Origin of the sequence: Pseudoalteromonas maris, assembly GCF_049257235.1 — a bacterium.
Taxonomy (GTDB): domain Bacteria; phylum Pseudomonadota; class Gammaproteobacteria; order Enterobacterales; family Alteromonadaceae; genus Pseudoalteromonas.
Genome location: NZ_JBMMUF010000003.1, coordinates 57,672 through 173,014, shown reverse-complemented (window position 1 = coordinate 173,014; position 115,343 = coordinate 57,672). Strand labels below are relative to the sequence as shown.

The 115,343-nt window shown below is 45.9% G+C and carries 105 protein-coding genes and 1 riboswitch (1 of these 106 only partly in view); of the genes, 71 read left to right on the top strand and 34 right to left on the bottom strand.

The window, feature by feature from the left end; all coding sequences use genetic code 11:
- Positions 1-241: 241 nt before the first annotated feature.
- Positions 242-1,096 carry a carboxylating nicotinate-nucleotide diphosphorylase gene (gene nadC / locus AAEU32_RS05705; protein WP_421969564.1) on the bottom strand — a complete coding sequence of 285 codons (855 nt, stop codon included), beginning with the start codon at positions 1,094-1,096 and terminating at the stop codon, positions 242-244.
- A gap of 28 nt (positions 1,097-1,124) precedes the next feature.
- Entirely contained in the window at positions 1,125-1,589 is a 465-nt protein-coding gene (gene trmL, locus AAEU32_RS05700; protein ID WP_421969796.1) for a tRNA (uridine(34)/cytosine(34)/5-carboxymethylaminomethyluridine(34)-2'-O)-methyltransferase TrmL, read from the bottom strand.
- A gap of 111 nt (positions 1,590-1,700) precedes the next feature.
- On the opposite strand from trmL, the gene AAEU32_RS05695 reads away from it, so the two are divergent.
- Entirely contained in the window at positions 1,701-2,624 is a 924-nt protein-coding gene (locus AAEU32_RS05695; RefSeq protein WP_421969563.1) for a cation diffusion facilitator family transporter, read from the top strand.
- A 16-nt stretch (positions 2,625-2,640) separates the two neighbouring features.
- Here AAEU32_RS05695 and AAEU32_RS05690 read toward each other — a convergent pair whose 3' ends face one another.
- Positions 2,641-3,480 carry a 23S rRNA (adenine(2030)-N(6))-methyltransferase RlmJ gene (locus tag AAEU32_RS05690; protein ID WP_421969562.1) on the bottom strand — a complete coding sequence of 280 codons (840 nt, stop codon included), beginning with the start codon at positions 3,478-3,480 and terminating at the stop codon, positions 2,641-2,643.
- A 251-nt stretch (positions 3,481-3,731) separates the two neighbouring features.
- Here AAEU32_RS05690 and zapB point away from each other — a divergent pair, with 251 nt between their 5' ends.
- The 3 genes from zapB to AAEU32_RS05675 all read left to right on the top strand — a co-directional run bounded on the left by zapB (position 3,732) and on the right by AAEU32_RS05675 (position 5,297).
- Positions 3,732-3,953 (top strand): cell division protein ZapB, encoded by a 222-nt coding sequence (zapB, locus tag AAEU32_RS05685; RefSeq protein ID WP_421969561.1) that lies wholly within the window; start codon positions 3,732-3,734, stop codon positions 3,951-3,953.
- Positions 3,953-4,243 carry a cell division protein ZapA gene (locus tag AAEU32_RS05680; RefSeq protein ID WP_421969560.1) on the top strand — a complete coding sequence of 97 codons (291 nt, stop codon included), beginning with the start codon at positions 3,953-3,955 and terminating at the stop codon, positions 4,241-4,243. Before zapB ends, AAEU32_RS05680 begins: the two co-directional genes overlap by 1 nt.
- Positions 4,244-4,304: 61 nt before the next feature.
- Entirely contained in the window at positions 4,305-5,297 is a 993-nt protein-coding gene (locus AAEU32_RS05675) for an MBL fold metallo-hydrolase (RefSeq protein WP_421969559.1), read from the top strand.
- Between the two features lie 70 nt (positions 5,298-5,367).
- Here AAEU32_RS05675 and AAEU32_RS05670 read toward each other — a convergent pair whose 3' ends face one another.
- On the bottom strand, positions 5,368-8,145 hold the full coding sequence (locus AAEU32_RS05670; RefSeq protein WP_421969558.1) for a S9 family peptidase: 2,778 nt from the start codon (positions 8,143-8,145) through the stop codon (positions 5,368-5,370).
- A gap of 158 nt (positions 8,146-8,303) precedes the next feature.
- Here AAEU32_RS05670 and AAEU32_RS05665 point away from each other — a divergent pair, with 158 nt between their 5' ends.
- The 7 genes from AAEU32_RS05665 (at position 8,304) to AAEU32_RS05635 (ending at position 15,298) form a co-directional block, all read left to right on the top strand.
- Positions 8,304-8,747: a YaiI/YqxD family protein gene (locus tag AAEU32_RS05665; protein WP_421969557.1), complete on the top strand. Its 444-nt coding sequence runs from the start codon at positions 8,304-8,306 to the stop codon at positions 8,745-8,747.
- A gap of 23 nt (positions 8,748-8,770) precedes the next feature.
- Positions 8,771-8,885, top strand: a riboswitch (TPP riboswitch).
- A gap of 127 nt (positions 8,886-9,012) precedes the next feature.
- On the top strand, positions 9,013-10,965 hold the full coding sequence (gene thiC / locus AAEU32_RS05660; RefSeq protein WP_421969556.1) for a phosphomethylpyrimidine synthase ThiC: 1,953 nt from the start codon (positions 9,013-9,015) through the stop codon (positions 10,963-10,965).
- Positions 10,962-11,972: an FAD-dependent oxidoreductase gene (locus AAEU32_RS05655; RefSeq protein ID WP_421969555.1), complete on the top strand. Its 1,011-nt coding sequence runs from the start codon at positions 10,962-10,964 to the stop codon at positions 11,970-11,972. The genes thiC and AAEU32_RS05655 overlap by 4 nt, the downstream gene beginning before the upstream one ends.
- Before the next feature lie 9 nt (positions 11,973-11,981).
- Complete coding sequence (gene thiS, locus AAEU32_RS05650; RefSeq protein WP_421969554.1) at positions 11,982-12,182, top strand: sulfur carrier protein ThiS; 201 nt, start codon at positions 11,982-11,984, stop codon at positions 12,180-12,182.
- Entirely contained in the window at positions 12,183-12,974 is a 792-nt protein-coding gene (locus AAEU32_RS05645; RefSeq protein ID WP_421969553.1) for a thiazole synthase, read from the top strand.
- Positions 12,975-12,981: 7 nt separating this feature from the next.
- The gene (gene thiE, locus AAEU32_RS05640; RefSeq protein WP_421969552.1) at positions 12,982-14,520 is read left to right on the top strand and encodes a thiamine phosphate synthase; all 1,539 of its coding nucleotides are present in this window, start codon (positions 12,982-12,984) and stop codon (positions 14,518-14,520) included.
- Positions 14,513-15,298 carry a HesA/MoeB/ThiF family protein gene (locus AAEU32_RS05635; protein ID WP_421969551.1) on the top strand — a complete coding sequence of 262 codons (786 nt, stop codon included), beginning with the start codon at positions 14,513-14,515 and terminating at the stop codon, positions 15,296-15,298. Before thiE ends, AAEU32_RS05635 begins: the two co-directional genes overlap by 8 nt.
- A 44-nt stretch (positions 15,299-15,342) precedes the next feature.
- On the opposite strand, the gene AAEU32_RS05630 is transcribed toward AAEU32_RS05635, so the two are convergent.
- Positions 15,343-16,266, bottom strand: coding sequence for a manganese-dependent inorganic pyrophosphatase (locus tag AAEU32_RS05630; RefSeq protein WP_421969550.1), 924 nt, complete (start codon positions 16,264-16,266; stop codon positions 15,343-15,345).
- Positions 16,267-16,391: 125 nt separating this feature from the next.
- Here AAEU32_RS05630 and AAEU32_RS05625 point away from each other — a divergent pair, with 125 nt between their 5' ends.
- Complete coding sequence (locus AAEU32_RS05625; protein WP_421969549.1) at positions 16,392-16,871, top strand: hypothetical protein; 480 nt, start codon at positions 16,392-16,394, stop codon at positions 16,869-16,871.
- A gap of 3 nt (positions 16,872-16,874) precedes the next feature.
- Positions 16,875-17,684: a bifunctional DNA-formamidopyrimidine glycosylase/DNA-(apurinic or apyrimidinic site) lyase gene (gene mutM / locus AAEU32_RS05620; RefSeq protein WP_421969548.1), complete on the top strand. Its 810-nt coding sequence runs from the start codon at positions 16,875-16,877 to the stop codon at positions 17,682-17,684.
- A gap of 6 nt (positions 17,685-17,690) precedes the next feature.
- Here mutM and AAEU32_RS05615 read toward each other — a convergent pair whose 3' ends face one another.
- From AAEU32_RS05615 to AAEU32_RS05595, 5 genes are all read right to left on the bottom strand, one after another.
- Complete coding sequence (locus AAEU32_RS05615) at positions 17,691-18,221, bottom strand: GAF domain-containing protein (protein WP_421969547.1); 531 nt, start codon at positions 18,219-18,221, stop codon at positions 17,691-17,693.
- A gap of 57 nt (positions 18,222-18,278) precedes the next feature.
- Complete coding sequence (locus AAEU32_RS05610; RefSeq protein WP_421969546.1) at positions 18,279-18,770, bottom strand: DUF3299 domain-containing protein; 492 nt, start codon at positions 18,768-18,770, stop codon at positions 18,279-18,281.
- Positions 18,771-18,777: 7 nt separating this feature from the next.
- Complete coding sequence (locus AAEU32_RS05605) at positions 18,778-20,028, bottom strand: ABC transporter permease (RefSeq protein ID WP_421969545.1); 1,251 nt, start codon at positions 20,026-20,028, stop codon at positions 18,778-18,780.
- Positions 20,025-20,714: an ABC transporter ATP-binding protein gene (locus tag AAEU32_RS05600; protein WP_421969544.1), complete on the bottom strand. Its 690-nt coding sequence runs from the start codon at positions 20,712-20,714 to the stop codon at positions 20,025-20,027. The genes AAEU32_RS05605 and AAEU32_RS05600 overlap by 4 nt, the downstream gene beginning before the upstream one ends.
- An 82-nt stretch (positions 20,715-20,796) precedes the next feature.
- Positions 20,797-21,873: a CDP-glycerol glycerophosphotransferase family protein gene (locus AAEU32_RS05595; protein WP_421969543.1), complete on the bottom strand. Its 1,077-nt coding sequence runs from the start codon at positions 21,871-21,873 to the stop codon at positions 20,797-20,799.
- Between the two features lie 240 nt (positions 21,874-22,113).
- Between AAEU32_RS05595 and AAEU32_RS05590 the strand changes: the two genes are divergently transcribed.
- The 3 genes from AAEU32_RS05590 (at position 22,114) to AAEU32_RS05580 (ending at position 25,066) form a co-directional block, all read left to right on the top strand.
- The gene (locus AAEU32_RS05590; RefSeq protein WP_421969542.1) at positions 22,114-23,217 is read left to right on the top strand and encodes a phosphoribosylaminoimidazolesuccinocarboxamide synthase; all 1,104 of its coding nucleotides are present in this window, start codon (positions 22,114-22,116) and stop codon (positions 23,215-23,217) included.
- Between the two features lie 209 nt (positions 23,218-23,426).
- Complete coding sequence (locus tag AAEU32_RS05585; RefSeq protein WP_421969541.1) at positions 23,427-24,194, top strand: glycosyltransferase family 2 protein; 768 nt, start codon at positions 23,427-23,429, stop codon at positions 24,192-24,194.
- Positions 24,195-24,241: 47 nt separating this feature from the next.
- Positions 24,242-25,066, top strand: coding sequence for a sulfurtransferase (locus tag AAEU32_RS05580; RefSeq protein WP_421969540.1), 825 nt, complete (start codon positions 24,242-24,244; stop codon positions 25,064-25,066).
- A 47-nt stretch (positions 25,067-25,113) separates the two neighbouring features.
- Here the strand turns inward: AAEU32_RS05580 and AAEU32_RS05575 are convergent, their stop codons facing one another.
- Positions 25,114-26,082 carry a class 1 fructose-bisphosphatase gene (locus AAEU32_RS05575; protein ID WP_421969539.1) on the bottom strand — a complete coding sequence of 323 codons (969 nt, stop codon included), beginning with the start codon at positions 26,080-26,082 and terminating at the stop codon, positions 25,114-25,116.
- A gap of 172 nt (positions 26,083-26,254) precedes the next feature.
- On the opposite strand from AAEU32_RS05575, the gene AAEU32_RS05570 reads away from it, so the two are divergent.
- The 7 genes from AAEU32_RS05570 (at position 26,255) to panP (ending at position 34,948) form a co-directional block, all read left to right on the top strand.
- Positions 26,255-28,684 (top strand): zinc-dependent metalloprotease, encoded by a 2,430-nt coding sequence (locus AAEU32_RS05570; protein ID WP_421969538.1) that lies wholly within the window; start codon positions 26,255-26,257, stop codon positions 28,682-28,684.
- Between the two features lie 87 nt (positions 28,685-28,771).
- Entirely contained in the window at positions 28,772-30,127 is a 1,356-nt protein-coding gene (gene mpl / locus AAEU32_RS05565) for a UDP-N-acetylmuramate:L-alanyl-gamma-D-glutamyl-meso-diaminopimelate ligase (RefSeq protein ID WP_421969537.1), read from the top strand.
- A complete protein-coding gene (locus AAEU32_RS05560; RefSeq protein ID WP_421969536.1) occupies positions 30,124-30,747 on the top strand; it encodes a flavin prenyltransferase UbiX in 624 nt (207 codons plus the stop codon). Before mpl ends, AAEU32_RS05560 begins: the two co-directional genes overlap by 4 nt.
- A complete protein-coding gene (locus AAEU32_RS05555; protein WP_421969535.1) occupies positions 30,748-31,668 on the top strand; it encodes an ABC transporter ATP-binding protein in 921 nt (306 codons plus the stop codon).
- Positions 31,669-31,671: 3 nt separating this feature from the next.
- The gene (locus AAEU32_RS05550) at positions 31,672-32,439 is read left to right on the top strand and encodes an ABC transporter permease (RefSeq protein ID WP_421969534.1); all 768 of its coding nucleotides are present in this window, start codon (positions 31,672-31,674) and stop codon (positions 32,437-32,439) included.
- A complete protein-coding gene (gene trmB, locus AAEU32_RS05545; protein ID WP_421969533.1) occupies positions 32,439-33,104 on the top strand; it encodes a tRNA (guanine(46)-N(7))-methyltransferase TrmB in 666 nt (221 codons plus the stop codon). Before AAEU32_RS05550 ends, trmB begins: the two co-directional genes overlap by 1 nt.
- A 218-nt stretch (positions 33,105-33,322) precedes the next feature.
- Complete coding sequence (gene panP, locus AAEU32_RS05540) at positions 33,323-34,948, top strand: pyridoxal-dependent aspartate 1-decarboxylase PanP (protein WP_421969532.1); 1,626 nt, start codon at positions 33,323-33,325, stop codon at positions 34,946-34,948.
- On the opposite strand, the gene AAEU32_RS05535 is transcribed toward panP, so the two are convergent.
- Genes AAEU32_RS05535 through AAEU32_RS05525 form a run of 3 tightly spaced genes read right to left on the bottom strand, consistent with a single transcriptional unit; the run spans position 34,943 to position 37,945 of the window.
- Entirely contained in the window at positions 34,943-35,884 is a 942-nt protein-coding gene (locus tag AAEU32_RS05535; RefSeq protein ID WP_421969531.1) for an alpha/beta fold hydrolase, read from the bottom strand. The genes panP and AAEU32_RS05535 overlap by 6 nt on opposite strands.
- 6 nt (positions 35,885-35,890) lie before the next feature.
- Positions 35,891-37,258, bottom strand: a complete 1,368-nt coding sequence (locus AAEU32_RS05530) for an ATP-binding protein (protein WP_421969530.1) — start codon at positions 37,256-37,258, stop codon at positions 35,891-35,893.
- Positions 37,259-37,945 (bottom strand): response regulator, encoded by a 687-nt coding sequence (locus tag AAEU32_RS05525; RefSeq protein ID WP_421969529.1) that lies wholly within the window; start codon positions 37,943-37,945, stop codon positions 37,259-37,261.
- 178 nt (positions 37,946-38,123) lie between these two features.
- On the opposite strand from AAEU32_RS05525, the gene AAEU32_RS05520 reads away from it, so the two are divergent.
- From AAEU32_RS05520 to AAEU32_RS05485, 8 genes are all read left to right on the top strand, one after another.
- A complete protein-coding gene (locus AAEU32_RS05520; protein WP_421969528.1) occupies positions 38,124-38,567 on the top strand; it encodes a Spy/CpxP family protein refolding chaperone in 444 nt (147 codons plus the stop codon).
- Between the two features lie 210 nt (positions 38,568-38,777).
- Positions 38,778-39,296, top strand: a complete 519-nt coding sequence (locus AAEU32_RS05515) for a YcxB family protein (RefSeq protein WP_421969527.1) — start codon at positions 38,778-38,780, stop codon at positions 39,294-39,296.
- A gap of 54 nt (positions 39,297-39,350) precedes the next feature.
- Positions 39,351-39,773 carry a hypothetical protein gene (locus AAEU32_RS05510; RefSeq protein WP_421969526.1) on the top strand — a complete coding sequence of 141 codons (423 nt, stop codon included), beginning with the start codon at positions 39,351-39,353 and terminating at the stop codon, positions 39,771-39,773.
- A gap of 111 nt (positions 39,774-39,884) precedes the next feature.
- Positions 39,885-40,484 carry a DUF3885 domain-containing protein gene (locus AAEU32_RS05505; RefSeq protein ID WP_421969525.1) on the top strand — a complete coding sequence of 200 codons (600 nt, stop codon included), beginning with the start codon at positions 39,885-39,887 and terminating at the stop codon, positions 40,482-40,484.
- Between the two features lie 1,052 nt (positions 40,485-41,536).
- Positions 41,537-42,550 (top strand): Fe(3+) ABC transporter substrate-binding protein, encoded by a 1,014-nt coding sequence (locus tag AAEU32_RS05500; protein ID WP_421969524.1) that lies wholly within the window; start codon positions 41,537-41,539, stop codon positions 42,548-42,550.
- A gap of 13 nt (positions 42,551-42,563) precedes the next feature.
- Positions 42,564-44,195 carry an ABC transporter permease gene (locus AAEU32_RS05495; RefSeq protein WP_421969523.1) on the top strand — a complete coding sequence of 544 codons (1,632 nt, stop codon included), beginning with the start codon at positions 42,564-42,566 and terminating at the stop codon, positions 44,193-44,195.
- Positions 44,195-45,235 (top strand): ABC transporter ATP-binding protein, encoded by a 1,041-nt coding sequence (locus tag AAEU32_RS05490; protein ID WP_421969522.1) that lies wholly within the window; start codon positions 44,195-44,197, stop codon positions 45,233-45,235. The genes AAEU32_RS05495 and AAEU32_RS05490 overlap by 1 nt, the downstream gene beginning before the upstream one ends.
- Positions 45,236-45,309: 74 nt before the next feature.
- The gene (locus AAEU32_RS05485; RefSeq protein WP_421969521.1) at positions 45,310-46,215 is read left to right on the top strand and encodes a Dyp-type peroxidase; all 906 of its coding nucleotides are present in this window, start codon (positions 45,310-45,312) and stop codon (positions 46,213-46,215) included.
- Here AAEU32_RS05485 and argR read toward each other — a convergent pair.
- A complete protein-coding gene (gene argR, locus AAEU32_RS05480) occupies positions 46,212-46,679 on the bottom strand; it encodes a transcriptional regulator ArgR (protein WP_421969520.1) in 468 nt (155 codons plus the stop codon). The two genes, AAEU32_RS05485 and argR, sit on opposite strands and share 4 nt — an antisense overlap.
- Positions 46,680-46,906: 227 nt before the next feature.
- Between argR and mdh the strand changes: the two genes are divergently transcribed.
- From mdh to lpdA, 5 genes are all read left to right on the top strand, one after another.
- Positions 46,907-47,842, top strand: a complete 936-nt coding sequence (gene mdh, locus AAEU32_RS05475; RefSeq protein ID WP_421969519.1) for a malate dehydrogenase — start codon at positions 46,907-46,909, stop codon at positions 47,840-47,842.
- Between the two features lie 281 nt (positions 47,843-48,123).
- Positions 48,124-48,873 (top strand): pyruvate dehydrogenase complex transcriptional repressor PdhR, encoded by a 750-nt coding sequence (gene pdhR, locus AAEU32_RS05470; RefSeq protein ID WP_421969518.1) that lies wholly within the window; start codon positions 48,124-48,126, stop codon positions 48,871-48,873.
- 88 nt (positions 48,874-48,961) lie between these two features.
- Positions 48,962-51,628: a pyruvate dehydrogenase (acetyl-transferring), homodimeric type gene (gene aceE / locus AAEU32_RS05465; RefSeq protein WP_421969517.1), complete on the top strand. Its 2,667-nt coding sequence runs from the start codon at positions 48,962-48,964 to the stop codon at positions 51,626-51,628.
- Positions 51,629-51,638: 10 nt separating this feature from the next.
- Positions 51,639-53,498, top strand: a complete 1,860-nt coding sequence (gene aceF / locus AAEU32_RS05460; RefSeq protein WP_421969516.1) for a pyruvate dehydrogenase complex dihydrolipoyllysine-residue acetyltransferase — start codon at positions 51,639-51,641, stop codon at positions 53,496-53,498.
- Positions 53,499-53,641: 143 nt separating this feature from the next.
- On the top strand, positions 53,642-55,054 hold the full coding sequence (lpdA, locus tag AAEU32_RS05455; RefSeq protein WP_421969515.1) for a dihydrolipoyl dehydrogenase: 1,413 nt from the start codon (positions 53,642-53,644) through the stop codon (positions 55,052-55,054).
- 83 nt (positions 55,055-55,137) lie between these two features.
- Here lpdA and AAEU32_RS05450 read toward each other — a convergent pair whose 3' ends face one another.
- The 6 genes from AAEU32_RS05450 to AAEU32_RS05425 form a co-directional block, all read right to left on the bottom strand.
- On the bottom strand, positions 55,138-55,425 hold the full coding sequence (locus tag AAEU32_RS05450) for a hypothetical protein (protein ID WP_421969514.1): 288 nt from the start codon (positions 55,423-55,425) through the stop codon (positions 55,138-55,140).
- A 245-nt stretch (positions 55,426-55,670) separates the two neighbouring features.
- On the bottom strand, positions 55,671-56,630 hold the full coding sequence (locus AAEU32_RS05445; protein ID WP_421969513.1) for a DUF2608 domain-containing protein: 960 nt from the start codon (positions 56,628-56,630) through the stop codon (positions 55,671-55,673).
- Complete coding sequence (locus tag AAEU32_RS05440; RefSeq protein ID WP_421969512.1) at positions 56,627-58,630, bottom strand: GMC family oxidoreductase; 2,004 nt, start codon at positions 58,628-58,630, stop codon at positions 56,627-56,629. The genes AAEU32_RS05445 and AAEU32_RS05440 overlap by 4 nt, the downstream gene beginning before the upstream one ends.
- Positions 58,627-59,127, bottom strand: a complete 501-nt coding sequence (locus AAEU32_RS05435; RefSeq protein WP_421969511.1) for a hypothetical protein — start codon at positions 59,125-59,127, stop codon at positions 58,627-58,629. Before AAEU32_RS05435 ends, AAEU32_RS05440 begins: the two co-directional genes overlap by 4 nt.
- Entirely contained in the window at positions 59,120-60,430 is a 1,311-nt protein-coding gene (locus AAEU32_RS05430; protein WP_421969510.1) for a hypothetical protein, read from the bottom strand. The genes AAEU32_RS05435 and AAEU32_RS05430 overlap by 8 nt, the downstream gene beginning before the upstream one ends.
- 123 nt (positions 60,431-60,553) lie before the next feature.
- Positions 60,554-61,093 carry a GNAT family N-acetyltransferase gene (locus AAEU32_RS05425; RefSeq protein WP_421969795.1) on the bottom strand — a complete coding sequence of 180 codons (540 nt, stop codon included), beginning with the start codon at positions 61,091-61,093 and terminating at the stop codon, positions 60,554-60,556.
- Between the two features lie 71 nt (positions 61,094-61,164).
- On the opposite strand from AAEU32_RS05425, the gene AAEU32_RS05420 reads away from it, so the two are divergent.
- The gene (locus AAEU32_RS05420; RefSeq protein ID WP_421969509.1) at positions 61,165-61,830 is read left to right on the top strand and encodes a tRNA-uridine aminocarboxypropyltransferase; all 666 of its coding nucleotides are present in this window, start codon (positions 61,165-61,167) and stop codon (positions 61,828-61,830) included.
- A 92-nt stretch (positions 61,831-61,922) separates the two neighbouring features.
- Positions 61,923-64,019, top strand: coding sequence for a TonB-dependent receptor (locus AAEU32_RS05415; RefSeq protein ID WP_421969508.1), 2,097 nt, complete (start codon positions 61,923-61,925; stop codon positions 64,017-64,019).
- An 86-nt stretch (positions 64,020-64,105) separates the two neighbouring features.
- Here AAEU32_RS05415 and suhB read toward each other — a convergent pair whose 3' ends face one another.
- Positions 64,106-64,909, bottom strand: a complete 804-nt coding sequence (gene suhB / locus AAEU32_RS05410; RefSeq protein ID WP_421969507.1) for an inositol-1-monophosphatase — start codon at positions 64,907-64,909, stop codon at positions 64,106-64,108.
- A 309-nt stretch (positions 64,910-65,218) separates the two neighbouring features.
- Between suhB and trmJ the strand changes: the two genes are divergently transcribed.
- From trmJ to AAEU32_RS05350, 12 genes are all read left to right on the top strand, one after another.
- Positions 65,219-65,950 (top strand): tRNA (cytosine(32)/uridine(32)-2'-O)-methyltransferase TrmJ, encoded by a 732-nt coding sequence (gene trmJ / locus AAEU32_RS05405; RefSeq protein WP_421969506.1) that lies wholly within the window; start codon positions 65,219-65,221, stop codon positions 65,948-65,950.
- 163 nt (positions 65,951-66,113) lie between these two features.
- Positions 66,114-66,608, top strand: coding sequence for a Fe-S cluster assembly transcriptional regulator IscR (gene iscR, locus AAEU32_RS05400; RefSeq protein WP_421969505.1), 495 nt, complete (start codon positions 66,114-66,116; stop codon positions 66,606-66,608).
- A 33-nt stretch (positions 66,609-66,641) separates the two neighbouring features.
- Positions 66,642-67,859, top strand: a complete 1,218-nt coding sequence (locus AAEU32_RS05395; protein WP_421969504.1) for an IscS subfamily cysteine desulfurase — start codon at positions 66,642-66,644, stop codon at positions 67,857-67,859.
- Between the two features lie 34 nt (positions 67,860-67,893).
- On the top strand, positions 67,894-68,277 hold the full coding sequence (gene iscU, locus AAEU32_RS05390; protein WP_421969503.1) for a Fe-S cluster assembly scaffold IscU: 384 nt from the start codon (positions 67,894-67,896) through the stop codon (positions 68,275-68,277).
- Positions 68,278-68,286: 9 nt separating this feature from the next.
- Positions 68,287-68,610 (top strand): iron-sulfur cluster assembly protein IscA, encoded by a 324-nt coding sequence (iscA, locus tag AAEU32_RS05385; protein WP_421969502.1) that lies wholly within the window; start codon positions 68,287-68,289, stop codon positions 68,608-68,610.
- Between the two features lie 91 nt (positions 68,611-68,701).
- A complete protein-coding gene (hscB, locus tag AAEU32_RS05380; RefSeq protein ID WP_421969501.1) occupies positions 68,702-69,229 on the top strand; it encodes a co-chaperone HscB in 528 nt (175 codons plus the stop codon).
- 32 nt (positions 69,230-69,261) lie between these two features.
- Complete coding sequence (gene hscA, locus AAEU32_RS05375; protein WP_421969500.1) at positions 69,262-71,124, top strand: Fe-S protein assembly chaperone HscA; 1,863 nt, start codon at positions 69,262-69,264, stop codon at positions 71,122-71,124.
- A 3-nt stretch (positions 71,125-71,127) separates the two neighbouring features.
- The gene (fdx, locus tag AAEU32_RS05370) at positions 71,128-71,466 is read left to right on the top strand and encodes an ISC system 2Fe-2S type ferredoxin (protein ID WP_421969499.1); all 339 of its coding nucleotides are present in this window, start codon (positions 71,128-71,130) and stop codon (positions 71,464-71,466) included.
- 411 nt (positions 71,467-71,877) lie between these two features.
- Complete coding sequence (locus AAEU32_RS05365) at positions 71,878-72,762, top strand: nucleotidyltransferase family protein (protein WP_421969498.1); 885 nt, start codon at positions 71,878-71,880, stop codon at positions 72,760-72,762.
- Between the two features lie 22 nt (positions 72,763-72,784).
- Complete coding sequence (locus AAEU32_RS05360) at positions 72,785-73,858, top strand: phosphotransferase enzyme family protein (protein WP_421969497.1); 1,074 nt, start codon at positions 72,785-72,787, stop codon at positions 73,856-73,858.
- A 153-nt stretch (positions 73,859-74,011) separates the two neighbouring features.
- Complete coding sequence (locus AAEU32_RS05355) at positions 74,012-75,391, top strand: Gfo/Idh/MocA family protein (RefSeq protein WP_421969496.1); 1,380 nt, start codon at positions 74,012-74,014, stop codon at positions 75,389-75,391.
- Between the two features lie 239 nt (positions 75,392-75,630).
- Entirely contained in the window at positions 75,631-75,870 is a 240-nt protein-coding gene (locus tag AAEU32_RS05350) for a hypothetical protein (RefSeq protein WP_421969495.1), read from the top strand.
- A gap of 22 nt (positions 75,871-75,892) precedes the next feature.
- Here AAEU32_RS05350 and AAEU32_RS05345 read toward each other — a convergent pair whose 3' ends face one another.
- Entirely contained in the window at positions 75,893-76,144 is a 252-nt protein-coding gene (locus AAEU32_RS05345) for a YfhL family 4Fe-4S dicluster ferredoxin (protein ID WP_421969494.1), read from the bottom strand.
- 265 nt (positions 76,145-76,409) lie between these two features.
- Here AAEU32_RS05345 and AAEU32_RS05340 point away from each other — a divergent pair, with 265 nt between their 5' ends.
- The 3 genes from AAEU32_RS05340 to AAEU32_RS05330 are packed head-to-tail and all read left to right on the top strand — an operon-like array spanning position 76,410 to position 81,158.
- Positions 76,410-78,140: an HAD-IIB family hydrolase gene (locus AAEU32_RS05340; RefSeq protein WP_421969493.1), complete on the top strand. Its 1,731-nt coding sequence runs from the start codon at positions 76,410-76,412 to the stop codon at positions 78,138-78,140.
- Entirely contained in the window at positions 78,133-79,374 is a 1,242-nt protein-coding gene (locus AAEU32_RS05335) for a glycosyltransferase family protein (RefSeq protein ID WP_421969492.1), read from the top strand. Before AAEU32_RS05340 ends, AAEU32_RS05335 begins: the two co-directional genes overlap by 8 nt.
- A gap of 2 nt (positions 79,375-79,376) precedes the next feature.
- Positions 79,377-81,158 carry a sugar phosphorylase gene (locus tag AAEU32_RS05330; RefSeq protein WP_421969491.1) on the top strand — a complete coding sequence of 594 codons (1,782 nt, stop codon included), beginning with the start codon at positions 79,377-79,379 and terminating at the stop codon, positions 81,156-81,158.
- A 23-nt stretch (positions 81,159-81,181) separates the two neighbouring features.
- Here the strand turns inward: AAEU32_RS05330 and trhP are convergent, their stop codons facing one another.
- Complete coding sequence (gene trhP / locus AAEU32_RS05325; RefSeq protein ID WP_421969490.1) at positions 81,182-82,528, bottom strand: prephenate-dependent tRNA uridine(34) hydroxylase TrhP; 1,347 nt, start codon at positions 82,526-82,528, stop codon at positions 81,182-81,184.
- A 298-nt stretch (positions 82,529-82,826) separates the two neighbouring features.
- On the opposite strand from trhP, the gene ndk reads away from it, so the two are divergent.
- From ndk to AAEU32_RS05275, 10 genes are all read left to right on the top strand, one after another.
- Positions 82,827-83,258 carry a nucleoside-diphosphate kinase gene (gene ndk / locus AAEU32_RS05320; protein WP_421969489.1) on the top strand — a complete coding sequence of 144 codons (432 nt, stop codon included), beginning with the start codon at positions 82,827-82,829 and terminating at the stop codon, positions 83,256-83,258.
- A 169-nt stretch (positions 83,259-83,427) separates the two neighbouring features.
- Positions 83,428-84,558 (top strand): dual-specificity RNA methyltransferase RlmN, encoded by a 1,131-nt coding sequence (gene rlmN, locus AAEU32_RS05315; protein ID WP_421969488.1) that lies wholly within the window; start codon positions 83,428-83,430, stop codon positions 84,556-84,558.
- Positions 84,559-84,649: 91 nt separating this feature from the next.
- On the top strand, positions 84,650-87,124 hold the full coding sequence (gene pilW, locus AAEU32_RS05310) for a type IV pilus biogenesis/stability protein PilW (RefSeq protein WP_421969487.1): 2,475 nt from the start codon (positions 84,650-84,652) through the stop codon (positions 87,122-87,124).
- On the top strand, positions 87,121-88,068 hold the full coding sequence (locus AAEU32_RS05305) for a RodZ domain-containing protein (protein ID WP_421969486.1): 948 nt from the start codon (positions 87,121-87,123) through the stop codon (positions 88,066-88,068). Before pilW ends, AAEU32_RS05305 begins: the two co-directional genes overlap by 4 nt.
- Positions 88,069-88,073: 5 nt before the next feature.
- On the top strand, positions 88,074-89,192 hold the full coding sequence (gene ispG / locus AAEU32_RS05300; RefSeq protein WP_421969485.1) for a flavodoxin-dependent (E)-4-hydroxy-3-methylbut-2-enyl-diphosphate synthase: 1,119 nt from the start codon (positions 88,074-88,076) through the stop codon (positions 89,190-89,192).
- 113 nt (positions 89,193-89,305) lie between these two features.
- Positions 89,306-90,580: a histidine--tRNA ligase gene (gene hisS, locus AAEU32_RS05295; RefSeq protein WP_421969484.1), complete on the top strand. Its 1,275-nt coding sequence runs from the start codon at positions 89,306-89,308 to the stop codon at positions 90,578-90,580.
- Between the two features lie 20 nt (positions 90,581-90,600).
- Positions 90,601-91,233, top strand: a complete 633-nt coding sequence (locus AAEU32_RS05290) for a YfgM family protein (protein ID WP_421969483.1) — start codon at positions 90,601-90,603, stop codon at positions 91,231-91,233.
- Between the two features lie 15 nt (positions 91,234-91,248).
- Positions 91,249-92,421 (top strand): outer membrane protein assembly factor BamB, encoded by a 1,173-nt coding sequence (bamB, locus tag AAEU32_RS05285; protein ID WP_421969482.1) that lies wholly within the window; start codon positions 91,249-91,251, stop codon positions 92,419-92,421.
- Positions 92,422-92,504: 83 nt separating this feature from the next.
- Positions 92,505-93,986, top strand: coding sequence for a ribosome biogenesis GTPase Der (gene der, locus AAEU32_RS05280; protein WP_421969481.1), 1,482 nt, complete (start codon positions 92,505-92,507; stop codon positions 93,984-93,986).
- Between the two features lie 123 nt (positions 93,987-94,109).
- Positions 94,110-94,499 carry a VOC family protein gene (locus AAEU32_RS05275; RefSeq protein WP_421969480.1) on the top strand — a complete coding sequence of 130 codons (390 nt, stop codon included), beginning with the start codon at positions 94,110-94,112 and terminating at the stop codon, positions 94,497-94,499.
- Positions 94,500-94,547: 48 nt separating this feature from the next.
- On the opposite strand, the gene AAEU32_RS05270 is transcribed toward AAEU32_RS05275, so the two are convergent.
- Positions 94,548-96,239, bottom strand: coding sequence for a DUF8614 domain-containing protein (locus AAEU32_RS05270; protein ID WP_421969479.1), 1,692 nt, complete (start codon positions 96,237-96,239; stop codon positions 94,548-94,550).
- A gap of 332 nt (positions 96,240-96,571) precedes the next feature.
- Between AAEU32_RS05270 and AAEU32_RS05265 the strand changes: the two genes are divergently transcribed.
- Positions 96,572-97,411, top strand: coding sequence for an HDOD domain-containing protein (locus tag AAEU32_RS05265; protein ID WP_421969478.1), 840 nt, complete (start codon positions 96,572-96,574; stop codon positions 97,409-97,411).
- Between the two features lie 56 nt (positions 97,412-97,467).
- Here the strand turns inward: AAEU32_RS05265 and rdgC are convergent, their stop codons facing one another.
- Positions 97,468-98,376 (bottom strand): recombination-associated protein RdgC, encoded by a 909-nt coding sequence (gene rdgC, locus AAEU32_RS05260; RefSeq protein ID WP_421969477.1) that lies wholly within the window; start codon positions 98,374-98,376, stop codon positions 97,468-97,470.
- 68 nt (positions 98,377-98,444) lie between these two features.
- Entirely contained in the window at positions 98,445-100,205 is a 1,761-nt protein-coding gene (locus AAEU32_RS05255) for a sensor histidine kinase (protein ID WP_421969476.1), read from the bottom strand.
- A 659-nt stretch (positions 100,206-100,864) separates the two neighbouring features.
- Here AAEU32_RS05255 and thrA point away from each other — a divergent pair.
- The 4 genes from thrA to ung all read left to right on the top strand — a co-directional run bounded on the left by thrA (position 100,865) and on the right by ung (position 106,262).
- Positions 100,865-103,282 carry a bifunctional aspartate kinase/homoserine dehydrogenase I gene (gene thrA, locus AAEU32_RS05250; RefSeq protein ID WP_421969475.1) on the top strand — a complete coding sequence of 806 codons (2,418 nt, stop codon included), beginning with the start codon at positions 100,865-100,867 and terminating at the stop codon, positions 103,280-103,282.
- Positions 103,283-103,291: 9 nt separating this feature from the next.
- A complete protein-coding gene (thrB, locus tag AAEU32_RS05245) occupies positions 103,292-104,233 on the top strand; it encodes a homoserine kinase (RefSeq protein ID WP_421969474.1) in 942 nt (313 codons plus the stop codon).
- Positions 104,233-105,516 carry a threonine synthase gene (gene thrC, locus AAEU32_RS05240; protein WP_421969473.1) on the top strand — a complete coding sequence of 428 codons (1,284 nt, stop codon included), beginning with the start codon at positions 104,233-104,235 and terminating at the stop codon, positions 105,514-105,516. Before thrB ends, thrC begins: the two co-directional genes overlap by 1 nt.
- Positions 105,517-105,581: 65 nt before the next feature.
- On the top strand, positions 105,582-106,262 hold the full coding sequence (gene ung, locus AAEU32_RS05235) for a uracil-DNA glycosylase (RefSeq protein WP_421969472.1): 681 nt from the start codon (positions 105,582-105,584) through the stop codon (positions 106,260-106,262).
- Positions 106,263-106,366: 104 nt separating this feature from the next.
- Here ung and AAEU32_RS05230 read toward each other — a convergent pair whose 3' ends face one another.
- Both AAEU32_RS05230 and tal read right to left on the bottom strand, forming a co-directional pair.
- Positions 106,367-106,552, bottom strand: coding sequence for a DUF3545 family protein (locus tag AAEU32_RS05230; RefSeq protein WP_421969471.1), 186 nt, complete (start codon positions 106,550-106,552; stop codon positions 106,367-106,369).
- Between the two features lie 155 nt (positions 106,553-106,707).
- Entirely contained in the window at positions 106,708-107,658 is a 951-nt protein-coding gene (gene tal / locus AAEU32_RS05225; RefSeq protein WP_421969470.1) for a transaldolase, read from the bottom strand.
- A gap of 338 nt (positions 107,659-107,996) precedes the next feature.
- On the opposite strand from tal, the gene yaaA reads away from it, so the two are divergent.
- A complete protein-coding gene (gene yaaA / locus AAEU32_RS05220; protein WP_421969469.1) occupies positions 107,997-108,776 on the top strand; it encodes a peroxide stress protein YaaA in 780 nt (259 codons plus the stop codon).
- A 102-nt stretch (positions 108,777-108,878) separates the two neighbouring features.
- Here the strand turns inward: yaaA and AAEU32_RS05215 are convergent, their stop codons facing one another.
- Positions 108,879-109,115, bottom strand: coding sequence for an EF-hand domain-containing protein (locus tag AAEU32_RS05215; protein ID WP_421969468.1), 237 nt, complete (start codon positions 109,113-109,115; stop codon positions 108,879-108,881).
- A gap of 363 nt (positions 109,116-109,478) precedes the next feature.
- On the opposite strand from AAEU32_RS05215, the gene AAEU32_RS05210 reads away from it, so the two are divergent.
- Entirely contained in the window at positions 109,479-109,979 is a 501-nt protein-coding gene (locus AAEU32_RS05210) for a DUF1543 domain-containing protein (RefSeq protein WP_421969794.1), read from the top strand.
- Positions 109,980-110,176: 197 nt separating this feature from the next.
- Here AAEU32_RS05210 and AAEU32_RS05205 read toward each other — a convergent pair whose 3' ends face one another.
- Genes AAEU32_RS05205 through pdsR form a run of 4 tightly spaced genes read right to left on the bottom strand, consistent with a single transcriptional unit; the run spans position 110,177 to position 113,466 of the window.
- Complete coding sequence (locus AAEU32_RS05205; RefSeq protein WP_421969467.1) at positions 110,177-110,395, bottom strand: hypothetical protein; 219 nt, start codon at positions 110,393-110,395, stop codon at positions 110,177-110,179.
- Positions 110,396-110,442: 47 nt separating this feature from the next.
- The gene (locus AAEU32_RS05200) at positions 110,443-110,574 is read right to left on the bottom strand and encodes a hypothetical protein (RefSeq protein ID WP_421969466.1); all 132 of its coding nucleotides are present in this window, start codon (positions 110,572-110,574) and stop codon (positions 110,443-110,445) included.
- Positions 110,575-110,634: 60 nt separating this feature from the next.
- Positions 110,635-112,773, bottom strand: coding sequence for a proteobacterial dedicated sortase system histidine kinase (gene pdsS / locus AAEU32_RS05195; RefSeq protein ID WP_421969465.1), 2,139 nt, complete (start codon positions 112,771-112,773; stop codon positions 110,635-110,637).
- Positions 112,774-113,466: a proteobacterial dedicated sortase system response regulator gene (gene pdsR / locus AAEU32_RS05190; protein ID WP_421969464.1), complete on the bottom strand. Its 693-nt coding sequence runs from the start codon at positions 113,464-113,466 to the stop codon at positions 112,774-112,776.
- A 343-nt stretch (positions 113,467-113,809) separates the two neighbouring features.
- Here pdsR and AAEU32_RS05185 point away from each other — a divergent pair, with 343 nt between their 5' ends.
- On the top strand, positions 113,810-115,343 hold the start of the coding sequence (locus AAEU32_RS05185; RefSeq protein ID WP_421969463.1) for a S8 family serine peptidase. Its footprint extends 3,479 nt past the window's final position; 1,534 of the gene's 5,013 nt are visible here — the first part of the coding sequence; it begins with the start codon at positions 113,810-113,812; the stop codon falls past the right edge of the window.

The window sequence follows — 115,343 nt, the reverse complement described above, 5'->3', positions numbered from 1 at the left end:
CTAATAACGTTAAGTTAAGCTAAAGTATAGCCAATTTTCAAAATGCTACTAACTTTAACTCGATTTTAACGACCACTATAATCTTCCATTGTTACAACTAGTTTGATCTATAAGAAAGTATTACTTTTTTTTATAAATCTAATTCTTTGAAACTAGATGCTATCACGGCTGTTTTGCTTTGAATAGCCCTTTTATAACAAAATGTAACAATCGTACCTGCAATTGCAACATTTTTGAGCAATTACACCATTTTTATAAAACGCATTGATAAATCAATTGCTTCTATGTGCTTTGTGAGTGCACCACTAGAAACAAAATCAACGCCAACGTTAGCATATTGTTTCAATGTGTCTAGCGTTATGTTCCCTGAAACTTCCAATTTTGCTTTTCCTGCATTTTTCTCAACAGCGGTTGCAACATCTGCAAGAGAAAAATTATCCAGCATGATGATATCGCTGCCAGCAGCTAATGCCTCATCGAGCTCAGTAAGGTTTTCAACTTCAACTTCAACGGGTTTGTTGGGGTGGTTGGCACGGGCTTGAGTGACTGCTGCGGTAATACCACCACATGCGGCGATATGGTTCTCTTTAATTAAGAATGCGTCGAACAAACCAATACGATGGTTATGACCGCCACCACACTTTACCGCATACTTTTGCAAGGCACGCAGCCCAGGAATGGTCTTGCGGGTATCTAATATTTTGGTATTTGAGCCCGCGAGTACCTGAGCATAGGTATGCGCCGCAGAGGCGGTAGCACTGAGTGTTTGCACAAAGTTAAGGGCGGTGCGCTCAGCGGTTAAAATTGCTCGTGCATTACCTTTGGCGCTAAACAGGAGTTGATCAGGCTCAACACGCTCGCCATCTTCAACTTCAAAGCTAAGGGTTACGCTTGGGTCAACTTGCTTAAACACTTCAATCACTAGCGCTTTACCACAAAAAGTCGCTGCTTCTCGGGTAATAACATTGGCATGTGCTTGTTGGTCTTGTGGGATAAGTTGCGCGGTAATGTCACCCTCTTGTGGGCTCTGGCCGTCTAAATCCTCTGCCAATGCCTGCGTAACTAGTTGGGTAATAAGCTCGTTTGAAAGATTCATATCAATATTTCTCTTGGGTGAGGGCAGGTTAAACCGCACCGTTAAAATCCAGTTGGCGCCATGACTCAAATACAAACACTGCAACCGCATTCGATAAGTTCATACTGCGGCTATTGGCTTGCATAGGGATGCGAACACGCTGCTCTTCGGGCAGTGACATAATTACATCATTAGGTAATCCGCGTGTTTCAGGGCCAAACAACAGCGCATCGCCTGCTTGGTACTGCACTTCATGATGGTATTTTTTACCTTTAGTTGTGCAGGCAAAAATACGTTTTGGTTGCTGGCTATCAATGTAACTTTGCAAGTCTTGGTGACGCTGCACTTGCGAGAACTCATGATAATCAAGGCCTGCGCGTTTGATTCGCTTATCATCCCACTCAAAGCCTAAAGGCTCAATCAGATGCAGACGATAACCTGTGTTAGCACATAAACGAATGATATTACCTGTATTCGGTGGAATCTCAGGTTGGAATAAGATGATGTCTAGCATGGTGTTAGTGAGCAACCAAAGTTGTATTGCCAAATGTGGCCTGAGTATATCAAAACTGGTTACAATAAAGCACGTAAGTTAGGTGAAAACATCGGTAGACAAGGTAGTTACATGCAGGCAGAAAAAACAACACGCAGTTATGACTTTTGGGTTAAGGCCGCGAGTATGACCACCCTGGTAATGGTGAGTTTAATGATTGCCGCTAAAGCATGGGCATGGATTGCTTCGGGCTCCGCAGCCATGCTGGGCTCATTAACCGACTCTTTGCTTGATGTCAGTGCGACCTTGGTTAACTTTTTTGTGCTCAGTTATGCATTGAAACCGGCTGATGATGATCACCGGTTTGGTCACGGTAAAGCTGAGGCTCTTGCGGGCCTTGGGCAAGCTGCGTTCATAGCGGGTAGCGGTTGTTTACTGGCATTTCATGCCATTGAGCGTTTCTTTAATCCTGTGGCTATCACGCATTCTTTATTAGGTGTGTGGGTCAGTGTGTTCGCTATTGTCTGTACTTTGATTGTGGTATTCGTGCAGTTTCAAGCAATCAAACGTACAGAATCGGTGGCTTTAAAAGCTGACTCACTGCATTACAAAGGTGACTTAATGCTCAATATCGCCGTGATGGTGGCGCTGGCGCTGGCTTATTACGGCGTCAGCGGAGCGGATCCTTTCTTTGCCTTATTCGTTGCCGCTTACTTGCTGTTTAATGCTTGGCAAATTGCCATGGAAAGCTCATCACATTTGATGGATAAAGAATTACCTGAGCATGAAAAAGAACACATTGTCGCCGTTGCCTGTGCTCATGAAGCCGTACATGGAGTACACGCTCTGCGCACGCGCCAAGGAGGCAAGGTGCGTTTTGTTGAATTTCATTTAGAATTAGATGACCACATTACGCTGGTGCAAGCTCACGCCATTGCCGATGAAGTGGAGGCGATGGTCAAAGAAGCGTTTAGTTTGAGCAAGCATCCTGAGTTTGGCGGTGAGGTGGATGTGCTTATCCACCAAGATCCAGTATCAGCCACGCGCAAAGCTTAAGCTGTGCGCACTGGCCTTATTCCGCAACGAGTTGTTCGGCGCGATAAAAGCCTGTTTCATCACTCAACAATGATACAAGTTCAGGAAGTACTTCTTGCATCGTTTGCATCAAGGTATACGGCGGGTTAATCGCAATCATGCCTGATGCAGTCATGCCATGGACGTCTGTATCTGCGCTGGTTGCTAGTTCAAATAATTGAATGTTCTTGATACCACTTTGCTGTAATCGTTGCTCGATTCTATCAATACGCTCACGCTCGACTACGGGATACCACAGTAAATAAGTACCTGTGCTAAAGCGCTTATGGGCCTTTATTAAGCTGTCCACGGCTTTGTCGTAATCGGTTTTAATTTCATAGGGTGGGTCCATTAACACGCAAGCGCGGCGTGAAATAGGGGGAACTAAACCCAGTAAACCCGTAAAGCCATTTTCGCCTTTAACGCGCAGTGAGCGCTTACCGCTCATATTTTTTTCTAACAGCGTCAAATCTTGAGGGTGCAGTTCAAAAAACCAGCCTTTATCGTGTTTACGTAAATACTGCTCTGCCACTTTCGGAGAGCCGGGATAATGCGCCAGTGATTCAGTGTTATTCAGCCCTTTGATAAGTGCTACATATTCACTTATCGCTGCTACTTCACCTTGGTAGTCCCATAACTTCGCAATGCCATCTTCGTACTCTTTGGTTTTTTGCATGTCAGCGTTTTCGAGTGCGAAAAACCCTGCGCCAGAGTGAGTATCAATGTAATCAAACGGCTTATCTTTTTTCACCATGTGTTTGAGTGATTGAGCAAGTATCAAGTGTTTGATGACATCTGCAGGATTGCCTGCGTGAAAAGAATGGCGATAACTGAGCATAGTAAGTCCATAGCATTATGTGTACGGGTATTTTACTGGTATTTGTGCACAAGCGACAGCCACAAAATACAATCAATAATTGAGCGAAAATCATACTGACTCGTTTAATCACAGCTGAACTGATGAGCTTTGAAAATGAACTGCTTGTTAATACTGGCAAAATTTACAGGAATTCGGCCACAAGTCCTAGCATCGCTAGGCATATTGCTTTACATTTGCATACTCTAATCAACAGTTTAAAGAGCGCATTTATGAATCAAGAAACCCTTTCCCAACTCGAACAACTGGTCGATAACCTGATTGCACGCAATGCACAGTTGAGCCAAGAGATCACGACTTTGCGAGAGCACAATGCGAAGCTTCAAGATGAAAATGAAACCTTGCAGCTAGAAGTGCTTGAGAGTGAAGAACAGCAAAAAGAAACAAGCACAACACTCAGCTCCTTACTTGAGAAATTACAAGCGGCAAGTTAATGAGCGACAAAGGGCACAGCGTCAAAGTTAATCTGCTTGGCAGAGAGCATCAATTTGCTTGCCCGCAAGGACAGGAGCAGGCACTGCTCGCTGCTGCCGAAAATTTGAATGCTAATGTTGAGCAAATGCGCGCGCGCTCAGCAATTCGTAATGATGAAAAAGCGCTGCTGATGGCTGCGTTGAATTTATCCCATGAGTTGCTAGAAGCCAAAGCGCAATTACAGCAGCAATATATGCAGCATAGCGCGCTATGCGATAAGCTCGAAGCTGCGTTAAAACAGGATGAATAAACAAAAAAGGCGCCTCAGAGCGCCTTTGTTTTTTAATACAATCAACAATAAGGTGCATATTATGCGTAACTACCTTATCGCAATCGCTCTAGCTGCTGTAACCACAGCTGCCGGGGCGCAACAAACATGGCAGTCGGTGAGTGAGCATGTGACCTTTGTTCAACAAAGTGAAAAGCTACGCTTTTATGATTCAAACCAAGCGCTTATTCAAGGCCAGCAGTGTGCGTTATTAGTCGATGCCCCAGGAGAGTTTGCACAAACACAGGCGTTTATCGATGTACTCAAGGACAAGCTCACCGCACCTTTGTGTTACCTATTAGTGTCTCATGCGCATGATGACCATTTACTTGGTTTAGCTATGGTGCAACAGCATTTTCCTGACGCACAATTGATTGTGCATACGCATCTCGGTGAGGCCTTTCATCGTGCCCATCAGCAGCTTAACGAGCGACTTGATGGCTTTGCTAAAAGCATTGCCTTAAGTGAGCAACGCATGGCGCAGTTGCCAGAAGATGAGCAAGGGCAATGGCAAGAAAAAATTACCCGCGCGAAAGCAAGGTTAGCGAATTGGCAAGATTTGTCCTTCAAAGAACCGAAGCATATTGTAGGTTCCACCGAATCTTTCGATTTAGGTGGGGTAGCGGTGCAAGTCCAGCCACTGTCAGCGCACACAGAGGGTGACTTAGTGGTATTGGTAGAAACAGATAAAGTGCTCGTGGGTGCCGATATTGTTGATATGTTACCTTACCCCGGTGAAGGTAACTTTGCCTCATGGATAAGTGCGCTACAAACGTTCTCGGCATTACCTTTAGAGGCTATTTTGCCTGGGCACGGGGCGCTCATGAATAAAACGCAGCTTGCACAACCCTCACAGTGGCTCAAAGCCATACAAACCCATGTACAAGAAAACCCGGATAGTGACCTTGCGAGCTTAGTAGGAAGTTTCCCAAAACAGTTTGAGCCCACAGAAGAGGGCTTGCAAAAGCGGGCCTACGCCATGTTTCTAGAAGCAGGAATTAAGCGGGCGATGCACATACAGCGTGAAGCCAATTAATTACCGAGTTGAATGAAAAAGGCAAACCAGTTGATTTGCCTTTTTGTTGTTGGAGCCTTGCTAAGAGCACCTACTCCTCTTCAAAAGCAACGCCCTCTGTCATCCATGCTGGTGCAGGCTTACCTTTGAGATGATGGTCAAAGTACTGCATCATGCGAATTGAGAAGTCCACTTGATTCGGGAACTTCTTAAGGTGGTGTGGTTCACCTTCATACTCAAGGAAGATCACATCTTTACCGGCACGGCGAAGTGCTAGGTAATATTGAATACCTTCTTGCCAAGGCACAGCACCGTCATCGTTACCAAACATGATCATGATTGGCGTATTTACTTTATCAGCAAAAAATACCGGTGAGTTTTCAATATATAATTCGGGGGCATCGTACAGCGTTTTGCCAATACGGCTTTGTCCAGTTTCATACTGGAATTGACGCGCTAATCCTGATTTCAAGCGAATACCGCTGTACGCCGAAGTCATGTTAGACACCGGCGCGCCTGAAACCACGGCTTTAAACATATCCGTTTGGGTCACCATAAAGGCACTCTGATAGCCCGCCCAAGAGTGACCTTGTAAACCAATTGCATCTGGGTCGGCAACACCCGTATCAATGAGTGCTTGAGCTGCATTAATCATGGTTTGCGTTGATGAAGGACCCGGGCGACCAATTTCAAAACGAATGTCAGGCAAGAATACGGCGTAGCCATTTGATGTGAACATTGGGAAGTTCGGACGATGATTGAGTTCCATACGTGGGAAGTCAAAGCGACGCTGACTCATATAGCGATAGAAATAAATAACCACCGGTACTTGCTCGCCTTCAACATAGCCATCAGGTTTGATTAAAACACCCTGTAAATCTTCACCGTCAAAGCCTTTGTAGCTGACTAACTCAGGCTTTTGGCCCCATTTGAAAGTGCTAATTTGCGGGTTTAAGTTAGTGACTTTTTTCGCATCACTCAGGCGCTCATTCGCCACCCAATAGTCTGGGAACTGCGAATAGCTTTGCTCAGTGAACAGATACGTTTGCGAATCTTTCGCTTTTTTTACTAGGTCAAAACGGGCGTCGCCATCGCGTAGCATTGTCAACGAGGCATCAGCAAGTTTCAGCTCAGCGATGCCTGTTTGCTTGTTCTGTAGGTCAAACACACGCAACACAAGTGCTTCATCCGCGCTAAAGCCTACTTTTTTGTCATCTAGGTTGATGACGCGGTACTGTTTGTTGCTCGCTTCGCCAGATGTTAGCGCTTTTGCCTCACCTGTTGTTACGTCAAACGCCCAAATATCATGCTTAGAATTAATTAAAACGTGAGAGCCATCTTCATACCAGCCCGCTACGCCATAACTGCCAATCGGTGACGGGTAGTCATGTTTATCGTCAGCGAACACCGCATTAATGGCTTTACTCAGTGGCGTGACTTTATTGCTACCTAAGTCCTTAAGTTGCCAAACGCCATCATCAAAGAACACCGCATGTTCTCCTGTTGGCGCAACACTTGGGCGGTGAGGGTGCTCGGCAACAATCAGCGTACGCTCACCAGTTTGAACGTTAACGCTGTAGTAGTCGCTGTAAAACCCTTTGTAGGTAATTTGTTGCAGATAGGGTTGGCTGTTGTAGCCAAGTAAGTGCGTCGCTTCTGTGTTTAAACGCAGCTCGGGCATATTGGCATCGGCTAGTTGCACTACCTCGTCACCATTTAGGTGGTACACAGCTTGGTAATGGCGATATTTATTTTGCTCGTTCCATGTCACTTCTGCGCGAGGTTTAATTTCGTCATCTTTGTGGTGCCATAGGTTCATTTGGGCCTGAGCCATGATGGTGTCGTAGTCGCGAAGTGACTTTTCGTCTTTGTATTTGAGCTCTTTTAGCTTTTTATCAAGACTAGGGCGGGCTGTGAAGAACAGACGCTCACCATCTTCTGACCACGTTAATTGACCTTTTTTACCCGCTTGCCATTGGCTATCAATACCGCGCAATACATTGTTTTTTGCATCGAATAACATAGTGCGATAGTTGCGGCGGCGAGTGTCATCATTCACGTAATTACCGGTGTTGAAGGCAACAAGTTCTTGAGTTGGATGCCAATCAATAGCGCTAAGCGTCACCCCAGGTTCGTCAATTAAGGTGGCACTTTCAAGGCTACTGAGCGTGACTAAGCCAACTTTGTTTTCGCTGCCATCAGCACTGATTGTATTAAATAATAGCGATGCACTTGCGTGGCTAATGGCATATTCAAGCACAGATTCAAACGTGCTTTTTTCGCCCGTAGTTAAGTCTACGAGGTGTAAGTCGAATGCCGTGTCTTTTTTGTCAGCTTTGATCTGTGCCTTTTTGTCATCTTTGGACTCTTTGTCGGCATCGTCATCATTGTCAGCCTTTTTAGCCTCAACGTCATGACGGTATGCTAACCAGCGACCATCGTCCGAAAGTTGGTAATCTTTTACTTCAGTGAAAACGCGTTGTTCACCGCTTTGGGTGCTAACCAGTACTAAGTTATTTTTAAGCTTTTTTTTGGCTTTTTTGTCTGCAGTTTCACTTTCAAGCAAAGAAGGTACTTGAATAAATGCAGCCCATTGACTGTTTTTATTGAGCTGCGCTTTAGTACCGCGCTCAACAGTGCTAATGAGGGTGTTGGTTTCTAGGTTGTAAAGTACACCTTCGGCGTCACCGCGATAGGGGGTGGCACTCAATACTAAGAACTTGCCCTGTTCACCTAAAACTGTAGATTTAGGGTATTTGAAGTCGAAAACATCACTAAATTGTAGCGATTGTTTGTCGGTATTGGCGTGTGCGAGTGGGCTTATGGATGCCACAATCGCTGCGCTCAGTAGTGTTAATGCTGGTTTCATAACGCTGATCCCTAGTTATTTTTTCACCATTGTATGCGTTTAAATATCGCGCGCGAGTAAACGCGATAAATCACGCTTACCTGCGATGAATGGCGAAAGCTTTTTTATTTGTGGTGATGACGCGTATACTCACCTTTTGCATAAAATTGAAGAGCGTTATGACCATTTGGGTTGATGCCGACGCCTGTCCAGTGGCGATTCGAGAGATCATCTGTCGCGCAGCACTAAGAACCAAAACGAAAACTGTATTCGTTGCTAATCAGTATATTCGCTTACCAGCGTCTGAGTTTTTGCGCATGCAACAAGTCATGCAAGGTTTTGATGTAGCTGATAATGAAATAGTTAAACAAGTGCAAAGTGGCGAGCTGGTGATCACCAGTGACATTCCTTTAGCTTCAGAAGTGATTGATAAAGGGGCGCTTGCTTTGAATACACGCGGTGAGTTGTATACCAAGGAAAATATAAAATCCCGTTTGAATATGCGGGACTTTATGGACACCTTGCGCAGCAGTGGCATTCAAACCGGTGGGCAGGCACCGTTAAGCGCACAAGATAAACAACAATTTGCGAATCACCTCGACCGTTGGCTTGCACAACGCTAATCATCTAGGCTAGACTGCTCGGCGAATACTTGTCGGAGTGCCCAAAGCAATTCATTGCTAGCGGGCTGAGATCGCATTTGCGGGATCCGTTAACCTGATCAGGCTCATACCTGCGTAGGGAACAAGCTAGCCTCGGCACGCTTGTGCCTTTTGGCACAAACTAAGCCCAGCCTCAGCGGCGCATACGCGCACGGACCATAGGCAACTACTCAATGTAGTGCCGCCTCCAGACAAGACACACTCAACAAACTTAGTGAGCAATGTCATGTCAAATAGCAATAAACTTAATCGTCGCCAAAATCGTGAAGCGGCGTCGGACTATATATACAACTTAACCGGTCAACCCTTTCCTAACTCCCATAAAGTGTATGTTGAAGGCTCGCGGTGTGGCGTGCGTGTAGGTATGCGAGAAATCACGTTGGGCGATAGCTTAGTCGGTGGCAGTGCAGACAATCCTGTGTTTGAAAAAAATGCGCCAATTCGAGTGTATGATACCTCCGGCCCATATACAGACCCTGACTTTGAACTCGATGTTCGTAAAGGTTTACCGCCGCTTCGCCAAAAGTGGGTGGAGCAACGCGAAGACACCGAGCTGTTGCCTAATCAAAGCTCACAGTTCGCACAGCAGCGCATGGCCGATGAGGGCTTAGATCATATCCGCTTTGAGCACCTACCCAAGGTGCGCCGTGCAAAAACGGGCAAAAATGTTACGCAGATGCATTATGCCCGCCAAGGTATTATCACCCCCGAGATGGAATACATTGCGATTCGCGAGAATATGGGGCGCGCACAACTGTGCGAGCAACTGCGCCAAGAGCAACATGTGGGTCATTCTTTTGGTGCCAGCATCCCAGAGTTTATTACCCCTGAGTTTGTACGCGATGAAGTGGCGCGCGGACGTGCTGTGATCCCCAATAATATAAATCATCCAGAATCTGAACCGATGATTATTGGCCGTAACTTTTTAGTGAAAGTTAACGCTAATATTGGCAACTCATCGGTGACATCTTCTATCGAAGAAGAGGTAGAAAAAACAGTGTGGGCAACCCGTTGGGGGGCTGACACCATCATGGATTTATCAACGGGGCGCTACATCCATGAGACCCGTGAGTGGGTCATACGTAACTCGCCAGTCCCTGTTGGCACCGTGCCCATATACCAAGCATTAGAAAAGGTTAATGGCGTTGCACAAGACCTTACTTGGGAGCTGTTTCGCGATACCTTGATTGAACAAGCCGAGCAAGGAGTAGATTATTTTACTATCCACGCAGGTGTGTTGCTGCGTTATGTGCCGATGACTGCCAAGCGCGTCACGGGCATCGTGTCTCGGGGTGGTTCAATCATGGCGAAATGGTGTTTAGCCCATCACAAAGAAAACTTCCTCTATACCCATTTTGAAGAAATTTGCGAAATCCTTAAACAATATGATGTGTGCTTTTCATTAGGTGACGGCTTGCGTCCAGGGTCTATTGCTGATGCCAATGATGAAGCTCAGTTTAGTGAGCTGCGCACCCTAGGTGAATTAACAAAAATAGCGTGGCAGCACGATGTTCAGGTCTTTATAGAAGGGCCGGGTCATGTGCCGATGCATATGATCAAGGCGAACATGGATGAGCAGTTAGCCCATTGTGGCGAGGCGCCTTTTTATACTCTTGGGCCGTTAACTACCGATATTGCACCGGGGTACGACCATTTCACCTCTGGCATAGGCGCTGCACAGATAGCGTGGTACGGCTGCGCCATGCTCTGTTATGTGACCCCAAAAGAACACTTGGGGTTGCCCAATAAGGAAGACGTAAAAGAGGGATTAATCACGTATAAAATAGCCGCACATGCCGCGGATTTAGCCAAAGGCCATCCTGGCGCTCAAGAGCGTGATAATGCATTGTCAAAAGCACGATTTGAATTCCGTTGGCATGATCAGTTCAACCTTGGTTTAGACCCAGAGCGCGCGCGAGAATACCATGACCAAACCTTGCCGCAAGAATCAGGTAAGGTTGCGCATTTTTGTTCTATGTGCGGACCGAAGTTCTGCTCAATGAAGATCACCCAAGAGGTGCGTGATTACGCCAAAGATCTTGAGCAAAAGGGCATTGACTCACGCACTCTAGACGAAGAAATCAGTGTGCGTATGGTTGATGTTGAGTCGCAGATGCAAGCAAAGTCTGCCGAATTCAAAGCCTCAGGCAGCGAGCTTTATCATAAGGCTCATGAATGAAGGAAAAAGTAGCGATAGTAGGCTTTGGTGTGTGCGGTCGGGTGGCCGCATTGATGTTGGCTAAGCATTATGACGTTCATGTTTTTGAGTGTGATGACCGCTTTACTAAAGCAAGCGCGGGATACGTCGCAGCAGCGATGCTGGCCCCTTTAGCAGAGTCAGTTCACGCCAGCACGCACGTAGTGGACTTAGGCACGGAGTCTTTGGATCTTTGGCCTAAACTATTGGCGCAGCTAGAGACAGAGGTGTTTTTCCAACGGGCAGGCACTTTAGTTGTCGCCCATGCGCAGGACCAAGGGGCGATGGCACACTTTAGGCAACACCTAAAGCCGCTTGAAAACATTGAACATAAACCTCGCAATATAGACCATGCTGCGTTAGTGCAGTTAGAGCCGCAGTTATCAGTGCGATTTACACATGCACTGCACCTGCCAAATGAGGGGCAACTGGATAACCTAGGCTTTTATCAGCACAGCTATGCCACCTTAAAGAAAAGGGGCGCGCACTTTCACTTTGACCAGCAGATTTGTCCTCATAAGCTTGATAACGGGCTCTTTAATACCGTCGTTGATTGTCGCGGGTTGGGAGCTAAGCATGACATCAAACTTAGAGGTGTACGCGGCGAGGTGGCGCGAGTAATAGCACCAGAGGTGCACCTGACGCGACCAGTGCGGCTTATGCATCCTCGTTACCCCATTTATATCGCGCCAAAACCGCATAACCGCTTCGTTATTGGTGCAACTGAAATCGAATCGGACGATCTGCGGCCAACATCGGTACGCAGCGCTTTGGAGCTGCTCTCTGCTGCCTACTCAGTACATAGTGGCTTTGCCGAAGCGCACATCGAAGCGCTACAAGTTGGGCTGCGTCCAGCGACCTTAGATCATGAACCATATATTAGTAAGCAAGGGAATGTTATTAGCATCAATGGCTTATATCGTCATGGTTTTATGATTGCTCCTGCGCTCGTCAAGCAGGCTTTAGCGCATATGAACCTGAGTATGTAACGGGTAATAATGATGAAAATTTATATTAACGACCAAGAATTTGAAGTCCAAGAAGCAATCAGTGTGATACAAGCCACCGAGCTTTACGGTGCAAAAGCGCCCTTTGCATTAGCACTTAATGGTCAGTTTATCGCGCAGCAAGCGCACGCAACAACGCAACTTAAAGCAGGGGATAGCATCGATATTCTATCGCCTATTCAAGGTGGTTAAATGACAGATAATCTAACGATATATGGCCAGCAATTTACGAGTCGTTTGTTGATTGGCTCTGCGCTTTATCCGTCGCCCAAATGTATGTCTGAGGCTATTAAGGCCAGTGCAAGTGAAATTGTCACCGTTTCTTTGCGAAGGCAAAACACCATGGCGGCGGGGGATGACTTTTGGCAACTGATCAAAGATACGGGCTTAACGGTACTGCCCAACACAGCTGGTTGCCACAGTGTGCAAGAAGTAATGACGCTGGCGCATATGTGCCGCGAGGTGTTTGCGACCGATTGGATTAAGTTGGAGTTAATTGGTGATGATTACAACTTACAACCCGACCCAATTGCTCTGCTGGATGCTGCGGAGCAGTTGTTGTCGCAAGGGTTCAAAGTACTGCCTTATTGCACGGACGACTTAGTCATTTGCCAGCGTTTGGTTAATTTAGGCTGCGAAGTCATCATGCCTTGGGCAGCACCGATTGGCACCGGCAAGGGGATCTTGAACCCTTATGCCATACACAGTATTCGTGAACGCTTAGCCGATGTCACCTTAATCATTGATGCAGGCTTAGGTCTGCCTTCCCACGCGTGTCAGGCTATGGAAATGGGCGTGGATGCGGTGTTGCTCAATAGTGCAATTGCCGGTGCTAATGATCCTGTGTTGATGGCGAAAGCTTTTGCTCATGCAACCTTAGCTGGCAGGCAAAGCTATCTGGCAGGAGCAATGGCAGAAAAATCTACGGCTGTGCCTTCAACGCCAACCCTAGGTATGCCAGTATGGCACCAGTTTAATGAGTGAGACGAGTATGAGTGAAGTAGTGTGGACCATAGCTGGCTCTGATAGCGGCGGTGGTGCGGGTATTCAGGCAGATTTACATACTATGCGCAGCTTTGATGTGCATGGCTGCAGTGCCATTACGGCGCTGACAGCGCAAAATAGTGTGGGTGTGGAAGCCATCAATACGGTGTCTTTAACGGTTTTGGAGTCACAGTTGCAAGCTTTGGCAAACGACTTAGCGCCGCAAGCAATAAAAATTGGCATGTTAGCAAATGTGCAGCAAATTCAATTGGTAGCAGAGCATTTAGACTACTATCGACAAAAATGGCCAGCGCCACCTGTCATCGTTTACGACCCTGTAGCGATTGCTAGTAGCGGCGACAGTTTAATTGAAGAAGATGCCCAGAGTGACATCGTTGATGCGATTAAAACTCACCTTCTACCGCTGGTGGATGTGATCACCCCAAATGTCCATGAAACACAAATGCTTACGGGCGTTTATCTGATTGGTCCGAGTGCTATGCAAGATGCTGCGCAGAAATTGCAACAATGGGGAGTTAATAGCGTCATAATCAAAGGGGGTCATTGGGATTACCCACAGGGCTATTGTGTTGATTATTGTAGCCATAGTGATGAGCATTACTGGTTAGGTAATGAAAAGGTGCCGACGTCGCATAGCCATGGCAGCGGTTGTACCTTGTCCTCAGCAATAGCAGCGTGTTTAGCCAAGGGATACCCGCTCAAAGATGCGTTCATTTTGGCTAAAGCATACGTTAATGCAGGCTTGAAAGTTGCGCAGCGTTTTGGCGAAGGCGTAGGTCCTGTTGCACACACCCAATTCCCCTGTATTTTGGATGATTTTCCTCAGGTCATCGAGAGCGGAAGTTGGCTCGGTGATGCACTCGATTTTGATTGTGACCCAGACTTTAATTACGCTGCAGGTTTTGCTCCATGCCCTGAAAAACTTGGCTTATATGCCGTGGTTGATTCTGTTGATTGGGTTGAGTTGTGCTTGAAAAACGGCATTAAAACAGTGCAACTGCGCATAAAAGATGCGGATACTGCCAATCTTGAAGACGACATAAAGCAGGCCATTGAACTAGGTCGCCAGCACGATGCTCAGGTATTTATAAACGACCACTGGCAGTTGGCGCTAAAGCATGGTGCCTATGGGGTGCATTTAGGGCAAGAAGATTTACACCTTGCCAATCTCAAAGCAATTCAGGATGCACAGATGCGCTTAGGGCTTTCTACTCATGGTTTTTACGAGATGCTACGCGCGCATAATTATCGCCCAAGTTATATGGCTTTTGGTGCTATCTACCCAACCACCACAAAGGATATGACAGGGCAAATTCAAGGTGTGGAAAAACTCAATCGCTTTGTTGCATTAATGCATGAACATTACCCAACAGTCGCTATTGGTGGTATTGACTTAACGCGTCTACCTGAGGTGTTAAAAACGAGAGTGGGAGCTGTGGCTGTGGTTCGCGCCATTACTCACGCGTCAGAGCCGGTGGATGCTATTGCTCAATTACACACATTGATGGCACAACACCGTGAATGAGAAACCACAACAAGGAGGTGAGCTGAGCGCGAAAGAGCAAATAAGGTATGCTCGGCAAATTATGCTGGACGATGTGGGCATGGATGGTCAGCAGCGACTCAAGCAGGCTCATATTTTGGTGATAGGGTGCGGAGGATTAGGTAGCCCAGCGCTGATGTATTTGGCGAGTTCCGGAGTGGGGCAGATCACCCTAATGGATAATGATGTGGTTGAGCTGTCAAACTTGCAGCGGCAAATCATGTTTAAGATAAACCATTTAGGTCAGGCCAAAGCCAAGGCAGCGGCGAAAGTGCTGGCGAGCTTAAACAATGAAATTGTGATTAATGCTATTAGCCAAAAAGCGGATGAGAATAATCTAGCTCCCTATATTGAATGTGCCGATATTGTTCTGGATTGCACCGATAACTTTGCGACCCGTTACATGATTAACCGTATTTGTCATCGTCTTAGTACACCACTTATCAGCGCAGCCGCAACAGGCTATCAAGGTCATGTTGTGAGCTTTGACTTTCGACAGCCACATTCCCCTTGCTATGAGTGCTTGTTTCCAGAGCGCAGCGATAACCCCGTTGATAACTGTGCAAACTTAGGAGTCATTGCTCCGCTTTTGGGGGTAATGGGGTCGCAGCAGGCATTGTTAGCAATCAGGTTATTACAGGGGGAGGCGCAATCAGCTGTGGTGCACAGCTTCGACGCTAGAACGCTGTCTCAAAAGCACTTAGGTTTAACAAAGAACGCTGATTGTTCGTGCAGCAGGCAACAAAAAGCCGAGCTGTAAGGGCTCGGCTTTTTCGTATTTCTCATAATAACAGAGGCGGTTAATTAACCCGCAAATGCGTCTTGTAGAGGCGGTACTACTTGCTTCTTACGGCTTAGTACGCCATCAAGCCATACTTTAGAGTCAGTGATTTGCTCGCCGTATGCTTTAGTTACAATGCCTTCATCGTCAGAAGCGATCAGCATCTGTGACCCTTCTTTCATGATGTCAGTTAAAAGCAGAAGCACGCTGTGACGGTTGCCTTCTTCTTTTAGCTTGGCGATATCTGCTTCTAAGTCTGCTTTGATGTCATCGAATACAGATAGGTCGATAACTTCAAGCTGGCCGATACCTACAAGGTTACCGTTCATGTTGAAATCTTTGAAATCACGCATCACAAGGTCGCGTACCGGCGTGCCTTCTACTGCTGATTTCACTTTGAACATGTCCATACCCAACTCTTTCGGGTCGTCAATGCCTGCAATTTCAGCCAGTGCTTCAACACACTTGATATCAGCCGTTGTACACGTCGGTGACTTGAAGATTACGGTATCGCTTAGAATTGCACACATCATCAAACCAGCGATGTTTTTTGGGATCTCTACATTGTAGAAGTCATACATCATCTTGATGATGGTGTTCGAACAGCCAACAGGGCGGATCCAACACTCAAGCGGGGTTGATGTAGTTAGGTCGCCTAATTTGTGATGGTCAACAACACCGACAACAGTTGCTTGGTCAATGTCATCAGGAGCTTGGGTTTTTTCAGTATGGTCAACGATATATACGTCTTCACCCGCATAGCTCATTTTCAGCTCAGGAGCTTCAAAGCCAAAGCGATCTAGAATGAACTGTGTTTCAGGTGATACTTCACCTAAGCGTGTTGGGATCGCTTGTTCACCGATTTGGTTTTTTAAATATGCTAGTGCGATAGCACCGCAGATAGAATCAGAATCAGGGATCTTGTGCCCTACTACGTACATTGCCATTGTGACTCTCCTAAAAATTTGCCGCTATTGTAAAATATTTAACCGCTAGAAGGTAGCTGCAAATGGGCTGCGTGGCTGGGACTTTTTGGTTACACTGAAGTTTGGACTTAAAACAAGGTTAAACAATGACGGCAATTAATCTATCCCGCAAAGCATGGAATAACATTATCATCTTTGCCATGTTGATTATGATCTTTTTATTCAATGGGTTGCATCATAAACTCAGTGGTGATGATGAGCCATTAGGTCCTCAACCCATATTGCCAGAGCAAAGTTATATCTTAGCGCTTGAATATCCGGGAGTACGGATTGAGCGTATCGGCACCAGCTGGCGTATACAAGCAGAAGAAGAGTTTGTGGATGACAGCACCCAGTTAGAACCGGTGATTTTGGCGTGGCAAAATATGCAGGCAGAGCTTGGTGTGAAAACGGCGGCATCACCGATGTTGGTCGCGACCTTAAGTCTTGCCGGTGAACCTCAGCCATGGGTCTATGTGTTGTATCCAGACGGGCAGCAGTACCAACTGTTCGATCGCCAACAACAACGTTGGTTGGTGCTCAGCAAAGAGCAAGCTCAACAATTATTCATGCAATTAGAAGGTTAAGTCATGCCTGAACTTCCTGAAGTCGAAGTTAGCCGTTTAGGTATTGCCCCACATATTGAAGGGCGAAAGATTACAAAAGTAAGCATTCACCAACCCCAGTTGCGTTGGCCTGTAAGTGAGCAAGTCTATTCGTTGGCGGGTAAAGAAATCGAGTCGGTTACCCGACGCGCAAAGTATTTACTGCTGCACACTGACGAAGGCGCAGTGATTTTGCACTTGGGTATGTCTGGTCATTTACGTGTGGTTGATATCAAAGAGCCTCTAAAAAAGCATGACCATGTGGTATTCGAGTTTGATAATGGCTTGAGTTTAAGGCTCAATGATTCACGTCGTTTCGGTGCGTGCTTATGGCAAGAGCTTGATACTATGCATACGGTGTTTGCCAAGCTAGGACCTGAGCCACTCACCGAAGAATTTGATGCGAGCTGGTTGTACGCCAAATCACGCAATAAAAAGCAGCCTATCAAGCAGTTCATCATGGACAATCACGTTGTAGTTGGTGTGGGTAATATTTACGCTAATGAATCATTGTTTAAAGCGGGTATTCACCCTAAACGTGAGGCCGGAAAAGTGAGTTTAGCGCGTTATCAAAAGCTTACGCCTATCATCAAAGAGACTTTAGCGGCAGCAATTGAGCAAGGTGGTACAACGTTGAAGGACTTTGCGCAAAGTGATGGTAAGCCTGGCTATTTTGCTCAGCAACTGCTGGTCTACGGCCGCAAGGGGCAAGCTTGTGTGAGTTGCGATACTGAGCTGAAGGAAATTCGCTTGGGAGGGCGTAGCACGGTGTATTGTACGCAGTGCCAGAAGTAACACGCCCTAATCCAAATTCATGGCAATAAGCGAAGCTAAGGCAAACAAATGCATGGCTTCGTCTTGGCTAAAACTGGCATCGGTACGTGCGACATTGAGGGTGCCGACACATTTGTCACGATAAATCATCGGCGCATCCATACAGCTACTCAAACCACCTTCATACAGCATGCGGCAATCTTGATATGACTCAATGGCGAGGTCGTGACACAGCATTAGCTTTTTATGTGCAAACACCTGTCCGACCATGGTGAAGTCAATCGGTAGTGGAACATTGCGTGGAATTGCTTGGTTTCCCTCTACCGCATACAAGCTTAAATACCCTTCTTGAGCGGGCACAGTAATACTTGCTCTTTCAAAGGCCATTAACCTTGGTAGCCAACTTGATGCAACAGATAGCACTTCTTTTGATGAATGAGCTTGAGACAAAGACATCACAAAGCGTGGCGATACACCCACTAACTTATCTTGGTACTCAAGAAAGTCTTTGGCTTCGAGTGACCACATGTTCTCGGTATCATTGCTAATTAACGACACGTTGCAATACTCATTTTACCTCAAGTGGGTATGGTTCTAATTAAATATCAAATCGCATTAAAGCTCAAATGGTGCGACACCTATTCCTGCTAGTCGATAACCTGTTTTAGCAATATCACCGCTCCAACCTTCGGTGCTCATTACGCCAGTGACAACGATGGCGTCGTAGAGGCTCTCAATGGGTACGCCATCTTTGATAGTTACATGAACAATTTGGTTTGGCGGCGGCGGAGGCACATGAATACAGGCGCCAAAGTAAGGCACTAATAAGAACTCTGTGATGACTTCACTGTCACCTTCTAATGGCACCACAAAGCCAGGCAAACTAACGGTTTTACCATTGTATTTTTGTACCACTGGTGCATCTAAATCAGGTTGCACCCAGTTTTTATCAGCACCTTCGTGTGATGATGCCGAATTGCGAGTATCAACCACCACATGCCCTTCGGGCACGAGATCTTCCCAAAAGATTTCTACGGGCTCATTAGCCCATGAGAATAGGCTGAAGCAGGTGAACAGTACTGCGATAACACTTGAAAAAACGTTCATAATAATCCTAGGTTTTAATGCTCATCCCATCGTGTAGGGAATAAAAATAGGCACGGATTGCTGGCAGTAATCCAACTAGCCAGCCAGCGGTTATGATACCTGTGGCGAGCAGGAGTTCATAGTAAGACAACAAAGTTAAGTGAATGCTTACACCGCTATAGGCTTGCAGCAGTGGTTGTGCGATGACTAACAGCAGGTAGCTCATCACGACCCCGATAACAGTTCCAGAAAAACTGATGAGCAAGGACTCTAAACTCATTAAGGAGAAAATATGCCATGGTTTGGCGCCAACTGAGCGCAAAATGGCAAGCTCCCTGCGCCTTTGTGACAGGTTGGCTAGTAAAGTAGTTAACATCCCTAACAAGCTCACGGTTAATACAGCCCCTGAAAAGAGCAATAATAACTTTTCAATAATGCTCAACATGCCCCAAAGCTCGCGTAAAGTGACACCAGGCATAATCGCCATTAACGCTTCCGCTTTGTAGTTGTTAATATTACGGCGTATTTGCAGGGTATAGAGTGGGCTGTCGAAACCAAGCAAAAAAGCGCTGATCTGGGTTGGTTCGCCAATAAGATCAACCTCTTCATCATGATGGTGTTCATGATGTGCATGGTCACTTTTACCTTGGTGCATCTGTTCTATGGCAATCAAGGGCACGTGGAGTGTTTTATCAACGGGTGTGCCTGTCGGCGTTAATATGCCAACAATAACCAATGGGTTTTCGTCATGATGGTGGAAACTGGTATTGCCCATACCATGGGCGACTATGATTTCATCACCTAGCGTGTAGCCCAGCGTATTAGCCACATCTGAACCAATGACCACTTCATTTTCATGGCTAAAAGCATGACCTTCTTTGAAGCCAAGAGACTGCTTTTTAGCGTATTTAAAGTGCTCGAAGTAGCTTAAGTCTGTACCCAGTACCGCAAAGCCTTTGTGTGCATCACCCAGAGAAAGGGGAATTGCCCATTTCACACCCTTTTTATTACTAATGTCCTGATAACTTTGCCAGCTTACACCATTGTTCATGTGGCCGATGCGAAATACCGAGGAAAGCAGCAGTTGGATATCTCCAGTGCGAGCGCCAACGATAAGATCAGTCCCCGATACTGTCGCAGCAAAGCTTTCCTTGGCTTGAACGCGCACACGCTCAATAGTGAGCAGCAGCATCACACTAATGGCTATGGTGATAAGACTTAAAAGTACACTGGCCTTTCGATTGAGTAAGCTTTTACTGGCAAGTTTTAATAAAATCATGCACTTGCTCCTTGCAGTTCATCAAGGTGCACAATGCGTGAAAACAATGGCGCAAGGCTATGCTCATGGCTAACAAACACAACGGTCGCTCCAGTTTTGTCGGTTTGCGCAAATAGCAGTTCAATAAACGCTTTGCGGTTTGCTTCGTCCAGAGCCGATGTCGGCTCATCGGCAATAATTATTTCTGGATCACCAATCACTGCGCGTGCTGCAGCAACTCGTTGTTGCTGTCCGATGCTCAGGGTGTTTACTGCTTGATGATGGTGCGCTTGTTCAAGACCCAGTTGCAATAACAGCTCAGAGGCAGTGCGTTCTAGAGAATTGCCGTTGGCAATTGCGCGTTGTTTGCGTACTTTTGAGAATTGGCATGCCAATGTCACATTATCTATTGGGCTTAAGTAGGGAAGCAGGTTGAAACTTTGAAAAATGTAGCCAATGTGATCAGCTCTGAACTGATCGCGCTCAGAGCTAGAGAGTTGATTGATGTTAGTGCCATTAAGGGTGATGCTTCCGTGCTGTGGTATTTGAATTCCCGCGAGCAAGGATAATAACGTCGATTTCCCTGAACCACTTGGACCATGAAGAAACAAGTGCTCACCTTTATTGACGTGTAACGTATCGATGTTGACTGTCGGCGCGCAATGAGCACCTTGCCAAGAGAACCACAACTTATCAATTTCAATCATGACTTTCACACGAAAATGACATCAGTACAGTGACTTTATCACAGCACTGACGTGCCTTCAGCCCATTGCGATTAGTAGCCTGTTAAAAGCGCCAGTATCCCAATTTCTTGCGCATTTTAAACTGACGAATGAGATTGAGTGGTTTGCGCTTGAGTTCTTTCCCATCTGAATCAATCAGATCGTTGGTTGCAGCTAACACGCGTTCACTCGAGCATCCATCTTGGTAGGGGTGCAGCTGCTCACAAAATGCTTCAATTTCTTGCATTAATGATGCAGGTCGACTCAGGGCATGGTCGATGGCTGCTGCAACGTCTTGGGCTTCGGTCACATTAAGTAAATGAGGCCCCGGCGCTTGGTTGTTGAAGGTCACAACTGGACGGCGAAGCAACAAAAACATCAGCAGTATTGATGATGTATCACACAGCATGACATCAGCTGCTTGCAACAAAGGAATGACATTATCAGTCTCAACAAAAGTGAGCGTATCGTTTTGCATTGCTTTGTACTGCGCCACGATGTCATCAGCCATTTTGGGATGAAATTGGACCAAAATACGATAATTACCACTGTCTCTGAGCGCTTTTACTGTCTCGACTAATCGTGGTGCTAGTGAGAGACGTTTAGAGAAAGTAGAGCACACGAGTAAGGTTGGCCGATGATCAGTTGAGGATATGTATGGGTTTGCCTCGTAATTGGAAAATAACGTATCCAACATAGTCCAACCTGTTTCACGAACGCGAAAAAATCCCATTTCTTTTGCTTGCTCAGCAAATGGCCCAGTAGTGTTAGGGCCTTGGGTGCAGTACAAATCAAAGCAGCCACGAATTGTGAAGTGATCATTTTTTCCACGACTATTTAATTTCCCAGCATCGAAGCCATGAAACACAGCGACCTTTTTACCAGGGAAAAAAGTAGGCAGAATGTTAGCAGGAGCAAACGTTGCGTGTGGCGACCAAGCTCTTATCTCATCAATGCTATGCAATTGTTGCTCATCGCTTGCCAAAAACTCAGGATTAACTTCGCTCCCCTCCAAAAACCATTTTACCTCGCCACCGTGAGCGCGAATTTGTTTTTGCAGTGGACGCAATATCGCATAGGAGTAATTCTGCGATATGTACATCAAATAACGTTTGCCCTGAGTTGATTTAGTTAAGTCCACAATTGAAGCTCTACCCTTGTCTCTTATGTGCGATAGTGTACCGTAATATTTGTCATGAGCGACAGTGGCAACCATTGCTTTTATGCTCAAGCGAAAAAAGATAGGACAAAAGTCCGCTTGTATGGGCGTTTTTCTTTATCTTCGTGCAAACCTAGCTTATCATAGCGCGCCTGAAAGTATGGGTTGTGAACAACCCTCACACTGCCATTGAATTGATGCTAAAGCCCCGTTGGAGTAGCCATGAGCAATTACAAAGTCTTAGATGTTAACGATGATTTACCGATTCGCACAAAAGGTCCTGTGCACAGTGGTAAAGTCCGTTCTGTTTATTGGTTAACCGAACAAGACAGTGCCCGTTTAATCGCCGAAAAAGGTTATGCCGTTCCATTAGGTACCGAGCTTGCTATCATGGTGATTTCTGACCGTATTTCAGCCTTTGACTGCATCTGGCAAGGTGAAAATGGGCTTAATGGTGTTCCAGGTAAAGGCATCGCCTTAAATGCAGTGGCTTCGCATTGGTTTAAACAATTTGATGCGGCGGGTTTGGCTGGGAATCATATTGTTGATATCCCACATCCTTACGTGTGGATTGTGCGTAAAGCGAAAACGGTGAAAGTAGAGGCTATTGCCCGACAGTATATTACTGGCAGTATGTGGCGAGACTATGCTAAAGGCATTCGCTCTTTCTGCGGTATTGATTTACCTGAAGGGTTAAACGCAAACCAAAAGTTAGATGAAGTACTTATTACGCCCTCAACAAAGGGGATCATCGAAGGCTTAGATGATGTGCCAGCAGTTGATGATGTAAATATTACTCGCAAGAATATTACTGACAATTTAGCGGCGTTTGACTTCAACTCTGAAGACGATGTTGCTCAATATGAGCATTTATTAGTTCAAGGTTTTAACCTCATCAGTGCTGAACTTGCCAAGCTAGATCAAATTTTCGTCGATACTAAGTTTGAATTTGGTTACGTTGAAGACATCGATGGCAACGAGCAGCTTATTTACATTGATGAAGTAGGTACGCCGGATTCTTCACGTATATGGGACGGTCCAGCTTATCGAGACGGTAAAATTATCGAGAACTCAAAAGAAGGCTTCCGCCAACTATTAATCAACAATGTGCCTGATAGTGATGTACTGCTAAACAAAGATCGCATGGATGAGCGTGAGGCATTAGCGAAAGAATACAAATTGCCTGTTGAAGTGATGATGGCTGTTTCGCAAACTTATGTGGGCATCGCCAGCAAGATCATTGGTGAAGATATCGCAATTCCAACAGACCCACGCAGTGAAATTATTGCGATTCTTGATGAACGCTACGGTTTAATTGACGCGTAAACTAAAATAATATCTGAAGCCTGTGTCGTACTTTCATAGATGCAGGCTCCTACCTCTTGTTACTCATTGTTTTTCCCAGAGATCTGCTCTAGTTGTTTATTAATATTCATGCAACAATAAGCTTTTAACTAGCATAACTGCCTTCCTTATTTGCCCGTAAGTAGGTCAGTTTTACGCGTAATTCATATCCATAAAGTGGTAACAGGCATATGAAAACTCCAATTAGTGCATTTTTGATCACCTGTAATGAACAAGCCCACATAAGGGAAGCATTGGAAGCGCTTGTAGAATTTGATGAGGTAATTGTTGTCGACTCCGGTAGTGAGGACGACACCGTCGCGATTGCTAAGGAATGTGGTGCTAAAGTTTATCATCAGCCATGGTTAGGTTTTGCTAAACAAAAAAACTATGCGATGTCTTTATGTCGTAATGACTGGGTTATAAATGTTGATGGTGATGAAATACTCAGTGCCGAATGTGTAAGTGAAGTCCAATCAATTGTTGACAGTGGCAACTATGACGCTATTCGAATGTATTTTGAAGATGAGTTTTGGGGAGCGCCTATGCACCCTAAAAGTAAAAAACGTTCAATAACTCGAATATTTAAACGCTCACAGGCGCAATTTCCCCTGCATCGAAAGGTGCATGAAAACATTCAATTACCCTCAGGAGCTCGACTTGCACACCTAAGTAACTTGGTTTATCACTATGGTTATAACAGCACCGAGTTTTACATGTACAAACAAAATTGTTATTCGGGGTTAAAAGCCAGTGAAAAATTTGAGGCGAGTGCGACTCCCTCGATTGCGAAGCTGCTGCTTGTGTTTCCGCTTACATTCATAAAAATGTATGTTCTTAAAAAGAGCTATAAATCTGGAGTAAGAGGTTTTGTGCATTCTATGATTAATGCAATGTATAGCTTTTTAAAAGAAGCGAAACTATTTGAGCTCACTTATCGCAATAATCGTAAATCGTAATTACGTGCTGATGTAATGGAATAGAATTGACTAGGTTGGAATAAAGTATGTCTGAACAACTATCAGCGCAGCAACTATCATCGCGTCTCCATGACCCGCATCTTGTCATTTTTGATGCGGGTATGGTCATGCCGGGGAAAACGGGTGATTACCACCCCGGTGCAGTAATCAAAGGTGCGCAGCGCTTCGATATTAAAACGGCGCTAGCCGATACCTGTAGTCCGTGGCCCAACACCCTGTGCAGTGCCGAGCAGTTTACGCAGCAGATGCAACTTGCTGGAGTGAATCAAGACTCTGAAGTGGTTTTGTATGACGACCAAGGGTTGTTCAGCGCAGCTCGTGCTTGGTGGATGTTTAAAGCATTTGGTTTTAACAACGTCAAAGTACTCAAAGGGGGTCTGCCAGCATGGCGCAATGCTGAGTATCCAGTGCAACAAGGATGGAGCGAGTCGCCGCAACGGGGCAATTTTAACGCTCAGCCAATTGCAGGTTTGTTTATCAACACCGAGCAGGTGCTCAAAGGGATAGATGATGAAGCGACGCTGTTATTAGATGCACGTCCTGCAGGTCGTTTTAGTGGTGAAGCGAGCGAACCTCGCGAGGGTATGCGATCAGGGCATATTCCTAATTCTAAGAACTTGCCTTACGCCGACATCATTGTTGATGGCGCGTTGATTGATAAACCTGAACTACAACACAAGTTAGCCCTGTTAATAACAGCCCCAGTCAAAAACCTTCAATTTAGTTGTGGCTCTGGGATCACTGCCTGTATTTTGGCTTTGGCAGCGTATGAATGTGGATACACAAACTTGCAGGTATATGACGGCTCATGGAGTGAATGGGGAGCGCGTCATGATTTGCCCTTGGGATAACAACAAGATTTGAAAAAGGCAGTGAACTCACTGCCTTTTTTTCAATGTTAAGCGTGGTAACTCAAACAGGTTTCCACTTCATCTTTTGAACCCAAAATCACCGCAACACGCTGGTGAATTTGCTCTGGCTCTATGTCCATGATGCGCTCATAACCTGTAGAGGCAACGCCTCCGGCTTGCTCTACCAGCATCGCCATTGGGTTTGCTTCGTACAACAAGCGTAATTTGTATGGCTTTTCAGGATTCTTGGTATCAGCAGGGTAAGTAAACACCCCACCGCGTGTAAGTACACGATGCACATCACCTACCATGGCTGCAATCCAACGCATATTGAAGTTTTCACCTCGTGGGCCTGTCTCACCCGCAAGCAAATCGGCAATGTAGTTTTTCATTGCGGGTTCCCAGTGACGCTGATTTGATGCGTTAATGGCAAACTCGCGCGTTGTTTTAGGTACCTGAACAAAGTCAGTGGTAAGCAAGAACGAACCATGAGTCTTGTCTAGGGTAAAGATACGGGTACCTTTACCTGTGGTCAGTGCCAGCATAGTCGATGGCCCATACAGCACATAGCCAGCGGCTACCTGCTGATCACCTTTTTGCAAAAAGATATTCGGATCGTTTGCATCTGCGTCTTTAGGTACCTGCATGATGGAGAAGATAGTGCCAACTAACGAGTTGATATCAATATTGGATGAGCCATCAAGCGGGTCAAAGGCAACGATATACTGGCCATCAGGATTACCAGCAACAGTGTCTGGTTCTTCTTCAGATGCAATGGCTTTAACATATCCTGACTCAAGCAGAATATCTTTAAGTAGTTGATTAGACAGTACATCGAGTTTCTTCTGTGTTTCGCCCTGAATATTTTCATCAAGGGTTGAGCCTAATACGCCAGAGAGTGCGCCTTGGCTAACACGAAAAGAGATTTCTTTACACGCTGCCAAAATGGTACGAATGAGTGAGACTAGGTCGTGTGAGCAACCGTCTTCAAGCAATACCGGTGGGAGTCGTCGCATGCTAATTTGTTCCTAAGTATATGGGCTCTAAACGGTTTTTAGAGTGAGAGAGTACCGCTTAGAATACGCTATATGTTTATCGCTAAGTGGTTGTAGATTGTATACATAGGGATATACTCAATGCATAACAATCGCTCCAAATAACAATACCGATAACAACAAAGTGAAAACTATGCCAACTAAGCAGATAATTCGCATCGTCATGTTTATGTTGTTGCTGCCTATGATAACTCAAGCGCACGCAGCAATTAAGTCTATCAGCCAATTTACTCAAAATATGAGCAAATATCCGGGCTATTTTACCTTTTATTACGCCAACGACGAGGGCAAGATCTACCTTGAGGTTGATAAAATCAAAGCGCCTTTCCTATTACAACAGAGTTTGCCTCATGGTATTGGCTCAAATGACATTGGCCTTGATAGAGGTCAATTAGGGAGTACATACCTTGCTCAGTTTGAGCGTATGGGCAATAAGGTCATGCTGCGTGCGTTGAACACCTATTACCGTGCTTCAAGTGAAAACCAAGCAGAGCAACAAAGTATCAGTGAAGCCTTTGCATCGAGTATTTTATTTGGCTTTGAAGTACAGGCGCTAACCGATACGCGGGTACTGATTGACTACACTCCGTATTTGCTCAGTGACGTCCATGGTGTGAGCCGCACCCTAGACGCGCGCAAACAGGGTAACTACAGCCTTGATACCAGCCGCAGCGCGGTGTACATGCCGCGTACTAAGTCGTTTATGAAAAATACCGAACTTGAAGCGGTGGTCACTTTTACAGGCAAAAATCCAGGTGAATATGTAAAACAGGTCAGTGCTGATCCCTATGCAATTAGCGTAAACATGCATCATTCTCTTATTGAACTGCCTGACGATGGTTATCAGCCTCGCGCCTTTCACCCAGAGTCTGGTTATTGGAGCATTGAGCACAAAGACTACTCTGCGCCGTTAGGGCAGAGTATGTTTGTTCGCTATATTCCGCGTCACCGTTTAGTGAAGAAAAACCCTAAGCAGGCAGTGAGTGAGCCTGTTAAACCGATTATTTACTACCTTGACCCAGGTGTGCCACAGCCAGTGCGAACAGCGCTACTTGATGGTGCTCGCTGGTGGAACTCGGCATTTGAAAAAGCAGGATACAAAAACGCTTTCCAAGTAAAAGTATTGCCTGATAACGCCGATCCAATGGACATTCGTTTTAACGTGATTCAATGGGTGCACCGAGCAACCCGAGGGTGGTCGTATGGCAGCTCCGTGATTGACCCTCGCACCGGTGAAATCATCAAAGGGCACGTTACATTAGGTTCATTGCGTGTACGCCAAGATATTTTAATTGCTGAGGCGCTTGCGGCTCCATATGCGCAGGGTGATGAGGTTGCTACGCAGCTGCAAGCTATGGCACTGGACAGAATTCGTCAGCTCAGTGCACATGAAATTGGCCATACACTGGGCATTGCACATAATTTTGCAGCTTCACCTAAAGCGCGAGCATCGGTGATGGATTATCCTCACCCATTAGTTAGCTTAAATGAGCAAGGTGAGCTTGATACGTCGCTCGGCTATGCCAAAGGCATGGGACTGTGGGATGAGCAAGTAATTAAGTACGGATATAGCGACTTGCGCAACCAAGATGAAGCGCAAGAACTTGCAAAAATTCTATCGCAAAACAAAGAGCTAGGCTTGGAATTTATTTCTGACCGTGACGCCAGAGCGCAAGGCGGCGCGCACCCAAGTGCGCATCTTTGGGATAACGGAGAGGACCCAGCAGCAGAGCTTGAGCGTGTGCTCGATATGCGAGCGAAGGCATTGGCACGATTTGGTAGCGAAAATATCAAGGCGGGCACATCGCTGTCACAACTTGAAGAGGTGTTAGTACCACTGTATTTGTTCCATCGTTATCAAGTTGAGGCGGCTGTGAAGCTGGTAGCAGGTGTAGATTACAGCTACGAAGTACGCACATCAGAGCCAAGCAAAGGCACACAGATTGTTGACGCGCAAATACAGCGCCAAGCGGTGGCTGCCTTGTTGAAAACCCTCGAGGCCAATGAGCTCGTAATCCCTGAGGCCATCGTCGCACTCATCCCACCAAAAGCCTACGGCGAATACACTACGCGTGAGAGCGTGGTTGGGCGCACGGGGATTACCCTTGACGCGCTAGCCTTACCTGAAGTGGCCGCGAATCACACACTCACTCTGCTATTACATCCGCAGCGTGTTAATCGTTTGGCGCAGCAAGGTGCACGCTCATCTTCTGCCTACAGTCTTGATGCACTACTTGATACTGTTGTAGAGCGTATTTTCGATAACGAACATGCCAATGACATGGAAGCAAAAGTACAGCATCGTATTCAATGGTTGACGGCGCAGCACTTTGCACAACTGGTTGCCAGCGACAAAGTAGCACCTGAGGTACAAGCGCAGTTTAAGTTTTATCTGCAGCGAGTTGCCAGTGATTACCGTCAGAACAAGCTGCTAGGCAGCGTAAGCTCAGGAGAGAGCGCGTTTAAGCAACACTTAGCAGACGCAATCAATCAGTTTTTAGAAACGGGTCAGTGGACTCAGAGCTTCAAGCCATTGCCTATGCCACCAGGTTCGCCTATCTAGCTAGATTGGTTGAGCTAAATTTGGCATCATATACAGCCGCTTAGAGCTTTGCTTTGAGCGGCTTTATTTTTTGTATTGGAAGTCATTATGCACATACATATTCTCGGTATTTGTGGCACCTTTATGGGTGGTATAGCAGCCATAGCTAAGGCGCTTGGGCATCACGTTACTGGTTCTGATCAGAACGTTTATCCGCCGATGAGCACACAACTTGAAGAGTTAGGGATTGAACTCGTGCAAGGCTACGATCCTGCCCAGTTAGACCCTGCGCCAGATGTGGTGGTCATTGGTAATGCCATGAGCCGCGGTAACCCATGTGTTGAATATGTATTAGAGAAGGGGCTACGCTATACCTCGGGCCCTGAGTGGTTAAAAGAGCACATCTTACGTGATAGCTGGGTACTTGCTGTGGCAGGCACTCATGGAAAAACGACCACCGCCAGCATGTTAGCGTGGGTGCTTGAGTATGCAGGCTTAAAACCGGGCTTTCTTATCGGTGGAGTAGTGCAAAATTTTGGTATTTCCGCACGCGTGGGGCAAACGCCGTTCTTTGTTATCGAAGCAGATGAATATGACACCGCCTTTTTCGATAAGCGCAGCAAGTTTGTGCACTATCTGCCTCGTACGCTCATTCTAAATAACTTGGAATTTGATCACGCTGATATTTTTGCCGATCTTGGCGCAATTCAAACTCAATTCCATCATCTACTGCGTACCTTACCTGCATCTGGAAAAGCAATTTATCCCAGTGACGATCACGCGCTCGTTGAAGTGATTGAAAAAGGTTTCTGGAGTGAACAAGAAACCTTAGGAAAAACGCAGTGGGATTATGAATTAATCAAGGCCGATGGCAGCGAGTTTACCGTCTTGTTTGCAGGTGAACCCCAGGGTGTGGTGCGCTGGCACGCGATTGGTGAGCACAATGTGAAAAACGCGTTGATGACCATAGCTGCGGCCCGTCATGTCGGTATTCCGGTAGCCAGTAGTATTGCCGCTTTGGCTGAGTTTATCTCTCCAAAACGCCGTATGGAGCATAAAGGCAAGGTGGCCAATGTTGATGTATACGATGATTTTGCGCACCACCCAACGGCAATCGCAACAACACTTGCTGGGCTACGTGCTAAAGTAGGGGATGAGCGCATCATTGCCGTATTAGAGCCGCGCTCGAACACCATGAAAATGGGCGTTCACCAAGATACCTTGCTAGCGTCACTACAAACAGCAGATGACGTGTTTGTATTTGAGCCACCTAATCTTGGTTGGTCTTTGCAACAACAAGCCCAGCAAGCGGGGGCAAGTTGCCACAGTGATATCGACGAGTTGGTTAATGATTTAGTCTCACACGCTACACCGAATAGCCATATATTGGTAATGAGTAACGGTGGCTTTGGTGGCATTCATCAAAAGCTGCTAGATGCTTTGGCGCAAAAGGAAATATCATGAGTACATACAAAGAACCTATTACCCTTGCGTTTAGCGGCGCTTCGGGAGCCCCCTATGGGTTGAAGTTACTGCAGGTGCTTATTGAGCAAGGACACCAAGTTTTTGTGTTGATCTCCAGTGCCGCCCGCGTCGTATTCGATACCGAATCAGGCATTAAGCTTTCTGGCAATGAAGACAAGGCGACTGAACAACTAAGCGAATTGGTTGGTGCCGCACACGGTCAGTTACGTGTGTTTGGTAAAGATAACTGGTTTAGCCCAGTGGCTTCAGGGTCTGCGGCGCCAAAGAAAATGGTGGTATGTCCATGCAGTGCAGGTACGGTGTCTGCCATCGCTACTGGTGCGTCGGATAACCTAATGGAACGCGCTGCGGATGTAGTGATTAAAGAACGTGGGCAACTGATTTTAGTTCCAAGAGAAACTCCCTTTAGTGAAATCCATCTCGAAAACATGCTCAAACTAGCGCGCATGGGCGTCACTATTATGCCAGCCGCGCCGGGATTTTATCATCAACCTGAGTCTATCGATGACTTAGTTAATTTTATGGTCGCACGTATTCTTGACCATTTGGGCATAGCGCAAACACTTACCTCACGCTGGGGTTATGGAGAGCAGAAGTAAATGACCATTGCATTGAATATTCAAGGGTTAAAGAAGACCTACAAAAATGGCGTAGAAGCCGTCAAAGACATTGATTTACAAGTAGAGCAGGGCGACTTCTTTGCCTTGCTCGGCCCTAATGGCGCCGGTAAGTCGACTACGATTGGCGTGATAGCCTCACTGGTGAATAAAACCTCGGGCAAAGTCGAGGTGTTTGGCCACGACATCGATACCCATCTTGAGGCGGCCAAATCGGAGCTAGGTTTGGTGCCACAAGAATTTAACTTCAGCCAATTTGAGACCTTGCAGCAAATTTTGGTCAACCAAGCAGGGTATTATGGTGTGCCAAGAGCAGAGGCACATAAGCGGGCTGACAAATACCTAGCTCAGCTGGGTTTACTCGATAAAAAAGACAAAGCAGCACGCACCTTATCCGGTGGTATGAAGCGTCGTTTGATGATTGCTCGTGCCCTGATGCATGAACCAAAACTGTTGATTTTGGACGAGCCTACCGCGGGAGTGGATATCGAATTGCGCCGTTCTATGTGGGACTTCTTGCGCGAAATCAATAAGCAAGGTGTCACCATCATTCTGACCACGCACTACCTTGAAGAGGCAGAGTTGCTGTGTAAGAACATTGCCATTATCGATAAAGGCATCATTGTTGAACACACTACAATCAAGGCGCTACTTGCTAAGTTAGATAAAGAAACCTTCGTGCTGGATTTAAAACAGCCAGTGCAGCCAGTGACCCTTGAGGGTTATGCCTTCACCATGAGTGACGAGCACACCTTAGAAGTGGAAGTGGCAAAATCGCAAGGCCTTAACGGTGTGTTTAGCGCGTTGAGTGAGCAAGGCAACACCGTATTAAGTATGCGTAATAAGGCAAACCGATTGGAAGAGTTATTCGTGGGCTTGTTAAATCAAGGGCGAGGGGAGTAAACAATGTTGAAATATGGCGTCGCGCTAAAGAGTATTTGGATAAAAGAGTGTATTCGCTTTTTGCGAATTTGGGTGCAAACCCTTGTTCCGCCAGCAATTACTATGACTCTGTATTTTGTCATTTTCGGTAGTCTCATTGGCTCTCGTATCGGCGAAATGGGCGGTTTTAGTTACATGGAGTTTATTGTTCCGGGTTTGATCATGATGTCGGTGATCACCAACTCCTACTCTAATGTGGCCTCGAGCTTCTATTCCACCAAATTCCAAAAGAGTATTGAGGAACTACTCGTTGCTCCTGTACCTAACTATATTATCGTGCTGGGTTATATGGGCGGCGGTATGGCGCGCGGCATGTTGGTAGGCTTTATTGTCACCTTGGTGTCGTTGTTTTTCGTTGATATTCAGATACATAATATCTTTGTGATTATCGCAACGGTGATCCTTACCTCGGCAGTTTTCGCCTTGGGTGGCCTTATCAATGCCGTGTATGCGAACAGCTTTGACGATATTAGTATTATCCCGACCTTTGTGCTCACGCCCTTAACCTATTTGGGCGGCGTGTTTTACTCTATCACCTTGTTGCCTGAGTTTTGGCAAGGCGTGTCGCAGCTCAACCCAATCATTTACATGGTTAATGCATTTCGTTTTGGCTTTTTAGGGGTATCTGACGTCAACATCTGGTTTGCATTTAGCGTACTGCTTGTCTTTATCACCGTGTTATTTACAGTGGCACTGACCTTAATTCGCAAAGGTGTGGGGTTACGCCACTGATGAGTGAAGCAAATTCAAGAGCCATAGAATCAAACCAGCCGAGCTTGCATGACAAGCTCGATGAGGTGGTGAATAAACACTTAAAGGCTGAGTTTAAAAAGCCCATTGCCGCACACACGCAAGCTGCTTTTGATGAAGTGAACGAGAAGGTGCAGGCGTTTTCGGGGCCGATTATTCTCGACTCGTGTTGCGGAGTCGGTGAAAGTACCGCCAACCTTGCTCGTTTGCACCCACAAGCCTTGGTGATAGGCATAGATAAATCGGCGCACCGATTGGACAAGCATGATGTGCAATATCGTCAAGACGACGATGCCAAATACATCTTGGTGCAAGCGGATTTAAATGACTTCTGGCGTTTGGCTGTGCAGGCTAAGTGGCAACCAACGCATCATTATTTGCTATATCCAAACCCGTGGCCCAAAGCCAAGCATTTGCAACGTCGCTGGCATGGAGCACCAATATTTCCAAGCATTGTCGCCCTAGGCGGCAAGCTAGAAGTGCGTAGTAACTGGGATATCTATGTACGTGAATTTGCCCGTGCTCTACAATTGGCAGGACACCCAACGCAGGTAAATGAGTATGCGAGCGACACGTCGATTACGCCTTTTGAGCGAAAATATTGGGCCAGTGGCCAAAAAAGCTACCGTCTGATTGTCGACCTGTGAGAGTGCATTGAGTCGACTCATCACCCTTAAAATCGGCTCAACGTCGCCATTTGTGGTGCGATTGTCGTAAAAATTCATGCTCGTTTTATAAAGCTGCAAGACTTTCAAAGGGGATTGCTATAAAGTGAGCGCTAGTAAATTGAACCGCCTGAAGCAATTATTTGATGTGAGCAAGGGTTCACATTCTTTGTATTCAAGCCAACCCAATTAGGTACGTCATGAGTGATAAGCGTTTTGCCGTAGCATCAGAACAGAGTTTGATGCGCGTCTTTACGGTGCCTGAAGCGCCGGACTCAACGCTCAGCAAAATAGAAGCCGAAATATCCAGTAACCTGGCCGGCTTTCTAAATGAGAATATTGCGGCTGTTGAAAAGCCGTTGCATGAGATCGAGCGAGACTTCGAGTCTGCACAGATCCCAGAAGAACCTATGTTTGTTAGCGCTCATGCTCAAGACATCATGGAAAAGTTGGTTGCACACTCTGTGCACACCGCAGCCCCAAGTTTTATTGGCCACATGACGTCAGCGTTGCCGCATTTCGTCCTGCCGCTATCAAAACTCATGGTAGGGCTAAACCAAAACCTAGTAAAAATTGAAACCTCTAAAGCGTTTACGCCATTGGAGCGCCAAGTTATTGGTATGTTGCATCACATGGCTTATGAGCGAGATGAAGCGTTTTACGATAAGTGGATGCACAGTGCCAAAACATCTTTAGGGGCGTTTTGCTCAGGTGGCACAGTAGCTAATATCACCGCGCTGTGGATTGCCCGCAACCGCCTATTGAAACCTGAAGGGGACTTTAAAGGTATTGGCGCTCAAGGGCTTGTTGCCGCTATGTTCCACTATGGCTACAAAGGCTTGGCAGTACTGGTGTCTGAGCGTGGTCACTACTCATTAGGTAAATCAGCTGATTTACTCGGTATTGGCCGAGACAACTTTATCTCCATCCCGACAGATGAAAATAACCGTGTTGACGTTGAGGCCATGCGCAAAGAAGCGCTCGCGCTGCAAGCTCAGGGTATCAAGGTGATGGCGATTGTGGGTGTGGCAGGGACCACGGAGACGGGCAATATCGACCCGCTTCAAGACATGGCCGATTTAGCCGCGGAGATTGACTGTCACTTTCACGTTGATGCTGCATGGGGCGGTGCTACCTTGCTATCGCACAATGCACGTCATCTGCTTAGGGGTATAGAACGAGCTGACTCCATCACCATCGATGCGCATAAGCAAATGTATGTGCCTATGGGCGCTGGGGTGGTGCTGTTCAAAGACCCAAGTGCGACTGACGCGATTGAACATCATGCTGAATATATTTTGCGTAAAGGTTCAAAAGACTTAGGAAGTCATACGCTGGAGGGCAGTCGCCCGGGCATGGCGATGCTGGTGCATGCGTGTTTGCGGATCATTGGCCGCAAAGGCTATGAAATGCTGATTGATAAAAGCTTGGAAAAGGCGCGTTACTTTGCCGATCTCATCAAAGCCGATGAAGATTTTGAATTGGTCTCTGAGCCTGAACTGTGCTTGTTGACTTATCGCTTTATCCCCAAGGCAATTCAACAGCGGTTGAAAACGGCCGATGAGCAAACCAAGTTAGATATTTACGCTGCGCTAAATCGTTTTACCGCTAGCATGCAAAAGCGCCAACGTGAAGCAGGTCGCTCGTTTGTATCGCGTACCCGCCTGACGCCTAAAGCTTATGGTTATCAGCCTACTGTGGTATTTCGTGTGGTGTTGGCAAACCCACTCACTTCGAAGCAAATACTGCAAGATATCATGGCAGAGCAGCGTGAGTTGGCGCTCTCAGATCCTATGTACAAGAAGTACTTGTCGAAGTATTTATAGGTGTTTGGCGAAACTCAGTAAGTCACGCAGTAACACCTTCCTAATTGCATCTTGTTCACACAAGAGCTCGTGCTTAGCACCTTGATACGTTTTTAAAACGGCTTGGCGTTGAGCATGAGCAAAGTCTTTATATAGTTCGGTGTCAACCACAGTGTCGTTTTGCGCCGCGGCGATAAATAGTGGGATTGGGCACTTACTTTTCTTAAGCTTTTTAATGGCTTTGAACGCCGCATTGAGCCATTTGTAGGTTACGCCACCAAGCTGAAGCTCCGGCTGCTGGGCATACAGCGCACGAAAGCGGCGATAACGCTCGGCACTGGAGGTTAACTCATTTTCAGCAAAAGGCACTGCGTTATAGGGGCCGTGTCCGGGTACATAAGCATCACCTTGCGTGAAGGTACACACCGAACTTGCCCACAGTTTGGCAAGCCAAGGTGCGGTGGACCCCGTGTGAATGGCCAGCATCGGTGCGCTTAAAAAGACGCCTGCAAACTGCTCAGGGTGAGTACATACATAATCCAGTGCAATTGCGCCTCCCATAGAGTGGCCTAAGAGCACTTTCTTAGCGCGCCAATGACGATTAACTACCTGCGTAATAAACTGATGTAAATCAGCTTTGTAGTCATCAAAATGACCAACATAGCCGCGGTGAGCGTCGTCTAAATGGCGGTATGAACGCCCTTGCCCTTGATGGTCAACGATAAACACCGCGATGTTGTTACGTGCTAGCTCCCACAACAACTCTTGGTATTTCTGCGCCGCCTCGATACGACCTGAACTAATAACAATGGCAAAGTCAGCTTGGTAAGGTATGTGATAGGCATAAAAAAGCTTACCGTGCTTTGTTTCTAAAAAGTCAGAGGTCATCTCAGTGTGCCAAAATTGCGCAATGGCCTCATCGTTTTTATGGAGCAAAGCTTCGCTGGAGTAAAACATTCAGTATTAGTTCGTAGGTATTTGAATTCTCGCTACTAAACCACCTTGTGGGTGATTTTGCAATAAAAGTACCCCTTTGTGCGCCGCAATTGCCTTATCGGCAATGGCCAGTCCTAAGCCTGTACCACCCCCTTGGCGCTCTCGCGCACTGCCTACACGATAAAAAGGCTCTGTGATGTGGGCGAGTTCTTGCTCAGGCACGCCAGGGCCATCGTCATGGATGGTCAACTCAAATAACTGAGAGCTCACAGTTAAGGAAACCTTAATGTGACTACGCGCGTATTTGATAGCGTTACGCAGTAGGTTCTCTATGGCGCTGGCGATAAGTTGTGGGTCTATATTCATCACTTTATGCGCATCAATATGTGGAATGTGCAGCGTCTTTTGCTGTGATTGCGCTTCAAAAACCGCGTTTTCAAACACGGGAGTGAGAAGTGTATCGACGGAGATAGCCTCTGTAGCAAGCTTTTGCTGGCGATTTTCTAATCGAGAGAGCATTAATATACGTGCGATCATCGCGTCTAATATTTGCGCTTCTTTGTCAATGCGCGCAAGGTGCTCGCCGACGCGGTCATGCTCTTGTTCTTGTGCCATTGCGCAGGCAAGAGAGAGGCGAGTAAGTGGAGAGCGAAGCTCGTGGGATATATCGCCCAGTAAAGAGCGCTGGCTAGTCACCAGCGTTTCTAGGCGTTGTGCCATCACATTAAAGTCTTTTGCCAGCGCTCCTAGTTCGTCATTACGGGTGTACGATGGCCCAACGCGAGCGGTTAAATTGCCCTCTGCTATGGCATTGGTGCTGCTGCGCAGAGATTTGATTGGGCCAATCAATGTGCGCGTAAATATAAAACTCAGCAATAACGAAGCACCAATCGCAACGGCGACTTTGACCCAGCTAGGCACAAACCTTAGGCGAAACATAAAAGGTAATGTTCCGCCTCGTCTTATTTCAAATAATTGATATTGGCCCTCAGGCAAAGTGATAAGCTCAGGACCAAAAGCTTGAAAGTTCTGGTGATAAATGAATTGTGGCGGCATATCGAGACGAAAGCTCAATAAGCTCAACTCGTTTTCATCGACACTAGTGAAATTGCGATAGCCCTCGCCGAGTTCCGGTGAATACACATACAGCTGTCGACGCGTTTTAAGACGCGGTCTGTCGATAAGCTGCTGCACGCTTAGAGTCTCTCTTTTGGCCGAGCGCTCTAAGCTGTGGGCGATGCGCTTTAAGCTATGAGCGTCTTCTTTGCGCAGCGGCTCATAGCTGATATCGCTGAAGTTCACTGAGGTCAACATTGCCAACGACCCCATGGTGGCTGCCAATGTTAGCCAAAACCACAGGAAAATCTTTACGTAGAGTTTGTTGAACATCTGCATTTAGTGGCTATCTCCGACTAATACATAACCTGCGCCACGCACCGTACGTACACGTTCTTGTTCTATATGCTCGCTTACTTTCTTACGTAAATTACTGACATGCATATCAATTGAGCGATCAAAGGGGGCAAGTCGTCGTCCTAACACCTGCTCACTGATCTGTTCTTTACTAATAATGGCGCCCGGCTCGCTCATAAGTAGATGCAAAATAGCAAACTCAGTCCCCGTTAAATGCAGTGGTTGGCCATTTGCTGTGGCGCAGCGACTGTGCATTTGAATACAAAGCCCTGAAAAATCGAGCTCAGCTCGCGGTTGGCTATTATTGATGTGTTCAATGCGTCGGGTGATGGCTTTAATGCGCGCGATAAGCTCGCGATGGTTAAATGGCTTGGGAATATAGTCGTCAGCACCGAGTTCAAGACCGAAAATGCGGTCAAAATCATCGCCTTTTGCAGTGAGCATAATGACCGGGACCACAGAGTGAGTGCGCAGTTGTTTGAGCACTTCAAAGCCGTCGATTTTAGGCAACATGACATCCAGCAACACCAGATCAAATTGACCATTTAGGGCTTGCTCAAGACCCTGTTCACCGTCGTGCGCACAGTGCACCTCAAAGTCTTGGCTTTGGATATAGTCGCTCAACATATTGGCCAACTCGATGTCATCATCGACTAAGAGAATTCTCATTTGCGTTTTCACTTCAATGCGTTGCTTAAATGCTTTGATAGTTTAATACTACCTGATCGCACACGCCGGCGGCGACATCTTTACACAACCTTTACACTGCCCTGACGTTGCTTTGCATTGCCAGCGCTAAACTTGTCTGCAAATAGAGTTCCCAACCACGGAAAATTAGGAGAAGAGTATGAATATTAAAGCCTTACTAATTGCAGGATTATTAACAGTAAGCGTAAGCTCGGCAGCTGCTTGGGCAGGTCACCACGGCGAAGGGCATAAACAGCGCGGCATGTTCGCTGAACGTATGATGCGCGCGCTAGATTTAAGCGAACAACAGCAAGCACAAATCAAAGCGCTAAGAGAGCAACATAAAAGCGAATTGAACCGAGGTGGGCGCAGAGAAATGAAAGCCAGTATGGATTCATTGGTGCGCACTAGTGCAGAGTTTGATGAACAAGCCGTTAAAGAACTCCTAGCTTCAAAGCAAGAGGAGCGTTTGCAACATCAGGTTGCACGCGTGAAGATGCAACATCAAATCTGGAATATTCTCACTGAAGAGCAGCAGGAGAAGTTTGCTCAAATGAAGGAAAACCATGAGCAACGCCGTGCGAGCAAGCGCGGTGAAAGATAACGCTCAGTCAGGCTTTGCCGCCAAGGAGGGTGAACAAGCCTAGTAGTCTGATTACCTTTGGCAAACCAACTACTCCAATTTAAAGAAATGCTAGGGTATTTCCTTAAATTGGAGTAGATCATATCTGATCTTGGTGTTTTAATGGATAGATTTTGGAAACTCGTATGCGCACTGCTAAAATGTTATACATACTTGAGGGAGCATTACAGGATGTTGATTACTTTTCGAATTCAAAAAGATGAGTATAAGAAATTTACCAAGTTTGCGTTAAAGCGAGCTTCAGGAAACAAAAGTGAAAAAAAGTCTTTTTTAGCTAGTTTTGCTATCTGGTTATTAATGGCAATTGTTTTCATGTTTATTTTCCTAGCCCTTGGTACAAAGGGATTTGATTTTGATATTGCGACAGCTGTAGTTGTTTTATTGCCAATATTAGTGGGCGTTGGTGTTTACTTTTACGAGATGCTAAAAATTCAAAAGCATGCATTGCCCAAAGAGGATGGCTTTTTGCTTTCAGAGAGTACAGTAGAGTTGAAAGAAGATGGACTACACGCATCAAAAGACTGCGCTACTTCTTTTTTTAGTTGGAAGGTTGTTGAATCGATAAGTGTTAATGATGGAGATTACTATTTGTTCATAGATAACATGTACGCGATTATCATTCCAAATTCTGCGTTTAAGAATGAAAATGAAGCAATAGAGTTCAAAGGTTTGATTAAGAAGTATGCATAACAAGGTCATGAATTTTACTCCTTCGTCGCCGGACACTCGTTCCTCGCGCCGATTATGGCGGCGTTATACCTTCTTATGAAATATTTTTATTTGGCGGTTTTAATTCTGGGGTTGAACGGGTGCTCCTTCAGTGAATCAGAGGCACCGCGCTTAGATTTTGATTACGCTAAAGAGCCGTTAAAACTAGTCGAGTACGTTGACGGAAGTTGGGAAAAAGTTTGTTTCCTCGGCCCTTATTCGACTGATGAGGCTGCCGAAGAGTTGCTAGGTTTTGAATGGCAATTAGAATCATTGACGTCAGTGTGGGTAAACGATGGCGTTACTCTATTAGTCTTCGTTGAAAATGCTTCTGTTCAATCGTACTACGAGGTTTCTAGAACACATTATGATTTCAGTGTTTTTTCAAATTCTTGTGTTAACCGTAATTCGAGCTCATTTATAAAGAGTGGTTCCAAGGTGTTGCAAACACAGGTATAACAAACACATTAAGCCAGCTTCGCTGAGGCAGTAATACGTGGGTTCTGTCGCTTCGCTCCAATTTTAGCCCACGCATCGCCGTCCCTTATGTGGGTATTGGAGAGCTCAAGGATGATCCAGCAAGCATTCGAAAAATTTGGAAAGAATTCCTTCCAACATGCGATTTTCTATAGCAACGAAAACTGTTTAAGATTTGAGTTGTCGGAAGCTGCAAAGCATGACTCTCATATTTCGATGTTCACAACCGCTCTAGAGCGTTGTACTGAAATTATCGAAACTGTATTCGAAAAGAACAATGAACTTTCAATCTGTATCTCATTTGCTGGAGATTCTCTTCTATCAAAGTTGTCTCAGTTTCGTGAATTAAAACAGTTAGGAATCAAGTTCCCAAAAATAAGGTACATATACAGTGAATGGGACGAAGATGAGGAGTGGCATCGAAACTACGTTTTTTTCAAAATAGCTAAAACCGAACTCCATAAATTACTCTTTGGTAAAATGGCAAATGATCTAGGGATCAGCCCATCTTATTGGCTCGACGTTTACATATTTGATTTGGAGCTAGGCGTTTTGGCACATCCATATGATGATAGAGGTATGGATCTGGTGGGTAGCAATAAATTCATGCTTTCTAGAATCTACAAACAGTTTAATAGTTGGCTTTTACAATATGATATTGGCATCATGAAGCAATGGTTTGGTAATCCGTAGAAGTTACTAAATAGGACGCAAGACGCTTGGTTTGAGCACCTTCGTCGCTAATTTTAGCCAAGTACATTTCGCCAGTTATGCGAGCGTTACTAAGAAAGTACAATGCATGATACTGAGTCAACAGTTACAGAATTAGAGGCTTCTCTCTTTCCTTATAAAGTAAGATCTTCAACTGCCTATTCCGATAAACGTATCGAGCCTAATTTTACTGAGGTTAGTGCTTTGATTATTGTGCGGCGCGCCGCTTGCGCTTGCAGCCATAGCTGTTGCGCTGGAGTTTGAGCTGAAAAATAGGCAAAAAAATACGCGACCTAAAAGGCCGCGCTGACGGAATTTTTCTAGCATCCTGCCAGATATTGAAGCAAGTTCAACTCCCTAAGATCTGCGAAAGATCCTCCGCAACATGTTGCGGTTTCATCCTTGGTCCTTTTCCTGTGACAACCTGTCTTGCGACTCATTAGTAGGGTATCTTTGGTTCGCGTTTTGATACCTTAAGTCTGGGATTAGTCCATCACTTCCTGTGAGCTAACATCCTGTTAGTTTTCCTTCGAGAACCCAACCTCTTTCATCCTTGAGTAACATCCATACTCTGTTGTGCATCTTGCACTTACTGTAAGAAACCTTTCCGTGTCTCTATTCCATGTAGTAAAAGCATCCCGCTTAAATTCACATCCTTGCGAACTGGTTTTCCTTAACTCCGGGGTCTGTATCCCTTACAAACCACCCGTATAGTTTAATAGATGCGGGCGAAGAGATCTGTATGCAAAAAGTGGTCAGGATTTTGTAAGAATATTGAAATGAAAGGTAAAAGCGATAAAGATCAGTAGTTTGTTGTGATTCTGGAAGGTTTTTCATGAGGGTATTTGAGTGATCGCTTCGCACTATGTGAGATATTTCTCACACGTTGTGGCGCTAAGTTGGAAGCCATTAGCGTCAGGGGAGTGCGAAACACTTAGCAAACATCACTCGCTTTAAATACTGTACATTTTTAACTTTGATAGTATGATGCGTTTGAGAATTATTATTATTTGCAACTTTGTTTGGAGGCTTTAATGAAAAAAGCACTGGGGTTTGCGCTAGCATCTGTCATTACCGCGTTCTCATCGGCAGCTATGGCTGAAGAAACAGTTAACATTTATTCTTTTCGCCAACCGTTTCTAATTGAGCCAATTTTAGAAAAATTTACTGAGCAAACAGGGGTTAAAACCAATGTCGTGTTTGCCAAAAAAGGCTTGATTGAGCGTCTTAAGCGTGAAGGAAAACACACTCAAGCAGATCTCGTGTTAACGTCAAACTTTAGCGCTTTAATGCAGCTAGAAGAAATGGCTTTAACTCAAGCGATTGCAAGTGAAACCGTTAACGCTAATATCCCAGCAGGTTTTCGTGATCCGCAGGGGCAATGGGTTGCTCTTACAAAGCGCGTTCGTAATGTTTATTCATCAAAAGATCGTGTTGGTAAGCTTGATACATTACGCTATGAAGACTTAGCTACTGATGCGTACAAAAACAAAGTGTGTATGCGCCCAGGTAAGCACCCTTACAACCTCGCATTGGTTGCATCTATGATTGCTCATCATGGTGAAGAACAAACAAAAGCATGGTTAGAAGGTTTGAAAGCGAATCTTGCTCGTAAACCTCAAGGTAATGACCGCGCTCAAGTTAAAGCGGTTAAAGAAGGTTTGTGTGACGTGGCGATCGGTAACAGCTACTACTTCGGTAAGATGATTGAAGATCCGCAGCAAAAAGCATGGGCTGACTCAGTATTTATTAACTTCCCGAACCAGCAAGACCGAGGCGCACATGTGAACGTTTCTGGTGTTGTGCTCACCAAGCATGCCAAAAACACTGAAAATGCCTTGAAACTGATCGAGTTTATGACCGACAATACCGCGCAAAATATGTATGCCTCTGTGAATATGGAATATCCGGTTAAGCCGGGCGTGCCATTGTCTGAGCTTGTGGCTTCTTGGGGCGAGTTCAAAGAAGATACTCTGCCGTTATCGGAAATCAGCAAGCACCGTCCAGCAGCTTTAAAACTGCTAGATGAGGTGAAATTCGACCTATAACTGATTGGTATAAATGCAGTTTAAGCTTTCGCTGTCTTCGTGGCAGCTAATAGCATGCGCGACAGGCTTTGGCCTGTCGTTGCCGTTATGCTTCCTTATATTTGAGTCTTTACAAAGTGATCCTGAGGTGTTCGCACACCTGTGGGATACTGTGCTGTGGGACTACATCGGCAATACCCTGATCCTTATTTTGGGGGTGGCGTTACTTAGTTGCTTAATTGCATTGCCATTGGGGTGGCTCGTTGCCAATTGTGAGTTTCCGGGGCGCAAGCATTTTGAGTGGGCGTTAATGCTGCCGCTAGCCATGCCAACGTATTTAATTGCCTACGTTTACACTGATTTATTTGACTATGCCGGCCCGGTACAAATTGCTCTGCGCGACTTTTTTGGTTGGCAATCACCTGACGATTACTGGTTTTTTGACATTCGCACCTTAGGTGGGGCAATTGTAATGATTGCGCTGGTGCTGTATCCCTATCTGTTTTTAATTTTTAAAACCGCACTAAAAGAGCAATCTCCGAAATTAGTGCATGCCGCACACATCATGGGGCAATCGCCAATACAAAGCTTTTTCAAAGTGAGTTTGCCACTGGCACGAGGTGCTATTGCTGCGGCCATTGCACTTATTAGCATGGAAGCCATGGCTGACTTTGCCACGGTCAGTTATTTTGCCGTGAGTACTTTGACAACAGCAGTGTATGACACCTGGTTTGGTTATTACTCACTCACCGCGGCGGCAAAGATATCTGGCATTATGTTGCTCATATTATTTGTCGCTATTATGGTTGAGCGCTACTCTCGACGCAATCAGGCTGTGTTTGAACGACAGAGCCAAATTACCCATGAACCACTGTATTATCTAACAAAACGCAAGGCGCTGGCAGCTACCTTATTTGCCAGTAGTATCTTGCTCATCGCCTTTGCTATACCCGTGTTTGTGTTACTTGGTTATGCCATTGATTACTTTACACAAGCGTGGAACAGCGCCTTTTTTGAGTATGCGTGGCAAAGCTTAAAAGTGTCGGCCATTGTCAGCTTCGCCACCATAGTGTTGAGCATTTTTGTGGTTTATTTTCAGCGCTTAACGCCCAGTGCGTGGAGTTTATGGCCGGGCCGCATGGCCAGTACGGGCTATGCTTTACCCGGCACAGTGTTAGCCATTGCTGTATTGCTACCGCTGACGTTTATTGAAGGTAAGTTAAATGTGTGGTTCGACTCATCATCGTGGCAGCCTGGACTGTTTTTGAGCGGCACCTTGTTTGCCATTATCTTCGCCTACATTGTGCGTTTTTACGCTATTGCTCATGGCACGATAGAGGCGAGCTTTAGTCGCATCAGCCCTAATTTGGATATGGCGAGTCAATCAATGGGGCGAAGCCCAAGACAAACACTGACGAGCGTCCACATTCCAATTTTACGACGCGGCATCCTCACCGCAGCCTTGCTGGTGTTTATTGAATGCATGAAAGAGTTGCCCGCAGCACTGCTGCTTAGACCATTTAATTTTGAAACCTTAGCAACGCATGTGTTCCAATATGTTAGCGATGAGCAACTTGAACTTGCTTCAGTGGCTGCACTCTTTATTGTTATTGTGGGTTTGATCCCGCTGTATTTTATTAACCGCTCAATGGAATATAAACACTGATGACGGCGCAATTACACCTAGAGAACATTTGTTTTAACTATAGTGAGCGAGCGGTAGTTGATAACCTGAGCTTGCGCTTAGGTGATAACGAAATTCTCTGCCTATTAGGTGCCAGTGGCTGTGGTAAAACGACGACCCTCAAAGCCATTGCCGGTTTATTGCGTTTGCAATCAGGGGTGATCCGTTTAGGGGATAAAGTTCTGTGTGACGAGTCGCAGTTTATTGCGCCTCAGCACCGTAACATGGGCATGATGTTCCAAGACTATGCGTTGTTTCCGCACTTAAGTGTGGCGCAAAACATTGCATTTGGTCTAACAGATTTAAATAAGAGTGAAAAAGCAGCTCGCGTCACAGAGATGCTTGCGCTGGTGCACTTAGAAGAGTGCGCTGAGCGTTATCCGCATCAGTTGTCAGGTGGGCAGCAGCAGCGTGTAGCAATTGCCCGAGCATTGGCTTACAAGCCAAGTTTATTACTGCTCGACGAGCCGTTTTCAAACATCGACCATCAAGTGCGCTTTCAGTTAATTGCCGATATTCGCAGTATCATTAAAGACCAACAGGTTAGCGCTATTTTTGTGACGCACTCTAAAGAAGAGGCTTTTGCTTTTGCTGACACATTGGCTGTCATGCACCAAGGTAAAATTGCCCAACAAGGCACGCCACAAGAGTTATTCGGGCACCCGCGCTCGCGCGTTGTTGCTGAGTTTTTAGGGGATGGCTTGTATCTTGATGCAACCATGCAGGATGACTATCACTTCGAAACACAGTTTGGCGTGGTCAAATCATTACAGCCAGTGAACGCCAAGGCTAAAGAAGGTCAGCTGTATGTACGTCCCCATGATTTACATCTGGTTGCTGATGACAAAGGCACAGTGACCGTGCTTTCTAAGCGTTTTGTGGGCACTGAATATGTGTATCGTGTGCGCGTAGGTGAGCAGGAAATTGAAGTACCCGTAAGCCAACCTGAACAAGAGTTTTTGCCGACACAAAAGCTATCGATTACAATTACCTCACACTCGGTAAATTTCTTTACTGATTAATCGCTTATTCATCGCACCAAGAGGCGCTATGATAAAGCACGCATAACAATAAAAGTCGAAGGAATTTAGCATCCATGCCTAAAGCGCAGTCTGGCGTTTGTGCGCAGGCGAATTTACATGGCCTGCATCTGTTTTTTAATGTCTTAGATGGACATGATGAAACGGTTAAAAGCAAAATTGCACAACTAGTTGAATTGCAAGCGGAATATGACGACCGTTTTTCCGAGGCAATGGTATCTAGTTTTGTTGCTATTGGTGCGCAATATTGGCCTCATTTCTACTCACAGGGGATGCCCCGTGAGCTGGCTAGCTTTCCAAGCTTTGCTAATGCTGATCACAGTGTGGGTGTGAGACCGTTCGATTTATTCATCCAAATACGCTCTGATAGAGAAGACGTGAACCACCTGTTTGGCCAACGTGTTTTGCAAGTATTGAGCCCTGATGTTGAATTAGTGGAAGAGATCACCTGCTTTCGATTTTTGGATGGCCGTGATTTTAATGGCTTTGTTTATGCCCCTGATACACCTCGCGGTCGACAAAAAATGCTCACTGCATTGGTTGATGAGGGCGACGCAGAGTTTGTGCAAGGCAGTTATATTCATGTGCAACGTTTCACCCATAATCTTAATGCGTGGCAAGCATTATCCATTGAGGATCAAGAGCTGGTGATGGGGCGTACGCGCTTGGATAGTGAGCTACTTATGCCACTCAATGCCAACAGCCATGCCGTATGCACTGAGTTAAAAGACGAAAAGGGTGAACCGCTTATTCTGCATCAAGGCATGCCATTTGGTAGCATGAACAAGCAAGGAATGTTGTCAGTTACCTGCTCGGCCAGTGGCTCTGCATTTGCGCAGATGCTCAAAAGCCAACTAGGTGATCACCAGCATTATGATGCGTGGCTTGATTTTACGCAGGCGGATATGGGAGCTGCATTTTTTGCTCCCTCAATCGAGTTTCTTAAAAGTTTAAAAAGTTAGACGTTGTCGAATAACTTACGCACGCGCTCTAGCGTGGTATCGATTTCAGATACTTTGGCAGGGGCGATAAAAATAGTGTCGTCCCCAGCAATCGTGCCCAGTACACCATCGGCTTTGCCTAATGAGTCCAGTAAACGGGCAATAAGTTGAGCCGCACCCGGACTGGTGTTGATGATGATCATCATTTCGTTGTGTACGATGTCGATCACCAGTTGGCGTAATGGTGATTTAGCCGTTGGCACCGCGAGTTCTGCTGGTAAGCAGTACACCATTTCTTGTTTCGCGTTACGCGTTCTTACTGCACCGAATTTGCTCAACATGCGCGACACTTTACTCTGGCTGATGTTGTCAAAGCCTTGCTCTTTTAAGGCGTCAACTATCTCACCTTGAGAGCCAAAATTTTCTTCTTTGAGGATGGCTTTGAATGCCTTGACCAGTGCTTCTTGTTTTTCTTGCGCTTGCATAATGTCATTCTTCTTTGCAATAAATTGTAAACATTCTACCTAAGAAGTGAGTGTATTTCATCACGACTTGCTGTTTACACCTAAGTTTACGACCATAGTTGAGATTATCATCAAAATAACGACGATAAATTTGTTTTTAGCGCCCATTTTCATTATCTTTATGGCCATCAATTGGTCACACGACCCAATCTCTACAAACTAGTCTCGTTATTTTACGGAGAATTAAAATGAAAGTTGCCGTTTTAGGTGCTGCCGGTGGTATCGGTCAAGCGCTATCTTTACTACTAAAAAATAGCCTTCCAGCAGGTTCTGAACTGTCGCTATACGACGTAGCGCCTGTTGTTCCTGGTGTTGCTGTAGACCTATCACACATCCCAACTGCAGTAGCAGTAAAAGGTTTCGGTAAAGACGACCTTGATGCAGCACTAAGTGGTTGTGACATCGTTTTAATTCCAGCAGGTATGCCTCGTAAGCCTGGCATGGACCGCGCTGACCTATTCAACGTAAACGCAAGCATCGTGCAAACACTTGCTGAAGGTATCGTTAAAAACTGTCCTAAAGCGATGGTTGGTATCATCACTAACCCAGTAAACGGCACTGTGCCAATCGTTGCTGAAGTATTCAAAAAAGCAGGTACTTACGATCCAGCTCGCGTATTCGGTGTAACGACGCTAGACGTTATCCGTGCAGAGACTTTCGTTGCTGAACTTAAAGGTCTAGACGTAAGTGAAGTTAAAGTACCAGTGATCGGTGGTCACTCAGGTACAACTATCCTACCTCTACTTTCACAAGTTGAAGGCGCTTCTTTCTCAGATGAGGAAATTTCATCACTAACAACGCGTATTCAAAATGCTGGTACTGAAGTAGTTGAAGCAAAAGCGGGTGGCGGTAGCGCAACATTATCTATGGGGGCAGCAGCAGCGCGTTTCTGCCTTTCTCTAGTTAAAGGTATGCAAGGCGAAGAAGTAATTGAGTACGCTTACGTTGAAGGTAACGGTGAAGACGCACAATTCTTCGCTCAGCCTGTACGTTTAGGTAAGAACGGTGTTGAAGAGCTTCTTTCTTACGGTGAGCTAAGCGCGTTCGAGCAAAAAGCAAAAGACGACATGCTTGCAACTCTGAACAAAGATATCCAAGAAGGTATCGACTTCATGAATAAATAAGCTTGCTATTTTAAATAGTTAGCTGCCACTTAAGCGGTCGTTTTAGGTGGATAAAGCCTCTACATCAATGGTGTGGGGGCTTTTTTATGGTCAAAAATTGGTGCTTTAACTGGTATGACCATTTGTTGCAATGTGAAAAAGACTTTAATTTTTGTCCATATATTCCATACTGAGTGAACACTTTTTGAGTCGTTTACCGGCATTTTTGACAGCCTAGGGTGAATCTGGTAACGTATCTGCACTTTTTGGTATGACCAATTTACCCAAAGCTAAAAATAACAATGTCATTAAAAGTCAAAGCAGCGAAACTTTCAGATGTGATCCTAGCGCAACTTGAGAACATGATTCTGGAGGGGTCGCTGGCACCTGGTGAGAAATTGCCACCGGAGCGTGAGCTGGCAAAACAATTTGAAGTGTCTCGACCTTCACTGCGTGAGGCAATTCAGAAACTGGAAGCCAAAGGTTTAGTAACGCGCCGTCAAGGTGGTGGCACATTTGTTAAAAACCAGCTTGAAGAAGGGTTAAGTGATCCGCTGTTTGAGTTGATCAGTAAACACCCTGAGTCTCAGTTTGACTTACTTGAGTTTCGTCATGCCCTTGAAGGGATTGCGGCGTACTATGCGGCGCTGCGTGGAACGCAAAATGACTTTGTGAAAGTAAAAGAAAGTTTCGACAAGATTGCCCAAGCGAGTGATGATTTGTCAGCGAAGGCCAAAGCCATCAATGCATTTCATTTTAGTATCGCTGAAGCGTCGCACAATGTGGTGTTGTTGCACCTAGTGCGCGGCATGCAAGCCTTGTTGGAGCAAAATGTACTGCAAAACTTGCAAGTACTTTTGAAGAAAACCGCGGTTTCTCAGCAACTCGCTGAGCATCGTCAGGTGTTAATGGATGCCGTGATTGAAGGTCGTCCAGAAGAGGCACGTCTAGCCAGTAATGCACACTTAGCGTTTATTGAAGAAGCATTACTGGAAGCAACCAAAGAGCACTCTCGTATCGAGCGCTCATTACGACGTACTCGAGCACAATAAAATTCGCTGTAAGCCCCTGTGGAGCATGGCTCGCATAGGGGCTTTTTGGCATTTTAAATTCGTATTTTAAACATAAGGAAAACTCCATATGTCTGAAGTCAATAAAGTTGACGTAGACGCATTTGAAACCCAAGAGTGGTTACAAGCCCTTGAGTCTGTAGTGCGTGAAGAAGGCGTTGAGCGAGCGCAATTTATTCTTGAGCAAGTATTAGAGCAAGCTCGTTTAGACGGCGTTGATATGCCAACAGGCACAACAACAAACTACGTTAATACTATTCCAGCAGACCAAGAACCTGCATATCCGGGTGATGTAAATCTAGAGCGCCGTATTCGTTCTATCATCCGTTGGAATGCAATCATGATTGTTCTGCGTGCGTCTAAGAAGGATCTTGACTTAGGTGGACACATGGCGTCTTTCCAGTCGTCAGCTGCATTCTACGAAGTGTGTTTCAACCATTTCTTCCGTGCGCCTAACGAGCAAGACGGTGGTGACTTAGTGTATTACCAAGGTCACATTTCACCGGGTATTTATGCTCGCGCATTCGTTGAAGGTCGTTTAACGGCTGAGCAACTCGACAATTTCCGTCAAGAAGTTGATGGCAATGGCCTTCCTTCTTACCCACACCCTAAATTGATGCCTGAATTCTGGCAATTCCCAACTGTATCTATGGGTCTAGGTCCAATCGCATCAATCTATCAAGCTCGCTTCCTTAAGTACCTTGATGGTCGTGGTTTAAAAGATACCTCTAATCAGCGCGTCTACGCATTCCTTGGTGATGGCGAGATGGATGAGCCAGAATCACGCGGTGCAATTTCGTTCGCTGCGCGTGAAGGTCTTGATAACCTGTGCTACCTAGTTAACTGTAACCTACAGCGTCTAGATGGCCCAGTTATGGGTAACGGCAAGATCATTCAAGAACTTGAAGGTTTGTTCAAAGGTGCTGGCTGGAACGTAATCAAGGTTGTGTGGGGCAGTGGTTGGGACAAGCTACTTGCTAAAGACACAACAGGTAAACTACTACAGCTGATGAACGAGACAGTTGATGGTGATTACCAAACGTATAAAGCCAAAGATGGTGCCTACGTGCGTGAGCACTTCTTCGGCCGCTATCCAGAAACAGCAGCGCTTGTTGCTGATATGACAGACGAAGAAATCTTCGCGCTGAAGCGTGGTGGTCATGAGCCATCAAAACTATTCGCAGCATTCAAAGCGGCGCAAGAAACCAAAGGTCGTCCAACTGTGATCCTTGCTAAAACCGTGAAAGGTTACGGCATGGGTGATGCAGCTGAAGGTAAAAACATTGCGCACCAAGTTAAGAAAATGGACATGACGCACGTAGCACATCTACGTAACCGTCTAGGTCTTGAAGATTTGGTATCAGAAGACGATCTGGCTAACCTTCCTTACCTAACATTGGAAGAAGGTTCGAAAGAATACGAATACTTGCATGCACGTCGTAATGCGCTTCATGGCTACACGCCGCAGCGTCTTCCTAACTTTAGCGAAGAGCTGGCATTACCTCAGCTAGATGCATTTAAGCCTCTACTTGAAGAGCAAAAGCGTGAAGTATCAACGACTATGTCGTTTGTTCGTACGCTTAATGTGCTACTAAAAGACAAAGGTATTGGTAAAAATATCGTGCCAATCATTGCTGATGAAGCGCGTACGTTTGGTATGGAAGGCTTGTTCCGCCAAATCGGTATTTACAACCCACGTGGCCAGAACTACAACCCAGAAGACCGTGACATCGTTTCTTATTACAAAGAGGACCAAGGCGGTCAGGTACTGCAAGAAGGTATCAACGAGCTAGGTGCAATGTCATCATGGGTTGCTGCAGCAACATCTTACAGCACCAACGATCTACCAATGATCCCGTTCTACATCTATTACTCAATGTTTGGCTTCCAACGTGTAGGTGACATGGCGTGGATGGCAGGTGACCAGCAAGCACGTGGTTTCTTACTAGGTGCTACCGCAGGTCGTACAACGCTTAATGGTGAAGGTCTACAGCACGAAGATGGTCACAGCCACATTCTTGCAAACACAGTTCCTAACTGTATTTCTTACGACCCAACATTCGGTTATGAAGTTGCAGTAATCATCGAAGATGGTATCCGTCGTATGTACGGTGAGAACCAAGAGAACGTGTTCTACTACCTGACTCTGATGAACGAAAACTACCATCAACCGGCTATGCCAGAAGGTGCTGAAGAAGGTATTCGTAAGGGTATCTATAAGCTAGAAAGTTATGCTGGCAGCAAAGGTCAAGTGCAGCTTCTAAGCTCTGGCACAATCATGAATGAAGTTCGTAAAGCGGCGCAAATCCTTAGCGACGACTACGGCATTGCGTCAGATGTATTCTCTGTGACGTCATTCAATGAAATTACACGTGATGCGCAAGATGCAGATCGTTACAACATGCTGCACCCTGAAGCAGATGCAAAAGTTCCTTACCTTGCGACTGTACTAGGTGATGCACCAGCAATTGCTGCAACTGACTACATGAAGAATTATGCCGAGCAAATTCGTGCCTTCATCCCAGCTGAGTCTTACCGCGTACTAGGTACTGACGGTTACGGCCGCTCGGATAGCCGTGAAAACCTACGTCGTCACTTCGAAGTGAACGCAGGTTACGTGGTAGTTGCTGCACTGACTGAGCTAGCTAAACGTGGTGATGTTGAGAAATCTGTAATTGCAGATGCAATTAAGAAGTTCGACATCGACGCAGACAAGATTAACCCGCTGTACGCTTAAGAGGTTAGCAATGACTATTGAAATTAAAGTACCAGATATTGGTGGCGATGAAGTTGAAGTGACTGAGATTCTTGTTGCCGTTGGTGACAAGGTTGAAGTTGAGCAATCGCTTATCACTGTAGAGGGTGACAAAGCCTCTATGGAAGTACCTGCAAGCGAAGCGGGTGTGGTTAAAGAAATCAAAATTGCTGAAGGTGACACGGTATCAACGGGCACCTTGATTATGATTTTTGAAGGTGCAGCTGCAGAAGCTGCTCCTGAACCTGCAGCGGCGCCAGCGCCAGCTGCAAGTGCGACTGCCAGCGCAAGTGTTGACATTAATGTGCCAGATATTGGTGATGATGAAGTAGAAGTCACTGAAATCATGGTCAGTGTTGGTGACACCGTTGAGCAAGAGCAATCAATCCTAAGTGTTGAAGGCGATAAGGCTTCAATGGAAGTGCCAGCGCCACAAGCGGGTATTGTTAAAGAAATCAAAGTGAACGTTGGCGACAAAGTAAAAACTGGCTCGCTTGTGTTTGTCTTTGAAACAGCTGGCTCAGCTCCTGCACCAGCGGCTGCGAGCGCACCAGCACAAAGCGGTGGTGTGAAAATTAAAGAAGTTGTCGTGCCTGATATCGGTGGTGACGAAGTTGAAGTGACAGAAGTCATGGTTAATGTTGGCGACAGCGTGTCAGAAGAGCAATCTATTTTGAACGTTGAAGGCGACAAGGCTTCAATGGAAGTGCCAGCTCCGTTCGCAGGAACTGTGAAAGAAGTAAAAGTGAATGTGGGCGACAAAGTGAGCACAGGTTCGCTCATCTTTACCTTTGAAGTTGAAGGTTCAGCGCCTGCAGCGGCACCTGCTGCCCCAGCAAGTGCATCAGCCGCTGCGGCACCTGCACCGACTCAAAAAGCAGGCGGCCCAGCGCCAGCGAAGCGTGAAGACTTCGTTGAGAACAGTGACTACGCACACGCATCACCTGTTGTTCGCCGTTTAGCGCGTGAGTTTGGTATCAACCTTGCCAAAGTGAAAGGCACAGGTCGTAAGAACCGTGTTATCAAAGAAGACGTGCAGAACTACGTTAAAGAGCTAGTTAAGCAGGTTGAATCAGGTAATGCTGGTAAAGGCGGCAATGGTGCAGGTGTAGACCTTATTCCATGGCCGAAAGTGGACTTCAGTAAGTTTGGTGAGGTGGAAGAGAAGAAGCTTTCACGTATCCAGAAACTTTCTGGTGCAAACTTACACCGTAACTGGGTGCACATTCCGCATGTAACGCAATACGATGAAGCGGATATCACGAGCTTAGAAGCCTTCCGTAAAGAGCAAAATGCGCTTGCAGAGAAGAAAAAGCTAGGCGTGAAAATTACGCCACTTGTGTTTGTAATGAAAGCAGCAGCGAAAGCGTTGGAAGAGTTCCCAACCTTTAACTCATCGCTGTCGGAAGATGGTGAAAGCCTGATCCTGAAGAAGTACGTGCACATTGGTATCGCAGTTGATACACCAAATGGTTTGGTTGTGCCGGTAGTGCGTGATGTAAACAAAAAAGGCATCATCGAACTATCTCGTGAACTAATGGAAATCTCAGCGAAAGCACGTGATGGCAAACTGACATCTTCAGATATGCAAGGTGGCTGTTTCACTATCTCAAGCCTAGGTGGTATTGGTGGTACAGCATTTACGCCAATCGTGAATGCGCCTGAAGTGGCGATTCTGGGTGTATCTAAGTCTGACTTCAAACCGAAGTGGAATGGTAAAGAGTTCGAGCCGCGCTTGATGGTGCCGCTAAGCTGTTCATACGACCACCGTGTAATTGACGGTGCGTTAGCTGCACGCTTTACTGTGACGCTGGCAAATTACCTAAGCGATATTCGCAACTTGGTAATGTAAGACAACTTTAATCCCAGTAAACGGTTTTTACTGGGATTTTTATACATGGCAATGATACAATCTTTGCACAATTTTTGTGAGCAATGACCGTTTAATGAAATTATTCGTTATTGCTTCCCGTTCGGACAAAATAAGGTAATAGCATGAGCAACGAAATCAAAACACAAGTCGTTGTACTAGGCGGTGGTCCTGGTGGTTATTCTGCAGCTTTCCGTGCCGCAGACTTAGGTTTAGAAGTTACTCTAGTAGAGTCGCGCAACACGTTAGGTGGTGTGTGCTTGAACGTAGGTTGTATTCCTTCTAAAGCACTACTTCACGTTGCTAAAGTTATTGATGACGCAAGCGAAATGGCGTCACACGGTGTATCTTTCGGCAAGCCTGAAATCGACCTAGACAAAATCCGTGGTTGGAAAGAATCTGTAATCGGTCAATTGACTGGTGGCTTAGACGGCATGGCTAAAATGCGTAAAGTGAAAGTAGTTAACGGCTACGGTAAATTCACTGGCAGCAACACCATTGACGTTGATGGCACAACGATCACATTCGACAATGCTATTATCGCAGCAGGTTCTCAGCCTGTAAGTCTACCTTTCATCCCTGAAGATGAGCGTGTAATCGATTCAACAGGTGCTCTAGAGCTTAAAGATGTACCAGAGAAGCTACTTGTATTAGGTGGTGGTATCATCGGTCTTGAGATGGGTACTGTTTACCGCGCACTAGGTTCACAAATCGACGTTGTTGAGTTTGCGGACCAGCTAGTTCCTGCGGCTGACAAAGACGTAATCAAGATTTACCAAAAGTACGTTAAAGACAAGTTCAACGTAATGCTTTCTACTAAAGTAGTTGCTGTTGATGCTAAAGATGACGGTCTATACGTAACATTCGAAGGTAAGAACGCGCCAGCTGAGCCAGTACGTTATGACAAAGTACTTGTTGCTGTAGGCCGTACTCCTAACGGTAAGCTTCTTGACGCTGACAAAGCGGGCGTTAATGTTGACGAGCGTGGCTTCATCAACACTGACAAGCAAATGAAGACAAATATAGACCACATCTTTGCAATCGGTGACATCGTAGGTCAGCCTATGCTAGCGCACAAAGCGGTTCACGAAGGTCACGTTGCTGCAGAGGTTATCTCTGGTCAGAAACACTTCTTCGATCCTAAGTGTATTCCTTCAATCGCGTACACAGACCCAGAAATTGCATGGGTTGGTGTTACTGAGAAAGAAGCGAAAGAGCAAGGCTTGAAGATTGAAACTGCGGTATTCCCATGGGCGGCATCAGGTCGTGCAATCGCATCAGCGCGTACTGAAGGTCAAACTAAGCTTATCTTTGATAAAGACACAGGTCGTATCATTGGTGGTGCTATGGTTGGTATTAACGCAGGTGAAATGCTTGGCGAAATCGGCCTAGCAGTTGAGATGGGTGCAGACGGTGAAGACATCGCGCTAACTATCCACGCTCACCCAACGCTGAACGAGTCTATCGGTCTAGCTGCGGAAATCTTTGAAGGTTCAATCACTGACCTGCCAAACAAAAAAGCAGTTAAGAAGAAGTAATCACTTTTTCTTGATGTATAAAAAAACCCGGCCTTGGCCGGGTTTTTTGTATGTGCTGGTGAAGCAATTAATGAGACTCGGTACTAACTGGCTCGCCTTTCAGAAGGCCAGTAGCCTTGCTGGCATAGATACACCAAGCGTTGACAGGCTTTTACAAAATCTGCGCCATTGCGCTCAGCAAACATGGCATTACCTAACTGCTGTACAGACAAACTTGGCTGCACTTGCTGTAGCGCCTCGTAGGTATCTAATACACGTTGGCACAGGCCGTGATTCTCGTGCTCAATGTTCTCCAACCATACGGGCATGTATTCACAACACATCATCTCATCATCCAATGGGATCATTGGTCTTATAGATTGATATTCCATTAGTGTATTGCACAGCGATATAAAACAGTCGGTTCTATTCATGGCTCTTCATTCCCGCGTTAAGCCTAGGTTAATAAAAAAGGGTTAGTACAAAATATAGTCTATTTTTTAACTTAGGTTATTACAGGGCATTACAATAAATGCGATGCATAGGTACAAAGTACAGCCTTAAATTGAAATAAAGTATTTAAAAATCAGTATTTTGTGCAGTTGAGCACACCATGGCTTGGCATAATTAGTTACATTTATTTTTGCTTAGAACAAAGGCGAGCATAACTCGGCTGCAACAGGTTGTTATGCATGCCAGTTATGAGATTGCACCATCGTTGGGTTGCTTTTGCCTGAAATGTGTCAGCGAGTTCTCCCTTTGTCAGTGCTTGTTTATGGCTGGCAAGTGCGGTGTAGTGAAAGGCTGCGAATGTATATTCAGGGTGCTGAGAAAGAGCATCATGCACACTTTTAACGTTCTCTAAGGTGTCATCGATAAAGACTATATGGGTAATATCTTGCTCACTTGTTTTATCTTGGTTGTAGTGCTGTAGCAAACACAACAAATTGCGGCCCTTGTCTTGTCCTGCTAAATACATCACTCCGCTGCGATAAGATATGCTGCGCGATGAGCCACTATCGCACGACATATACGGGCTTGCTAGGCTACTTAGGCCGTTAAAGTGTAAGCTCCGCGTGCTGATGTAGTCATGTAAGTTGATGTCCTCGGTGACCATTAAGTCAGTAAACTGGTCCTCGGTCGCTGAGATGGTTTGATTGCCGCGAGCTGTTTCCACCATTAATCTCACGCCTTTATCACCCAGCGCTTTTAGTACAGAGGGAACATTTTCACGGGTAAATACCATGGTATTGAGCGCAAAAAGTAAGTCAGATGCCTCAATAAGTTCGTGTGTGTTATCCGCTACGCGCATCTTGGCACCGCTTTTTAGTAATCCACTTTGCCACGAATACCACGCTGCGCCGCCTAGATATTGGCAGTTATCTGGATTGCCGTTGTCAGGGCAGGAGATCATGGTGAGCGTGTCATCATTATCCATGACTACCAGAGTGTTTTTGGCTTCATTCCAACTATTCACCTGTTGGACAAGTGAAGTAAATGAATCGGTGCTGTGAATAGGGTTTAAGTTAAGGGTCGTGGCACACAGGCCACTCCCACTAAAACTTAAGCCAATTATGAGTATGAGTTTGGCTGTCATGCTGTGCTTCCTTGTAGGTCCTCTAACATGTATTGGGCCGCTTGGAAGGCCAATGCCGCAATGGTTAAAGTTGGGTTGCCAGTCCCTATCGTTGGAAACACGCCACTGCCTACCATATATAGATTATGGTGATCCCAAGATTGCTGTCTGTGATTCAGTACAGAGGTGTGCTTACACGTGCCCATCCGATAGGTGCCAACAATGTGTCCGGCGCCATAAAACTTAAAGTTATGTAGCGTGCCCGTGCTATCACGATATTGAAAGTTATTTGATGTGGCGTTTGCAGTGTTACTCAAGTCAGGTTCACCTGGGTCTTGGGTATATTCTCTCGCCCCCATCTTATTGAATATCTCGGTAGTGATTTGCTTGGCTGAGACAAATGCTTTGCGTTCATAGTCTGAAGCTAAACGGTATGTCACTTTCGGTCTTGGCAAACCCAAGTTGTCCGTTAAGGTGTCTGATAGCTCAACGCGATTATTGGGATCTGGAAGTTGCTCAATTAAGTAGCCCAAGCGTAGTTGTCGGGTGTAGATTTGATTGAGTGTTTTCACTAGTTGTGCGCCAAAGAGCTTAGCATTGGCGGGTAAGCTTTTATCCCAGCGCAGGGCTTGGCCTTGTTGGTTAACTGAATCACCATTGAGTTGCGAGTTATTTTGACCAAATACAAAATCAGCAAGTGTCGTGCCCGGATCATTGGCCGCCCATTGCCAGCCTTCATTACCAATTTCAATGCGATATGCTGAGCGCTCATGGCGAAATTCACCATCGCGCAGTGACTCAACCCCGCCTGTCGACAAGGGCCCACGGTATGGGTAAATCGGATCTTTTGCCAACCCCCAACCCAAATACATTACATGGTCCATCAAGTTACGGCCAACCTGATCGCTGCTATTGGCAACACCGTTTTCAAATCCTGGATTTTTATTCGACATTAACAGCAGTTTCGGCGTTTCAATCGCGTGCGCAGCCAATACAAACAGCTTGGCCGTGACCGTTCCTTTGCCAGTCGCTATGCCATTGGGAACGGTGTAACTGAGGTAGTCAATGGCGCTGACCTGTTTGCCGTCTGGACTAAGTTGAATATTAGCAGCGACATGTTGATACCAAATATCCACGTTTCCTGTTTGCTGTGCTCTAGCTAGCGTTACGGTGGCATCGTACTTGGCTTGGATTGGACAAAGTGGAATGCAATTGGTGTTACCTGCGCATTGTCTGCGCTCTCCGGGGCGCGAGTTACGCCCTTGAGGGGTAGGGGTAACATAGACAGGGTTCCCTTCATAACTCCATCCCGCCACAGCGTTTTGGTATGTGTCATCCTGAATAGCAGGGGTGATCCCCGGCATAGGATAGTTATAATCAGCACCATATTGTCCGCTGGGATCAACGTTAAACTGGCTGTAGAGTTTATCTATTTGCACTTTATCGCCAGCGACATTTATCTCATTGACGGCTTGTTCATAATACGGCACCAAGTCTTGATAAAATTGTTCACCGCCTGGCCAGTCAACACCTTGTTTGTAAAGGGTTTGCATGGCAAAGTCTTGAGGAAATAGCCGTAAGCATGTACCAAGCCAGTGCCAAGTTGTGCCGCCACCAATGCGCTCATAGGAGCTGGCAAAAGCAAACTTAGCATTAAGGCTCGTGCCCGTAACGCCCGGGTCTTGATTAGGGTAATCAAAATAACACTGCTTTGGTTTACGCCATGAACCAATTTGCAATACCGTATAGCGAGGTGTGTTTTCTAGCGCCGGGTCTGGTAAGCCTAAGGGATTGTCTGAGCTCGATGGCACAGCACCTTGTGTCGCCGGTGGATACGGGCTTTCTGGCGTTTTCGCCGCAGCATTATAAAACGTATTCATATACCCTGAGCGATCTGCGGGAATAGCAGGGCCAGCCTCTAAAATTAACACTTTTTTGCCAGCCTTTCCAAGTTCGTAAGCGACAATGCCGCCAGCAATGCCTGCGCCTACAATGACTACGTCATAATCTGTGTTACTCATGATTGTGCTCCTTCATCATCCTTGCTATTTCCTGTGTAATTGCACAGCGCAGCTGGGGCCTCAGCCCAGTAACCGTAATGCAGATCGGAATCGCCCATGGGATGTGCTTGCATCACCTGCCAAACCAAGGCTTTGCTGTACGCCTTGCCGGAAACAATTGTAAAGCTGGTGCTGCTGTTATCTGCTGCGACTGTCGGCCATGCGCCCATGTACCATAAGTAAATCAGCGCGCGACAAGCAAAAATGAAGGGCTCACCTCGGGAGTCATCCAATAACGACATGCCTATTTGAGATGCACTCTTACCTTGGCTTTTTAACTGGGCAAAAGCACTGAGTATCGTCTCGCTTAACTGCGGATGCTGGGCGTCGATTTTCGCTTGCCACAAAGAGAAATAAACAGACTTCATATCATCCACGTCCAAGGTTGGCGCGATGATGTCTTCATTGAATCCTGTGAGCAGTGCACTTAGGGCGACAAAGTTATCTAGATTACTCATTGCTCTCTCCTTTTGCTTGGGCGCGTTGGAGTAAATAGGTGAAATCAGAAAACTCACCTGTGGTCATGGTGGCGTTGTTATGGCAATTGATACAGCTTGAGGATGTTTGTTTAACTTCGCCTTGGATATAGGTTTCCAGCGTTGTGTTAGCGAGAAACTTGGGGGCAGGTGCGCCAGTGGGATCGGTTGTGCTTTGGGCATTGGTCGGCCACTGCGTACTGACTAATTCATAATTCAACCACACGCTATTGGGAACTGCTGCTTGTAAGCTGTCATGAAACTGAGCGTTGAGTGCCTTGGTTGCATCGTCAATGGGTATCACTCGCATGACTTGAGAAGGTGGAGTATCGGTGTTACTCGGGTTCCATGGTCGCGGTGGGGGGGTATTAACAGTGCAATCTGTGCATTTTGGATTGTAGTAATTGTAATGGGTTTTAGTCAGCGGCTGTCCTTGTGTGGGGACGTTGTTTATGTGCTCAAAGGTCGACCATACCCACTGAGGAGTATTTTCCACTTTAGTGCCAATATGAAAGCCCACTAAACCTACTTTTTGCAATGCACAATGCGCTTTTACACCTGCGTTTTCATGTGGGTTATCATATACGTAGGCATCTGTAGTGTAGAAGTTGCTGCTATCGTCGCCTTCTCCCATCACTTTCCATGCCGCTTTGATCATGATGGCACCATCTTTATTAAGGCTTTGGTTTGTCATCGGGAAATTAGCGTCAGTAGCGAATTTTGCTTGCCCTTCTTGACTGTAAAGTTGGTTGCTGACGATGTAGTCAAACATGGTTTTATTGGTGAGAATTTCAAATCGTGTGTACAGGCCATTTTGATCGATCAGCGGGCCTGTTTGAAAAGGCTCGCCACTCTCATCTAAAACATTCGGTGTTTTGCCCACTTGGTTTAGGACAATCGCGCCATCGGGAGCCTGACATTCCCTAGGTGGCGGATTAGCTTGCCCCCAAGCTGGTGGCGTTTTACCTTGTGGTAAGAAAATGTCGCGGCTTTCCTTATAATGTTGCCATACCACCATGTCACCCACTTGGCCGATCTGTTTACTGGTATCGGGATTGCCATCAGCGGTGGCAGGCCAATTTAAAGCGATAAAAGATTGCCATGAAAATACATCAAACGAATGCTGTAGAGCGTCTAGTGACACCTTTTTTGGGTTGGGTATGTCTTTTGGCAGAACAGGGCTCAGAGCAGCAGAGGTGTCAGCTATGGCTTTATTGGCATGAGTAAAATATGTCGCAGCGGCGAGGGTGCACAGGACGGTTGCAGCGATTACAGAACGTTTCATCAGAGGCTCCTTGAAACTTTAATGTTAAAACTTTGAGAACATAAAATTAACAAAGTTTTAACAGTTTAGTTCAAGAATCCTGAAAATGTGCATTACAACAGGTTACAGGTACAGATTTGTTTTTTATTGTTGCGATGTTTGGTAATAAACCACATCCCAATCGCCCATGGGATCAGCATGAGTGTAGCTTTTTACGTATTGCATACCGAGTTTTTTCATAACAGCAATAGAACCTACATTGCCATGTACAGCGATGGCGCAAAATGCGCTTATATCAGGTTGCTTGGCCAGAGTATTCATGATGTGTTTTGCCGCTTCCGTTGCAAATCCTTTGCCCCAACTGATTTGTTTAAAGCGCCAGCCTAACTCTAAGTTATGCCACTGCGGTTCATCAGAAAAAAACATGTAGGGACGAACCAATACCCAGCCCAAAAACTGTTGGGTTGATTTTTCAGTGACCTGCCAAAGACCCCAGCCTTTTTGAGGATTAAGGTAGCTGGCTAGGCGCGGTAACATGACCGTATTTATTTCTTCTTTTGAGGTGACCTTGCCACCGTTGATATATTCCATAACGGCAGGATCTTGGTCGAGTTCGAATAGCAAGTCGCCGTCCTCTAGTGTCATTAGGCGGTAACTTAAACGGTCACTGTCGGGTATGGTTATCATGTTATTTCCTTACTGTTTGCACTACAATACGCGCCCTAATCTCAGTGCACCCAAACGGTAAAAGACCAGTGACGAATTCAGTATTAAAACTGCGAGCTCAGCAAATAGCAATGGCAAAGCGCGAGTATAAAGCACGCGGCAGTAAATTAAGCCGTTGTGAGCTGTGTTTATTAGCTCAGTCGCTGTGTATTTGCGCCAGTACTGAGCAAGCAACCTGTGACGCTGCGGTGTGCATGTTGATGTATCACAATGAAAGTTTTAAACCTTCCAACACTGGTCGACTTATTGCCGACATTGTGCCGGATAACTATGCGTTTCGTTGGGATAGAACCGAGCCTGACGACGCATTGCTAGCGTTGATAGCAAACCCTCAATATCAGCCATACCTAGTCTTCCCCAGCGCAGGGATTGAACCACAACGGGTGCGCACCGATGTTGCACGTGACAGTAACAAGAAGCCACTGTTTATTTTTCTTGACGGTACGTGGCGAGAAGCCAAAAAAATGGTGCGCAAATCACCGTATCTCGATCACTTACCGGTACTGTCAATTAGCCCAGAAAGACTCTCAGACTATCGCCTGCGTGTTGCTCCGCATGCCCACCAGTTGGGTACCGCAGAAGTGGCAATCATGGTACTCGCGCTCGCCGGTGAAGATGATGCAGCGAGCAAGCTTGAGGATCACTTTATTGCTTTTCGCGGTGCATACCTTAAAGGAAAACGATCTAAAGGCTAACTGTTTCTGTGTAATTGGAGTTGTTCATTTAGTGGCTTGATTTTGCTAGACTCTGGTTTTCTTTTTACTCCAGTATGGATACCACTTTCAGCATGAATGCACGTTTATGTTTATTAGCAACTGCGGTTGCTCAAGGTTTGAGCTTTAGCGCCGTTGCAGACGACAGTGATATTGAGCGTTTAATTGTAACCGGTGACTTTAAAAGTGAGTCTATTCAAGAGCTAAGCGCCAGCGCCAGCCTCTTCTCAGACGCCGAAATTGCCACCCGTGATGCCAAGTACCTCGATGAGCTGCTAAATCAAGCTGCCAATGTAAACTTCACCGCGGGTGCCTCGCGAGGTCGTTTTGTACAAATTCGTGGTGTGGGTTTGCGTTCTCAGTTTGTTGACCCCATCAACCCTTCAGTTGGCATGATCATAGACGGTATTAATTATTCGGGCCTTGGTGGCGCAGCGATGCTTTTCGATGTTGACCAAGTCGAAATTTACCGCGGCCCTCAAGGCACTCGCTTTGGTGCTGATGCTCTGGCAGGCATGATCCACATGGAAAGCGCAGACCCAACACTGGAACCTAGTCTCAAAGTTAAATTAGGTATGGGTACCTACAATTCATGGGATGCAGGTATTGCTGCAGGCACAGGGTTTGGTGAAAAGAGCAGTGTCCATGCGAGCTTTTATCAGAACAAGTCTGATGGTTACATGAGCAATGCGTACCTTGAGCGTGAAGACACCCAAGGCATTGATGAGCGAGTCGCACGTATTAAGCTGCATTCTCAGCTGAGTGAACATTGGCGAGCTGAGTTTGTCGCGCACATGATGGACATTGATAATGGGTATGACGCGTTTACGCTAAACAATAGCCGTACCAGTGTTGCTGACGAGCCAGGACGAGATACTCAAGACAGCAGTGCTTTTGGGTTAAGTAACATCTATACAGGCTTTGAGTTTGCAGATATTGAGTTCAATCTTACAGCCCTAGACGCTGATTTACTTTACAGTTATGACGAAGATTGGGTGTGTAACGATCCTCTGCAGCCTGCGCTGTGTAAAGCTGGATTACATCCTTGGGGTTATAGCTCAACCGACAGTTATCAGCGTGACCGTCAGGACGGCTCAGCTGAAGTGCGCTTCAATGGCAAAGGTGGTAACTGGGTAGCAGGTGCATATTACCAGTCGCGCGATGTTGATTTATTGCGTCAATACACCTGGAATGAGGGCGATTTCACTTCTCATTATGACAGTGAAAACCTAGCTCTATATGGCCAAATTGAAACCCCTATTAGTGATAAAACGCGTTTAGTGACGGGTATTCGCATTGAGCGCAATGAGGGTGATTACAATGATGTGTATGGCGTTACTGAATCTGTAGAAGATACCATGGTCGGCGGTAAAATCGCTCTAGAATACCAAGTGGTCCCACGCACCATGATATACACTAGCCTGAGTCGTGGTTATAAAGCTGGGGGCATCAACGCCGAAGCAATCGCTAAAGCAAATGATGAAGGTTTAAGCCAAGACGCTCAGTTCTTTTTAAATCACCGCACCTTTGATCCTGAATACCTGTGGAATGCCGAGTTTGGTGTCAAAGGTAAGTCAGCAGATCAGCGTTTGAACTTGCGTATTACCGCGTTTTATATGTACCGCGACAATATTCAGCTTAAAGCCTGGAAAACGCAAGGGCAGCAGTTTGCAGGTTACTATGACAACGGTAGTAGCGGTGAAAATTACGGTTTAGAAATCGAAGGTGAATATGCGTTATCACCACGTTTAACACTAGGCGGGAGTTTGGGCTTACTCGAGAGTGAAATTGACGGTTTCGTGAGTGCTGATGGCACAGACAAGAGTGGTCGTGCGCAAGCACAGGCACCTAAATATCAATACGCAGTCAATGCGCGTTTTGATATTACTGATGCTTTGTTTGTGAATCTCGCATTAGAGGGTAAAGATCAGTACTACTTCTCAAACAGCCATGATGCACGCTCACCGAGCGTGAATTTGCTCAACGCTACTGTGGGATATCAGGCTGACTTATGGAGTGTCAACTTCTGGGTTCGCAATGCGCTAGATGAGGATACGTATACCCGAGGCTTCCGTTTTGGTAATAACCCAGTGAATGAATACGCAACGCAAAACTACGTGCAATATGGCGAGCCGCGTGTTGCGGGTGTGAGCCTGAACTTCGAGTTGTAATCGCGTCTAGTTCAACAGTAGATACAAAAAACGCGAGTCACTTCACTGCAGAAGGCTCGCGTTTTTTCATGTCAGTAACTGAGTGATTATTTTAATAATGACTCAGTAAGTACTGGACGAATTTCTTTTACAAGTGCTTGTGCAAGCTTTGGTGAACCACACACGATGTTGCCACTTTTCTCAAAGTTCGCGCCACCTGCAAAGTCCATGACCAGACCGCCAGCTTCTTTAACAAGAAGTTGACCTGCAGCGGTGTCCCAAGGCTTAAGACCGATTTCGAAGAAACCATCAACACGGCCAGCTGCAACATATGCCATATCTAGCGCCGCAGAACCCGCGCGACGGATGTCTGAAGTGTGTACGAATAATGCTTTAAATGCATCCATGTAAGCATCCATGTGGTGCTTTTGCTTGAAAGGGAAACCCGTAGCAATCACAGTACCTGATAGATCTTTTGCATTGCTTACGCGGATACGCTTGCTGTTAAGCTGTGCGCCCTGACCACGGCTGGCTGTGAATAGCTCGCCACGAATTGGATCGTAAACAACCGCTTGCTCGATACGACCTTTTACTTTTAAGGCGATTGAAACAGCGAAATGAGGGATGTCTTGAATAAAGTTTGTGGTGCCGTCAAGAGGATCAACAACCCATAGGTAATCTGCATCAGAGCCCTCGTGCTGACCGAGTTCTTCACCCACAATACTGTGGTTTGGATACGCTTTTAAGATGGTTTCGCGAATTACAGCTTCAGCTTCTTTATCTACGCTAGTCACGAAGTCATTCGTGCCTTTTTGAGTCGCTTCAACTTTTGATAAATCTTCACAGGCGCGCAAAATCACCTTACCTGCGTTTCGCGCAGCGCGAATCGCAATGTTTAACATTGGATGCATAGCATTACCTTTAGGTTGTAAAAGAACAATATTTTTGAGCCGGCGTATTCTAACGATTTTACTGACAAAGTAAACAAAGAACCTAAAATTTATTGCTGTTTTTTTGTACACTCGCCGGTGGTAAATACGATAATGAAGATAATTCATCGCATTATTATGGGGTTAGTTAGCAGGGTGGCGGTGCAGGTATCAAGCGTCACTATAATCCGCCGTAATACCGAGCAAAACATGCAACAAAGATCACCACCTGCCTAATGCTTGTGCTAAAATACCGCGCAATTTGGTTTTCGATAGAGCAAGCAATTTACTATGGCGTTAGAGAATATTCGCATCATTTTGGTTAACACTTCCCACTCAGGCAACATCGGCTCAGCCGCTCGAGCCATGAAAACAATGGGTTTTAGCAACCTCTATTTGGTAGACCCAGCCTGTGAGATTGATAGTCACGCAAGCGCTTTGGCTGCTGGTGCAACAGATATTCTTGGCTCTGCGACTATTGTAGAAACACTTGAGCAAGCGCTTGAAGGGTGTAGCTTGGCCATTGGTACGAGTGCGCGTTCACGTACGCTGAGCTGGCCTATGGTTGACCCGCGAGGCTGTGGTGACAAGCTGGTAACTGAATCGCAACAAGGCCCTGTAGCTTTGGTGTTTGGTCGTGAAAACAGTGGTTTAACCAACGAAGAACTACAGCTGTGTAACTACCACGTGTGTATCCCAGCCAACCCAGAGTACAGCTCATTGAACCTCGCCATGGCGGTGCAAACCCTGTGCTACGAAACGCGCATGCAGTACCTTGACCGTCAAGAGCAAACACCAGAAGTGGATGAAACCGAATACCCAACTAATGAACAGATGCAACGGTTTTACGAGCATCTAGAAAAAACCTTTAGTGATACAGGTTTTATTATCAAGCAACATCCAGGACAAGTGATGACTAAACTCAAGCGCTTGTTCAATCGTGCCCGCCCAGAACAACAAGAACTTAATATATTACGTGGCATGTTAACCTCGGTTGATAAGCACACTAAAGCGGACAAATAGCCCATTTTTACACGGGTTGAACACTGTTTAAATACTTGACTAATTTAGTCAGGTAATTACAATGTGAACCAATACCTGAGTATTTTACTCAAGTACTGAGTAAATACTTGACTCTAATACTCAGGTAATTAAAATTCACACTCTTAATGAGTATGGGGGCGCTATGAAGTTAACATCTAAAGGCAGATATGCGGTTACCGCAATGCTCGATGTTGCGCTACACACAGATGTAGGGCCTGTTCCCCTTGCCGATATTTCAGAGCGGCAAGAAATTTCGTTGTCTTATTTAGAGCAGTTATTTGCTCGCCTGCGCAAGCAAGGCCTAGTGACCTCAGTTCGTGGTCCTGGCGGTGGTTATTTACTTGGCAAAGAAGCCAAAGACATTTCAGTGGGTGATGTGATCAGCGCCGTCAATGAGTCTGTTGATGCGACTCGCTGTCATGGCGCCACCAGTGGCGGTTGCCAAAGTGGCATGCGCTGTTTGACGCACACCTTGTGGTCAGAATTGAGTCAACGAATCGAAGAATTTTTACACGGCATTAGTTTAGCTGAGTTGGTGAATAAATCCGACATTAAAGAAGTGGCCATGCGCCAAGACAAAAGCTTAAACGATGCCTTGAGCCAGTTAGAGAACATAGAAGTTAGCTGTCAACTGTAGCAACCTATGTGTTGCCGTGAAGCGGAGAAAGTAATGAAGTTACCAATTTATTTAGATTATGCAGCAACAACGCCAGTGGATCCGCGCGTTGCCGAAGAGATGATGCAATGCCTGACTATGGACGGTAATTTTGGTAACCCTGCATCACGTTCACACCGCTTCGGTTGGCAAGCAGAAGAAGCCATTGACCAAGCACGTCATGATATCGCTGATCTGATCAATGCTGACCCTCGTGAAATCGTATTCACTTCAGGTGCTACTGAGTCTAACAACCTTGCAATTAAAGGTGCGGCGAACTTCTACAAAAAGAAAGGTCAGCACGTCATTACTGTACGTACTGAGCACAAAGCGGTGATCGACACATGTCGTGAGCTTGAGCGTCAAGGTTTTGAAGTAACCTACATGGACGTTGAAGAAAACGGTCTGTTAGATCTTAAAAAACTTGAAGCAGCAATGCGTGATGACACTGTGCTTGTGAGCGTAATGCACGTAAACAACGAGCTAGGTGTTATCCAAGATATCGCAACCATCGGCGAAATGTGTCGTGAACGTAAAATTATGTTCCATGTTGATGCGGCACAAAGCGCAGGCAAAGTGAAAATTGACCTACAAGAATTGAAAGTTGATTTCATGTCTTTCTCTGGCCACAAAGTCTATGGCCCTAAAGGGATTGGTGCACTTTATGTGCGTCGTAAGCCACGTGCTCGTCTAGAAGCACAAATGCACGGTGGTGGCCATGAGCGCGGTATGCGTTCTGGTACATTGGCGACGCACCAAATCGTTGGCATGGGCGCAGCATTTCGCTTTGCAAAACAAGATTTCGACAAAGACCACGCGCACATCAGAGCACTGCGTGAGCGCCTAATCAGCGGCATCATGGCAGACATGGATGAAGTGTACTTCAATGGTGCACCAGAGCACTCAGTGCCAGGCATTGTAAACATCAGTTTCAACTTTGTTGAAGGTGAGTCGCTTCTTATGGCAGTGAAAGACATTGCTGTATCTTCAGGTTCTGCATGTACATCAGCAAGCCTTGAGCCGTCATATGTACTGCGTGCCCTTGGGCGTAACGATGAGTTAGCTCATAGCTCAATTCGTTTCAGCATTGGTCGCTTTACGACAGAAGAAGAAATCGACTACACGGTAAAACTAATTAAAGACTCAATTGGCCGACTACGTGAAATGTCTCCACTTTGGGAGATGCATCAAGAAGGCATCGATTTAGAGTCGGTTGAGTGGGCACATCATTAAGTCTTGGTAGTAACCAAGCAGCGAGGTAAAGGTTATGGCATATAGCGATAAAGTAATTGATCACGTAGAAAACCCACGTAACGTTGGTTCTCTTGATAAGAACGATCCAAGCGTTGCAACAGGCATGGTGGGTGCACCTGCGTGTGGTGACGTAATGAAGCTGCAAATCAAGGTTTCTGAAAACGGCGTAATCGAAGATGCGAAGTTCAAGACCTATGGTTGTGGTAGTGCAATTGCTTCTTCATCACTCGTAACTGAGTGGGTGAAAGGTAAGACATTGGATGAAGCCGCTGAAATCAAGAACACTGATATCAGTGCTGAGTTAGAATTGCCGCCAGTGAAAATTCACTGCTCAATCCTAGCTGAAGATGCTATCCAAGCAGCAATCAAAGATTACAAGAGCAAACACGACAAATAAGGCAGTAGTATGGCAATCACGTTAACAGATGCAGCAGCAGAACGCGTAAAATCATTTTTAGACAACCGTGGTAAAGGGTTGGGCTTGCGCGTAGGTATTAAAACCACTGGCTGTTCTGGGCTTGCCTACGTTCTTGAGTTTGTTGATGAGCTTAGCGAAGGTGATGAAACCTTCGAGCACAAGGGGGTAACGGTTGTTGTTGATGCGAAAAGCTTAGTCTACATCGACGGCACTGAGTTGGACTTCACGAAAGAAGGTCTCAACGAAGGCTTTAAATTTAACAACCCAAACCAAAGCGGTGAGTGTGGTTGCGGTGAGAGTTTCACCGTTTAACAAATACTTACTTAACGAGCCTTGCGCTAAAACAGGTTTCGTATTTGCTTAAGCCCTACCTAGGTAGGGCTTTTCGTTATAAAGGTTTTCTATGCGTTATTTTGAATTGTTTTCTATTGATGTGGATTATGATATCGACCTGCAAAAGGTCAGTGCGCAGTACTTAGAATTACAGCGCGCCGCACATCCAGACCGCCACAGTCACGGCGGCCAGCGTGAAAAGCTGTTGGCGGTACAAAAAACCGCTGAAATTAACGATGCATTACAAACCTTAAAACACCCTGTGAAGCGTGCGGAGTACATGCTGGCAGAGTTGGGCGTAGAAATTCGCGGTGAACAACAAACACTGCAAGACCCAATGTTCTTGATGCAGCAAATGGAGCTGCGTGAAGAACTTGAAGAGGTTAAATCCAGTAGCGACCCAGATGCTGCCATTGCAAAACTTGAGCAGCATATAAAAGAATTAAACAGCGAATACAGTGACGAGCTACGTGACTTACTTGCTAGCCAGCAAGAAAGTGACTGGCAAAAGGCGGCGGATCACGTGCGCAAACTCAAGTTTGTTTATAAATTAAAAGATGAACTTGAGCGCATTGAAGACGAACTATTTGATGACTGAACAGCATTGAGCATAAAGGTTTCATAATACACATGGCATTATTGCAAATCGCTGAGCCGGGGCAGAGCACGGCACCTCACGAACACAAACTTGCAGTGGGTATCGACTTAGGTACCACAAACTCGCTTGTCGCCACCGTACAAAGCGGTGAAGCGCGCACACTAACAGATGAACTTGGCAACGCTATGTTGCCTTCAGTTGTGCGTTATTTAGAGGATTCTTTGGTCGTGGGCCAAGAGGCAGCAGCACACGCTGCTGAAGATCCGCACAATACCCTGATTTCAGTGAAGCGTTTCCTAGGTAAAACGCAAGCAGAGATTGAAGCAAGCTACGGCCAATTACCGTATGAATTTAATGATGCCGAAGGCAGTTTACACATTCATACCCGCCAAGGTGACATCAGCCCTGTTCAAGCATCAAGTGAGATATTAAAAACGCTTCGCCAACGTGCAGAGCAAAGTTTTGGTGGTGATGATATTACAGGTGCAGTAATCACTGTGCCGGCCTACTTTGATGATGCTCAGCGCCACAGCACGAAAGACGCAGCGCAGCTAGCAGGCATCAAGGTGTTACGGCTGTTGAACGAACCTACTGCAGCCGCAGTGGCGTATGGCTTAGACTCAGGTCAAGAAGGCGTTATCGCTGTGTATGACTTAGGTGGTGGTACGTTCGATATCTCTATTTTACGTCTTAATAAAGGCGTGTTTGAAGTGCTCTCTACTGGCGGTGATTCGGCACTGGGTGGTGATGATTTTGATTCGCTACTAGTTGAATACTTCAAGCAACAGACAGCCGCTCATACCCTATCTGCAAACACTCTACGTTTGTTCATTAATAAAGCGAAAGCTTGTAAAGAGGCCCTGTCTAGTTACGCGAAAGTGAATGTTGGCCTAGAGTTCGATGGTCAGTCGCACACCGTAGAAGTGACCCGTGAAAAGTTTGCAGAACTGGCTGCTCCACTGGTTAAGAAAACGCTGCGCAGTTGCCGCCGTGCTATCAAAGATGCGGGTATCAGTACCGAAGAAGTCCTGCAAGTGGTTATGGTTGGTGGTTCAACACGCATGCCGATTGTACGTGAGCAAGTTGCTGAATTTTTTAATAAAGAGCCGCTAACAAGCATTGACCCAGATCGCGTTGTTGCTATTGGTGCGGCTATCCAAGCAGACATTCTAGTGGGTAACAAGCCTGACTCTGATATGTTGTTGCTTGATGTTTTGCCATTGTCTTTAGGTCTTGAAACCATGGGTGGTTTGGTTGAGAAAATCATCCCACGCAACACCACGATTCCTGTTGCTCGCGCTCAAGAGTTTACGACCTTTAAAGATGGGCAAACAGCAATGTCGCTGCATGTGCTCCAAGGTGAGCGTGAGCTAGTAGATGACTGCCGTTCGCTGGCTAAATTTAGCCTCAAAGGTATTCCTCCTATGGCTGCAGGCGCTGCGCATATTCGTGTTACGTTTAACGTGGATGCAGACGGCTTACTAAGTGTTACCGCAATGGAAAAATCAACCGGCGTGCAAGCTGAGATTCAAGTGAAGCCATCATTTGGTTTGTCAGATGACCAAGTTGCCGATATGCTGCGCTCGTCAATGACCAACGCCAAAGAAGATATGCAAGCGCGTATGCTCAAAGAGCAACAGGTTGAAGCCTTGCGTGTTAATGAAGCGCTTGAGGCATCGCTGGCAACAGACAGTCATTTGCTGGATGAGCAAGAGCTTAGCGTATTACGTGCAGCAATGGCTGAGTTAAAGCAAATTAGTGCGACAACGGATAAGCCAGACGATATTAAAAATGCCATTGAAAAAGTGGATGCGGCAAGTAGCGAATTTGCAGCGCGCCGTATGGATGCATCAATTAAAAAGGCCCTTAAAGGCCAATCAGTCGATGAGGTTTAAGCAATGCCACAAATCATCTTTTTACCCCATGAAGAGTTATGCCCTGAAGGTGCTGCATTAGAGGCTAAATCAGGCGAGACGGTGCTTGATGTGGCACTTAAAAATGGCATCAGCATTCCTCACGCCTGCGAGAAATCATGTGCCTGTACAACATGCCACGTGGTGATCCGCGAGGGCTTTGACTCAATGGAAGAAAGCGATGAGCTAGAAGACGATATGCTAGATAAAGCATGGGGCCTTGAGGCTGAGTCGCGTTTGGGTTGCCAAGCACGAATTGCAGACGAAGATTTGGTTGTAGAGATCCCTAAATACAACCTCAATATTGTTAACGAAGAGCACTAAGCTCAGTTAGGGCGTGTTGAACTTTGCTGTTTGTTTTTGCAGCAGTCATTGGGGGATTTTGGCAAGGCAGAGCCTGCGTCGCATAGTGATTCTATGTCAGTCAGGCGATAACGCAGACAAAATACCCCAATGGCGCTGCCCAAAGGGTTCAACCAAAGGCGTACACTGCGTTGTCATGGGCCATGAACATAGTTCACTATGCACCATGACCCTTTCCTAGCATTGACCGCCTTTGATTTGAACAAAATTCATACCTCAAAGGTCAACACGCCCTAATTCTAAACGCATAAAACCGCGGCCAAAGTGCCGCGGTTTTTATTGCTCAAAGGGTGGCGAGTAAAATGCCATCACGAGTTGGATTAACTCCCTTTTGCTGGGTAAACTGGTGTTTTAAATACTAGAGAGCGTATTTTGAAGCCACATATCACCCTTGTAGTGCTCGCCGGAGGATTAGGTAGCCGTTTTGGTGGCGCGAAACAAATTGCGCGCTTGCCGCATATTAACCGCACTATTATGGAGCTGAGCATCGAAGATGCTTACCAAGCGGGTGTGCGTCATGTGGTGTTAGTAGTGAATGCATTGGTGCGGGAGTCAGTAACGCAACAGATCCTGCCAAACCTACCACATGATCTCGAAGTAGATGTTGTCGAGCAGCGTATTGACGATGTGCCTGATGCATTTCAGGCGCGCGCACAAAAGCGTAATAAGCCATGGGGAACAGGGCATGCTTTGTTGTGCGCCAAACCTCATATCCGCGATAAGGCCATTGTGATCACCGCAGATGACTATTACGGTGATGTTGCGTACAAACAAATGGTTAATCACTTCGCGCACAGTGACAACTGGGCCTGTGTTGCTTACCCATTAAAGCGAACACTGTCAGAGCAAGGAGGCGTCAACAGAGGCATTTGTCAGCTCAATCGTGATAGCCAATTGCTCAAAGTGGAAGAGGTTTTAAATATCAGCGAAAAAGACGGGGCGCTGGTTGGTGAAGATCAGTATCTACAATCCATCACACTCGCTGATACCGCGTTGGCATCGATGACATTTTGGGGTGTGGATTTACGTCTGTTTACGGTTCTAGCGCAAAACTTCAGCAACTTTTTGAGCAATCATGACAACGGTGTCAAAAAAGAGTATTATCTTCCCGATCAAATTCAGTATTGTATTGATACACAGGACTTAATTGTTGATGTGTACACAGCGCAACAGCCATGGTTGGGAATGACCTACAAAGATGAGCTTGCTGTTTTGGCCGAACAAATAGTGAGTCTCAGAGGAATAACTGGCGGATAACACGTCATCTAAGAATTAATCTATGAATACAGAACGTTACGCAAAAATAATTGCCCAGCAATTTGGCTTTGATCACCACACTGCCAAGATGAAGCCAATCGGCAATGGCCACATTAATACCACCATGTTGCTGCAACACAGTGGTGGCGCAGTGGTTGTTCAAAAGCTCAATACTCAGGTGTTTGCACAGCCACAAGAGCTCATTGCTAATGCCCGTAAAATAGAACAACACTTAAAGGGCAAGCAAGTAACGGGTGAGTATAACCTAGAAATCATTGAGCATTTGCCAACGTTAGAGCAGCGTTACAGTGTTGAAATAGAAGGGCAGTGTTGGCGCGCGCTTGCATTCATTAGTGAGTCGCGCAGTGAAGATGTGGTGCTCTGTGCCGCTCAGGCAAAAATCGCTGCGGGGGCTTTTGGCCAATTCGCTGCGGCACTGCAAGATTTTGATGCAACGTTGCTTTACCCCGTTATTAAAAACTTCCACAACTTATCTATGCGCATGCAGATGCTAGACAAAGCGGTACGTGAAGACAAAGCTGGACGTGTTGCCAGCGTTGCAGAGCAGTTGGCTTTTTGCAACGAACAGATGCATCTTGTTGATGAACTTGCAGCGCTTGAGCAAGTGCTGCCACTTCGTGTATGTCACAATGACACTAAAATCAATAACATGCTATTTAGCACCAAGGATAATAGCGCCAAAGCGGTCATTGATTTGGATACCTGTATGCCAGGGTTATGGTTATTCGACTTTGGCGATATGGTACGTACATTTTGTTCACCAGAGACTGAGGACAGTACCAACCTAGATAACGTAGTAGTGCGTGAAGATATCTTCGCAGCGCTGGTACAAGGGTACATTGAGCCACTAAAAGAGCACATTACCGCACAAGAAAAGGCGAGCTTCTGGCTAGGCGCACAAGTGATGCCATTTATGATTGGCGTACGCTTCTTGACTGATTATCTCGATGGTGACAATTATTTCAGTATTAAACATCCAAACCACAACCTTGAACGTGCGAATAATCAGTTTGCACTGTATCGCGATGTAGTTGCTCAACAACACACGCTCAAAGCTCTTATCCTCCAAGCGTAACAGTTCAGCCTCATCGTTTTGATGAGGCGCATTACTCATCCCTGTGCTGTCTTGACCTTTGCTGTTTGATTGTGCGCCAGTCATTGGTCTAGTTCCTTTTGCTAAGCCAAAGCATTTAAGCTAGCGTGCTAAAAGCATTGTGAGGAACACGCCATGAAACAATTTAACAGACGAGATTTCTTAAAAGCAGCCGGTGCCGTCGCTGGTGTTGCTGCCACTGGTGCCATTAGCGGCTGCGCAAGCAGTACTGACGCGCTAACACCAAAAGCTCAAGGTCAATCCGTGATTGGCTTAGTCGCACCTAAAATGGAGGTGGTACGAGTCGGGTTTATTGGTGTGGGTCAACGTGGTTATGGCCATGTTAAACGCATGAGTTATATCGAAGGTGCGCACATTACTGCCATTTGTGATACCCACCAAGACGTGCTCGATAGGGCGGTCGATTTCCTTGTTAAAGAAGGGAAAGAAAAACCTGCAACCTATGGTAATTCAGAGTTGGCATATCAAGATATGTTGGCGCGTGATGACATTGATATTGTCATCATTTCAACACCTTGGCGCTGGCATGCGCCGATGGCGATTGACACCATGAACAGTGGTAAGCATGCCTTTGTAGAAGTACCTCTGGCGCTCACAGTAGAAGAAATGTGGGGTATTGTTGATACCGCAGAGCGCACGCAAAAGAATTGTATGATGATGGAAAACGTCAACTATGGTCGTGATGAGTTGATGGTATTAAATATGGTACGCCAAGGTGTGTTTGGTGAGTTGTTGCATGGTGAGGCTGCCTACATTCATGAGCTGCGTTGGCAAATGAAAGAAATAGACCATAAAACGGGTTCATGGCGAACCGAATGGCACACTAAGCGCAATGGCAACCTCTACCCAACGCATGGCCTAGGCCCTGTCTCGCAGTATATGAATATCAACCGAGGAGATCGTTTCGATTACCTTACTTCCATGAGTTCACCAGCGCTCGGTCGCGCCGCCTACGCGCAGCGCGAATTTCCCCCAGAGCATCAGCGTAATCAATGGCAGTACATCGCCGGAGATATGAATACCACCCTTATCAAAACCATTAAAGGGCGCAGTATCATGGTGCAGCACGACACCACCACACCGCGCCCCTATAGCCGCCACAATTTGATCCAAGGCACCAACGGTGTATTTGCAGGTTTCCCTAACCGGATAGCGGTTGAACACGGAGGTAATAAAGAGAGCTTTCATGAATGGGAGTACGATATGCAGCCGTGGTATGACAAATACGACCACCCTTTATGGCAAAAAATGGGGGCAGAGGCCGAGCGTAATGGCGGGCATGGTGGGATGGACTTCCTCATGTTCTGGCGCATGATTTACTGCTTACGCAATGGTGAGCCATTAGATCAAGATGTATATGACGGTGCTGCTTGGTCGGTGATATCACCGCTATCAGCCCAGTCAGTCGCTAATCGCAGTGAGTCAATCACTATTCCTGATTTCACTCGAGGAGCCTGGGAAAATGCACAGCCATTGGGGGTTGTGGGGGCCTAGTATCAAGCCGATGTAATATCGGCTTCACGTATCTCGATAATGTGTGTTTTTATGTGTGCAAACCTGTCCGACAGCGGACGTTTACCTGTCCGCTGCGGACATTAATTCACTATTTAATGAGTCTCAAAAATATTTAAATTTCTGATTTTGTTGCTTTTTAATTTTTGGCACGCGCCTTGATATATAAAAGGTGTAGCAATAAGGCTACGACACTTTTTAAAGCGATAAAGGAAACGATTATGAAAGCACGTTACATCACATTATTTGCAGGCGTACTTATGATGAGCACAATGAGCCAAGCTTCAACATTGACTCAAGAAATTGAAACAGCAGTGAAGCAGGCGGCGCAAGAGGCATTGGCACATCTTGTTGAGTCTCAAAAGAAGTCACTTAAAGAAACAGCAGTGAATTGGGTGTTAGATACTAAAAAGCCCCAGCCTAATGAGGTATCTGTTAAGCCTTCAAAACAAGCGAAGTAATATGATTACTTTATTAGCTGAACTAGCTCGACTGGGTTAGGAGTACGTATTTATCGGCGAGTTCAGCTAAGCTCTCTTTGTTGTCAGGATCGGGTTTTATGCAGTCGATCGGACATACGCTTACACAAGTAGGATTGTCGTAATGGCCTACGCATTCAGTACATTTGCTGGGTTCTATTTGATAAATTTCTTCGCCCATGTAAATTGCCCCATTTGGGCACTCAGGCTCACACATATCACAATTAATGCATTTGTCATTGATCAGTAAAGCCATAGCTCCCCCCTAAAAACTGGCTCGCGATGGTACATAAAAACACTGCGACACTCATCCCCCACAGTGTAAAAACAGCCCAAACCTTGATCTAAAACAAAAATAAAAAAACACGCTGCGAGCTAGGGCACAGAGACCATTTATTGCACACATTTGGTGCATGAAAAATAATCATTATTAATATCTATTTGTTTATTAACGTTTTTTAATTTTGGCCTAGCTAATGCACTAGGCTAAGTACTATGAGTGAAAAGCTAAGGTGGGCTTAATGATGGATTTTAATGTGTTTTTAACTGAGCATCAGCTGGGGTCGCAATATACACAGCAGATTAATCAATACTTTGAGCCGCTTGCCAAACAACTCATCGCGAATAAACCAAAAGAGAAACCATTATTTGTTGTCATCAACGGCGCTCAAGGTTCAGGTAAAAGTACCTTAGCTGAATTTATCGCTCAATACATCAATAGTGAAACACTGCTTAATGCCTGCGCTTGCTCAATTGATGACTTCTATTTACCGCGCAGCAAACGTCTGGCTTTGGCTCAGGACTTACACCCCTTATTTGCTACAAGAGGCGTACCAGGCACGCACGATATTCCTTTGCTGCGTCAAGTATTAGATAAGGTATTCCAGGGCAAAGCGCCTATTGCGATTCCTCGTTTTGATAAAGCCCATGATGATAGAGTCAGCGCTGAGCAATGGCAGCAGCATACCCATGCTGTGGACGTATTTATTCTGGAGGGGTGGTGCGTTGGCACTCCGCCTCAAGGTAATTGCGCGTTGGCGCAACCTATTAATGACTTGGAGTCGACTCACGATGGCGATGGTAGCTGGCGACGTTGTGTAAACTCATGTCTGGCGAATGAATACCAAGAGGTGTTCAACCTTGCGGATATTCGCATCATGCTCAAAGCCCCAAGTTTTGATGCGGTATTGGCATGGCGTTGGCAACAAGAGCAAAAGCTTATCGCGAAAGTCGGTCACACCGAGAAAACAATGACCAAAGAACAAGTCGCTGACTTCATCAGTTACTTTGAACGCCTAACACGTCATAGCTTAATTAAACTACCGCACATGTGTGAAGTGGTGTTTGAGTTAGATGCCGAGCGCAACATCACTACCTACCACAATGCGTTGCCCTCAAAAGGGGCGGTATTACCCGTCATCTTCACCGACCTAGATGGCACGTTATTGGACCATCACACTTATAAGTGTGATGAGGCATTGCCTCTTTTAACGCAGCTCGAGCAAGCGGGAGTGCCTGTAGTCATTAATAGCAGTAAAACTGCGGCTGAAATTATTCCAATTTGTCAGAAGCTGAATATTCATGACCCATTTATTGCTGAAAATGGTGCCGTGCTTTATATCCCAAAAAATTGGTTTAGTAGTGCACCGGAGGGGGCGCGTCATGAGCAAAACTATTGGGTTGTGCCATTTAGTCCGCAAAAGGCCACATTTTTGAAAGTGCTCGAGGTGCTCAAAGCGCACTTCGGTGATTACTTTTCGAGTTTTACCGAGCTAGGACTTGAAGGAGTGGGTAAGTTGACGGGGCTTGAAGGCGAGGCATTAGCTCTTGCTTTCAATCGTGAATATTCAGAGCCCTTGTATTGGCAAGGTGATGCCATGCAGTTGCGCGAATTTAGTGCGGCAGTCAAAGCCATGGGTTACGACGTGTTAAAAGGTGGGCGATTTGTTCATCTTACCCAAGGTGCTGATAAAGGCGTGGCACTGCGTTATTTTATGGGCTTAATGCAACAACAATACAATCGCCCACTGCACAGCATTGCGTTGGGGGATAGTCATAATGATGCGGCGATGTTGGAAGCCGCCGATACCGCTATTGTCATTGCCAACCCCAGTAATAAAACCCCTATTTTGAGTCGCGAATGCGCAATATTCAGTGTGCAAACTGGGCCGCGAGGCTGGCAAGAAACACTGCAAGGCTTGGCGCTTATAAAAGATCAATTAACAGCATCGGAGGTGCGTGAATATGGCTGATTTTCATCAAAATGGCATAGTAACAACGCTACATAATATCGCAGGGCGCTCAACAGCTGAATTAGAGGCTGAGCTGGTGGAGTTCTCAAAAGAGCGGCCGATGGGATTGATTTTGCCTTCGTTGTTCTCTGAATTAGAGGGGCCAGCATTGGCCAATATTGTAGAGCACTTAAGTGAGGTTTCTTACCTCGATGAGATAGTCATTGGTTTAGATAGAGCTGATGAGGCTCAGTATCGTTATGCTATTGAATTTTTTGATAAATTACCGCAAAAACATCGTGTTTTGTGGAATGATGGTCCGCGCCTGCAAGCCCTTGATAAAGAGTTACAAGAGCTCGGGGTCGCACCCAAGGAATTGGGTAAAGGCCGTAATGTGTGGTACTGCATGGGGTATATGCTAGCTGCATCAAAGGTCGAATCTATTGCATTGCATGATTGCGACATTCTTACCTATGACCGTCAGTTGTTGGCGCGCTTAATCTATCCGGTGGCGCATCCGCAGTTTAACTACGAGTTTTGCAAAGGCTTTTATGCTCGCTCAGCGCATGGCAAGATGAATGGTCGCGTTTCGCGTTTGCTGGTAACGCCATTACTGCGTTCGCTGAAAACGGTTCTTGGCACCACGGAGTATCTTGATTACATGGATGCCTTTCGTTACCCATTAGCTGGGGAGTTTTCATTCCGCCGAGATGTACTCAAAGATATTCGTATTCCCAGCGACTGGGGCTTAGAAATAGGCGTGCTCTCTGAAATGTATCGTAATTACTCGCCAAATCGTTTGTGCCAAGTAGACATCGCCCAAGTGTATGATCACAAACACCAAGACTTATCATTGCTTGATAAGAATGCGGGCCTGTCGAAAATGTCGATAGATATCGCCAAGGCATTGTTCCGTAAACTGGCAACGCAAGGGCAAACATTTACCTCCGAAACCATACGTTCACTGAAAGCGACTTACTACCGTATCGCGCTCGATTTTGTCGAGACGTACCATAATGATGCGCTGATGAATGGTTTGAGTTTAGACATCCATCAAGAAGAGAAGGCGGTGGAGATGTTTGCACAAAATATCATGCACGCGGGGCAGCACTTCCTTGAAAATCCAATGGAAACACCGTTTGTTCCGAGTTGGAACCGCGTGGTGTCGGCAAAACCAGATGTGTTCGCACGCCTCAAAGAAGCGGTGGAATTAGATAATCAAGAATTTGCAGAGTCTATTCGCAAGGCAGGCTAATTATGGCGGCGTCAGAAAGTGAACTGTTGGCTCGAGTGAGCCATCAACTAAGTAATATTTACAGAGATTTATATACGCAAGATGAGATAAGCGCGCTTGCCGCGCAATTAATTTCAGAGATGCTACAAAGCGATAGGGTTCGCAGTCCAACGCCGCACAAAAATCGTTGGGATGAAAGTGATGTGGTGCTCATTTGCTATGGAGACTCAGTGAATAAAACCGACTGTGATACGCCGCACACAGTCGCTATTGAGCCACCTCTCGTTACCTTAAAGCACTTTTTGGACGAGTACACAGAAGGGGTGATTAATTCAGTACATATTTTGCCATTTTACCCTTACTCCTCTGATGAAGGGTTTGCTGTGATGAACTATGTACAGGTAAATGAGGCGCTGGGGACATGGCAGCATGTGAATGATATAGCCAAAGATTATCGCCTAATGGCAGATTTGGTGATTAACCATTGCTCATCTAAGAGTCGTTGGTTTGATAACTTTGTTAAGGGAATAGATCCTGGTAGAGGTTACTTCAAAACTGCCGCGCCACAGAGTGATTTATCGCAAGTAGTACGCCCGCGCACCTCACCTTTGTTGCAAAAAGTGCAGAGCGCGCAAGGCGAGCAACATCTTTGGTGTACCTTCAGCCATGATCAAATCGATTTTGATTTTGCCAATGCGCAGGTGCTCATTGAGTTTGTGCGCATTATCCGTTTTTACCTTGAAAATGGTGTGCGTTTGTTTCGTCTCGACGCCGTGGCTTTTTTATGGAAAGAAATAGGCACTAACTGCATCAACTTAGCGCAAACCCATGAGATGGTGAGACTATTGCGCACCTTAATTGAGCATGTTGAACCCTCTGCGGTCATTATTACCGAAACCAATATCCCCAATGAGCAAAATCTCGCGTACTTTGGCAACGCCAATGAGGCGCATTGTGTGTATAACTTTTCATTGCCCCCGTTGCTTTTACATACGCTCAGTACAGGTGACTGTACCGCGTTGAAAAAGTGGATGATGCGTATGCCGCCAGCACAAAATGGCACCGCCTATTTTAATTTTATCGCTTCTCACGATGGTATTGGTTTGCGCCCGGTAGAGGGATTGCTCAGCGAAAGCCAAATCAATGCGCTGGTGGCGTGCATGCAACGCTTCGGTGCCAAGGTGAGCTTACGCAGTAATAACGATGGCAGTGTATCGCCTTATGAAATTAACATCGCTTTGATTGATGCGATGCAAGGTACAGAGCATGGCCCAGATCAGCATACCGTGGCACGCTTTTTATGTGCCCATGCCATTATGTTTGCGCTTGAGGGGATACCTGGGCTGTATATCCATAGCCTTGTAGGTACACAAAATGATGTGGAACGCTTTAATAACACCCAGCACAATCGTGCGATAAACCGCCACCGTTGGCATCTTGATGATTTGCAAAGCAAGCTAGAGAATGAAAACACGCAGCACGGCAAAGTGCATCGTGGCATGCTTAATCTATTGCGCATTCGCACACAACAAGCTGCGTTTCATCCGAATGCCACGCAATTTACGTTGCATTTAGGGGAGCAAATATTTGGCTTTTGGCGTCAAAGTGCAGACCGTCAGCAGAGTATATTTTGCCTGTATAACATCAGTAATCATGTACAAACTCTCGGGTTGGGTGATTTGAACCTAGTAAACATGCAGCCATGGCAGGATTTGATCAGTGGCGAGGTATACACAGATATGGAGCACATAGTGCAATTACAGCCGTATCAGGCCATGTGGCTCACCAATGTTGGCTCAGGGTGAGGCCACCCTGAGCAGCTGAGCGATTATTTTTTAAAAGGATTACGCGTATCTTGGCCCTGCTCTAAATTGCGCAGCAGAATAGCTTTATCGAGGTCGATATCTTCAGGCAGGGGAATGCGCACCACATGACCCGAGCCTTTGGCATCGTCAATACGTTCACCTTTTTTGTTTTCCATGTGCTCAAGGTTGAAGTTGATATTGCCCTGCGGTGTCATAAGCTCTAGTGAATGTCCGGTGCAGAACTTATTCTTTACATCTATTTCAACTAAGCCATTGCTGGTGCGCCCCAATATCTCACCGACAAATTGCTGCGAGTCAGATACAGAATGACCGTAATCGTAGTTTTGATAATCCTGGTGTGCATGGCGCTTTAAAAAGCCCTCGGTATAACCGCGGTGTGCTAAGTGCTCAAGACTCTTCATGAGGCTTGGATCGAATGGCTTACCTGCCACCGCATCATCAATCGCACGACGGTACACTTGTGCTGTGCGCGCAACGTAGTAGAAAGACTTAGTTCGCCCTTCGATTTTTAGGCTGTGTACCCCCATGCGAGTCAACGCATCTACATATTGCACTGCGCGTAAGTCTTTAGAGTTCATAATGTAGGTGCCGTGCTCATCTTCAAATGCTGGCATGTATTCGCCGGGGCGACCTTGCTCCTCAAGCATAAACACTTCTTTGGTAGGCTCGCCCAGTCCCAGTGTTGGGTCAATCTTATGAACTACATCCCCTGTGTCTGTCTCTGTGGCCGGTTTTACATCGTAGCTCCAACGACAGGCGTTGGTGCACGTGCCTTGATTAGGATCGCGCTTATTAATGTAACCACTGAGTAAGCAACGACCAGAATAGGCCATGCACAGAGCGCCATGAACAAATACCTCAAGCTCAGTATTCGGGCAGAGCTCCCGAATTTCGCCAATTTCTTCAAGGGAAAGCTCGCGCGATAAAATGACCCGCTCAACACCTTGTTTTGCCCAAAACAGCACACTGGCATAGTTCACTGCGTTGGCTTGTACGCTCAAGTGAATGGGCATATCAGGCCACTTCTCGCGAACCAACATGATAAGCCCCGGATCTGACATGATCAGTGCGTCGGGTTTCATGGCAATCACAGGCTCAATGTCGCGCAGGTAGGTTTTTACCTTAGAGTTGTGCGGAGCAATGTTTGAGACCACATACAATTTCTTGTTTTGGGCATGAGCTTCATTAATGCCGAGCTCTAAATTAGCAAGATTAAATTCGTTGTTGCGCACTCGTAAACTGTAGCGAGGCTGCCCCGCATACACCGCGTCTGCACCATAGGCAAAGGCATAGCGCATGTTTTTCAAACTGCCCGCAGGGCTAAGTAGTTCTGGAGTAAAAATCGACATTGTATATTCCTTGGCTGAGTCCGAGTCAGCTGAGATATTGATGTTACCGAGGTAAAAAATAGCGGGGGATTCTAGCGTTTTGACCACAATGCTTTTTTGATTTGGATCAGCTTTATTGAAAATGATCCTTGGTCATCAATTGCTCTGGTGTCAGGGCGTTATGATGATAAGGAAAGTGTCACAATCGCACGTTAGTATCGCTGTGTGTAAGTAGTAGTAGGATTTTCATGCTAAAGCGCGTATAATTCGCGCCCGGTAAAGTATATCACTTAAAAATTAACGTCATTTGGAGCATAACATGGCTTTAGAGCGCACTTTCTCTATCGTTAAGCCTGATGCGGTAGCTAAAAACCACATCGGTGCAATCTACAACCGTTTCGAAACTGCTGGTCTTAAGATCGTAGCATCTAAAATGGTTCACCTTTCACAAGAGCAAGCTGAAGGTTTCTACGCTGAGCACAAAGAGCGTCCTTTCTTCGGTGCCCTTGTTTCTTTCATGACTTCTGGCCCAGTAATGGTTCAAGTTCTTGAAGGTGAAGATGCAGTTCGTAAAAACCGTGAAATCATGGGTGCTACTAACCCAGCTGAAGCGGCTGCTGGTACTCTTCGTGCTGACTATGCTGACAGCATCGACGAGAACGCGGTACACGGTTCAGACGCTCCTGAGTCTGCTGCTCGCGAAATCGCTTACTTCTTCTCAGAAGAAGAAATCTGCCCACGTACTCGTTAATTTCGAGTTCTAAGCAGATACAGAGAGGGGCCTGTGGGCCCTTTTCTTGTCTTTGTAATTCCTTAGCTTATTAGGCTCTTAGGCGCAGTAAGCTAAGGAATTGCTATAATGGTTAAATTGTGTACAATTGCCGCCTTCGTTTTATCCGCCACCTGACAGAGGTATGTTCATGGCCACATCTGAGAAAAAAATCAATTTACTCGATTTTAATCGCCAAGGTATGCGCGACTATTTCGCATCAATTGGTGAAAAGCCGTTTCGTGCTGATCAGGTAATGAAATGGATTTACCACTTTGGCGTTGATAACTTTGACGAAATGAGCAACTTAAACAAGAAGCTCAAAGAGCGCTTAAGCGCTGAATGTGAAATTCGCGCACCTGAAATTTCAGTGAAGCAGCCATCAGCAGACGGCACTATCAAATATGCTTTGTTACTTGATGGTGGCCAAGAAGTTGAAACTGTATGGATCCCAGAAAAAGACCGCGCAACCTTATGTGTATCTTCACAGGTTGGATGTGCACTGGAATGTACTTTCTGCTCAACGGCGCAGCAAGGTTTTAACCGTAACTTAAAAGTGTCTGAGATCATCGGCCAAGTATGGCGTGTGGCTAAAGACATTGGCTTGCATGGTGACAGTACGCGTCGTCCAATCACTAACGTGGTGATGATGGGCATGGGTGAGCCATTGCTGAATCTTAAAAACGTTGTTCCAGCGATGGAACTGATGATGGATGATTGGGCGTTTGGTTTGTCTAAACGTCGAGTGACATTAAGTACCTCCGGTGTCGTTCCTGCGCTAGACTTGCTTAAAGAGCAAATTGACGTAGCATTGGCAATCTCACTACACGCACCGAACAATGAGTTGCGTGATGAGCTAGTACCAATTAATAAGAAATACCCGATTGAAGAATTTTTAGCAGCGTGCCGTCGTTATATCGATGGCTCAAAAGCGAATAAAGAAGTAACGGTAGAGTACGTGATGCTGCAAGAAGTAAACGACAGCACAGATCACGCTCATGAGTTAGTGAAAACGCTCAAAGGTACGCCTTCAAAAGTAAACTTGATCCCATTCAACCCATTCCCGGGTAATGAGTATGGTCGTTCAAGTAACTCGCGTATCGACCGTTTCTCAAAAGTACTCCAGGCTGCGGGTATCACGACCATTGTTCGTCGTACTCGTGGTGATGATATTGACGCAGCATGTGGCCAGTTAGTGGGAGATGTTGTTGATAGAACCAAGCGTTTAGCTAAACGTGAACAAAGAAAAAAGAACGAAATCGCTATCAACGTGTCCCAGTAACATAAAAAAAAGCCCTTTTATCAAAAAATTGATGAAACAAAAGGGCTTTTCGGTAATATAGTTGCAATAACGGAATAAACGAGGCTCAGCCATGCGCAAGCTGTTAGCGACCAGTATTAGTTTACTCGCCCTTGGAGGGTGCGTAACGGAAAACACTTATGTGGGCAGCGATAAGCCCGTTGTTGAGAAAAAAATCAACAACGTTGACGCCGCCCGAACCCGCATATCTTTAGCCTTAAACTACCTCTCTCAAGGTAACAGCACTCAAGCTAAGTACAACCTTGAGCGTGCAGTTAAATTTGCCCCCGAGCTACCCGAAGTTCACTACTCAATGGCCTACTATTATCAACAAGTAGGTGAATCTCAGCGCGCTAAAGACGCGTACGAAAGAGCCCTTAAAATAGAGCCCAATGATCCAAATACATTGAACAACTACGGTGTGTTTTTGTGTGATATTGGCGAGTATGAACAAGCGGTTGATAAGTTCATGGCCGCTATCGATGTTCCTAGTTATTTACGTGTGGCCGAAAGTTATGAAAACTTGGCCTTGTGTGCGCTGGAGTTCGATAAGTTTGATGCGGCAGAATCGTTCCTTGAAGACTCGCTGCAACATAGCTCATTGCGCGCATCAAGTTTAATAAACCTTGCGGCTGTAAAATACGCTAAAAGCGATTTTCATCATGCGCAGCAAATTCTCAAGCGCTATGAGCGTTCAGGGCGTGTTTCATCGCGCTCCCTACTGCTTAGTTATTTGATTGAAGAACGCATGGGGCATGTAGAAAAAGCACGCAACATAGCCAAAACAATCGAAACAACCTATCCATCATCTCTTGAAGCGCGCGTTGTGCGTGAGCAGCGCTACAGTGCGAGTGAGTTTGAGCAACTGCGCGAGCAGTATCGTCGTCATCGACTCGATGAGTTACAAGGAAGCATCGAGGGGGACCGACTTGTCGCCAAGCCAAAAATAAAAATTGTGAAGAAAAAGGCACCGCCGCAAGCACAAGAGCAAGCAACAGATAAAGCACCGGCTGATGGCTCATCAGCTATTGCAACAGTAGCTGCGGTTGCAGCGCAAAGTGCAGTGGTAGTGGCTCAAGAGGCTTCTCAAGAAGCAGCTGTTGAAGCAAGTGAGTTAGCAACAGCAGCAACGCAATTGACACAAGAAGACACAGCGCAACCCGTCGTTGAACCTGCTGAGCAAGCACAAGAATTGGTGGCTGCGCAGCCAGTGGTTGAGTCACAAGACGTTGATGTCATCCAGACAGAAGATGCATCTGTGGATTTATCGCAACAGATGGCACAAGAGGAATCACAAGAGTTATTGCAAGAGCGCTCTGAGGAGGCTTCACAAGAGTTACCACAAGACCTTGCACAGCAGCCAGAGCTTGCGCAACAGCAGTTGCTACAAAGTGAATCGCAAAGCAGTGAAATAGAGCAGGCATTTGAAGAATCAGCGCAGGATATGGAGCAATTTGCCCAAAGCGTTGAGCAATCGGCTGAAAGTGTTGAGCAATCACCGGTGGATATTGCTGAGCAAGTGACACCAGAGGCCCCTCAAGAACTGAATGAAGGCAATCTGGAATCTGCAGCGCAAGAGTCGCTAGCAGAGCTTAGCAATGCAAATGACGCGGTAGTCAACGACGTGGATGCGCCAACGCAAGACGCTATGCAGAGCACTCAAGACGTTGCACAAAGCGCGATTGAACAAACGACTTCAACTGTCGAAACCGCTGTGGACGAAGTGACACAACCGGCTGACTATCAATATGAAGAATTGCCTGTATTGTCGTCAGAGTTGGCTGATGAGCCTGTTGGTGAGCCTATCAGCGACCCTATCAGCCAGCCAGTTGACGAGTCTGTCAGCGAGCCAATTAACGATACGATGGCAGAGCAAAGCGACGTTACACAGGTACAAGGATCCTCGCTTGAGATAGAGCCTGAAGTGGTTGTGCAATCGAGTGAGCAAGAAGTACAGACAGTGGTCGAGGAGCAGCCTGAGCAAGCGCCTTCTAATGCGCAAATTGAGCAGAAGAAAAATGAGCTGCAATCGGAGTTAGCTCTTGAATTTTCGCAGCTGAATGAATTGTCTTCGGAGCAAGAAGCGCCAGCGCAAGAAAACAACGAAGTGCAAATTGACAGCCCAGAGCAGGCTGAGCCTGAAACCACAGAGCAAGAAGCCGACACTTCAGCTGAAGTAAGTGAACAGCCTGAAGTGGAGACTGAATTAGCCAGCATTGACTCTGAGAAAAAGGCCGAACGTCCGTATCATGTGATGCAACGTGGGGAAACCTTATTCAGTATTTCTGCTCGCTACAACATCCGTCTGAGTACACTGCGCAAGTGGAATAACTTAGAAAGCGTTGATAAGGTACGCAGTGGTCAAAAAATTTATTTGGCGCGTCCAAGTGATTACCATGTAGTGCAAGCCGGTGATACCTTGTATGAGATTTCAAAGCGTTACAACATTTTGATGAGCACATTACTTGAGTGGAATCAGCTTGATAAGCAAGCGACTTTGGTTCCGGGTGATAAAATTTACGTGGTGGAACCTAAGAAACAACTATGAGCGAAAGTGACGAAATAGCACCAGAGCCAAAGCAAGAAGATTTGGCTCCACAACAAATAGGTGAAGTCTTAGCTGCGGCTCGAGAGAACAAAGGTTGGACGATTGAACAGCTTGCTCAGAAGATGAACTTAACTGTGAGCAAGTTGACTGATTTAGAGCAAGGACATTTCGAAAACTTAGGCGCACCGATTTTTGTAAAAGGGTACATTCGTTCTTATTGTAAGCTTGTGCAAATAGACGCCAGTGAGTTATTAACGACGCTCGAACCGCAAACGACCAAGCATGCTCAAGCAAGAATGCAAAGCTTTTCGCGTCGCACCGAAAAAGAGGCGCACGACCATAAGCTGATGGTTTTTAGCTACATTGTACTGGCAATTATCATCGGGTCCTCATTATTTTGGTTCTTACAAGATTCTGAAGAAACCGTGACCGTGCCAACACAGGTTGAAACCTCTAAAGCGCTTGTCGCACCAAATGCAGTAGATGAGAGCTCGTTGCAAACGAGCGACTTGGCAGCAGAACAAACGTCTGTTGCAGTGCAAACGGGTGCTCAAGGCGCTAGTGAAGGTTCAATTGAACCGCAGCAGACAAGCGCGCCACAAAACGTCGACTTGCAGAGTGAACCAGCGCAGCCCGAGCAGGCAGCGCAAAGTGCGCAGCCAGATGCTAACGAGCAAGAGGTTGCGCTCAGCGCTGGTGAGCAAAGAGTTGTGATGCGTTTTAGTGGTGAATGTTGGGCTGAAGTACAAGACGCTAAGGGTAAGCGTTTACTTTACGACATCAAACGAGCAGGCCAAGTAGTCGAATTGGTTGGACAAGCTCCGTTCGCAGTCACCCTAGGCAAGCATGATGCAGTAGAAATTACAGTAAATGGTGAAGCGGTTGATATTTCACAGTTTCCTAAGAACCGCCTCGCTAAATTTTCATTACCGTTAACAGAGTAAGTAGTATGTTTTCAGAGTCACCGATTAAACGTCGTAAATCCACACGTATTTATGTTGGCGATGTGCCCATTGGTGATGGTGCGCCCATCGCAGTTCAATCCATGACCAATACAGACACCATGGATATCGATGCGACGGTTAAACAAATTCAAGATATCGCTCAAGCAGGTGCCGACATTGTTCGTGTTTCTGTGCCGACCATGGCCGCTGCAGAAGCGTTCAAAAGCATCAAAGAGCAAGTCGACATCCCGCTTGTGACAGATATTCACTTTGACTACCGCATTGCGTTAAAAGTCGCAGAATATGGCGCAGATTGTTTGCGTATTAACCCAGGGAATATTGGTAACGAAGAGCGTATTCGTGCGGTGGTTGATGCAGCGGGCGAGCGTAATATTCCCATTCGCATCGGTGTGAACGGTGGCTCTTTAGAGCGTGATTTACAAGAAAAATATGGCGAGCCAACACCTGAGGCTTTGCTTGAATCTGCGATGCGTCATGTAGAAATTTTACAGCGCCTTAACTTTGATCAATTCAAAGTTTCGGTTAAAGCCTCTGATGTATTCCTCGCCGTTGGTGCATACCGATTACTGGCAAAAGAAATAGACCAGCCTTTGCACTTGGGGATCACTGAAGCTGGCGGGTTCCGTTCGGGTTCAGTGAAATCAGCTGTAGGGCTGGGTATGTTGCTGGCTGAGGGTATTGGTGACACCTTGCGTGTATCACTTGCCGCCGATCCGGTGCAAGAAATCAAAGTGGGCTTTGATATTCTCAAGTCCCTTCGCATTCGCTCTCGCGGAATCAACTTCATTGCTTGTCCTAGCTGCTCGCGTCAAGAGTTTGATGTAGTGAGCACCATGAACCAATTAGAAGAGCGCCTCGAAGATGTGGTTAAACCCATGACAGTATCGGTGATTGGTTGCGTGGTTAATGGCCCGGGGGAAGCCTTGGTCAGTGACGTAGGGCTTGCCGGCGCAAATCGTCGCTCTGGTTTATACATCAATGGCGAACGTCAAAAAACACGTATCGATAACGACAATATTGTCGATGAACTCGAGCAACATGTACGTGATTATCTCGCAAAGAAAGAGCAGCAAGAGCAAATTGACATCAAATTAGTTGATTAAGCTTTACGCTACTACTTGGTAGGCGCGCCGCAAAAGGCTATAATGGCGCGCTTATTTTATCGACGCTTTTCATAGGCTGGGTTCAGCCTCAAACAGAATTTTTGGAAATATCAGTGGCAAAACAAATTCAAGCAGTTCGTGGAATGAACGATATTCTTCCTGGCGACACGCAAGTATGGCAAAAAGTTGAAGATACTCTGCGCCGTTGTGTTGCTTCATTTGGTTATCAAGAAATCCGTTTCCCAATTGTTGAATCAACTGACCTGTTCAAACGCTCTATCGGTGAAGTGACTGATATCGTTGAAAAAGAGATGTATACCTTTGAGGATCGCAACGGTGATAGTTTAACCTTGCGCCCAGAAGGTACGGCGGTGTGCGTACGTGCAGGTAACGAAAATGGCTTGTTGTACAACCAAGAACAACGTCTTTGGTACATGGGTCCTATGTTCCGTCATGAACGCCCGCAAAAAGGTCGTTACCGTCAGTTCCACCAGTTTGGCTTAGAGGCTTTTGGTATTGCTACTGCTGATATCGACGCAGAAGTGATCATGCTCACTGCGCAGCTGTGGAAGGAGTTTGGTATCAGTGATGCAGTGCGTCTTGAATTGAATTCGTTAGGTTCAAATGAAGCACGAGCGGCTTATCGTGATGCGCTTGTTGCATATCTAGAGCAACATCAAGATTCATTGGATGAGGACTCAAAGCGTCGCATGTACTCTAATCCACTACGCGTACTTGATAGCAAAAACCCAGACGTGCAGGCCATTTTAGCTGATGCACCAAAGCTCTCTGAACACCTCGATGAAGAGTCTCGTGCACATTTTGCAAATTTATGTGAACGTTTAGACGCCGCAGGTATCGAATATCAGATTAACGAAAAGCTGGTACGTGGTCTGGATTACTACAATCGTACAGTTTTTGAATGGGTTACCGAGAGTTTAGGCGCTCAAGGCACCGTGTGTGCTGGTGGGCGTTATGACGGCTTAGTTGAGCAGCTTGGTGGCAAAGGCTCTCCAGCGGTTGGTTTTGCTATGGGCATGGAACGTTTAGTTCTACTGCTTCAAGCGCTTGATAGCGTTGGTGATATTCGCAGAGACGCTGATGTATACGTCGCAGCAATGGGCGAACAGGCGAGCATCCAAGCTCCTGTAATTGCAGCAACATTGCGCGCTGAAGTACCAGGTTTGCGTGTGCTAGTGCACGCAGGTGGCGGTAACTTCAAAAAACAATTAAAACGTGCTGATAAAAGCGGTGCTGAAGTGGCACTGATTTTAGGCGAAGATGAACTCAACCAAGGTGTGGTAACGGTGAAATACCTACGTGAAGAAAAACCACAGGTTACTATGTCCTTGGAAGAAATTACCCAGCTGTTGGCTGATTTGATCTAGACAAAGTCTAAGAGGGTATGATGGAAATTTATTCAACAGAAGAACAACAAGAAGAAGCAATTAAAGGCTTTCTAAAAGAACACGGTGTATCTATTTTCCTAGGTATTGCGATTGGTTTAGGCGGTTTGTACGGTTGGAAAACATATAACCAATCACAACTTGAAAGCGCTGAAATGGCATCAGATGCATTTAACAAAGTAGTACAAAGCACAGCAGAAGAAGGGTCTGATGTTCTGGCTCAAAGTGAAGCTTTCATCAGTGCTCACGAGGATTCGAGTTATGCAGTACTTGCAGCATTCGTTGCTGCTAAAGAAGCGGTAGACAACAATCAGCTTGATGTTGCAGCGCAAAAGCTACAGTGGGCACAGGAAAATGCCGCGACAGCTGAACTAAAAGCGATTGCAACAACGCGTTTGGCACGTGTGCAGTTAGCACAGCAAAACTTTGAAGCGGCTATGGCTACCTTAAATGCTGAGTTACCAGCAAGCTATGAAGCAAATGTTGCTGAGTTAAAAGGTGATATCTACCTAGCGCAAGGCGATAAAGATAATGCGCGCACGCATTATCAAAATGCGGCAGATAAAGGGGGTCTAGAGGGCAACCCATTACTCCAAGTTAAATTGGACGATTTGGCCGCACCAACGCAAGCGTAATAGGGAGCAAGTGCAATGAAAAAGGTCACACTTGCGAGCATCGCTTTGTGCATGGCAACGCTAGCCGGTTGCTCGTCAAATGATGAAGACGAACTGGTTTTGCCAGAGATCAACAATCAGTTTGAGACTCAAGTAATTTGGCAAGAAAGTGTGGGTGATGGCGTAGCTCATTACTTTTCACGCTTGCAGCCAGCGCTATATAAAGACCAAGTATTCGTCGCATCACGTGACGGGACGGTTGAGGCGTTATCACTAGAAAGTGGTGATTCGCTTTGGCGCACCGACGTGCGCGAAGACCAAGGCTTTTGGTTTTGGGGTAGCGAGCAAAATGCCAAGCTTTCAGGTGGTATCTTACAGGCCTACGGTAAATTATTCATTGGCTCAGAGCATGGTGAAATAGTTGCTCTTGACCGTGAAACAGGTGAGCTGGCGTGGCGTAAGAATGTTCCTGGTGAAGTGTTATCAAGACCCGCTGCTGGCGATGGCTTAATTTACGTTAACCTAAGCTCAGGTAAGCTCCTTGCTTTGCACCCAGATACCGGTGAAGAGCGTTGGAACTATGAACAAGAAGTGCCACCGTTGACACTTCGAGGTTCAAGTTCTCCCGCGGTTGCCAACGGCGGTGTATTAGTGGGCGAAGAAACGGGTAAGTTAACGGTATTGATTTCTGATAGTGGTTTTGCCGCATGGCAAGCTGACGTAGCGCAACCTAAAGGTGCATCAGAATTCGAGCGTTTAGTAGACGTAGATACCGAGCCTAAAGTGAGCGGCCCATTGGTGTATACCTTGGCATACAACGGTAACCTTGCGGCAGTTGATATACGTTCTGGCAACGTAGCGTGGAAACGCGAGTACAGCAGCTACCGTGAATTTAGCATCGTCGGCAATTCAATTTATGTGGTTGATAGTGATGGTGTTATCTATGCTTTAGATAAGAGCTCCGGTATTGAGCGTTGGTCTCAGGCAGGCTTGCGTGGCTGGTACATCACAGGCCCTGCAGTGTTAGGGGATTTCCTCGCTGTAGGTGACCAAGAAGGTAATCTACACTGGTTAGACATCAACAGTGGTGAGTTAGTAGCGCGCCACGAGTTTGATAGCTCAGGATTTTATGTTGAGCCAATGGTTGCCGATGATCGTCTTATCATCGTAACCCGTGATGGTGAAGTGAGCGCAGTTAAAGCGCAATAGTTTAAGGGCATCGCCCAAAGATAGGCTTCGCCTTAGGCCACTGGGCCTCGGCGGAGCTTTTTTGTTATTTAAAGAGGTACATTATGCTTCCTGTGATCGCCTTAGTTGGGCGACCTAATGTCGGCAAATCGACATTGTTTAACCGTTTAACTCGTACTCGGGATGCGCTTGTTGCAGATTTCCCTGGTCTCACGCGTGATCGTAAATACGGCCAAGCGAGCTATGATGGGTTTGACTTTATCGTTGTTGATACTGGCGGTATCGATGGCTCTGAAGAGGGTATCGAGACTGAAATGGCCGAGCAGTCGCTGTTAGCGATTGAAGAAGCGGATGTCGTGCTTTTCCTTGTCGATGCACGTGCAGGTATGACTGTGGCTGACCAAGCCATCGCACTGCACTTACGCAAGCAAGAAAAGAAAGTATTCTTAGTTGCCAACAAAACTGACGGTATTGATGCTGATTCTAACTGTGCAGAGTTTTATCAGTTGGCGCTAGGTGAAGTTTATCAAATTGCCGCGGCACATGGTCGTGGTATTACCGGTCTGCTTAGCACCGCTTTACAACCTGTTATTGAAGAAATAGCGAAAGAGCGTCAGCTGCTGTTAGGTGAAGATGATGCGTTAAGTGCTTATGAAGATGAAACTCATGAGCACGACGAAAACGGCGAAAGTGCAGAGCATGAAGACCTAGCAAATAAAGCTATTAAGCTCGCAATTATTGGTCGTCCTAACGTGGGTAAGTCAACGCTTACTAACCGTATTCTCGGTGAAGAGCGTGTGATTGTGTACGATATGCCGGGTACCACGCGAGACTCAATTTATATTCCAATGACACGCAATGATCGCGAGTATGTGCTCATTGATACCGCTGGGGTTCGCAAGCGTAAAAAAGTCAGTGATGTCGTTGAAAAGTTCTCAGTGATTAAAACCCTCAAGGCGATTGAAGATGCCAACGTGGTATTGTTGGTAATTGATGCTCGCACTGGTATTTCTGATCAAGACTTAAGTTTATTGGGTTTTGCATTGAATGCGGGGCGTTCTTTGGTGCTTGCGATCAACAAGTGGGACGGCTTGGATATGGATGTGAAAGACCGCATCAAATCAGAGCTTGACCGTCGTTTAGGTTTTGTTGACTTTGCCCGTATTCATTTTATTTCAGCGTTACATGGTACAGGCGTTGGCCACTTGTTTGAATCGGTAGAAGAAGCATATGACTCCGCCACTAAGCGTATCAGCACCGCAATGCTTCGTCGTATAATGGACATGGCGCAAGCTGATCACCAACCGCCACTGGTAAGAGGGCGCCGTGTGAAACTTAAATATGCCCACGCTGGCGGTTATAACCCACCGCGAATCGTTATTCACGGCAACCAAGTGCATGAGCTACCAGATAGCTACAAACGTTACCTGATGAACTATTACCGTAAGGCTCTCGATATTATGGGCACGCCTATTAAGATTGAGTTCCGTGAAGGAGATAACCCGTACGCGGGCAAGAATAATAAGATGACCTTGTCACAACGTCGTCGATTGAGAAAAATCGGCCAAGAAAGTAAAGGCAAATAATGAATAAGAAGAGCGCTTACACAGCGCTCTTTTTTTGTCTGTTTTACCAACTGTGAATCTTGTGCTGTAATGTATTAGCAATTGAATTAAATCATTGATCTTCCTAGCGAGAAAACCAATCAGATGGAATGCATAGGTACGACCATTTTTGTAGATAATGTCGAAGAAGTACTCGATTTCTACTATCAAGCGTTTGGCATATCAACTGCTTACATAGATGAACAAGGCACCTATGGTGAGCTAGATTGCGGGCAATGTGTTATCGCCTTTGCCGCGCATGCTGTCGCTCAGTCTCATTTTCGCCAAGGATACATTCGCTCCCATCCAAAGCAACCTACATTGGGATTTGAGCTGAGCTTTGAGTGCGAAAATGTGCCCGAAAGTTTTGCTAGAGCCGTTGAAGCAGGGGCGGAGCCTCATGCACCGCCCACGCTGATTGCAGGGCAAATGATTGCGTTTGTACGCGCTCAAGAGGGAACCTTAATACGCTTGATGAGCACCAATAAAAAATAGCGCCTGAAGGCGCTATTTTTTGGATGTATTGTTTGCAAGCGTTATCGCTTATTGCAAGCCCAGTACTTTTTTCCCTTGAATGAAATGAACATCTACAGGAATGTTGGCTTGGCTGAGTTTCTCTAAGTCTGCTGCAAGTTCCGGTTTGATATCCCCCATAGTTGCAACAAGCTGATCCACTTTTTGGTAGTCACCATCACCTTGTAAGGTCAAGATAAGACGAGATAACTTCTCCATTGCTGCGGCCATTTTATCCATGTTTACTTTGTATAGCCCGTTTTCATCTTTAGAGAATGCACCTTCTTGTTTGAAGAAGTTAAAGCGGATCATATTTGCTTTACCATGAGCGCTTGATGCGCCAAAGCGAACAGAACGGAATATACCCGCCATGAAGGTTACATAATAGTCTTCAAGTGTGCCCTCAGTGATTTCGCCTTTTTTAAGCAGTTGCTCAACCATATATAGGCCAAGAATGTCAGCTTTACCTTCTTCAAGAGCGCTTGCGTGCTCTTGTAAAGACTGACGCACCGTACCTTTGCCAGTAATGGTGTTTTTAATCCCTAAACCGTGTGCCACTTCATGGAACATGGTGTTGGCAAAGAACGCGTCGAAGGTAATGTGTTTACGCTGTTCGGCAACAATAAGCTCTGCTGCAATCGGCATTAAGATCTTGTCGAATTTTGCGCGCATCGCGTTTTTAAGCTGCAAACGGCGCGTGCCCTTTTCAAGTTGTACCTGCTCATCGTTTGGCAGGTTGATGGCAATGGTTTTACTGCCTGCATTAGAGTGACCTGCGTAATAAATAACATCGTAGGCATTGAGATCTGCATCAGAGCCAGGTACTTCTTGCTTGTACTGCTCGTCAACAGGAAGTCCTGTTTGTAGCTCAGGTAAGAACTGCGCGAACTTGGCTAGTCGCTCGCTCCATGCCATGTCTTTGACAAGCACATATGACTCAAACGCAGCTCGGTAGCCAAATAATTGGTCTTCATACGTTTCAATGGGGCCGATAACCACGTCGATTGGATTGTTTTTCATGTCCATCCATGCAAAATCTGACGCTTGATAATCATCACTGACAAGTGCATCTGCACGCATGCTCAAGTAGTTTGCGAATTCTTTGTCATCAGCCAGTTCACTCGCCTCACGCAACAATTTTGCTGCTGCTTGAAGTTCTTGAGCGTAATGTTCAGAGTAAGCGACACTGTATAGTTTGCCCTTGTTATCGCGCTTGATTAGCGAGTAAAGACCTGTTTTATCAGCAACATCACTAGCCTCTAATTCTTCTTTGGTCATATCCGCTGGGTAGAATTGCGCACCTGCTGATTTGGCGTCAAAGCCGCTAAGGAATACTTGATCACCATTCAAACGGTCCCACGGACCGTAGTTGATATCAGCAAAATGACGTACATCTTCATTATCTAGTTGCCCAAGGAAGGCTTCTTTATCCTCTGAAAAAGCTTGTTGCCAGAATAAGTCATCCATGATTTTTGAGGCATCAATAAGCTTAGACAGCATTTTTTTCTGGTTGCCGCTTAGGTGAGATAAATCAGTATTTAACTCGAAGTTGGTGTAAATGTTTAAACGGTTCTCATCGATGTTTACAAGCTCGATGCTGGTTTTCGCCTTTTCTTTAACTTGTACATCGCTTGCTGTTTGTTCTGGCTGCTTAGAGCAAGCGCTAAGAGTGAATACACCTGCTATCATTAAAGCGTGAGAGATTTTAGTTAATTTACTCATGGGTTTCCTTGTTGGCGGCGCAAATAATGAAGTGACATGCCATATAGACACCTTTGCGCAAATTTGTAGTTATTGGAGTCTCAAAAGAGGGGATGCAAATAAATCACAGTGAATGTGGTTTATTTGTTCTTGTGCCCTCAATGTATTTGATTAATTTAACCAATTTACCTGAGTGCTGACAATGGTAAAAAATGTTATGGGATAAAGAATTTTTGTAAATTAATAGGCATTTACGCTATCACTTTCTAAACTTTATCGGTAACTTATAGTTTATATTTAAGAACATAACAGCGTTGTGCAATTAAGCCGCTGACAGAAGGATACGTTCGAGAATGTCCACAGAAAATGCCTTGCTGACCATACTGGTTGACAGAATAAACAACGACACCTTGGTTTTGCCAACATTACCAGAGGTGGCATTGAAGGTGCGTAACAGCGCAGATGACCCAGATATCACTTTGCATACGATGGCTGATGTCATTGCAACAGACCCAGCATTGTCGGCTCGGATGATTAAAGTCGCTAACAGTGCCCTTATGAGTCGTTCGGTAAAGGTCACCACAATTAACCAAGCTGTAACGCGTATCGGTTTACGCCAGATTAAGAATATTGCCACTGCTATGGCTATGGAACAGCTGTTTGTTTCTCAAAATGACCTCATTAAGGGGTATATGGACAAAGCATGGTTGAAGACTATTCGTGTGGCCTGCCATGCCATGGTGCTGGTTAAAAAATTTCGTGAACTGCAGCGCCATGAAATTATTAATACCGAGACTATTACACTGGCGTCGCTGACCTATAACATAGGTATCTTGCCCATTTTGACTGAAGCGGAAAAGCACCCAGAGGTGTTTGCCAATCCGAGTTTCCTAGCGCATGCCATTCAAAAGCTTGCCGGTCGAATTGGTGCCGCTATCCTTACTGCATGGGATTTCTCAGACGAGTTTGTAGCGGTGGCTAAGAACTGGTCTGATCCAACCTACCGTCCTGAAGAAATTGATTTTGTTGATTTTGTACGTATGGGCGCGATCATGGAAGGGATCTTACAAGTCTCCGATAAAGAAGCTGCACTGCAAGTTTATGTTGATAAAGGTATTATTCCTTCAGTAGAGCTTTTTGCCGATACAGATTATCAAGATATGGTTAAAGATATGCGCAGTGTCTTTAGCTAAAGGCACCTTAAGTTAAATAAGCAAAAAGAGCCTCAACGGAGGCTCTTTTTTACACACTACAGGTCTTCTGAGTCACCTAAATAGCTCGTCAGTGCTTCGAGGAGCTCTTTAATTTCTTCTGAAGCGAGGATGAAGTCCGCATCCAGTTTTACTGCCATATCTTCTTTTGGAATATCCGCATTTTCTTCTTTAAGTACATCAGCATAATTCACACGCTTAATCGAGCCGTCGTTTTGCAGAATGAACTTAATACGCTCTTGATACTCCAGTGCTAACTTAGTGACTTCTTTACCATTGTCGAGGTGGTTTTTAACCTCTTCACTTGATAGGTCGTGTCCTTTGAGCTTAACTTGCGCGCCACTGTCTTCAGGCTCTTGAAGCTCAGCGTCTAAGCCAATAGCAAAACCTTCTGGCGCGTTAAAATCTTTTAACCAACTGGTTAGAAATAGTCCCAAATCATAGTTTGCAAATGCAGGTACCACCGGCAAGGTGCCAAGTGACTTACGTAGCAGTGCCAACAGCTCTTCAGCTTTGTTAAAGCTTGCGCTATTTACGACGACCCAGCCGTTTTCCATATCGATAAACGCAAATTGCAGGCTTGATTTTTTAAAGGCCTGCGGCAGTAACATGTTGAGAATATTTTCTTTGAGTTCGTCTTTTTCTTTCTTCGCAACGCGACGGTTTTCTTGAGCTTCAAGTAGGTCAACTTTCTCTTGAACCATTTCATTGACTACGGCTGCAGGAAGCACTTTCTCTTCGCGCTTTGCGCATACTAAGATGGTATTTTTTGAGAAGTGGCTCAGAGTTTGGCCATGTTTGCCAAGCGCTTTCGTCCAGCCGAAGGTGTGGAGATCTTGATTACCACATGGGCGAAATAAGTCTTGCTCGAGGGCTTTTTCAAAGTCTTCTTGTTGATAACTAATGTCTTGTTTAAAGCGGTAACAAATTAAGTTACTAAACCACATAAATATACTTCCATGGAGCGCATCATGCGCAATATTATTGTGGCGTCATCATAACAGGAGTCATAGCGCTAATTAAACATTTGCATTGGCTTTGGCATGTCTTTTGGAATCGTGATCATATACTGTAAGCCTTCATTTGGCTCACTGCTCACCTCGATATCACCACCAAGTGTTTGTTTTACCAAGTTAAAGGTTATGTGGGTGCCTAAACCACTGCCACCTTGGTCACGCTTCGTTGTGAAGAAGGGGTCGAACAATTTATCGAGCTGCTCGGCATTAACCCCACGACCATCGTCTTTGTAGATGATCAGTACGCGACCGTCTCGCTCTGTGACGTCAATGCTGATGTTGCCCTGAGTGATCCCCTCAAAACCGTGAATCAGTGAGTTCATGATGAGGTTAGTAAAGATCTGGCTGATAGCACCTGCAGGCAGGTTTAACACTAAGTCGTCTGGGCAATTAATGGTGATATCATGCTTTGTTTTCTTGAGTTTAGGGTGTAATGAACGGATAACTTCACCTAAATACTCTTTAAAGTTAATGGTGCGTACTGCTTCACTAGCCTGGTCAACGGCTATTTGTTTGAAACTCGCAACGAGCTCAGAGGCTCTGTCTAAGTTACTGGTGAGTAACGCAGCGCTTTGTTTTGCGTCTTGAATAAACTCTTCTAGTTCTTTAGGAGAGAGCGTTTTATTAACGTAGGCCTGCTCAACAGCATTAAGACGTTCTTGTAAGAAAGAAGTGGCGGTCACACCAATGCCCACAGGGGTATTGATGTCGTGCGTGATACCCGCTACCAAGCCACCCAAAGCTGCCATTTTTTCAGAGCCTAATAAGCGCTCCTGCGCCAGATTTAGTTCATCAACGTAGCGTTGCATTTCGCTTTGCTTGGTCAGTAACTCTTGCTCCGTATGACGTCGTAACTCAATTTCTTCTGTGAGGTTTAGCTTTTGCTTCTCAAGCTCATATTTTTGCTGCTGTAAATCCATCATAGCTTGGCTTAGATTCGAGGTTTTACGCGCGACTTCCTGCTCAAGCATGATGTTTTGTTGGTCTAGCTTTTCGTTGCTTTTAATAAGCTCATTTTGAGTTAACTCTAGCTTATTTCGGTACTCAACTACTTTATTGATTAGGTTGTTAAATGCTTGAGCCATAACGTTTAATTCGTTCTGTTCTTGTCCCTTGAGCTCAATATGGGTGCCTTCTAGGTCATCGAGCTCGATAGATTCAATTTGCTCAGTAAGCTGCCTCAGCGGCGAGGTAAGGTGTTTTCTAAAGGCTAACAAAAACAGCAAGATTAAGAATGCTGTTTTGATCATGGCATTACCGACTAGCAGGTAAATTGACACTATGATGCGGCTGACAACGACATCACGGCTTGAAAATAGCGTGACATCACCAACTTGTGTCGCACGACCAGAGAATTCAAAAATAAGAGGAAAGGTATAACCGAATAGCCCAGATGGGGTGTCTTCAATGATTGATGCGTCTTGCACCAGTTGCTGCGAGTAGAGCTCGCGTATATCCAGTGAGCGGCCTAATTGGGAAATAACCTCCCCGCTGTCGTCACGTACTATGATGCCCTCAACCATTGGGATGGCGATAAGACCCTCTGCGATGGTGACGCTTTGATCTGTGTTCAATTCCCAAATTGCGCGAGTCAAACTGCCACTGAACGTTTTTTGCAGCGTTTGCAATTCATCGCGGATGTAACTTTTAGTATTGAAGTACTCAGCAAAGACTTGACCGCACGTGACAATAAAAGTGAGTACAAAGTACACGGATAAAACATTGGTTAGCAGTTTTTTAGACAAACTATTGTGCAACATGCGCGTACTTGGCCCTGATAAATCACAAAAAATGGTATGAATGCGTTAATTGTATATTTTTATTCTTTTTCACCGAAACAACCCTAACACTAAGGTAGCGAAGGATCATGAAAAAATAAATAAAATAATAGCTTAAAGGGGAGAGATTAACAAAATATAGCGCTATTAATCGCAGTTAAATAAGTATCAATTTGTACCCCTAAAGTATACTGAATATGGAATAACCATCCTTTATTAAGTGATACGTTAAAAAGTAACTAGTGTGTACTGCGACAATGGTGACCGTCATGCACAGTGAGAAGGTTTAGTGATAATTCTTCGCATGCCTACCATGCTTACGTAGTTCTGTAACCTTAATAGGTAAGTGTCTCTGCATAATTTTATCTTTGGGTGATATAAGAAATGTTCAAATGGCATAATTAATCTTTTATTTTGCGGTTGACAGCAAAGGTCATTTTCGGGCAGTCTAACAAGCATGAAAACAAATTACGTAACACTGACCACCATTATTACAACCATCATCCTTAGTGGATAGTGGCATGGGTCAGTGCGCAGATATAAAAAAGGCCTATGCTAAACAGCATAGGCTTTTTTTTTGGCTCTTCGCCTATCTGAGCACACTCAGTTTTAAATGGGGTTTTTAGGGGAATGAGGAAGTTATGCAGGTATTAAAATTCGGAGGCTCGTCGCTTGCTGATGCGCGCTGTTTGCAGCAAGTCAGTGACATCGTCAGAGGTGAACTAAAAGAGCAAATGTTATTGGTGTTGTCAGCGCCAGGTGGTATGACAGACAGTCTCGTTAGCCTGGTGGAACAAGCGCAGTCAGGTGCTAGTTTCGAGCAGGCATGGCAAGAACTCGTTGAGCGCAGTGAGCGCTTGAAAAGCGAAGTCAGTGCCACGGCATCACAGCCTGAGCACTGGCCTGACTTTGATGCACTTAGGAAAAAGCTCGATGGAGTGGCGTTGCTAGGGCAGTGTCCTGACTCAGTGATGGCGTATGTGATCAGCTTTGGTGAGCGCGTAAGTGTGGCACTGATGCAAGCCTTGCTTAGGGATTTGGGGGCGCATTATCTCAGTGCTGAGAAGGTGATTTGCTCACACGGCGGGTATCTGGATGCTGAAGTTGATTTAGATGCATCGAAAGTGCGTTTTCAGCAGTATTTAAGCGCCAACCCCGCGCGCGTAAGTATTATGCCTGGGTTTACCGGTGCTAACGAAAATGGTGAATTAACAACGCTTGGGCGCAATGGCTCTGATTATTCAGCCGCAGTGGCTGCGGCCTGTTTAGAGGCTGATGTATGCCAAATTTGGACAGACGTAGATGGTGTATACAGTGCCGATCCTCGCTACATCAAAAGCGCTCAGAAGGTGGACTTTTTATCCTATAAAGAAGCCATGGAACTATCGTACTTCGGGGCGAAAGTGTTGCATCCGAAAACCATTGTTCCCTGTGCCAAAGCGGGCGTACCATGTGAAATTAAAAATACCCATGACCCCAAGCTACCTGGTTCATTAATCAGCGATGAGCAATTATCGTCAGAGCCGGTAAAAGCCTTATCGAGCTTACAAGACCTTGCCATGTTGACAGTATCCGGCCCAGGTATGAAAGGGAAAGTCGGTATGGCAGCGAAAGTGTTTACAGCGTTAGCCGCAGACAATGTCTCTATCGTTATGATCACCCAATCTAGTTGTGAATTTAGCATCAGCTTCTGTGTACACCAGCATGATTTATCTTTGGCACTTAAAGCGTTGGAAACAGCGTTTGAACTAGAGGCCAAAGCAGGCATCATCGAACCTGTACAAGTACAACGCAATCTCGCTATCGTTACTTTGGTGGGTGATAACATGCGTGCCCACAAAGGCCTTGCTGCTAAATTCTTCGCTTCATTAGCGCAAGCTCAGGTCAATATCGTGGCCATTGCTCAAGATTCAACGGAGAGCTCAATTTCAGCCGTAGTTGACGGGGAGTTATGCAATGATGCGGTGAAAGTGTGTCATGAAAATTTCTTCACCCACATCCCATCTATTGATGTGTTCTTATTGGGCTGTGGTTTGGTTGGTAGTGAGCTGTTGGCGCAAGTGCAAAAGCAACAAAAGTGGCTTAAAGAGCGTAATATTAAGCTCAAAGTCAGAGGCATCGCTAACTCTCGCCAGTTATTGCTAAATAGCGATGAGGTTAACCTTAATAACTGGCAAAACGACTTACAAAGTTGCTCGCAACCGTTTGACCTTAAACTGGTAGAGCAATTTGTGAAGCAAAACCACCTCATCAATCCAGTCATTGTTGACTGTAGTTCGTCGGGTAAACTCGCAGCACAATACCGAGATTTCTTAAATGCTGGCTTCCACGTTGTGGCAGCGAATAAAAAAGCCAACACCAGCTCAATGGCCTATTACTACGAATTGCAGCAAGCGGCGCAGAAAAACAATCGACGCTTTTTGTATGAAACCAACGTAGGTGCAGGGTTGCCTGTGCTCGATAATTTGCAGTCATTGTTTGGTGCAGGGGATGAACTATTGCACTTCAGCGGTATTTTATCTGGTTCTTTGTCCTATATGTTTGGTGTTATTGGCGATGGTTTGAGTTTGTCAGATGCGACCAACAAGGCAAAAGAAAATGGCTTCACTGAGCCTGACCCTCGCGATGATTTATCGGGCACAGATGTAGCGCGTAAGCTATTGATCATCGCGCGTGAGTCAGGGCTTGAATTAGAGCTTGATGATATTGAGGTTGAGTCAGTATTGCCAGAGGGCTTTGCAGAGGGCCTTAATGTGGATGAGTTTATGGCCAAGCTCCCCGAGTTAGATGCAGATTTTGCCGACAAGGTTAATTCAGCAAAAGCACAAGGCAAAGTACTTCGCTATGTGGGAAGCATCGACAATGGTCGTTGCCGAGTCGGCATAGAGGCTGTTGATAACGCGCATGCACTGTATGATATCCGTGACGGGGAAAATGCACTGGCTATTCTCAGTGCCTACTACCAGCCAAAACCATTTGTGATCCGTGGCTATGGTGCCGGTGCAGAAGTGACTGCTGCGGGTGTATTCGCTGATATTTTAAAAACGTTGCCGCGCTAGGAGAGCCAAATGATAGAAGTATATGCACCTGCCTCCATTGGCAACTTTGCTGTGGGCTTTGATGCGCTAGGAGCGGCAATCGCCCCCTTAGATGGCTCATTGCTCGGTGATGTGGTTAAAGTCAGTGCCAGTGATAAAACCCAGTTTGTATGCTCCGGTGAATATGCGCATAAGCTACCCTCTGAAGCAGAACACAACTTGGCCTATATGTGTTTAGCACACTTCAAAGAGACAGTTGCTCCGAATATGCCTCCAGTGCGTTTAGAGTTAGTTAAAAACTTACCGGTTGGCTCAGGCTTAGGCTCAAGTGCTTGCTCAGTGGTTGCAACTATTGCAGCACTGGACAAATTTGCAGGCACCCAATTGAGTGATGAGGCGCTAATAGAACTGATGGCAGACTTTGAAGCCAAAGTCAGTGGTGGTCGCCATTATGACAACATTACGCCATGTTTCTTGGGAGGATTACAGCTCACTGGTGAACTTATTCCGGGTAAGTCTTTGGCTATTCAAACTCCAGAAAACTGGTATCCAGTTGTCGCCTTTCCGGGCTTTTCACTGAACACCGCAGCAGCGCGCGCGGTATTACCTAAACAACTTGATATGCATGACAGCGTAGAGTTTGCCCAGCGTTTGAGTGCATTTTGCACCTTGATGCTACAGCAACAAACTGACAAGGCGCTGTCTATCTTAGTCGATAAAGTCGCAGAGCCGTTTCGTGCTCCTTTAATTAAAGGATTTAGCGAAGCGCAGCAAGCTCTGTTGGCTCTAGGAGCAAAAGCGGTCAGTATCTCTGGCGCAGGACCTACTTTATTTGCGCTGTGCGATAACTTAGATACAGCTGCGCAATGCGATCAGTGGCTGCGCGAACACTATATTAATGAACACGGTTTTAGCCACGTATGCCAACTAGATTGGGCTGGGACACGGCAGTTGAATGAGGATAAGAAGTAATGCAGTTATATAATTTAAAAGACCATGAGCAGCAGGTGTCTTTTGTTGAAGCCGTGAAAACAGGCTTGGGGCGCAATCAAGGTGTATTTTTCCCGACGCATTTAGCGCCACTTGAGGATGTAGATGCACTGCTTGATTTGGATTTTGTTACCCGCAGCGCCAAAGTGTTGCGCCACCTATTGGGGGATGAGCTCAGTGATGAAACCATCGCAGGCATGGTTGAAGGCGCATTTACGTTTCCTGCACCGCTTGTAAAAGTTGCGGATAATATGCACTGTTTAGAGCTGTTTCATGGCCCGACTCTGGCGTTTAAAGATTTTGGTGGCCGTTTTATGGCGCAGTGTCTCGCTCAATTTAGCCAAGGTGAAAAGGTCACCATTTTAACAGCGACGAGTGGCGATACGGGCGCTGCTGTGGCCCATGCATTTTATGGCAAAGAGAATATTGATGTAGTGATCCTGTACCCTGAAGGTAAAATTTCACTGGCACAGCAAAAACTCTTTACGACGTTGGGTGGAAACGTGCATTGCTACAGTGTCACGGGTTCATTTGACGATTGCCAAGCCATGGTTAAAGAGGCGTTTTTAGATGATGAGCTTAAAACTCGCTTGGGTCTAAATTCAGCAAACTCAATTAATATCAGCCGTTTATTAGCGCAGGTATGTTATTACTTTGAAGCGGTTGCTCAACTACCTAAAGCGCAAAGAAGTAAAGCACACATTTCAGTACCAAGTGGTAACTTTGGTAATGTGTGTGCGGCGATGATCGCGGCCGTTATTGGCTTACCAATACAAAAACTCTCGGCTACGACCAATCAAAATGACACGGTTCCGCGCTTTTTGGCGTCTAAGCAGTGGCAACCCAATGACACCTTAGAGTCTCTATCAAATGCCATGGATGTGAGTCGTCCAAATAACTGGCCGCGGGTACAAACCATGTTAGATAACGGTGACTTTAGCTATGGCGATTTCTTCTCCCATGCAGTTGATGAGCAAACAACGCAAAGTGCGATGAAAGAGCTTAATGAAATGGGGTATTTGGCAGAGCCACATACAGCGATTGCTTATGAAGGTTTGAAAGCAGATCTCGCTGATGATCATCAAGGGATTTTCCTAGCAACAGCGCATCCAGCGAAATTTAAAGAAAGCGTGGACAGCATTTTGGATATGGACTTACCTATGCCTCAAGCGCTCGCCGAAGCCCTAGCAAAACAGTGTTTAGCACAACCCATGAGTGCTGACTACACGCAATTGCGCGAAGCGATGCTGAACAAACTCGGCTAGTTTGATAAGCTACTGCAAAGAATGAAACGGCCTCAATGGCCGTTTTTTATTATTAAGAGAGCATTATGACTACTTGGAATGATTTATTAGCGCCACAACAGCAGATGGCTTATTTTCAAGACACCATTAACTACGTACAGCAACGTCGTGACGAAGGGGTGCAGGTTTATCCTATGCCAGAACAGGTGTTTGAAGCATTTTGCGCCACGGAGTTTGATGATGTTAAAGTGGTCATTCTTGGTCAAGATCCCTATCACGGACCAAACCAAGCGCATGGGTTATGCTTCTCTGTTTTACCGGGAGTTAAGCCGCCGCCGTCGTTGGCCAATATGTACAAAGAGTTAGCTCAAGATATCGACGGTTTTGTTATTCCTAAGCATGGCTACTTACGCTCTTGGGCAGAGCAAGGGGTGTTGCTGTTAAATACCGTTCTTACGGTAGAGCAGGGCAAAGCGCACTCTCATAAGCATTTGGGGTGGGAACAATTTACCGATGCAGTCATTGAGTTATTGAATACTCACGCAGATGGCATTGTCTTTTTATTATGGGGTTCACATGCCCAGAAAAAAGGTAGGAAAATAGACACCAACAAGCATGTTGTGCTCAATGCACCACACCCTTCGCCGCTGTCGGCTCACCGCGGTTTTTTTGGTTGTCAGCACTTTTCAAAAGCAAATGAGGCATTAACTCGACAGGGCAAACAACCTATTAATTGGTTGTTACCGGAGCAAATAACGACACAATAAAACACCTCACCCGTTTTTTACCAATCAACATAAGTACGTGAACAGTTAAAAAACAGGGGCGCTATACGTAAAAAAGGAGCAGCTTGGGTTGCTCCTTTTATTTGCTAGAAATCGAGTTCTTCTAAGCTAATGTCATCGCTGAATATGTCTAATTCTTTTAATTCTTTGCGAAGACGCTGCTTATCTCTTAGTGCTTCAATTTCGCGCCATTTACGTTTTTGCTTGCGACCAGAACTTTTTCTAGCCTCAGGACCTTCTATTATTTTTATTAGTTCGTTAAGACTGTCCATCACATACTCCTGTATACCTAACGCAGTCAATCTATACCATAGAAAGTCCTAAAGTAAAACGAAAATGTGTATCAAATGTTACCAAGAAGTGACCATTAGATTACAAAAAAACACCAGCGAGATGCTGGTGTTTTTATATTCGGTATGAGGGACGATTACAGTGTTTTGAATCGCGCTTCTAAATCGAGCTGGGCTTGGGCGAATGAGCGAATGCCTTCTGCAAGCTTCTCTGTCGCCATTGCATCTTGGTTGTGCAACCAGCGGAATTCACTTTCGCTTAGTGGAGCAGGCTTCGGTGCCACATCACCACCTTGTGTTAGCAGGTACTGCGTGTTGGCTGGCATTTGTTCAAGCTCTTCAAGTAGGGCAGGACTAATTGTTAAACGGTCACAGCCTGTAAGTGCGAGGATTTCCCCTGTGTTTCTGAAGCTTGCGCCCATAACAATGGTCTCGTAGCCATGGCTCTTATAAAACTCGTATATGCTGCGTACTGATTGTACGCCAGGGTCCGTGAGTGGATCGGTAGGCTTTTGCATGCCATTGGCAACGTGCCAATCAAGAATACGACCGACAAACGGAGAAATAAGGTATACATTCGCATCGGCACATGCTCGTGCTTGCGCTTCGCTAAATAGCAAAGTCAGATTACAGCGAACACCTTCTTTTTCGAGTTGCTCAGCTGCCTTGATACCTTCCCATGTTGATGCGATTTTGATCAGAATCTTATCGCGACTGACACCTTCTAGATCATACAGCGCAAGCAACTGCTTTGCCTTGGCAATGGTCGCCTCAGTGTCAAAAGATAAACGTGCATCAACTTCTGTAGAAATATAGCCCGGAACAATATCGGCAATTTCCTTACCAATAAGTACAGCAAAATAGTCACACGCCAGCTCTAGTTGTGTTTGTGCATCATCGCTTTGCGACTTTGCATAGTGCCATGCCTTATCTAAGTAAGGTTGGTATGCCTCAATCTCACTCGCTTTTAATAGCAGAGATGGGTTGGTGGTGGCATCTTGTGGCTGGTGCTTTCGAATTGCGTCGATATCACCGGTATCGGCAACGATAGTTGAGTGTTGCTTCAACTGTTCTAGTGCTGTGCTCATTTGCTTTCCTCATTCCAAGCAGTGGTGTCTAAATAGTGTGTCGTACGTTGTACTAAGCAAACACGATTAGATTAATGTGTTTATGTTGCACCTAAGTGACAATTAAAGGCAGGTCAATTGTCCGTGCATGAGTGCTGCGGCTCAAAATATAACCCGCAAAGTGAAATCAGTATTGTGTTTGAGCTTTGCGCGCCGGTATCACGTTGCTTAGGGACACCGAGCAAGAGCGTCGATAAATCATCAATTTAATCGAATATACTGATTTATGAATAAAGCGTGATCTTTGCTTTATTTAATGTTGAAATTGACACTATTGAAGAGCCAAGTCAACAGCAATTATGATTACTGTCATTTCTCCAGCAAAAAACCTTGATTACGATACTCCAGCACCTGTAAATACTCATACTCAGCCTGAATTACTGGCACACAGTGAAGAGCTAATTGAGGTGTGTAAAGAGTTGTCTCCACAGCAAATTGGCAGCTTGATGAAAATCAGCGATAAGTTAGCGGGGTTGAATGCAGCACGATTCAGTGAATGGGCTCAACCATTCACCACTGATAACGCTAAGCAAGCTATCTTTGCCTTCAACGGTGATGTCTACACTGGCATAGATGCTAGCACGCTTGATGAAGAAGCACTGACATACTCACAACAGCATTTACGTATTTTGTCAGGGTTATATGGCGTGCTAAAACCCCTTGATTTGATGCAAGCATACCGTTTGGAAATGGGCACCAAATTAGAAAATGGTCGCGGTGCAAACTTGTATAAGTTTTGGGGGAGCATTATTGCGCAAAAGCTTAACGAAGCGCTTGAGCAAAGTGGTGCCTCAACACTTATAAACCTAGCCTCAAATGAGTATTTCAAAGCAGTCGATAAAAAGGCGCTTAACGGGGACATCATCACGCCTATTTTCAAAGATCGTAAAAATGGTCAATACAAGGTGATCAGCTTTTATGCCAAGAAGGCTCGCGGCATGATGGCTCGTTATATTATGGAAAATAAAGTGGACTCACTGGCCGCGCTTAAAGCGTTCGATACAGCGGGTTATTACTTTAGTGAAGAGGCTACAACAAAAGCAAATGAACCCGTATTCTTGCGAGAAGAGCAGGCGTAACAGAGCAACAGCTCACAGTGAAATGTGAGTAAAAAGGACACTAAAAAAGCGCCACAGGACATCTCTTGGGCGCTTTTTTAATAATATTGTGATGGCTACAAATTACTGGCGAGCGTAGTTGGAAAACTCACGCAGCGACAGTTTGCCGTCTTTATCTTGATCATAGCTGCTAAAGCGTGACCATAACGCGGGTTCTTGCGCTGCCTCAGATTTACTGATCGCGCCATCGCGATTTCTATCTAATTCCTTGAAGCGTTTTTCAATGCTTGACGCAGATGCATCATTGGCGAAAGCCAAAAGCATTAAGACACTTAAAATAAGTACTACTTTGTTCTTCATTCCACACCCTAGTGCGTGTTTACGCATGTTCTGAGTAAAGCCTAACTAATCTCTTTTAAAGCGCAAATGGAATAAGATTAATCGCCTATTTGCTGAGATTAACTCAGTGCACAGCTATCTCACCCCAGTTCTTATTCGGGGATAGATGTATTTTACCTAATCTTTTTTACCTAGGCTTTTATCGAGCACTTTATTGTCGCTTACGTTGGGTGAACTTTTGCTTACTGAGTCCATTGCTCTGCAAAATATCCAGTACTCTCTTGGAAAATGCTTATGCTACAAAGAGATATTCAACTCGCTGCGATTCATTTGTCGCTTGGTTTCGCTATACTCGATGGCATTGCCATAAAAAAGGAGCATACAGTGCAGTTATTTTTGGTTTATCTAGGTGGGCGTATTGATGGTTGCCACATTGAAATGCATGACGTGCGCTTTGTAGTGGGCAAGAGTATCGAGCAAACGTATACAAAGCTCAAAGCACAGTGGGTTGGCAACAAAAATAGTGTACACATGGACAGCTACATGGCAGTGCATGACATCGACGGCTATGCCGTTACTATCAGCGATAGTCCGCAAAACCGTCCAGAGCGTTTGTACTTTGTGAATCTTGGTGCCTACGAGGCCGATAAACTAGCTGAGCAGCATGCCTTTACGTTGACTGTGGCACACAGCGCGGAGCAGGCTAAACAGCAAGTAAAACAACGCATGCTGACCAACATGAGTCATCAGCACAAAGATGACTTGCATGAAGTAGATGACTGTTTCGCATTAGACTTACTCGATAGCCAATACCATATTCATCTAACCCCCAGCGGTCGCTCACAAAGTATGCGCCCTGATTGGTTTGGGTATCATGTGCTCTAGGGTGTGTTGACCTTTGAGGTGTTGTCACTGCGTTATCACCTGAGTGACATAGAATGCCTATGCGACGCAGGCACTGCCTTGCCTAACCCCCCAGTGACTGCTGCAAAAACAAACAGCAAAGTTCAACACACCCTAGCATATCAAGCAGTCCTGTCGATTAACTAATCAATCTCCCACTGCCTGATATAAGGAGCTCTCTATTGTTCAGTATCTTGTTGCTCTTGCTTGATGGCCATGCGAATGGCAATCACTACTAGAGCAAAAAGGGCAAAGGGCAGTGCGGCGAGGGCATACTCAACAACATGGCCGTCTTGGTAATTAGGTTGTAGGACAAAATGACCGCCGATACATAAGACGATAGCGACAAATAAAATGGGAAGTAGTGCGAGCTCTTTTTTTGCTTGGTGTTTTTTCACAGTGAAATGCCAGCGGTTTACAGTAGCGCTATTATATCGCAATAGTGTTAGTTTGCAGCTTCCTCTTCAACGTGATGTTCATGGTGGTGGGATGCGTGCTGGTCTGTCATATTCTCTTGCTCATTGAATACTGTAAAGATAAATTCGAGCTCTTGTTGTGTGAGCATTTCAACCTGCATTTTTATTCCTGTAGTAAGCGGTAACTTACTCGTTATCCTAGCAATAGCAGGTTTAATGCTTTATGAATTGCGTATCGGGATCTGCACTTCGATACGCACGCCATCGTTGTCAGGCAAATTACTGGCGCTTACTTTTCCTCGGTGGTAATCAGTAATGAGCCTGACTATGTATAGACCCAACCCTAAATGAGGCTGTTGTTGCTTATCTTGGCTGCGTACCGACACCATGGAGTCAAAAATGTGATCGCCAATATCACTTGGCAGTGCAGGACCTTGATTGTCAATGGTCAGTATCGCCAACGCATTATGTTGTACGAGCTTTACTGTGATGGCGCGGTCGCTATGAGTAAATTCCAGCGCATTATTGATGAGTTTATCGAGTAGTTGCGCAAAAAAGTCCGCTGAGCCGTTCACTGGTATTGGCTGCGACATCACCTCAACCTCAAATTTAGCGTTGGCATAAGCTAGCGCGTAACCCTGCATACACCCTTGCACAACCTGAGCTAAGTCATAGTCCTCACGTGCTGCCGTATTGATACTTTGTTCAAGGCGGGTCGCTTCACTCATGGTGGTGATGAGTTTGTTCAGTCGCATCACCCCTTCTTGTGCGCGAGTGAGGTATTTCTGTTGCTGTGGCTCAGTTGCTGTTAATTGTAAATTCTCAAGTGAACTGCGAACCACCGCAACCGGGGTGCGCAATTCATGCGACAACCGCGAAGACATATTCTCAAGATAATGGGTATAACCACCAAGACGATTAACAATGTTCGCGAAACTACGTGATAAGTCGCCAATCTCATCGCTATCTTCACTAACCGTTAATTGTGAGCGCACTCGGCCTTGCTCATCAATGGCTTGCTCCGCACTGTCACGCAAGCGGCGAATGCGAGATGAAATACGTGAAGCAAAGAAAAACAAGGAAATGGTGCCAATCAACATGACCGCAATAATCACGTTAAAGAGTTTCTCCAGCGCTTTGTTACGCAAAGTGCGAACACCATTGGTTGTTTCCTCGGCTATCACCGCACCAAGCACTTGATCGTTCCCCCAAATAGGATAAGCGGCGGACAAAATAACTGCCTTATTGTCGGGTGTGATACGCCAATTAGAGGCGGGCTCACCGCGCAAGGCACTGGCAATGTGACTACCCTGCAAAGCTGCAACATCATGCAGAATATCGAGAAAGTCACTCGGTGGTTTAGTCAGAATTTGGTAGTACAGTGGATGCAGAAATTGCGTTTCAAAATCATGCCAAAGCCCTTGCTCTTCGTCGCCTTGCAGCGAGCTCGCCCATACGCCATCGGCATGTTGAATGTTACCTGATTGAGCAAGTACTCGATGATGTTTATCAACGACCCAAATACGGCTACCACTGTGGCCCATACCTTTAATGATGCGCTTAATTTCGGGAGAAGGCAGTAACACGGTGCCCAATGTGCTGGCATCATTGACGTTGGATGTCGCCATTAAGTGGCGTTGCTCGGTGTTGTTATCCCAATCACTAATCGCAAAGCCAAGTTTGTTGCCCAACATATTCAGTGGCATGCGCAGTTCAATATTGTAGCCTACCTCGGTGCGTTTAAAATAGCCTTGAATATCGGTGTAGGGATTCAATTCGGGCAAGGTAAATGCGTTCACCCAGCCGTCCTCGCGAGTTGCGATAATATAGTTCTTAAGCTCACCATGTGGCGACTTTATCGCAATTTTAAGATGATCATTGCGATCCACTGCGAGTGAGTTTTTGCCTCGATATTGCACGTGGTTATCGGTTATAGCAAAAACGGCATAGAGGTGCTGAGAGTATTTTCCAACCATGTGCTTAAACGACAAATCTCGCTCATCGTGTGAAGGGGTGGGGGTTTGCAAATAGGCCCCTTGGTAGTGCCACATTAAGTTTTCATAAGGGAGCCAATCTCCGAGCTCACCATCGAGACGAATCGCATTGTTGATATTGTAGGCATAGAGATCGCGCCCTTTTTCAACTTTGTCAGTAAACTCACTGGCGTTTTCGAATAGTGCGGGGCGCTCATGCAGTGCTGTTGCAAGCGCCCTCGTTGTGCCGACTAAGGTTTTTTCTTGGCCTTTGCGTAGGTACTTTTCCATTTCCCATACATACTCGTAGCCAAGCCAAGGTAGCACAAATAAGAAACACGACAGCAATATGACCTTGCTGCGTAGGCCCAATCCCCATCGCGTCATTTATTTCATTTCCCAGCGGTAACCCATGCCATATACCGTGTTGATACAGTCAAAACTGCTATCAAGCGCTTGGAACTTACGTCGGATCCGTTTGACGTGCGAGGTAATAGTACTGTCATCAACGTAGATTTTGGCATCGCTCATTAGCTCATCTCTACTCTTTACATGGCCGGGGCGTTTAGCCAGTGAGTGCACCATCCAAAACTCGGTCACCGTCAAGTCCACAGCTTGTCCTGCCCAGTTGGCACGTAATCGCTTGAGGTTCAGTTCAAGCTTGTCTTGGGCAATGATTTCTTCGTCTTTTAACAGTGGGGAGCTTTGTGCTTCTACACGACGAAATAACGCGGCAATACGCGCAGCTAAGTGCGCCATGCTGATGTCTTTAGTAAGGTAATCATCAGCACCCATGCGCAAGCCACACACTGTGTCTATTTCACTGTCACGTGCGGTGAGAAAAATAATCGGTAAGGTTTTCGAGCGCGCCCGTAAGCTCTGACACAGCATAAAACCGCCATCAATTTCATGGCCAAGGCCAATATCCACAATAGCTAAATCGGGGAGTTTCTCGTCAAGTGCCTTTTCAGCACTTGCTCTGTCAGCGAAGCCTTGTACTTCGTAACCTTGCCCTTGGAGCATTTCGACATAGTTTTCGCGGATGGCGTTTTCATCTTCAATGATGGCGATTCGTTTCATGGCGTTAGATTTATGATGACTTTTGTTCACTATAACGAAATAAAGTGTCTGTGTGATGAACTACAGCGCAATTGCCATAATTGATCATAATTGGTGTGCTCACATTCGCTAAAGTAATGTTCAGTAATACGATGAATGCCTGCGCTACAAAATAGTACTCAATAGTACAACTTGATACATGTTTGCTCGCGCCTTTGTTGGCAAGGGGTACATGGACGCGGGAGGAACATTTGGTGTGTTAATGGAGTGTGAGCTCTAGTTTACATATTGTTTTCTTTATATACAGCAAAGTAATCTCTTGGGCCGAGCGATTTACGCTCGAACCTTATCAAGGGATAGCATAATGTCTAACAAGAAAACTCAAATAAAAGCATTAGGTCGCAAAAGTACTATTGCGATGCTAACTGCGATGTATGTTGCTGGGGGAGCAGCATCTGCACAGCCGGGCTTTGAAAAAGCGCCGGGCGGCAATTTTTATACCCCTACATTTACAGGTGAAGACCTCGCTAACTACAAAGAGTCTAAAGCACAAACACTTTTTGGTTCAGTAGGTCAACTAAACCGTCAGTATCAAAGTAACTTGCCAAAAAATGTATTCACTCCTAAAGAAGGTGTCACAGGCAAGCATACCTATATTGTACAGCTGCAAGATGATGCGGTAGTAAACTACCAAGGTGACGTCCAAGGTTATGCACCAACTGCGTTGCAAACAACACGCACATACGTTGGTCGCACGCCATTGAACGTGAAAGCGCCAGAAGTTCGAAGCTACAGCCGTTACCTAAAAGACCAGCAAAATAAAGTACTTGGTAATGCAGCCGCTAACGGCGCAAGCATCGAGATGAAGCAGCACCTAACGCTTGCTAACAACGCAATGATTGTTGAAATGACACAACAAGACGCGATGATCTTAGCCAAGCAAAAAGGTGTTAAACGCATCACTGAGAACCGTATTTTTGAACTTCGCACAGACCGTGGTCCAGAGTTCATTGGTGCCGACGCTCTTTGGAATGGTGAAGTTCCAGCTTCGACACTGAGTGTGAAAGGTGAAGGTATGGTGGTTGGTATCATCGATACCGGTATCAACACCGACCACATCGCTTTCGCGGGTGATGAAGAATACGCAAAAACTAACCCGTTCGGCGCTGGCAACTTCGTAGGTGACTGTGTCGAAGAGCCTGAACTGTGTAATGACAAGCTCATTGGTGTGCGTTCTTACCCAGAAATCACCGCTGCTAACCGCGATTTTAGATTTGGTTATCGTAACCTTCGTCCTGAAAATGGTGAAGACTACAACGGCCACGGTTCACACACTGCAAGCACAGCTGCAGGTAACACAGTGATGAACACGCCGTTGCAAACAACCACAGGTGAAGTAACGAGTGATGGTGTTGACTTACCATTCAACTTTGAAAAAACCAGTGGTGTAGCACCGCGAGCGCACGTTATTTCTTATCAGGTGTGTTGGGCTGGTCGCTCTGGTGACCTTTATGCTGGATGTCCTGAATCAGCAATTCTATCAGCGTTCGAAGATGCAATTGCTGACGGTGTTGATGCGATTAACTTCTCAATTGGTGGTGGTGAGTCATTCCCATGGGAAGATCCGATGGAGTTGGCATTTTTGAGCGCCCGTAAAGCGGGTATCTCAGTGGCCGCTGCGGCAGGTAACTCAGGTCCTTATTACTTCTCAGCAGATCATTCGTCACCTTGGGTAACCACTGTAGGCGCATCTACTCACGACCGTGTAATGGACTTAGGTTCGAAAGTTATTAATAACTTCCAAGGTACGCGAGCACCTTTTGCGGGTGAGTATCAAGGTAAGAGCTTTGCCGGTGGTATTACAGGTCCTGTAGTACTGGCTGAGAACTTCCCAGATC

Bases quoted from the DNA above. Each gene is read 5' to 3' on its own strand.
- fdx (WP_421969499.1), top strand. From the start codon at position 71,128: ATGCCACAAATCATCTTTTTACCCCATGAAGAGTTATGCCCTGAAGGT.
- AAEU32_RS05490 (WP_421969522.1), top strand. From the start codon at position 44,195: ATGACGGCGCAATTACACCTAGAGAACATTTGTTTTAACTATAGTGAG.
- AAEU32_RS05590 (WP_421969542.1), top strand. From the start codon at position 22,114: ATGAGCAATTACAAAGTCTTAGATGTTAACGATGATTTACCGATTCGC.
- yaaA (WP_421969469.1), top strand. From the start codon at position 107,997: ATGATTACTGTCATTTCTCCAGCAAAAAACCTTGATTACGATACTCCA.
- AAEU32_RS05525 (WP_421969529.1), bottom strand. From the start codon at position 37,945: ATGAGAATTCTCTTAGTCGATGATGACATCGAGTTGGCCAATATGTTG.
- AAEU32_RS05435 (WP_421969511.1), bottom strand. From the start codon at position 59,127: ATGAGTAATCTAGATAACTTTGTCGCCCTAAGTGCACTGCTCACAGGA.
- AAEU32_RS05510 (WP_421969526.1), top strand. From the start codon at position 39,351: ATGGCGGCGTTATACCTTCTTATGAAATATTTTTATTTGGCGGTTTTA.
- AAEU32_RS05530 (WP_421969530.1), bottom strand. From the start codon at position 37,258: ATGCAGATGTTCAACAAACTCTACGTAAAGATTTTCCTGTGGTTTTGG.
- ung (WP_421969472.1), top strand. From the start codon at position 105,582: ATGACTACTTGGAATGATTTATTAGCGCCACAACAGCAGATGGCTTAT.
- AAEU32_RS05330 (WP_421969491.1), top strand. From the start codon at position 79,377: ATGGCGGCGTCAGAAAGTGAACTGTTGGCTCGAGTGAGCCATCAACTA.
- AAEU32_RS05670 (WP_421969558.1), bottom strand. From the start codon at position 8,145: ATGAAACCAGCATTAACACTACTGAGCGCAGCGATTGTGGCATCCATA.
- mdh (WP_421969519.1), top strand. From the start codon at position 46,907: ATGAAAGTTGCCGTTTTAGGTGCTGCCGGTGGTATCGGTCAAGCGCTA.
- nadC (WP_421969564.1), bottom strand. From the start codon at position 1,096: ATGAATCTTTCAAACGAGCTTATTACCCAACTAGTTACGCAGGCATTG.
- AAEU32_RS05605 (WP_421969545.1), bottom strand. From the start codon at position 20,028: ATGATTTTATTAAAACTTGCCAGTAAAAGCTTACTCAATCGAAAGGCC.
- trmL (WP_421969796.1), bottom strand. From the start codon at position 1,589: ATGCTAGACATCATCTTATTCCAACCTGAGATTCCACCGAATACAGGT.
- AAEU32_RS05200 (WP_421969466.1), bottom strand. From the start codon at position 110,574: ATGCAGGTTGAAATGCTCACACAACAAGAGCTCGAATTTATCTTTACA.
- pilW (WP_421969487.1), top strand. From the start codon at position 84,650: ATGCGCAAGCTGTTAGCGACCAGTATTAGTTTACTCGCCCTTGGAGGG.
- lpdA (WP_421969515.1), top strand. From the start codon at position 53,642: ATGAGCAACGAAATCAAAACACAAGTCGTTGTACTAGGCGGTGGTCCT.
- AAEU32_RS05265 (WP_421969478.1), top strand. From the start codon at position 96,572: ATGTCCACAGAAAATGCCTTGCTGACCATACTGGTTGACAGAATAAAC.
- AAEU32_RS05335 (WP_421969492.1), top strand. From the start codon at position 78,133: ATGGCTGATTTTCATCAAAATGGCATAGTAACAACGCTACATAATATC.
- AAEU32_RS05360 (WP_421969497.1), top strand. From the start codon at position 72,785: ATGAATACAGAACGTTACGCAAAAATAATTGCCCAGCAATTTGGCTTT.
- AAEU32_RS05600 (WP_421969544.1), bottom strand. From the start codon at position 20,714: ATGATTGAAATTGATAAGTTGTGGTTCTCTTGGCAAGGTGCTCATTGC.
- ndk (WP_421969489.1), top strand. From the start codon at position 82,827: ATGGCTTTAGAGCGCACTTTCTCTATCGTTAAGCCTGATGCGGTAGCT.
- aceE (WP_421969517.1), top strand. From the start codon at position 48,962: ATGTCTGAAGTCAATAAAGTTGACGTAGACGCATTTGAAACCCAAGAG.
- aceF (WP_421969516.1), top strand. From the start codon at position 51,639: ATGACTATTGAAATTAAAGTACCAGATATTGGTGGCGATGAAGTTGAA.
- AAEU32_RS05290 (WP_421969483.1), top strand. From the start codon at position 90,601: ATGGAAATTTATTCAACAGAAGAACAACAAGAAGAAGCAATTAAAGGC.
- thrA (WP_421969475.1), top strand. From the start codon at position 100,865: ATGCAGGTATTAAAATTCGGAGGCTCGTCGCTTGCTGATGCGCGCTGT.
- AAEU32_RS05520 (WP_421969528.1), top strand. From the start codon at position 38,124: ATGAATATTAAAGCCTTACTAATTGCAGGATTATTAACAGTAAGCGTA.
- thiC (WP_421969556.1), top strand. From the start codon at position 9,013: ATGTCAAATAGCAATAAACTTAATCGTCGCCAAAATCGTGAAGCGGCG.
- hscB (WP_421969501.1), top strand. From the start codon at position 68,702: ATGCGTTATTTTGAATTGTTTTCTATTGATGTGGATTATGATATCGAC.
- iscU (WP_421969503.1), top strand. From the start codon at position 67,894: ATGGCATATAGCGATAAAGTAATTGATCACGTAGAAAACCCACGTAAC.
- iscA (WP_421969502.1), top strand. From the start codon at position 68,287: ATGGCAATCACGTTAACAGATGCAGCAGCAGAACGCGTAAAATCATTT.
- AAEU32_RS05645 (WP_421969553.1), top strand. From the start codon at position 12,183: ATGACAGATAATCTAACGATATATGGCCAGCAATTTACGAGTCGTTTG.
- AAEU32_RS05570 (WP_421969538.1), top strand. From the start codon at position 26,255: ATGCCAACTAAGCAGATAATTCGCATCGTCATGTTTATGTTGTTGCTG.
- AAEU32_RS05680 (WP_421969560.1), top strand. From the start codon at position 3,953: ATGAGCGACAAAGGGCACAGCGTCAAAGTTAATCTGCTTGGCAGAGAG.
- AAEU32_RS05430 (WP_421969510.1), bottom strand. From the start codon at position 60,430: ATGAAACGTTCTGTAATCGCTGCAACCGTCCTGTGCACCCTCGCCGCT.
- AAEU32_RS05580 (WP_421969540.1), top strand. From the start codon at position 24,242: ATGTCTGAACAACTATCAGCGCAGCAACTATCATCGCGTCTCCATGAC.
- iscR (WP_421969505.1), top strand. From the start codon at position 66,114: ATGAAGTTAACATCTAAAGGCAGATATGCGGTTACCGCAATGCTCGAT.
- AAEU32_RS05345 (WP_421969494.1), bottom strand. From the start codon at position 76,144: ATGGCTTTACTGATCAATGACAAATGCATTAATTGTGATATGTGTGAG.
- pdhR (WP_421969518.1), top strand. From the start codon at position 48,124: ATGTCATTAAAAGTCAAAGCAGCGAAACTTTCAGATGTGATCCTAGCG.
- suhB (WP_421969507.1), bottom strand. From the start codon at position 64,909: ATGCATCCAATGTTAAACATTGCGATTCGCGCTGCGCGAAACGCAGGT.
- AAEU32_RS05230 (WP_421969471.1), bottom strand. From the start codon at position 106,552: ATGGACAGTCTTAACGAACTAATAAAAATAATAGAAGGTCCTGAGGCT.
- zapB (WP_421969561.1), top strand. From the start codon at position 3,732: ATGAATCAAGAAACCCTTTCCCAACTCGAACAACTGGTCGATAACCTG.
- thrC (WP_421969473.1), top strand. From the start codon at position 104,233: ATGCAGTTATATAATTTAAAAGACCATGAGCAGCAGGTGTCTTTTGTT.
- AAEU32_RS05355 (WP_421969496.1), top strand. From the start codon at position 74,012: ATGAAACAATTTAACAGACGAGATTTCTTAAAAGCAGCCGGTGCCGTC.
- mutM (WP_421969548.1), top strand. From the start codon at position 16,875: ATGCCTGAACTTCCTGAAGTCGAAGTTAGCCGTTTAGGTATTGCCCCA.
- AAEU32_RS05625 (WP_421969549.1), top strand. From the start codon at position 16,392: ATGACGGCAATTAATCTATCCCGCAAAGCATGGAATAACATTATCATC.
- trhP (WP_421969490.1), bottom strand. From the start codon at position 82,528: ATGTCGATTTTTACTCCAGAACTACTTAGCCCTGCGGGCAGTTTGAAA.
- der (WP_421969481.1), top strand. From the start codon at position 92,505: ATGCTTCCTGTGATCGCCTTAGTTGGGCGACCTAATGTCGGCAAATCG.
- AAEU32_RS05500 (WP_421969524.1), top strand. From the start codon at position 41,537: ATGAAAAAAGCACTGGGGTTTGCGCTAGCATCTGTCATTACCGCGTTC.
- thrB (WP_421969474.1), top strand. From the start codon at position 103,292: ATGATAGAAGTATATGCACCTGCCTCCATTGGCAACTTTGCTGTGGGC.
- AAEU32_RS05630 (WP_421969550.1), bottom strand. From the start codon at position 16,266: ATGGCAATGTACGTAGTAGGGCACAAGATCCCTGATTCTGATTCTATC.
- AAEU32_RS05535 (WP_421969531.1), bottom strand. From the start codon at position 35,884: ATGTTTTACTCCAGCGAAGCTTTGCTCCATAAAAACGATGAGGCCATT.
- AAEU32_RS05555 (WP_421969535.1), top strand. From the start codon at position 30,748: ATGACCATTGCATTGAATATTCAAGGGTTAAAGAAGACCTACAAAAAT.
- panP (WP_421969532.1), top strand. From the start codon at position 33,323: ATGAGTGATAAGCGTTTTGCCGTAGCATCAGAACAGAGTTTGATGCGC.
- AAEU32_RS05505 (WP_421969525.1), top strand. From the start codon at position 39,885: ATGATCCAGCAAGCATTCGAAAAATTTGGAAAGAATTCCTTCCAACAT.
- AAEU32_RS05485 (WP_421969521.1), top strand. From the start codon at position 45,310: ATGCCTAAAGCGCAGTCTGGCGTTTGTGCGCAGGCGAATTTACATGGC.
- AAEU32_RS05305 (WP_421969486.1), top strand. From the start codon at position 87,121: ATGAGCGAAAGTGACGAAATAGCACCAGAGCCAAAGCAAGAAGATTTG.
- AAEU32_RS05665 (WP_421969557.1), top strand. From the start codon at position 8,304: ATGACCATTTGGGTTGATGCCGACGCCTGTCCAGTGGCGATTCGAGAG.
- AAEU32_RS05255 (WP_421969476.1), bottom strand. From the start codon at position 100,205: ATGTTGCACAATAGTTTGTCTAAAAAACTGCTAACCAATGTTTTATCC.
- pdsS (WP_421969465.1), bottom strand. From the start codon at position 112,773: ATGACGCGATGGGGATTGGGCCTACGCAGCAAGGTCATATTGCTGTCG.
- AAEU32_RS05575 (WP_421969539.1), bottom strand. From the start codon at position 26,082: ATGCGACGACTCCCACCGGTATTGCTTGAAGACGGTTGCTCACACGAC.
- AAEU32_RS05560 (WP_421969536.1), top strand. From the start codon at position 30,124: ATGAGTACATACAAAGAACCTATTACCCTTGCGTTTAGCGGCGCTTCG.
- AAEU32_RS05445 (WP_421969513.1), bottom strand. From the start codon at position 56,630: ATGACAGCCAAACTCATACTCATAATTGGCTTAAGTTTTAGTGGGAGT.
- AAEU32_RS05270 (WP_421969479.1), bottom strand. From the start codon at position 96,239: ATGAGTAAATTAACTAAAATCTCTCACGCTTTAATGATAGCAGGTGTA.
- AAEU32_RS05655 (WP_421969555.1), top strand. From the start codon at position 10,962: ATGAAGGAAAAAGTAGCGATAGTAGGCTTTGGTGTGTGCGGTCGGGTG.
- hscA (WP_421969500.1), top strand. From the start codon at position 69,262: ATGGCATTATTGCAAATCGCTGAGCCGGGGCAGAGCACGGCACCTCAC.
- AAEU32_RS05695 (WP_421969563.1), top strand. From the start codon at position 1,701: ATGCAGGCAGAAAAAACAACACGCAGTTATGACTTTTGGGTTAAGGCC.
- AAEU32_RS05440 (WP_421969512.1), bottom strand. From the start codon at position 58,630: ATGAGTAACACAGATTATGACGTAGTCATTGTAGGCGCAGGCATTGCT.
- thiS (WP_421969554.1), top strand. From the start codon at position 11,982: ATGATGAAAATTTATATTAACGACCAAGAATTTGAAGTCCAAGAAGCA.
- rlmN (WP_421969488.1), top strand. From the start codon at position 83,428: ATGGCCACATCTGAGAAAAAAATCAATTTACTCGATTTTAATCGCCAA.
- mpl (WP_421969537.1), top strand. From the start codon at position 28,772: ATGCACATACATATTCTCGGTATTTGTGGCACCTTTATGGGTGGTATA.
- thiE (WP_421969552.1), top strand. From the start codon at position 12,982: ATGAGTGAAGTAGTGTGGACCATAGCTGGCTCTGATAGCGGCGGTGGT.
- bamB (WP_421969482.1), top strand. From the start codon at position 91,249: ATGAAAAAGGTCACACTTGCGAGCATCGCTTTGTGCATGGCAACGCTA.
- AAEU32_RS05450 (WP_421969514.1), bottom strand. From the start codon at position 55,425: ATGGAATATCAATCTATAAGACCAATGATCCCATTGGATGATGAGATG.
- AAEU32_RS05275 (WP_421969480.1), top strand. From the start codon at position 94,110: ATGGAATGCATAGGTACGACCATTTTTGTAGATAATGTCGAAGAAGTA.
- trmJ (WP_421969506.1), top strand. From the start codon at position 65,219: ATGGCGTTAGAGAATATTCGCATCATTTTGGTTAACACTTCCCACTCA.
- AAEU32_RS05690 (WP_421969562.1), bottom strand. From the start codon at position 3,480: ATGCTCAGTTATCGCCATTCTTTTCACGCAGGCAATCCTGCAGATGTC.
- trmB (WP_421969533.1), top strand. From the start codon at position 32,439: ATGAGTGAAGCAAATTCAAGAGCCATAGAATCAAACCAGCCGAGCTTG.
- AAEU32_RS05415 (WP_421969508.1), top strand. From the start codon at position 61,923: ATGAATGCACGTTTATGTTTATTAGCAACTGCGGTTGCTCAAGGTTTG.
- ispG (WP_421969485.1), top strand. From the start codon at position 88,074: ATGTTTTCAGAGTCACCGATTAAACGTCGTAAATCCACACGTATTTAT.
- rdgC (WP_421969477.1), bottom strand. From the start codon at position 98,376: ATGTGGTTTAGTAACTTAATTTGTTACCGCTTTAAACAAGACATTAGT.
- AAEU32_RS05340 (WP_421969493.1), top strand. From the start codon at position 76,410: ATGATGGATTTTAATGTGTTTTTAACTGAGCATCAGCTGGGGTCGCAA.
- AAEU32_RS05350 (WP_421969495.1), top strand. From the start codon at position 75,631: ATGAAAGCACGTTACATCACATTATTTGCAGGCGTACTTATGATGAGC.
- AAEU32_RS05585 (WP_421969541.1), top strand. From the start codon at position 23,427: ATGAAAACTCCAATTAGTGCATTTTTGATCACCTGTAATGAACAAGCC.
- pdsR (WP_421969464.1), bottom strand. From the start codon at position 113,466: ATGAAACGAATCGCCATCATTGAAGATGAAAACGCCATCCGCGAAAAC.
- argR (WP_421969520.1), bottom strand. From the start codon at position 46,679: ATGCAAGCGCAAGAAAAACAAGAAGCACTGGTCAAGGCATTCAAAGCC.
- AAEU32_RS05495 (WP_421969523.1), top strand. From the start codon at position 42,564: ATGCAGTTTAAGCTTTCGCTGTCTTCGTGGCAGCTAATAGCATGCGCG.
- AAEU32_RS05675 (WP_421969559.1), top strand. From the start codon at position 4,305: ATGCGTAACTACCTTATCGCAATCGCTCTAGCTGCTGTAACCACAGCT.
- AAEU32_RS05515 (WP_421969527.1), top strand. From the start codon at position 38,778: ATGTTGATTACTTTTCGAATTCAAAAAGATGAGTATAAGAAATTTACC.
- AAEU32_RS05395 (WP_421969504.1), top strand. From the start codon at position 66,642: ATGAAGTTACCAATTTATTTAGATTATGCAGCAACAACGCCAGTGGAT.
- AAEU32_RS05550 (WP_421969534.1), top strand. From the start codon at position 31,672: ATGTTGAAATATGGCGTCGCGCTAAAGAGTATTTGGATAAAAGAGTGT.
- tal (WP_421969470.1), bottom strand. From the start codon at position 107,658: ATGAGCACAGCACTAGAACAGTTGAAGCAACACTCAACTATCGTTGCC.
- AAEU32_RS05610 (WP_421969546.1), bottom strand. From the start codon at position 18,770: ATGAACGTTTTTTCAAGTGTTATCGCAGTACTGTTCACCTGCTTCAGC.
- AAEU32_RS05215 (WP_421969468.1), bottom strand. From the start codon at position 109,115: ATGAAGAACAAAGTAGTACTTATTTTAAGTGTCTTAATGCTTTTGGCT.